The organism is Rhizobium indigoferae, assembly GCF_034554815.1.
Taxonomy (GTDB): Bacteria; Pseudomonadota; Alphaproteobacteria; order Rhizobiales; family Rhizobiaceae; genus Rhizobium; species Rhizobium leguminosarum.
The window spans coordinates 343955-458773 of record NZ_CP140638.1; the positions used below are offsets into that span (position 1 = coordinate 343955).

The following is a 114819-nucleotide window of genomic DNA, read 5'->3' on the forward strand; positions in this document are numbered from 1 at the left end:
GCATCAATGTTAATGTTATTATCGCCTGGTTCGACGAACCAGGCGTCTCTACTGGGACACAAAGGTAACAGCTGTTACCTGAGTGGTGGAGCGTGCTGACAGGACGAACCCCTCGCCTCCTTCAAGAAGGCTCAATTGCCGAAAGCGACACAGCTTCCGGGAACTTCGGACGTTACGGGTAAATGCCGAGGTGTCCGAAGTTATAAACATGTGGACGCGGAAGAATCCAACGCGGGCGGGCAAATGATGTCACTAATGGCGCGTGGCATGCTGTGCACTTAATGCACGGAGCGATAGCAGCGACAACAATTTTGGGACGGAGAGGAAAGGGGCAGGGCCGCTCGACAAGCGCGTTTGGGGTGCATCAATGTTAAGATTTCTGTCGCTCGCGTTGGACGATCGAGGCGATCTTGATAGCCTTGGGGCCAAAAAGTAACAGCTGTTACCTTTTACGAGAAAGCTTCCGAGGCTTCGACGTTAGGGATAGTGCCGAGCGGTCTGACGTTCAAGGTAAAAGGGACATGGAACCATCCGACGCAGGCGGCAAAATCGGCGTCATTTGCTCGACGCCATGGCGCGTGCACCCGATGCCAGGAGCGGTGGCTGACAGAACGGCTTATGGCGTCTTTTTTGTTGTCTAGGTGTTGTCAGCCCGAGTGGCAGAGGGGTAGGACTGTCGGATTGAGGGAGAGGCGAGGATGGGATGAGCACGGCAGTGGTCACACCGAGAGAAGGCGCATCGTGCTTTGAAATCTCCCGGCGCGGATGAGCCACCGTCCGGCCGGCCCTAGGCCACGTGTTAAGCAAAGATGACCCGGGAGCAGTCCATGTGCAGAAACATAAAACCACTTTTCAATTTCGATCCGCCGGCGACCGAGCAGGAAATACGTGATGCGGCATTACAGTTCGTACGAAAGCTGAGTGGAACGACGAAGCCGTCCAAACGCAATGAGGCAGCATTTGAACATGCAGTCGTTGCAATCGCGGCATGCGCCCGCGAATTGCTCGATTCGCTCGAGACTTCACATCCGCCGCATAATCGCGAGGAAGTAGCCGCAAAAGCGCGGTCGAGAAACCTGACCCGGTTTGGGTGATTTTGAGGCCCTCGTGCCGGGTAGCTGGTTCAGCCTCTTCGGTCCTTTGTCCAAAGGGGACGCGGCGGTTGAGATCTGTCTCTCATTCGTAATCAGAGCAGATTTAGTGCGTAGCGTGCGTGCCGGCGTTCGCCGGTGCGCGTGAGCGCATCTCTCTCCAACAAGTCATGAAGATCGCGCGTCGCTGTCGCTCGCGAGGTCCGCCTGATCGAAATGTAATTCTCTGCGCTTAGTCCACCTTTAAACCCCCAGGGCCCTTTCTGGAACATCCGAGCGATGGCCTTCTCCTGGCGGTGGTTGAATTGCCCGTGGAACCGGTCATTGAATTGCCCCTTGCGGATATAGAAGGCCACCCGCGTCATGGTGGTCTGTTGCGCATCAAGGATGGTTCCCGCAAAATACACAGCCATTCGGTGATCTCGAGCGTGCGACGATGCCGTTCGAGCTGATCGTAATAGGCTTTCCGGCCATCCTCGATCGTGTGGACAAACGCAATCAAAGCTCGGTTTGCCCGATGTTTTGGGCAAGCGATTTTTCAGCGAGCGCTCGGCCAAGCCTTCCATTTCCATCTTCAAAGGGATGGATGCTTTCGCAATACAAATGGCCTATGCCGGCACGGGTAGGAGCGGGCAAGGGGAGTTAACCGGGTGGCGCCGTTTTGGCGAACTACTTGGTGTAGGCCGCCATTTCCGCGGGGATCCGCCTTGATGGTGGGGCTTCATAGTGGACGGTCGGATTGTCCAGACGGCCGGGCACAATCTGCATGGCATCTTCATGCGTTCGATATGCGCCGATCGCTCCAAGATGGCGATTGCCTGTCATCATCATGCCGTGCCAGCGAAACAGGGTTTCGTCGTTGAGCGGGGCGGACCAAGTGTCGTACACATCGAGCATCATTTCCGCGATGCCGCGCTCTTGCGGCGTTGATGGCCGATTGTCGACATCGAGGCCAAACTGGCGGCGCAAGGAGGATTTCACGCTCAACCGATCAAGCAGTTCGCCCTCAATCTGGGAGGTTTTCGCTGCATCGTCGCCTAATAGCTCAATACGAAGCAGATTGCGTTCCTCATCGCTGACATGACGGACTGCGCCGATCACTTCCCCCGATGACAGAAGGAATTGGCTTTCGAGTGGTTCAGGTGGCGCATGATCAGATGAAATGCGGCCAGCCTTCCTGCGTCCAGCTCCATTTTATGAGTTAAGGCGCCCTTTCGATGACTCACCATAATCCCTTGCGATGAGTGATTGGATTGAATTCTATCGCTCATGTAAGGGATCGAAGGCTGTCGCGGAGAACCAGAGAGCACCTTCAAAGGTTGGAATCGGCTATATCCAAAGGGTGGCAAACCATATGTCGCCAATCAAGCGCGCCTCGTTCAGGCGCGCGTTACGACCAGCACTCATAAGCGTATGAGTCCGAAGCGGCGCGCTTCGTCCAACAGCGCCCTCACCGAAGACGCCTGCCATTTCCGGCCACCACGCGGCGGTCGCTCATGCATCTGGTCCAACTGCGCAGCAATCTCTCGAAGCGATAGGTCGGGATCGGCGATCGCGATCGCGGCGACCAGCTTCATCAGATTGTCCTCCGGCGGCCGCCGAGGAGAGCGGGCGAGCAGTTCTGGCTCGGCAAGCTTTTCGCGTACCATCCGGTGAACTGCCCGGCGCAAGCGTTCGACCGTCCAGCTGTGACCTTTGCGATTAAGGATCAGCACCACATTGTCCCAACTATGTTGCGGCCGCAGCTTGCGAACAGTCGGCAACCATGTCTGCGCCGATGAGATCAGTTCGTCCAGATAAGCCCGATTGCGGGCGGCAGAGACAGCACGGACAGCTTCCGGTCGCCGCTCGCGAAGTCCTGGATTGCCGGCGAGCCGCCCCCGCGCTTTAGCCGCCATCATGCCGGCTTTGGTTCGCTCTGCGATGAGCGCACGCTCGAGCTGGGCTACGGCACCCAATACCTGCAGAGAAAACATGCCTTGCGGCGTCGAGGTGTCAATTGGATCGCGGAGGGACCGGAAGTGAACACCCCTTTTCTCTAGGTCTTCGATGACAGCAAGCAAATGGCTAACGGAACGCGCCAGCCGATCCAGTCGGACGACAACGAGCACGTCGCCCGCGACAAGTTCGCGGAGAAGCTTCCTCAGGATGGGCCTCACCCTTGATGCCCCGGATCCGTGCTCCTGATGGATGCGATAGCAACCAGCCGCTCGCAACTCGTCCACCTGGGCGTCGTTGATCTGGTCTTCTGTCGACACACGCGCGTATCCAATCAGCCTCTGGGGAGCAGGACGGGGATCGGGGATTGCGGGTCTCGCCATGGAACTCCCATGTCGTCTATAGCGGCGGTTTGTACAGAAAATGCATGCGTCAGTAAACGTTCCTTTGCAAGTGTGTTTTATGATCAGAATAGGAAGCCGTCGGGCGCGGAAACGAGATCGAGATGGAGGACGGCTCATCGGAGGCCGAGAACACGCGCTGGGGGCTTGCCATGGGCAAAGAGCCCGAAATCCGAGGATCTGGAGGAGGTTAGGCACAGCCTCTTGCTCGACTGCAGGCTTTGACGCTGAAAAGCCGCCGCCAAATCTTCGAGCCAAGAGCAGCCGAAGGGAATTGCGCGGACTTTGATCGCGTCACCATCGACAATTGGTAGTTATCGGAAGTGAAACGCCGCCGTCACGATCGTCATCGATCGCGGAAGTAATCCCGGAAATCACTTCCAATTAAGGACACGTTTACCATGATGTCAATGTGTTACGTTTCTACGAAAGTCACCTGGCCAGTCTCCTGTGGCCGATTGCGCACGCCGGGATCGCGCTTGTGCGTCTCGACGGGCGCATCGCTCGTTCGCCGGTCGGCGTGGGCTGGATCGAACGATCCCACTTCATTGACGCCTGCACCTGGTTGTGGCTCGGCGGCGAACTCGTCCACCTCGAGGAGCTTGTCTTCCACGACGCCCCGCGATATGGCCGTCAATCTCAAAACCATTCCCTTCGATCAGCGCGGGCATCGCGATCGCGAAACCCGGCTGCTGGCCATTGCCCAGGGGCTGAATGCGGCTGCCGAAATCGGACTGGAGGAGCATGACCGGCTGGCGCCGACGCGACTGATGATTGAACGGAAGCTGGATGGGAGGCCGACGTCGTCAAAGCTGCCGGAGCGGGTCATGGCAAAACCGCTAGTCTCGGCAGGCGTGGTCGAAAAAGCGCTCGGGGTGACGCCGCCAGGCGGCGCGGCGGATTGTGGGGAAGCTCGGCTTGCGGGAGATGACGGGGAGGGGGAGGTTTCCGGCTCAGTTGAGAAACGGCCCTTAGCAAGCGGCATGCCGGATCAACCCGTCAGGGCCAGCCAATCCCCGATCGTTTTTCCGTAGCGCCGCGTGGAGCTGATGGCCGGAGCTGGCCGCTGTTGGGTGGCCATAGTCCTTCGGATTTCACGCGGGCTCAGCCCGAATTCGTGGATGAAGGCGCGCGTAAAATTGGCGGCGACCTCGAAACCGGCGGCTTCTGCGATTTCTGAAATCGGCCTGTGGTCGGCCGAATTGCTGAGATCAGCATAGGCCTGCAGCAATCGCCGCTTGCGAATATAATTGAGCACGCCTCCGCTCGCCTCAAACAGCTGGTAAAGCCGCGTACGCGAAATCCCCAACGCGCGGCACATCATGTCCGGTGTCAAGTTTTCCGAATGGAGATTGACGTGAATGTAGCGGTGCGCCCGCTCCATCAGTCCCATATTGGTCTGGTTTTGACCGGTATCAGTCCTTGCGGACGATGCGGCGGCCGCAACGACCATATCGCCGATGGTTTGGATGACACGGGGCACTTCCTCTATCGTCAGATTGCCAAGGTTCGTTTCGAGGCCCGTGAGATAGCCCGTGAGCAACTCGGCGTGGCTGCCCGAAAGAACCGTGTTGCCGGCGCCCTGGAGAAGGCTCGCATCGCGCGCCAGCAGCTCATACGGCAGGAACACGAGCAAAGCTTCGGTATCTGTCATCCGTCCGCGATAGGGGCTGCCGAGAGACATGAACAATATCTCCCCGGCGCCGGTCTCGGTGACACGACGGTTGACCTCGGTCCAGGCCTGGCCAATGCGCTGCAGGCCGACGTTCCAGTGGTCGATTGGGCTCGATCGAAGCATGGCCTGATCGCGGACATATCTGTGGGCATGCGCGCGCTGCTGGACGACGAGGATATCGCCGAGATGCCAGCCGATCTGCTCCGCGAGGAACCCGTCTTCCGGTGATTTTCCCTCCGGCAAATGAACATCCACGAGCGGCGCCATATGTGCACGCCAGGCGGGGAATTGTTCTGTCGGTGGCAGGTCCTGCGTCGAGAATCGCAGCGGCACGAGTGCAGGGGAGGCATGGGGTGGTCGTTCCTTGCCCATGGCCGGTTCACGCGCCCAGCGCCGCCGCTCCATATGCGCCGGCCGCTGTTCCCCGACAGGATCATCGTCGGATTCGGACCCTGTAGCCATTAATTCCTCCAGCGCATAATCCGACCCAAGCCATGGAAATTCAGAAAAGCAATAGTTTTTGCGGCTGAAATCCCCGCAGAAATCCGTCTGAAAAAGCGGAAGTGCCCGACGAGTCACTTCCATAAGTTGTCTATCATATTCCTTTCCGCTCAGAAATGTACGGAACGATAATTTTCAGGATGTGGGGATAACGACAATTGCCTCCCTTGGCTGTATCTAAATAAACATCGGTTCTTTCCAAAAGAAAAACCAGAATAATAAAGCATTCGCCTGGTCGAGCGATTTAGGTTCGCGCAAATGCAAAGTAAATATCGAAAATAACACAGCAAAATCTGAAAAACACGGGGGATAGTCATGAACTACCTTGGTAAGATTCGTGCGCGAACTGCGCAGACTTCGTCTCATGATGCAAGTTATTCATCCGGAAAGTCTCGTGCGCCCAAGAGAGTCCTTGTCACCGGCGGCGCAGGTTTCCTCGGATCACATCTGTGCGAGACGCTTTTGGCCGCCGGACACCAGGTGATCTGCCTCGACAACTTTTCCACCGGCATGCGGCGCAATATCGCCCATCTGAAGGGCGTCGAGCGCTTCAATGTCGTCGCCCACGATATCGTCCAGCCACTCGATCTGGAAGTCGACGAGATCTATAACCTCGCCTGCCCGGCATCGCCCCCGCATTATCAGGCCGATCCGGTCCATACGACGAAGACCTGCGTGCTGGGCTCCCTCAACCTTCTGGAGCTGGCCGCGCGCACCGGCGCACGCATCCTCCAGGCATCCACCTCCGAAGTCTACGGCGACCCGAACGTCCACCCGCAAGTCGAAAGCTACTGGGGCAACGTCAATTCGTTCGGGCCGCGCTCCTGCTATGACGAGGGCAAGCGATGCGCCGAGACCCTGTTTTTCGACTTCCACAACACGCACGGCGTCGAGATCAAGATCATCCGCATCTTCAACACCTACGGCCCGCGGATGCGTCCGGACGACGGCCGCGTCGTCTCGAATTTCATCGTTCAGGCCCTGACGGGGCAAGACATCACGATATATGGCGACGGTTCGCAGACCCGCTCGTTCTGTTTCGTCGATGATCTCATCGGCGGCATGGTCCGCATGATGGCCTCACCGTCGTCGCTGACGGGGCCCGTCAATCTCGGCAATCCGGGCGAATTCACGATCCGGGAGCTGGCCGAACAGGTGATCAAATTGACCGGCTCCCGGTCGCAAATCATCCATCGCCCTCTGCCGGTCGACGACCCTCGTCAGCGTCGCCCAGATATTTCGCTTGCCATGCAGGAACTCGACTGGCGGCCGAAGATCGACATGTCAGGCGGCCTGCGTCAGACGATCGACTATTTCGATGGTCTTCTCACCCGTCCGGCACGCGAACTGGAGGCGGTCTGATGGATGCGCCCCGGGTCCTTGTTACGGGCGGTGCCGGCTATATCGGCAGCCACACTGCCAAGCTCCTCCGCTCGGAGGGGATTGAGCCTGTCGTCTACGACAATCTTACGACCGGAAACCGTTCGTCCGTGCGCTGGGGCCCTTTCGTCGAAGGTGACGTCCTCGACTCGCCATGCCTGATCGAGGCCATCGAGAAATATGCTCCCGATGCCGTCATCCACTTTGCTGCCTCGGCCTACGTGGGCGAGTCCGTGCAAAACCCGGCGAAATATTACAACAACAATGTCTGCGGTGCATTGTCGCTTATCGATGCCTGCCGGCAGACGGGGCTTCAGAACGTCATCTTCTCATCGAGTTGTGCCGTCTACGGCGTTTCCGCCGTGCTGCCGATCGATGAGACTTTGCCGAAGGCTCCGATCAATCCCTACGGCAGGACCAAGCTGATCGGCGAGAATATGCTCGCCGATTATGCGGCGGCCTTCGGCCTGCGTTATGTTGCCCTGCGTTACTTCAATGCCTGTGGAGCCGATCCGGACGGCGAGCTTGGCGAATGGCACGTTCCCGAAACCCATCTCATTCCGCGGGCGCTGCTGGCCGCGGCCGGCCGGATTCCGCACCTGGAGATATTCGGCGATGATTACGACACCCCTGACGGGACCTGCATAAGGGACTATATTCACGTCGCAGATCTCGCGCGCGCCCATGTCCAGGCCTTTACCCATCTCGCCAAGGGCGGAGAAAACCTCGCCGTCAACCTCGGCACCGGGCGGGGTTTTTCGATCAGGGAAGTGCTGCGCGTAATCGAGGAAACGACCGGCTGCAAAGTCCCGGTCGTCATCCATCCGCGCCGGCCGGGCGATCCGCCCAGCCTCTACGCCGACGCCAACCTGGCCCGCGAGACGCTCTGCTTCCAGCCTCGATATTCCGACCTCGAAACCATCGTGGGGACGGCAGCACCGTTCTTCGGGCTGGAGGTGCGCGCGTGACCGAATTTGCTATCACCCAAGCGACGCATGCTCCGGAACCGTCTCAGGAGCCGTTTCTTGTCCCGGTTCTGACCGGATATCGGCGGGCCGAATATTTGTTCTTGGCAGCCGTGTGGGCCTGCGCCTTCGCCTATTTCTGGATCTGGTGGCTGGAGCCGCGCCATCACGTCGATGCTTTCGGAACAATTACGGTGAGCCTCGTTCTGGCCTGGGTTACCGCTCTGCCGGCCTATTTCATCGTCGTCTTCTATTGGGCGGCAAGACCGAACGGTCCCTTGCGCCTGCCGGCGGGCAGCCGAGTGGCCATGGTCGTGACCAAGGCGCCAGGGGAACCCTTTTCGGTCGTCAGTGAAACCCTGCTGGCCATGCTTGCCCAGGAGGTGGAACACGACACCTGGCTTGCCGACGAAGACCCTTCCCCCGAGACCCTCGATTGGTGCTCCGCTCACGGGGTCTTCGTCTCGACCCGCAAGGGGCGATCCGATTACCATCGGACGTCGTGGCCCCGACGCACGCGGTGCAAGGAAGGCAACCTCGCCTTCTTCTACGACCACAACGGCTACAGCCGCTACGATTTCGTGGCGCAACTCGATGCGGATCATGTTCCCGCGCCGGACTATCTCTTCCACATGATGCGTCCGTTCGCCGATCCAACGGTCGGCTATGTCTCGGCCCCCAGCATTTGCGACAAGAACGCTTCGGAAAGCTGGTCGGCACGTGGAAGGCTCTATGCCGAGGCCAGCATGCATGGCTCGCTACAAGCCGGTTACAATGGCGGCCTGGCGCCGCTGTGCATAGGGTCGCATTACGCGGTACGTACCGTCGCCCTCAAACAGATCGGCGGCCTCGGTCCGGAGTTGGCTGAAGACCATTCGACGACATTGATGATGAATGCCGGCGGCTGGCGGGGGGTGCATGCACTGGATGCCATCGCCCATGGTGACGGCCCCAGAACCTTCAGCGATCTCGTGACGCAGGAATTCCAGTGGTCGCGCAGCCTGGTCATGGTGCTGTTGCGGTACTCGCCGAGCCTCGTCGGCCGGCTGCCGCCCCGGCTCAAGTTCCAGTTCCTCTTTTCGCAACTCTGGTATCCGCTTTTTGCGTTCTTCATGTTGCTCATGTTTGCGATGCCGATCATCGCGCTCGTGCGCGGCCAGAACTTCGTGACGGTGACCTATCTCGATTTCCTGGCGCATTTCGCACCGCTTTCTATCGCTCTCGTGGTGATGGCTTATCGCTGGCGCGCCAGCAGTTCGTTCCGCCCCTACGACGCCAAGATCCTGAGCTGGGAATGTATGCTCTTTCTCTTCGCGCGCTGGCCCTGGGCGCTCGCCGGTACGCTGGCTGCGGTGCACGATTTTCTCAGGGGCTCCTTCGTCGATTTCCGCGTCACGCCGAAAGGGCGGTCCGAAGTCGATCTGCTGCCGGCGCGTGTCCTGGCGCCTTACGCTGTGCTGGCGCTGATGGCGGTATTGCCCGCCCTGGCGATCGGCCATGCCGGCGCCTCCAAAGGGGGCTACTTCTTTACCGTCCTGAACGCGACAATCTACTGCGTGCTGCTTCTGGTCATCGTTGGGCGCCATTCGAAGGAAAATACGATTGCGGCGGCCCCGCGTTTCTACCGTCCGGCGATGGCGACCGTGCTTCTTGCGCTCGTCGCACTGCCGGGGGTTGCAACCATCATGCGCGGAAAGGATGCGGCCGAGGCACTCGCCTGGGGCAGCGGGCGCCTTCAGCTGTTCGAAGAGCGCTACGCCGCCTCAGGTGCAGGCCGGGGCGGGACCGCCCTGCGCACGATCTTCTTCAAACCACGATGGATTTCCGATCCGGAAGAGATCCAACTGAGAACGGATGCCGCTCACCCGGATTTGCGGCCGAGCCTGGAGGAAGTACACAATGTCTAGCCCATCCAAAATAGCCCTGTTGTCGTTAACCGGCCTTTTGCTGTCGGGAGTGGCGGTCCTGCCGAGCGCTCTGGGCAGCTTTGCCGAAGGGCAGCCACTTGCCATGACGACATCGTCCATCGCGCCGCCGACCAAGATGCCGGTCGTCACGAAGGAGTCGATCACGTTCGGCGCCTATGATCCGCACGGAGATTTAGCCGCCTCGCCCGATTCGAAGATCGAACACCTCTTCCTGCCATGGGAAGACGTCGATCTGCGCACGCTCGCCCTCGCCGACGATTATGCGCAAGCGCGTGGCCGCACCCTGCTGATCTCGGTCGAGCCCTGGACCTGGTCATCCGATTGGCGCCAAACCTCGCAGGAACTGCTGCACAGCATCCTGGACGGTTCGCGCGATGCGAACATGGCCGCCGTCTGCTCGTCTGCCGCCAAGCTGAAAAGTCCGGTCATCATTCGCTGGGGACAGGAAATGGACGAAACCGACAGCCAGTTCTCCTGGTCCCATTGGCAGGGCGCCGATTATGTCAAGGCTTATCGGCGGATGGTGGAGGTCTGCAAGGTCCACCTGAAGACGGCCAAATACATGTGGTCACCGAAGGGCAATGAGGGGCTCCAAGCCTTTTATCCCGGCAACGATGTCGTCGATCTCATCGGGCTCTCGGTCTTTGGCCTGCAGCAATACGACAGGGACAAGACTGGCAATGACCAGACGTTTGCAGCCCATCTTGCGCCCGGATACGCCCGTGTCGCTGGTTACGGCAAGCCCATCATGGTTGCCGAACTCGGCTACGAAGGCGACGATTCATACGTGCGAAACTGGGCTGAGAGCGTGACGAAACGCTATCCCCAGTTCCCGGCCCTGAGCGCTGTTATCTACTTCAACGACCGTGAAGTCTATCCGTGGCCGGACGGCTATGGCCGCCCCGACTGGCGGGTCGTCCGCGAAAGCATCAATTGAACAAGAAGGAACATGAACATGTCCAAGCTTCAAAAAATGCTCCTGGCCGTGGCCCTGACCAGCGGTATCGCTACGGCCGCGTCTGCTGCCGAAACCAATGAGCCCGCGGGGATCGAGACCGCAAAGCCGATGAGCAGTGCGGAAATCTATCAGCTCTACAACCAGAATTCCTGGATGTGGAAAGCCGGTGCCGGCTACTTCTCCGCAAAGGCGCGCCGCTTTACCGCCTGGTCGCGGGAAAATGGCTCGCCGTCTTTCGGCATGGGCCGTTGGTTCATCACGGAAACGGGTAAACTCTGCTTCAACGCCGACTGGCACGCCAAGACCGGAACGGCGACGGCAATCACCTGCTTCAGCCACCGCAAGAAGGGCGGCCTGATCTATCAGAAACGCGAACCGGACGGTCAATGGTACGTTTTCAAGAGCAGACGGGCACAAGCCACCGACGAATTCGCAAAGCTTCGCCACGGCGACTACGTGAGCTCTCAATTGGGGAGGATTGAGGCGAGCGTCAGTAAGGCCAAGTAAAGGCGAAGCAGGGGGTTGCGCGCGGCCGAGGCGCCATCTGTGTCCTTGTAGGAGCCGATGCCTGCGCGCAACCCTTTTCATAAAAGATCGCGAAGCGCCTTCAAAATCAAAGAGGCGGCGAACGGACGCTCGGGTGTTCCGCCGACTGTTCCGATTGATATCGCGATAGTGGTCAATTGAGCCATAGCACCGCAGGCAGAGCCTGGAAGAGCGCAACAGGTGCTCTGGAGCCTACATCTCTTTGACGGCTGCGCCGGCTGCACGCCGATGAGGGGTCAGTTTTGTGCGCCTATTGACAGATAGGTGTTCGGAACGCCGAAAGCCGCTTGACAAAACGCGTCCGCTTCCACTATTGGGTAATCGATCACCCAAGGAGGATGGTGAAGATCGTGGCAGTATCGCTTTCTGACATCGCGGAACGTGCGGGCGTCTCGGTAAAGACGGTTTCGGGCGCATTGCACGGCGGCTCCGCGCGCATGTCGGACGATACGCGCCAGAAGATCAAGGCCATTGCGGAAGACCTTGGCTATGTGACCAACCTTGCGGCGCGTGGTGTGCGTCAGGGCTGGCTGCCGCTGGTCGGCGTCGTCTCCGACGGCCTCATCACTTCGCCCTTCGCCACCGAGATCGTACGTGGCCTCGACGGGGCGGCCCGTAGGGCCGGCATGGCGGTCTTTGCGGTTAACCACAGAAGCGGCCAGTCTATCGGCTCGGTGCTCGACGAGGTGCAGCAGTTCCGGCCGCGCGCCGTTGCTTATGCCGCCATGTACCACAAGCATGTCGCCCTGCCGGACAGGTTGGCGGGCGCTGTCGGCGTCATGATCAATTGCCGCGAGGCTGCCGGCCGCGTCACCGCGCTGGTGCCGGACGAAGAGGGCGGCGCGCGGGAGATCGTGCGTTATCTGCTCGTCGCCGGCCGCCGGCGCATCGCCTTCATCAACCTGCCGGGCATTTTAGCCGGCACGCTACGCGAGATGGGGTTTCGTGCGGCGCTTGAGGAGGGGGGCATCGACCCCGTCGGTGTGTTGCCGGCGGTGCGCCGCAGCGTCTACAGCGACCGCGCGCCGAGCCTTGTCGCCTCTCATGTGGAGGCGCTTCTGAAATCCGGTCAACGGCCGGACGCCATCCTGTGCGGCAATGACCGCGTGGCGATGGAAGTCTATGCGGCGCTTGCCCGCGCCGGCCTTCGCATTCCCGATGATATCGCGGTGGCAAGCTTCGACAACCAGGTCGAGATTGCCTCGCGGCTGGACCCGCCATTGACGACGATGGCCCTGCCGCACCGCGCCATGGGCCGCCTTGCCATGGAGATCCTCCTGGCCGAGCAGCCCGAACCGCCGCATCTGCGGAAACTGCCGTTCCATCTGGTCGAACGGGCATCGGTCTGAACATCGAATAGTGTCTAACAGGAGGAGAATGTCAATGAGAATGGGTAATCGTTTACTTTGCGGGCTCTTCGCATCCGCCGCGCTGGTTGCAACCGCCAGTCTTGCCGAGGCGAAGACCGTCATCCACGTTATGCACCAGGGCGATCCCGGCTGGGTGAAGGCCTATGGCGACGTTGCCACCCGCTTCGAGGCCGCCAATCCCGATGTCGATATCGAGATGATCTACGCGCCGCACGATGCCTATAACGAAAAGTTCAGCGCCGCCGTCATGGCCAAGCAGCTGCCCGATATCATGGAACTCGATGCTCCGTTCCTCGCCAATTATGTCTGGTCCGGCTATCTGCAGCCGGTCAAGCCGCTCATTAACAAGGACCTGCTCGATGACATGACGGATTCGAATATCGCCCAGGGCACCTATCCGATCGACAAGGACCTCTATGCGATCGGCCTGACCGACTCCTCGGTCGTGCTCTACGGCAACAAGAAATATCTTGAAGCCATTGGCGCTCGCATTCCGAAATCGGTCGACGATGCCTGGACCCGCGAGGAATTCGAAGGCTATCTTGAAAAGCTTTCCAAGCTCGAAGGCGTGAAGTGGCCGATCGACACCTTCCGAGGTTACGGTATCAAGACCGAGTGGATCACCTATGCCTACGGCCCCCTGCTCGAAAGCGCCGGCTGCGACCTGATCGACCGCAAGACTTGGAAGGCGGGCGGCACGCTCGATGGCGAGGCCTGCGTCAAGGCGCTGACGATGATACAGGACTGGGTGAAGAAGGGCTGGGTCGTGCCGACTTCGTCGGGTACCAACCAGTTCTACGCCGAGGGACAGCCGGCCGCACTCGCCATGGGCGGCCACTGGTTCTACGCGGAGGCATCGGCAGCGATGAAGGACAATATCGTCGTCATGCCGCTGCCGAAGATCGGCGACAAGGGCGTGAGCCCGAACGGAACCTGGATCTGGGGCATTTCCGCGACCTCGGAAAACCCTGAGATCGCCGGCAAGTTCCTGAGCTTCCTGCTGAAGGACAAGGCGTACCGGGAATACGCCAAGACCCAGTCCGCCTATCCGGGCCTGAAGAGCTTCGCCGCCGAATCCCCGCTCTATGCGCAAGGCGGTCCGCTCGCCATCGCCTTTGAGCAGGCTTCCAAGACCGCGATAGCCCGTCCGCCGCACCCGGCCTATCCGACGATCACCTCGGCCTTCATGCAGGCCGTCGACAAAATCTTCAACGGTGGTGACGCGCAGGAAGCGCTGACGTCCGCTGCCAAGAAGATCGACGAGGATATCGAGGACAACGCCGGCTACCCGCCCTTCGATGAGCAGCAGTAAGGGGTTTTGACGGGGCCGGTTCTCCGGCCGGCCCTGGACTATCTCGGGAGGATGACCGATGAGGAGGAAACAATGACTTTGCAACAGACCTCCACGCCCGCCTTGCGGCGTCCGGCGAAACGCCGCGACAAGCAGCGGCTCTGGCAGGAAATGGCGATGATCGCTCCTGCCTTTCTGCTTCTGGCGATATTCCTGATCACGCCGTTCCTCTTGTCCTTCTGGACGGCGATGACCAACCAACCGCTCGTGCCGCGCCCAACGCCGGTGCGCTTTGTCGGCCTCCTGAATTTCGAGCGCGTTTTCACCGATCCGCTGTTCTGGACCTCGCTGTGGAACGTTACGCGCTTCACCTTCTGGGTGCTGCCGGTGCAGTGCGGCCTCGCCTTCCTGACCGCGCTGCTCTTGCACCAGAAGCTGCCGATGCAAAACCTGCTGCGCGGCCTGTTCTTCCTGCCAGCGATCACCTCCATGGTGGTGGTCTGCGTCATCTGGGGCACGCTGTTCCAGTATCCGAGCGGCCCGCTCAACCAGATCGTCGGTTTCCTTTCCGGCCGCACGATCCAGCCGATCGACTGGCTCGGCGACCCCAACTGGGCGATGTTCTCCATCGTGCTGCTTTCAGCCTGGCAGGCCTATGGCTTTCAGATGATCATCTATCTTGCCGGCCTGCAGGGCATTCCCGAAGAACTATACGATGCCGCCCGCATCGACGGGGCAAGCGCGCTGCGCCGCTTCTGGCACGTCACCATGCCCGGCCTTCGCCCGACCCATGTCTTCGTGCTGGTCATCACGACCATCCAGGCCTTCAAGCTCTATACGCAGGTGGCGATCCTCACCCAGGGCGGCCCCAAGGAAAGCACCGAAACCGTTGTTCACTATATGGTGCGCGCCGGCTTCGAGGAGCAGAAACTCGGCTACGCATCGGCCGTTTCCGTCATCCTCTTCGTCATCGTTCTTCTGATCGCGCTCCTGCAACGCAAACTCCTGAGGCGCTTCGATGTCTGATATCGCTTTGAGCCAGCCCGCCCCGCTGGCAATTGCAAGGGGCAACGGCAAGACAAGCCTGCGCATCGTGCAAAGCCTCTGCATCCTGGTCATCGCGCTGGTGATGATCTCGCCGCTGTTCATGCTGCTGATCGCCAGCCTAAAGGACGATCGCTTCCGCATCCTCGCCGACATGGGCAGCTTCCGCGCCTTCTGGGTCAGCGACCCGACGCTGTCGAACTACAAGGAGATCGCCCATTTCTCCGGCGAGCTGGCCTATGGCCGATATCTGTTCAATTCGCTGGTGATCCTCGTCACCACAGTCGTCTCGGGTCTGGTCATCAATTCCATGGCGGGCTTCGTTCTGGCCTGGGGCTCGCTGCGCGGCAAGGCGGCGCTCTTGGCACTGGTCGTCGCCCTCTATGTCATCCCGCAGGAAAGCATCATCATGCCGCTCGTCGTCATGATGTCGCGGGCGGGGCTGACGGATACCTTCGCGGTGCAGATCCTGCCCTGGGTGGCAAGCCCGCTCTATGTCTTCCTCTTCTACCAGTTCTTCGCGCAGCTGCCGAAGGAACTCTATGAGGCGGCGGAAATGGATGGCGCATCGGTCTTCCGCATCTACCGGTCAATCTACATGCCGCTCAGCCTGCCGGCGCTCGCCACGGTCTCGATCCTCATGGGCATCGAAAGCTGGAACCAGTATCTCTGGCCGACGCTGGTCACCCAGACCGACTATGCTCGGCCGATTGCCGTCGCCATCGCCACCTTCTTCGGACAGGACAGCATCTACTGGGACCGCGCCATGGCCGCCTCGGTGCTGATGATGATCCCCGTCCTCATTCTCTATCTGGCTTTCCAGCGCTGGTTCGTCAGTTCATTCGTCGGCTCCGCCGTGAAGGGTTGATCATGTCTCTGCAGGCAAAATCCGAAACGTCAGCACCTGAAACCATCGAAGCGGAGCTGCCCGAAGGCACGGTGCTGCATTTCTGGCTGAAGGCGCGCCAGCCCGGTGGCGAGGCGAAGCTCTTCGTCGCCGTTGATGGCAACGACATCGGCGAGCCCTCGACCCGCCGCACGGGGGAATTTGAGTTCTTCGCTGTGACGCTCGCGAAGGGCGGTCGTGCCACGCTGTCCTATGATGCGACAACCACAGCGCTCTCCGTCGCTTATGCCTTCCGGCCGCAAACAGTGATGAAGGAGGGCATCCGCGTCTTGCACAGCGATGCCCGCACCGCCGCCCCCGACGTGCCCGACAGCTACCACTTCCGCCCGCCCTTCGGCTGGATGAACGATCCGAACGGTTTTGGACGGTTCGGCGGAAACGCTCACCTCTTCTACCAGCATTATCCTCATGAGCCGCGCTGGAACACTATGCACTGGGGCCATGCCGTCTCGAAGGATTTTGTCCGCTGGACGCATCTGCCCATGTTCCTCTTCCCGGCCGCGCATCTATCGGAAAAGGACGATGGCCGCGGCGGCGCCTTCTCCGGCTCGGCGATCCCCGGCGCCGGCCCAGAAGGCGAGGAAATCCGCGTCTTCTACACCGAGCATGTGCGTGATCGGCAACCGGAAGAGCAAATCCAGCTTTCCGCCGTCAGCCGCGACGGCATTGTCGCCGGCCCGTCGGAAACCGTGATGCCGCTGCGCCCGGAAGGCTTGAACCTCACCACCGATTTCCGCGACCCCTATGTCTTCAAAGGCCCGGACGGCCGCTGGAAGATGCTGCTCGGCAGCCGCGACAGGCAGGGCGGCGTCGTACTGCTCTATGAAACCGCAGACGCGCAAGGCGCCGATGGCTGGACCTTCCTCGGCATCATCCATCGCGAGGACGGTTTCGGCATGACGGCGGCGGAATGCCCCTGCATGGTGCCGCTTTCCGGCAAAAACGCAGAAACCCGCTGGGCGCTGATCTTCGGTCTGCTCACCAGCCGCGACCCGGCCACCGGCCGCCGCAACCTCACCTCCGTCACCGTCGGCGGTTTCGATGGCCGCACCTTCACGGCAGAGTTCGCGCAGGAGTTGGATTTCGGTTCGGATGCCTATGCCTTCCAGGCCTTCGTTGATGGCGACGAGCCGGTCGGCATCGCCTGGCTCGCCAACTGGTCGGATTTTTCCAAGAAGGACGATTTCCCGACGACCATGACCCTGCCGCGCCGTGTGCTTCTCGACGGTGACACCGTGCTGACCCCGCCGGTCGCAGCCGTCGAAAGCCTGCGCCATCAGTTGCTGGATGACACCGCGCTTGCCGCCGGCAAGACCGTGCCGCTCGGCACCGGCGCCGTCGAGATCGTACTTGATCTTACCGAGCCGGGCGCCGCCTTCGATCTCACCTTCGATCATCCGGATGTCGATCTAGGCGTGAAACTTAGTGCCGATGGTCTGGCGATTGTCTTCGACGCTCGCACCGGTAAGACGCCGCCACGTTATGTCGCCACCGGCGCGAAACCGTCGAGCCTGCGCATCTTCCTCGATGCCGGCTCCATCGAGGTCTTCGCTGACAACGGCCGCTGGACGGGGTCCAAACGCATTCCGGGCCTTGCCGCCGCACGTTCGGCAACGCTCACCGGCGCCGTCGCCGAGGCCAGCGTCTGGCAATTGAAACTGTGAGGGAGGACAGACAATGGCATCGGTAGCAATCGACCGGGTTTTGAAGCAATACGGCGCGGCCTCCATTATCCACGGGTCTCCGCGGATATCGAGGACGGTGAGTTCGTCACGCTCGTCGGGCCGTCCGGCTGCGGCAAGTCCACGCTTCTGCGCATGCTGGCGGGGCTAGAGGATATCAGCGGCGGTGAAATCCGCATCGACGGCCGCGTCGTCAACGACGTCGCGCCGAAGGAGCGCGATATCGCCATGGTGTTCCAGTCCTACGCGCTCTATCCGCACATGACGGTGCGCGAAAATATGGGCTTTGCCCTGAAGCTGCAAGGGCGCGATAAGGCGACAATCGACAAGCTGGTGAGCGAAGCCGCCGGCATTCTCGCACTTGAACCCCTGCTGGAGCGCTTGCCGAAACAGCTTTCCGGCGGCCAGCGCCAGCGTGTCGCCATGGGCCGCGCCATCGTACGCCATCCGAAAGTATTCCTCTTTGACGAGCCGCTGTCCAACCTCGACGCCAAGCTACGGGTGACCATGCGCAGCGAGATCAAGGAGCTGCATCAGCGCCTTGGCACTACCATCGTTTACGTCACCCACGACCAGATCGAGGCGATGACCATGGCCGACAAGATCGTCGTCATGCGCGCCGGCCGCATCGAGCAGATCGGCAAGCCGCTTGATCTCTACGACCGCCCAGATAACACCTTCGTCGCCGCTTTCATCGGTTCGCCGTCGATGAACCTCTTCGAGGGTGGCGTCAGCGACGGCGGCTTCCGTATTGAAGGCGGTGTTTCCCTGCCGCTTCCGCCGCAATTGAGCCAAAGCGCGGCGCGCACCTACGGCATCCGCCCGGAAGACCTCGACATTGCGGAGACGGGCATTCCGGCCACCGTGCTGACTGTCGAGCCGACCGGTGCGGAGACCCATCTTTCGGTGCGTGTCGGCACGCAGACGGCAACCATCGTGCTGCATCGGCGGGTGGATTTAAAGCCCGACCAGCAAATCCACCTCGCGCCCAAATCCGAGAAAATCCACCTCTTCTCCGCCGAAGGCAGTCGGATAGGCTGATCCCCGGCGCTCCCGCTGAGCCGCGTCCGTCATTTGACGGGCGTGGTTCGGTGCCGGTGCCATCCAGCCTTACGACGTCTTGGTTTTGAGTGTTCGGCCCTTCAGTTGATCGAATTGGCCAATTGCGCGGCGATCTGTTGCCACGGCAAGGCCAGTCGCGCGATTGATCTCGAGGCATACTGTTCTCGCCTCCGCCTTCATCGACTGCCCCCCGTCACCCCAATGATCACCTGGCGTTCATCTGCCGGATCACGCTTGCGGACGACGCGACCCGCAGATTCAAGATGGATAGCTGCGAGAATTCGTCGTGTTTGGGGGCCTTCCCCTTCGTCCTTTGACGCTCTCGAGGGAGAGGAATGATTTCGCGGAGGAATATCTTGGTCTTGTCGTGCCTGTTGGCACCATCGGTCACGCCAGCGGAATTCAAGCCATACCAAAATGGAGGATCCGTAGCCCCGTCCCTTCGGATAGGTTCTGGGCTTCGAGTCCGGAAACCGATAGGGTCCAACGATCAGGACGAACGCTTCAAACTCGTTTGGAAAAGCAAAATGGTTCGACCGGTCCGTGCGATCGTCATTGCAGTGCTGGTGTTGCTTGTCGCCTTTGCATCGGCCTGGGCGTCGCTCGCGCTTTGGTACCGCTTGCCGTTGCCCGAGGTCGGCAGGCAAGCCGGCGCCATCTTGTTCGGGCTTTTTGGCGCCTCCGTTGTCGTGGCGCTCTTTGGCAGAAGGCGCTTTCGTGCGGTCCTCGCGTTTGCGTCCGCGTTCGTCCTTGTCCTCGTCTGGTGGAGCACGATCGAACCGCCGGCAAATGGCGTGTGGGCTCCGGACGTCGCACGTCAGGTCACCGGCGAATTCGACGGTGATCTGTTGACGCTGACAAATGTCCGCGATTTCGAGTGGCGCAGCGCCACCGACTTTACGGAACGATGGACGACGCGCAGTTACGACCTGAACAAGCTGAAGAGCGTCGACATGTTCATGTCGTACTGGTCAGGTCCGACCATCGCGCATGTCATCATGAGCTTCGGCTTCGACGACGGCCACTATCTGGCGTGGTCTATCGAGGTGCGTCGCCTTTCTGGAGGTTCGTTCTCACCGCTGGCGGACCTTTTCAAAAGCAGTCCTCTGGTCATCCTCGCCGCAGACGAAAGGGATTTGATCGGTCTCCGCTCCAATTTTCGCGGCGAGGACGTCCAGATCTACCGCCTGAAGACGTCGCCGGCGGCTGCGAGGCTTCTTCTGCGCGAGTACGTCTCCGACGCAAACGCGCTCGCGGGTACGCCCGTCTTCTACAATTCGCTGACGACCAACTGCACGACGACCATCGTCAAGATGATGCGCGTCGCAGGTGACGCCGTGCCGACGGACTGGCGCCTCGTCGTCAACGGATACCTGCCGGAATACGCCTATGACCGGGGAGCTCTGGACATCTCGGTTCCTTTGTCGCAACTGCGGTCGGCCGCGCACATCGCTGCAAGGGCGCACGAGGACGGTGTTTCGCCGGTTTTTTCGCAGGCTATTCGCGTCGGTGTCCCGTCGCCGCAGGGCGCGTTGTGACCTCCACGGAAGCGTTGAGCAAGCAAAACGGCTAGGCAGGCAACATAATGCCTCCGGAGATTTTGACTACGATGGGCCCCGCTTTTTGGGCTTTTGGTAGCGTTCCTATCGCACGACATAGACACTCCGGGGGTGGTTTGTCTTACGTGGAAGTCCGGGTCGCATATGGACCCCAGTACCCTAACGCAAACTTCGCGGATTGGCTGTGATCGGCGGTTCGAATCGCTTCAAGACTTCGACGAATCTTCCAGGTCGCGGGCTCGGTCTATTCGCTCACGAAGGACCCATTGATAGGGCGTCATACCGGTTTTCTCACGAAAAGCGCGAATGAAATAGCCGCGCGACAGATTGCACATCTGCGCGACTTCGCAAGTCGACACGTTGCCGTCGAGGTTCTCAAGAAGCAAACCTTTCGCCAGACCCCCGATGCCCGGCATGCTAAAGCTGATGCTAGCGGTCTCCGCGTGTCGTGCGCTGGAGCGATCCCCGTCAAGCTGATCGCTGGGGGTATCAGGTGATGTCTCGCCTGCTGACTTGCCCTTTGCGCGATTTCAAAAGAGCAATCGTTGCGGAGGGGCGTTCACGCGTGGAACGGATAGCGGTTTCATGACTTTCGTTTCAGCCAAACGAAGGAATAATTGTGGGAAGCACCGCAGACAAGATTAAGGGAATCACGAACGAAGTCGCTGGCGAGGCGCATCAGGCCGTGGGCAAAGCCGTTGATACTCAGGAGCAACAGGCAAAGGTCCTACAGGAAACCAAAGGCAAGGCCCAAGTTGCCAGGCGACGTCACGGATTCCGTCGAAAAGGTCGTGGATAAGGCATAGCCACTTCGAGCCCAAGTTCACTCTAAGCCCGGCGGGTCGCAGGCTTTTTTTCACGAAAGAAACGACCATGAAATGTGTAGCACTTGCCGTTGCGGCCGTCCTTGTCGGTCTTCTTACAGAAAACGCATCTGCCCAGGCAGCTGAGGATCCGGCAGTCAACGCCTGCAAGAACACAGGCCTTCTCGCGCTTCGGGAGCGTTCGCCCGAGATTACTGATCTTGTCATGGACATGGAAAGCCTCGCCATCAGCAAGTCCGATACTAAAGTCGAGGATGTGGCCGTGAGGACCGTCATTCTTGGAGAGGCTTACATCGCCCGGAAGGAAAAGACCGGAAAGCCGGACAGGTTCGTATGCTTGCTCGGCGACAAGGGCAAGGTCCTGCTGACGTTCTTCACCGCCCAGTAGCGCGTCAGCGAGCCCACTCAATATGGCGGGAAGCTAGTCGGAAAGGGTGCGTGTCCTCGTTTTGCGGCATATGGTGCGGGCGTTGTGGCGACGTGCTTGACCGGGAGAACCAATTCACGTCGAAAAGCCACAATCGCCGGCTCTAATACTTCTTCGCGGAAAACGCGACGTTCTCGTCGTTCGCGAAATTCCTCGTGAAGCGGCTCGAGCCAACTTCATGGGAAATCCAATGATACTTCCGCAAGGTACAGTCGTGGCCGTGACCGACGGTGAGAAACTAGACCTCTATCGCAACACCGGGACTGGCTCCGAACTTAGTCTAACCGCGCTGCCGGACATTTCCATAGACGACGAAGCCAAAGGCTCCGGCGGTCGCCACGGAAGCACCTCGGCGAACCCGGATGAAAGCCAGATGGCGGAAGACGGATTTTCCGCTGGTGTCGCTCAATACCTCAACAAGCAGGTGTTGGAGGGCGGGATTGTCAATCTCGTGGTCATTTCGGCGCCGCGTTCACTGGGCGAACTGCGAAAGCATTATCACAAGTTCCTTTCCGCCAAACTGCTTCTTGAAATCCCCAAGGATCTAACGGGCCACTCTGCCCAGGATGTCGAGAAAGCCGTACAGTCCGCTTGAAACCGTTTGTCGTCGGCACATTCGAGACACGATAGCCGACTTCAGAAAGAATTGAATCATCGGCAAAGGCAGAGTGAATGGATTTGTATATCGTCACTCTGACCATCCTCGGTGTTGTCGTCCTTCTCACGGCCTGGTTGCCGCTGATGATGAGAAGGCTCCCATTGTCGCTTCCAATCGCGTGCCTGGCCATCGGCGCACTGCTTGCATGGTCGCCGTTCCCACTTCTTCCGCGCTTCAATCCACTGGAAAACCGTGAATTTACTGAGCGGATGACCGAGATTGTCGTCATCGTCGCTTTGATGGGTGCGGGGTTGAAACTCGACCGTCCGATCGGATGGAAACGGTGGATGACGACATGGCGGCTCCTCGGCATAGCCATGCCGCTGACGATCGGCGCTTTGGCATTGCTCGGGTCATGGATACTGGGTCTCGGAGTGGCGTCTGCTGTTTTGCTCGGGGCTTGCCTTGCCCCGACCGATCCGGTGCTCGCCAGTGACGTGCAGGTCGGGCCACCACAAACGGGTGAGGAGGACGAGGTCCGCTTTGCTTTGACATCCGAAGCCGGTCTGAACGACGGCCTGAGCTTCCCGTTCGTCCACCTTGCCATCGCCCTGGCGCTTGCCGCGAAAGAGGGGACGGCTCTTTTGCAGCATTGGGCATTTCTGGATGTGTTCTGGAGACTGACCGCGGGCGGCGTCGTGGGATGGGCGCTGGGGAAGGCCTTCGGCTTTTTGTCGTTCAGGATGAGAGGAAGCAGCCTTGCGAAGACGCAGGATGGCTTCGTCGCACTGGGGATGACCTTTACCACGTATGGGCTGACGCAACTGGTTGGTGGCTACGGCTTTGTCGCCGTCTTTCTTGCGGCGGTCGCATTCAGAGCGAGTGAACGGGACCATGATTTTCATGAGCAACTGCATGATTTCGCCGAGCAAATAGAACGATTGCTGATGATGGTTCTACTCGTTTGCCTCGGTTCGATCGCGGCAAGCGGTCAGCTACTCGGGGGAATTGATTGGAGGGTCGCGGTCGTCGCCCTCCTGGCGATCGTATTTGTCCGTCCGGTCATTGGCTGGCTGAGTCTGATCGGCTCCGGGCATCCGCCGGGCGAAAGCCTGATCATCGCTGTGTTTGGCATCAGGGGCCTGGGATCGATCTACTACCTGGCATACGCAACGGGCCACGCCGAGTTCGAGCATGCCGAGACCGTCTGGGCAACGGTCCTCCTTATCGTTCTCACCTCAATCGTTGTCCACGGTATTGCAGTCACCCCGGCAATGAGATGGATCGACGGACGAAGGTCCCGCGCCCGGCGAAAGCAACAGGCGCACGCTGTCCATTAAACGACCAGCGCAGAGCAGAAACCGCAGAGCGGTGGACGCTCCACAACCGGGCACGCCACGGTCAGTTCCGACGCAGGTCAATTCGGCTTGTGACCACCGATCTGCCAGTTGCGACGGTCGTCAGCCGCATTCCCGACAAGGCCATCGATCGGCTTTACCTTGAGGTCGAGGCCGCCGTTCCGATGGTGATGGAAGACAATCTCGTTAAGGTGGTGCTCCGGAATGGCTAGACGACTCAAATCCTCATGGGGCTGCTGCGAAGCTCATGCGGACACCTCGACCTCCACGTCCATCGATATGAATGCATCGGACGCACCGACGAAGCTGCCGGCGACGGGAACGGATTGCGCGATATCGCGGGTGACGGCGACAGGGATGAGATTGGCCCCGCCCATGCTGCGGTTGGTCGGATCGAACGTGATCCATCCGGCGCCAGGAACGAATACCTCGACCCAGGCATGGGTCGCGCCCTGATTCTGCGAACCGAGCAATATTTGATCGGGATTGAACAGGTATCCCGACACGATACGGGCTCCGAAGCCCAGACAACGGACAGTTTCAGCAAACAGTATCGCGAAGTCGCGGCATGATCCCCAACGGCGGTCAAGCGTTTGGGTCGGCGTCTGTGTGCCTTCCGCCTCGCGGCTTTGATAGGAGATCGATGAAGACACTCCCGCGCTTATGTCCTTGAGAAGCGACAGCGTGTCTGTCGAATTGCTTGCGACAAATCCTTGTGCCCACCGCTGAAGTTGCTGGGACGGGTCGGCATACTGACGAGCCGTCAGCGCGCCGAGATCCGTCCATTCCTCGGCCGAATAGCGGAATGGAAAGGTGAGGGCGGAGCCTGCAATAGCAAAGACCGGCCATGCTGCGGCGATAAGGTCGACCAGCGCGACGCTATCAACGGACAGGACATCGGTCATTTCGCCGAAAACCGCGGTGGCAACCGCGTTGCCGAATACATCGATCGCCCAACTGACCTGGGCCTGTGGTGTTATCGAGACCTCATGCGACAGCAGCTGGAGATCGGGGCTCTCGCGGGGCCTCAACATCAGCCGGTGAGGCCTGAGATTGACCGCATATCGGTAGTGATAAATCGTGCGATGGTGGATACGGATTTTCGACATGAGTGCTCTCGAGTCAGGGCATCGGCATTAGCCGAGCCACCACATCTATCACACAGGCTCGCGAGCTCTCCAACCACCTGCGCGTTGTCACTCCCGTCCCAAAGTGCCGGGAACCTGTGGAACTGTCATTTTATATCCTTGGACTTTGCTCTTTCAGCGCGCTGCTGTTCGGCGAAAAGCGACCATGCCGCGATAAACAAGGCGGCAATCAGGGGGCCAATGACGAAACCATTGATGCCGAACAGGGAGATACCGCCGACCGTCGAGATCAACACCACATAGTCGGGCAGCCGCGTCCCCTGACCCACCAGTGGCGGACGCAGCAGGTTATCGATTAGCCCTATAACAAATACGCCGATGAGGACCAGGATCGATGCTTTCAACCAGGCGCCCGTGAGGACTAGCCAGATGGCGGCCGGAATCCACACGAGCGCTGCTCCAATTGCGGGCAGCATCGACAGGAACGTCATCGTGACGCCCCACAACAGGGCGGCCTCGACTCCCAGAGCCCAGAATGCCACGCCACCGATCGTTCCTTGGATCATAGCAATGATGATATTCCCCTTGACGGTTGCCCGAACCACAGCGGAAAACTTGTCGCGAAACTGTCGGGTATAGTCGTCGTTCAGCGGGATTGCATCTCGGATCGTTCGGCCGAGGTCAGCGCCATCCCTGAAGAGGAAGAAAAGCAGATAAAGCATGATCCCGAAGCTGATGAAGAACTGCAGCGCGTTTTGACCAAAACTCAGCAGGCGGCCGGCGACAGACCGGCTTGCCTGTACTGCGCCTGAGGAGATGTTCGCGCGCAATTCGGCGAAGCCGCCCAGCTTCATTGAATTCAGCCAGTTGTCGATGAAGGCGGGCAAGGCATTCTGAATCCGGACCAGATAGTCATTGAGGTCGATTTCGTTGCTGCTTATCCGTTGGTAAAGACTGGTGCCTTCCTGGATGAGAGAAGCGAGAATAAGCAATGCCGGCACGATGACGAGACCAACGCACATCAGCACGGTCAGCAGGGCAGCGATGCTGCGGCGGCCACCTAGCAAACGCGCCAGTTGCATGTGTACTGGAAAGAAGATGATCGCAAGTATCACCGCCCAGAAGACCGCCGCGTAATAGGGGATAAGCAGCCAGATGAACGCGATCGTCACCAGCGCTAGCATGACATAAAAGCTCGTACGTTGAATAGTCATGTCTGCCTTGTTCGCCGGCCAGCGCCGTAGGAATAATAGTTCGCAAATCTTGCATCCTAACCATAGCCGCGTCGCGGCATAAGGCCAAAGCGAATCCGGCGTGGGAGGAACGCGGACAACTTGACTACTCCAGGTCTGCACCGACTCGATCTCGCTCATCACGCACGCCCCGAGCCCGGGGGCACTGTCTTCCGGCGAAGGACTCATTCGCGAAATCGCTTTCGAGAATGCGAATCGGCGGCCTTCAAATCGCTGCTGACTATCGCCGAGGCCGGCAGCTACGGCGCCCGCCAGCGCTCCCCTCCAAACAAATCGTGCTGAAGAGAAGGCAATGGCTTGATGAAAACATCGTCTCTGTGACGGCCAAGTTCCCTTCTTCTAGCGACGCTGACAAGAAAGCCACGGTCTAGGGAACAACGATGGTCCCGCGTGGTTCCCATACAGCGGATTGGACCGGCAGCCGCAGCCGCCGATGGGCATTCCAAAAACGTCGAGAGCCGTGAACCGAGCAGTACGCAGGCGTGACGCCCCGCAGCCGGGTCTGCGAACGCTCCTATCGCAGGTTGAGGACCTTGACGTATGAAGTTCAGTTTCGGCAGATCGCTATTTAAGGCCCTCAGAGCCCAAAAGAAAATCAGCAAGCGGATCGAGAGAGCTGTCGAAACGACCCGAAGCAGAACGAAACGTTCAACATCCCGTCCCGCGAAACCGACTTTGATCGAGACAACCGCGTTTGGAAGCAATCCGGGCCGCCTGGTGATGAAATCCTTCGTCCCGACGACGCGGCTGCCGAAGAACCCCGCTCTTGTCGTCTTGCTTCATGGCTGTCATCAGACTCCCGAAGGTCTGGATGTCGCGGCCGGCTTCTCCAAGCTCGCGAAAGAGCGCGGTTTCGCTCTTCTTTATCCGCAGCAGACGAGAGCAAACAATCCGCAAAATTGCTTCAACTGGTTTCGACCAAGCGCGGTTGCTCGAGAGCGCGGCGAGGTGCGTTCAATCAAGCAGATGGTCGAGCACATATGCGAGCGACATCGCATCGACCGGTCGAGGATCTTCGTCGCGGGGCTGTCCGCCGGCGGGGCGATGACGGGCGCACTTGTCGCGAACTATCCCTCATTGTTTGCAGGCGCCGCGATCATCGCCGGCATGCCATTCGGATCTGCCCGCGACGCGATGTCGGCCTTGCGCGCGATGAAGTCAGGTGCGACGCCGCCGCCGGGCGGATGGGGAAGGCCCATCGCTGAGATTTCGCCAGAGGCCGAGGCATGGCCTGCGATAACCATCTGGCAGGGCATGGAAGACCGGGTAGTCAAGCCCGTCAACGCGCTCGCCTGTGTTGCTCAATGGCTCGAAGTCCAAGGCATTGCAGAAAACAGCGGCCGTTTGGAGGAGAGGCCATGGGGCAGGTTGCAGTCGTGGAAGGTGAGCGGCAAGCTGAAAGTGGCCCTCTATTCGGTCAGCAACATGGGCCACGGGCTTCCGATCAAGAAGCGCAAGAGCGTCACGGCGCTACGATCTCAGGACCCCTACGTGATCCCGGTAGAAATATCAGCTCCAGCGGAGATGATGCGATTGTGGGGTTTGTCGAGGTTTCGAACATAATCAGCTCGCAGCAAGTTCGGCCGTATCTGTGAAATGCAGGTCACGGATCGGGCATATACCCTGCACCCCGCCGTCTTGTAGTATCGGACAGCGTCGATGTGCCGATCCGAGAGCTTCCGGTTCGACGAATCTTCCAAGAGGGCGCGTCTGGATCAGGCGTTACGCCGCCAATTGCCAGGCGTGGTGCCGACGATACCTGCAAAGACGCGCGTGAAATGGCTTTGATCCGCGAAGCCGCAGGCGATGGCCACTTCGGCGAGCGGAGTATCTGAGTTCCGCAGGAGGTTGCGGGCACGGTCTATTCGCTCACGAAGGACCCATTGATAGGGCGTCATGCCGGTCGTCTCGCGAAAGGCGCGAATGAAATAGCCGCGCGACAGATTGCACATCTGCGCGACTTCGGAAATTGACACGTTGCCGTCGAGGTTCTCAAGAAGCAAACCTTTCGCGAGATCCTCATGCGTCCGCGAAAGGCTGCCCGACCTATCGGAGGCTACCGTTGGCCGGCCGCCGTAACGCTGGACCAGGTAGGTTCCGATGGCCGTCGTCATTTGCTCGACGAACAGCGCGTTGGCCTCGTCTGGCTCTTCGAGTGCCGGGATCAGCGCCCGAGCGAGATTGGCAAGCACAATATCTTTTGACGCGGTCTCAACTGACAGCGACGTCACGCCGGGCATTTCAGCATCATCGGCAATCTTGCCGAGGGACGCTGGTGAAATTTCAAACAATACGAAATCGAAAGGACCGCGGAGATCCGCCTTGTAGGCTTCCGAAAGGTTGCGAATATAGATCGAGTTCTCGGTAAAGTCGTGAGTTTCCGCACGATGTTCGTGGAAGATGCGCCGCGTGTGGCCACCGAGCGAGGAAACCCCCACGACGAAACCTCGATCGCTTGCCGGTGTCATAACCTGATCGAGTTTAGTGTTGACTGTCGCCTTCCGAAAGATATCGATGTCTGAACCAGGTAGGGTTTGGTTGATCGACAACTGCTTCAACGAGCACCCGAACCCGTCGGTCGAGTTTCCAGTGGAAGATTGGTGGCGGAGGGGGAGAACTTGGACCACGACGCACTTCTTTCATTTTTAGACACTCGAACACGGGACATGCCGGCTTGGTAGCTTTCCCACGCTAAGTTGCCACACGACAATTTGTTAAATCGGCCCCGCGAGGATCCTTTTGTTCAATATTGCCGTTTGAAATCTGTGTAGGAAACTTTGAAGCGCAGCATCTCGTCGGGACGGCTATACAGTCCCCAGCCAGGATGATCGAGACACATGTGAGTGAAGCGTTGACCGTCAGTGAGAGAATTGCGGCGTGTTTTGGGATTAATGCCGCAAGGACGCTGGTAATCAGGCCTCTTTGCGAAGCCAAGCTCGCTGTCGTCCATCTTGAGCACTCCTATGATAATGGCGAACGCACAATCTTCCTGCCGGCTGATGACGCTTTTCTGGTCATGCTCTATCTCGTTGACGTTGATCATCGCGACATCCTGCCGGACGGAGCACGGACGCCTCTGAAGACCTATTCCAGAGGTTCTATGTGTCTCATCAGTCTGAGGAATGGCGCCGCAATTTCGGTTCGTGGCCGCTTCGAAGCACTCGCCTTTCATATCCCAAGCGCGCTTTTTATCGAGCTCTTTGAAGAAGCAGGCGAGCCGCGTATTGATGACCTCATAACCTGCCGCGGGATTGACGATCAGGTGGTCCGCAATATCGGCGCTGCACTGATGCCGATGTTCGACATGCCCGACGAGGTCAGAGACACACTGCTTCCTCATATCGGATTAGCGTTAAGTGCCCATCTTGCGCATCGTTACGGACGGTCGCCCATCCAGCACCTGTCGGGCACCGGTCAGTTGTCTCCGCTGCAGGAAAAGCGCATCAAGGCGTACATAGCTGCGAACCTATCAGGCGGCACACCGGTCGATAAGATCGCCGAAGCGTGCGGGTTTTCAGTCGATGAGCTCTGTTCCGGATTTTTGAGCACGACCGGACAGTCAGTTTCGGAATGGGTCGCGTCATATCGAATGAGCAGAGCCCAATCGCAACTGAGCAGAACCGGTGAAACTATTGCCCGGATCGCTGCAGAGTGCGGCTTTCCGGACAAACATGAATTCGTCGCAACTTTCACGAGGGCCGAGGGAGTGCCTCCTGCGACTTGGCGCTTGCGCAACCGACACTGACGGAAACACAATCGCGCAGCACTGCTCTTGAGCTAAGCTTCAGAACGAAAAAAACTCACGGCGATGGCCTTTTTGGTCGAGCTTGTGTGTCCGGATCCGGGCGCGGCCAAAATGGCCCCACCCGGAAAGTCCAATTAGGCCTGGATAAATGCCAAGAGGTCGGCGTTCAGGACATCGGCGTGGGTTGTCAGCATTCCGTGCGGATAACCCCGATAGACCTTCAGCGTGCCGTTCTGCACCAGCTTGACGGAAAGCTTGCCCGCGTTGTCGATCGGCACGACCTGGTCGTCGTCGCCGTGCATAACGAGCGTCGGAACAGTGATTGCCTTCAGGTCGTCCGTCTGATCCGTCTCGGAGAAGGCCTTGATCCCGTCGTAATGGGCCTTGGCACTGCCCATCATGCCCTGCCGCCACCAATTCTGGATAACGCCCGGATAGACCTTGGCGTCAGGGCGGTTGAAACCATAGAACGGACCAGTGGGAAAATCGATGAAGAGCTGCGCGCGGTTCTCAGCTACGCCCTGGCGGATGCCATCGAACACTTCCATTGGCAAGCCGCCCGGATTTGTCTCGGTCTTGAGCATCAGCGGCGGGACGGCGGAAACCAGAACGGCCTTGGCAACGCGGCCAGCGGGCTGGCCAAATTTTGCAACGTAGCGGGCAACTTCTCCGCCGCCGGTCGAATGGCCGATATGAACGGCATTTTTCAGATCGAGCGCTTCGACCACGGCGAAGGCATCGGCGGCATAGTGGTCCATGTCATGACCGTCAGAAACTTGAGCAGAGCGGCCGTGACCACGGCGGTCATGGGCGACAACGCGGTAACCCTTCGACAGAAAGAACAGCATCTGTGCGTCCCAATCGTCCGACGAGAGCGGCCAGCCATGGTGAAAGACGATCGGCTGGGCATCCTTTGGACCCCAATCCTTGTAGAAGATTTCGACGCCGTCCTTGGTGGTGATGTAGCCCATTCTATTGTCTCCTTTGATTGAGGTGGGGGTGGAAGAAATGTTGGCAGCAAACCCGAAAGATGTGGGGAGTGCCATGGCGGCTGCGGTGGCAGCGCCGGAAGGCAATGCGCTGCGGCGGGTGATGGAAGGAAAATTCTCGATCATTGTCGCGTACCGTGATCCTTTGATGGCTGTGATTCGAGGGTAGTGGGGATGCCGCTCTCCCGCGTTGCTAGGCGGCCCCCGGCCGGTTGATTGCGAGGAAATGCCGGACGACCGGCTTGTCCGTTCCTGAGTGATAGGCGAGGACCTGGCCCTGTAGGTCAGCATCGGCATTTGAAACCCGCTTGTGCTGACGAAGATGCTCGGCCCAGGATTCGACCATGAACCATTCGACGATCTTTCGCGGATCGGCGGAGTCTTCCGTCACCCCCCATCCGTAGGCGCCGTCCCGGCGTCGCTCGTGGGACATCTCATCCAGCGCATGCAGGAAGGCTGTGCGATGATGTTTTTCGACATGGTATTCGATGAGGATCAGAACAGGTCCGCGGTCGTGGGCGACAGGCTCGGCGACCAAGGGTTCTGGCCAGTGATTGGACGGCACCATATCCGCGTCGCCGGCCGGCAGCTTTAAACGATGCATGATGAAGCCTGCAACGAGCAGTCCCACCGCGCCGATCAGCAGCGCTCCCGGCACCCCAGCAGCTTCACCAACGGCACCCCAGCCAAGGCTCCCTGCCGTCATCGCGCCATTGAAGACGGTGAGATAGACCGCCAGCCCGCGACCGCGGACCCAGTTCGGGAGCACGGCCTGCGCTGCGCCATTCAGCGTGGTCAGGGCAGTGATCCAGGCGCCTCCGAGAAAGAGCAGAACAATGATGGCGACCCATTTCGGCGGCGCGAGCGACAAAGCGCCCATGACGAGTGCTGTGATAACAGCGGCACCGAGCAGCAGGCCATCGGCATTAAAACGCTCGCGCAGTTTAGGCATGAGCAATGCGCCGCCGATCGCGCCGGCGCCAACGGCGCCAAGCAGGATACCGTAGAAGCCTGCGTCACCGCCGAGCAACTCTCGGGCGACGAGCGGCAGGAGTGCCCAGATGGCACTCGCGAAGGCAAAGAAGATCGCCGCACGCAAAAGTACGACATGCAAGGGCTTGCTGGCGCGGGTGTAGCGCAGGCCTGCACGGAACGCGCCGAAGAAGCCTTCCGCCAATGCATCATTCGCGTTCTTTGCCCGCGGCCACCAGACGAGCGCCGCGATGACGACGAAATAGCTCGCAACATCCGCGCCATAGGTGACGCCCGCGCCGAAGGCAGCAAGGAGCAGGCCGCCGGCAGCCGGCCCGATCGACCGGGCGATATTGATGCCGAGCGAGTTGAGCGCGACGGCGTTCTTGACGTCTTCTCTCTTCACCAGTTCGGGTACGATCGCCTGCCAGGTCGGCCCCATCAACGCGGCGCCGATGCCGCCAAGGAAGGTCAGGCCGATCAGCGCACCGACCGAAAGCATGCCGGTATTTGCCAGGATCATGAGGCTTACGCTGACCGACGCGAGCAAGATCTGCACGGCGATCAGGAATTTGCGGCGATCGAGAATATCGGTGAGCACGCCTGCAGGTATCGCCAGGAGGAAGATCGGCAGGGTTCCGGCCGCCTGCACCAGCGCGACGGCCGCCGGCGAGGCCGATAGATCGGTCATGAGCCAGGAACTGGCGACATCGCGCATAAAGCTGCCGGTATTTCCGAGGACGGTTGCCGCCCAAAGAACTGCAAAGACGGGCTGGGCAAGGGGGGCAAAGCTGCTCCCGGAGGATTTGGTAGTGCTCATTTGCCAGCTCCCTTGGTCAGATCAATTGTCGCGACAATGATGAAAGCGCCAGCGAGCCCGAGATGTTCGAAGAAGGCATTGGTTGCCATCATGCGGTCCATGCCCGGGGGCAGCTCCCAGAAACGAAGGGCGATAAGGGTAGCAAAGAGTGTGAACCCGGCGAGCGCCAGCGCACCTGCCCAGCGAAGGATCCCCGATACCACCATGGCCGAAGCCACTAGTTCGAAGGCGATAACGGCGACCGCGAAGAATGCCGCCGGATGCAGACCGAAATGGTTCATTTCAGCGATTGCGCCCTGGAAATCGAAGAGCTTGGTGAGCGGCCCCTGGATATAGGCCGCGCAGAGAGCGAGGAGCGCGACGAACCGTGTCGCTGGTGCAGTGATGATCCGCGCAAAAAGAGAGCCCCGGTGACGGCTGGACGAAAAATGATCAATCATGTCTGCTCCTGTCGTGTTGTCGATCAAAACAAGCGGCTTTGTTTGCCGCTGGTGGAGCGATATTGGCCAGAAAGATTACCGCCAACAATTGCATCAATTATTTCGATTTAATTGCGATTATCGCAATAAACGATCTGATAGAGCAAATTGGGCAGCGGAAGCCGCTGCCCATTCAATTTGGGCGCGATACCGCGCGGCGTCACACGGCCCAGCAGGCACAACCAAGCGCGCCGAAGAAGCCCTTGAGATCGGCAATCGGCAGCTTCGATGTCCAGGCGCCGGCGTGGTCGTGACCATGGACATTGCAGGAACTGGCGCAACCACACGTCGAGATTGCGGTACGGCGCAAGGAGTTCATGCCTGCGCCCTGCGGTTCGCCCCATGCCGCGTAGCCGCCGAACGTGCGCACGGGAGACCAGTCCGGCATCGCAGGAGGCACGTCGTTCTCGTCGAGTGGCTTGAAGTCGCCCGCACCGAAGACGATCTTGCCGCCGACCATGGTCAACTGCGAGGACAGAAACGAGATCTCATCCTCTGGGCAGGTGAAGAAGTCCCTATCCGGCACGACGAGATCGGCGAACTGGCCCTTCTCGATGCGGCCCTTCTTGCCTTCCTCGTTAGAGAACCAAGTGACCTTCTCGGTCCACATGCGCAGCGCCGTTTCACGGTCGAGGCAATTGGCGCGGGGATAGAGCTGCATGCCGCCGACGGTCTTGCCGGTCACCATCCATGAAAGCGAGACCCAGGGGTTATAGGAGGCGACGCGCGTCGCATCGGTACCGGCGGAGACGTTGATGCCCTTATCGAGCATGCGCCTGATCGGCGGTGTCGCTTCTGCAACACCGTGGCCGTATCGCTCGACGAAATATTCGCCCTGATAGGCCATGCGATGCTGCGTGGCGATGCCGCCACCGAGCGCTGCGATACGGTCGATCGAGCGATCGGAAATCGTCTCTGCATGGTCGAAGAACCAGTTCAGTCCCTCGAGCGGGATGTCCTTGTTGACCCTCTCGAACACATCGAGCGAGCGGCTGATCGTTTCGTCATAGGTGGCGTGAAGCCGCCAGGGCCAGCGGTTTTCAGCGAGGACTCGAACGACGTCCTCCAGTTCGCCTTCCATTTCCGGCGGCATGTCCGGGCGGGGCTGGCGAAAATCTTCGAAGTCCGCGGCGGAAAACACCAGCATCTCGCCGGCGCCGTTGTGACGGAAATAATCGCTGCCCTGCTTGTATTTGACCGACTGCGTCCAGTTAAGGAAATCCTGCTTCTCTTCCTTCGGCTTCTGCGTGAAGAGATTGTAGGCCAGACGTACTGTAAGCTGGTCCTCGTCCGAGAGCTTCTGGATCACCGCATAGTCGTCCGGGTAATTCTGGAAACCGCCGCCGGCATCGATAACGCCGGTGATGCCCAGCCGATTCAGTTCCCTCATGAAGTGGCGGGTGGAATTGACTTGATATTCGAACGGAAGCTTGGGCCCTTTCGACAAAGTCGAATAGAGAATGCCCGCATTCGGCTTGGCAAGCAAAAGGCCCGTCGGATTGCCGTTGGCGTCGCGGGTAATCTCGCCGCCTGGAGGGTTCGGCGTGTCCTTGGTATAGCCGACGGCGCGGAGCGCTGCACCGTTGAGCAGTGCGCGGTCATAGAGATGCAGCAGAAAGACAGGCGTATCCGGTGCAATAGCATTGATCTCGTCGATCGTCGGCAGGCGTTTTTCCGCGAACTGGTGTTCGCTGAAGCCTCCGACGACACGCACCCATTGCGGAGCAGGCGTGATCGCCACCTGTCGTTTCAGCATGTCCATCGCATCGGCGAGCGACCGCACGCCGTCCCAGCGAAGCTCCATGTTGAAGTTCAGGCCACCGCGCACGACGTGCGTGTGGTTGTCGATCAGACCAGGCAATACACGCTTGCCCTTGAGATCGACGATCTTCGTATCGGGTCCGGCAAGCACCATGACGTCACGGTCGGTGCCCACGTCCATGAATAGGCCGTCCTTGACGGCGATTGCGGTGGCGTTCGGATTCGCGCGATCAAGCGTCGTGATCAATCCATTGTGAAGAACGATGTCTGCGTACATGGAAGCGGCTCCGGTCTTGCTGGGATCGGCGGCATTGGCCGGTGAAAACAAGTTTGAAAAGGCGAGGCTCGATGCTGCGCCCAGGAATGTGCGGCGCGTCGTCATCAGCTTTTCCCCGATGTTGAATCTACATGGGGTGGGTTCACCGCCACCACGTTTTTCCCGCCCTTCGGAAGGTGACCGAACATGTGCGGCTTGACCTGATGAAGCCAGGAGACGGCGGCAGGTTCGCGAGCCCAAATGCTCTTTGCCAGCGGCACGAGCTGCTCGCCGACAAGGATGCCGAGCAGCCCGATGAGCGCGACGACAGGCGGGGCAGGCGAGCGGACATTGAGCAGGCTGTAGATCACGCCCACCAGCAGGCCGGCACCAAGTGAAAGAAGATAGAGTTTCATGGGGGTACCTCGCGTGGTGAAAGAAAATCACTCCGGCAGGACGCAGCCGGCCGGAGTGATTGACGGTTTACTTGGCAGGGTTCGGGCCGATCCGCTTGCCATGCTTGACGCGTTCGGTACCACCGTGGACATGCGTAACAGCATAATCGATGCCCATGCCGTAAGCGCCGGAATGCTCCTTCACCAGCGACGTGACCGCGTCGTAGGTTTCCTTGCGGGCCCAGTCGCGCTGCCATTCGAGCAGGACCTGCTGCCAGGTGACCGGAACGACGCCAGCCTGCACCATGCGGTCCATCGCATATTTGTGCGCATCGACGGAGGTGCCGCCGGAAGCATCCGCAACCATGTAGATTTCGTAGTCGGTATCGTTCATGCAAGAGAGCGCGAAGGTGGTGTTGCAGACCTCCGTCCAGAGGCCGGCGACGACAATCTTCTTGCGGCCATTGGCAGCCTGCTTGGCAAGTGCGTCGCGGACGTTCTGGTCGTCCCATGAATTCATCGATGTGCGCTCAAGGATGTCGTTCTCGGGAACGACGGCGAGCAGTTCCGGGAACGTGTTGCCCGAGAAGCTGTCGGTCTCGACAGTGGTGATTGTGGTCGGGATGTTGAAAATCCTGGCGGCCTTGGCAAGACCGACGACATTGTTCTTCAAGACCTGGCGGTCGATCGACTGAACGCCGAAAGCCATCTGCGGCTGCTGGTCGATGAAGATGATCTGACTGTTCTGCGGGGTGAGGACCTGAAGCTTGCTGGACATCTCGTATCTTCCTTTGACTGAGTTGAAGGTAGGTAATGAGGCAGGGAAGGCGGCACGTCTTGAAAGTTATGCCGCCGTATTGTTGGAAAGCGACGTCAGGCGGCGAGCGGTGCCAGCCCGGCCTCGATCTGTTCACGATAAGGCTCGTACCGTGCCGGCAGCTTCAAAACCTCGCCGAGGTGCGCCGTATCTTCATCGCGGTCGAAACCGGGTTCGTTCGTGGCGATTTCGAACAGGACGCCGCCGGGTGTCCGGAAGTAGATGGCCCAGAAGTAATCACGGTCGATGACAGGTGTTACCTGGTAACCCGTGTCCATCAGGGCCTTGCGGACTTCGAGCTGCTTTGCGCGGTTCTCGACGGCGAACGCGATGTGGTGCACCGAACCTGCGCCCTGCCTTGCGAAAGGTGTGTTCGTAAGGACCTCGAGGTCGATCGTATCCGCACCATTGCCGCCGGGGATGATGAAGCGGGTGACGGCACCATCCGTTTCGGCGCGCTGGTAGCCCATGAACCCAAGCAGTTCGGACGTGGCAGCGGTGTCATGCAGGCGGAACTTAGCACCGGTGAAGCCGCGGATGCCAACGCTTTCGTCGATGCCGGCACCAGTCCAGGCCTTGCGGCCATCATTTTCCGTTTCGACGAGGGCAAACCCTTCGCCGTCCGGCCCTTTGAACAGGAGGCGGGCAGCGCCGAAGGCAGTGTCGGTAAGCAGGTTGACGGGTCCTTTTGCCGACAGGCGATCCTGCCAGAAGGAGAGTGAGCCCTTAGGCACTGCGAACTGTGTTTCGCTGACTTCGCCAACGCCTGGGCGGCCGCGCATCACGTCGGGAAAAGGGAAGTAGGTCATGACGGAGCCGGGGGTGCCGGCCTCATCACCGTAGTAGAGGTGGTAGACGTTGGGGTCGTCGAAATTCACGGTCTTCTTGACGCGGCGCAGGCCAAGCGTGTCCGTGAAGAACGCGTTGTTCTGCCGGGCATCCGAGGCCATCGACGTGATGTGATGCAGTCCCTTGATATCCTTGATCATAATGCTCGCCCTTCCGCGGCTGCGTTGTTTGTCTGGTGTGATTGAAAACCTACGCCCGTTGATCGCCGGTCGGAATTGCAATAATAATTGTCAGTGAATTGCCTCAGGTGAAATAATCAATGAACGACTACAAGCTGCTTCGAACCTTTCTGCTGGCCGCCGAGAAACGGAACTTCGCGCAGGTCGCACGCGAGCTCGACATGACCCCAGCCGCCGTCACGCGGGCGATCGCGGCCCTGGAAGAAGACCTGGGCGTGCAACTCTTCGTGCGGACCACGCGCCAGGTGTCGCTGACGACCGACGGCGCGATCTTCGCCGCCCAGATTCACCCGGCGGTGCAGGCGTTGGACAACGCGCGCAAGGACGTGATGAATACCCACAAGGCCGATCATGGCCGCCTGCGAATCAGCGCGCCGACCTGGTTCGGCCAGCAGGTCCTGCCGCCCATCCTCTCGGCCTTCAAGGAACGCTACCCGAAGATCAGCTTCGAGATCTCGCTTGCGGATGGACTCGTTGACATCATCGATGACGACTATGATCTGGCAATCCGCATTTCCGCGGCACCCTCGGACAAGTTCACGATCTGGCGCAAGATCACCGTCGTGCGCCGTATCCTCGTCGCAGCGCCAGGCAGCCGGTTTTCCGACATGAAGCATCCGAACGAGCTCATTCCAGACGAGTGCCTGGCCTATAGCGGTGACAGCAAGCGGGAGACCTGGACGCTGTCGGACGGCAGTGGTAGCGCCACGATTTCTGCGGGCCGGGCATTCAGCGCCAATAGCGGAGAGGTGTTGGCGAGGATGGCGGCCGACGGCGTCGGGGTCGCCATGCTGCCCAAGTTCCATGTGGCCGAGCATCTGCGGACCGGACGGCTCGTCCACGTCCTGCGGGACTGGGCGCCGCCAGACTTATGGTTGACCCTGTATTACCCCCCCTATCAGGTGCTGCCGCCCCGGATCGCCTCGTTCTCGAAGTTCTTTGAACAGCAGGTCCCGGCGTTCATGGCCGTAATGGAGTGAGTTGCGGTCGCGATGCCAAGGTGACAAGCCGGGGAAGCTTTTGGTGAGGACCCCGCCCCAAACGCGCTGATCCGCCTGAAAATCACCCCTTTATACTAAATCGCCGGTTCAGATCGCCTGAAGGCGATCATTTAGAACGCCATTCGATGATGGTCAGAAGCGCGAGTGCTCATTGGACGATTCTTGGAACACTTCATGCCGATGACCTCGGCACAAGCCGCCCCCGCATGACAACCCAGTTCGGCATCGCGCTTGCCCGTTATCATTGCGACCATGGCATTGATCATCTCGTCGGTGGGCTGTTCGTAGCTGGTCAGTTCGTAGGCCGGAGCCCCGCCGAGTTCGATGTTGTCGAAGCCGACGACTGCCAAGTCTTGCGGAACTTTAAGACCGAATTCGCTCCGGGCGACATCCATCGCTCCCAGCGCCAATATGTCATTTTCACACATCAATACATCGATGCGCGACGCGGGCGAAGTTGCACTCAAATAAGTACGTGCCGCTTCGGCGCCGGCCTGGGCGCTGTATCTTTCCGCGGCCAATTCTGTGACGCCTTCGACACCTTTCCGTCGCCAGAAATTTGCATAATGATGGCGCCTGCCCAGCGCCGTCGACAGGGTTCTCGCCCCCGTCATAAAGCCGGGACGGCGATAGCCCTTGTCGAAGAGGTAATCGACGATCTCGCTGAGAGCGAGTTCTGCATCGCAGGCAATCGCGGGAACGCCGGGGATTTGGCTGTCTCTTGCAAGTACGAACATCGGCGGGAAACCTGGGCCGAGCCGCCGATCACCCAGTGTTAACGATCCGGCCGATGTCCGCGCGAAGGTCAAGGCGGCGCTGAGTTCCAATACGGGGGTCGATACTGTTATGGCGCTTGGTGCCGGCACGGCCGGCGAGCCTTCGCTCGCGGCCGTCGAGGATGTCGGAATGACCGGCAAGATCAAGGTGGCGACATTCGACCTTTCAGCTGATTTCCTGAAGGCCGTGGCCGACGGTAAGGCAGCCTTCGCGATCGATCAGCAGCAGTTCCTGCAGGGCTATCTGCCTGTCGTATTCCTAACCAACTATGCCAAATACGGGCTTATCCCGGGCGGTAATGTTCCATCCGGCCCGAACCTTATCACCAAGGAAAAGGCCGCCCAAGTCGTGGACCTTTCCGCCAAGGGCATTCGCTGACCAGAATTGCCGAAAGGCATTCTCCCAGAATCTCCTCCCCTTGATGGGGAGGGGGTTTGGCTGACTGACCGCGCTGCCCGGCAGCGCCAACGCTACCCTAAATTATGATCCGTGGGAGGAGTTATGGCTTCGCTTGAGCAGAGAACGGCGGCTGCGCCGAAGGCCGATGAGCGCGTCAAACAAGTAAGTGTTCTGACGCATATGATGAGGCGCCCTGAGCTTGGTGCCGTGGCGGGCCTTGTTCTCGTCCTCGTCTTTTTCTTTCTCACCGCTGACCGTACCATGTTCTCGCTTTCCGGCCTGATGACCATCATGGCGCCGGCGTCGCAATTAGGAATCCTTGCCATTGCAGCAGAGCTTCTGATGATAGGCGGCGAGTTCGATCTTTCGATCGGCTCGATGGTGGCCTTTGCGGGCTTGATCTTCGGCGTCATCCTCACGAATTTCGGCCAGCCGCTTTCGGTTGCCATCGTCATGACGATGCTCTTCGCCGCGTTCATGGGGGCGATCAATGGGCAGATCGTCATTCACACGCGCCTTCCGTCCTTCATCGTGACCCTGGCATTCCTCTTCATTCTGCGTGGCCTGACGCTCGTCGGCTTGAAATGGGCGACCGGCGGCTCGACACAGCTTCGCGGTATCGGCGACCGTGTGAAGGACAGTCCGCTGCTCGGGCTCTTTTCCGGCGATGCGCTGAAGAGCGTATTCCTCTGGCTCGCAGATCACGATCTGATCGACAAATTTCCGAACGGCATGCCGAAGGTCACAGGTATCCCCGTGTCGGTCTTGTGGTTCGTCGCACTTGCCCTGGCTGCAACCTGGGTGCTCCTGCGCACCCGCATGGGCAACTGGATCTTCGCAGCCGGTGGCGATCCGAATGCAGCGAGAAACTCAGGCGTCCCTGTCCATAGGGTGAAGACCGGCCTGTTCGCCTTGACGGCATGCGCGGCCGCACTGGTCGCCATCATTACCGTGCTCGATGCTGGCTCGACCGACGCCCGACGCGGCTTTCAGAAAGAGTTCGAGGCAATTATCGCCGCCGTCATTGGCGGATGCCTGCTGACAGGCGGCTATGGTTCGGCGATCGGCGCTTTCTTCGGCGCGATCATCTTCGGCTCGGTTTCCATTGGCCTGACCTATACCAAGTTCGACTCGGACTGGTTTCAGGTCTTCCTCGGCTCGATGCTGCTGCTGGCTGTCCTCTTCAACAATTTCATCCGCCGCAAGGTTACCGGGGAGCGCTGATCATGTCTGATGTCAATCGTCGAACGCCGATTATCGAAGTAACTGATATCGTCAAGCACTACGGCTCCATGATCGCTCTTAACGGTGTCTCCATGCAAGTGTCGGCCGGAGAGGTGCTTTGTCTGCTCGGAGACAATGGCGCTGGCAAGTCCACCTTGATCAAGACGCTGTCCGGTGTCGTCCGCCCAAGTGGCGGTGTCTTCCTGGTCGAAGGCAAGCCGGTCAATTTCCGCAGTCCGCGCGATGCGCTCGATGCAGGGATTGCGACCGTGTATCAGGACCTTGCCATGATCCCGCTGATGTCGATTACCCGTAATTTCTTCATGGGGCGGGAGCCTCGCAAGGGACTCTTCCCTTTCCGTCACCTCGACCTTACGCATTGCAACGATGTAACGCGGGAAGAGATGCGTAAGATCGGCATCGATATCCGCGATCCCAATCAGGCAGTGGGCACTCTGTCTGGGGGCGAACGCCAATGCGTTGCGATTGCGCGTGCGGTCTACTTCGGCGCCAAGATCCTCATTCTCGATGAGCCGACTTCGGCGCTCGGCGTGGCGCAAACCTCGATGGTGCTGAAATACATCCACCAAGTTCGACAGAGCGGATTGGGCGTCATTTTCATCACCCATAATGTCCGCCATGCCTATGCGGTGGCGGACCGCTTCACCATCCTCAATCGGGGCCAGACGCTTGGCACCTATGACAAGGCGGATATCGCGATGGATGCGCTGCAGAACCTCATGGCCGGCGGCAAAGAGCTGCAGCAATTGTCCGAAGAGCTCGGCGGTACGATCTAGCCGGCTTGCTTCCGAGGCGGCGACCGATCGGCTTTCAAACTCGTCGTCGCCTTTCACTCAATCATTAATCATGGAATACGGTCATGAACGACGGCTCGTCAAATGCTTCATCCCCCTTCACGCTCGCGGTCTGCGCCGAGATGGTCTTCAAGTCGCTTCCTGTCGTCGAACAGGCTGAAGCGTATCACTGAACTTGGCTTTCACGTCGAGATCTGGGATTGGACGAAACACGACATCGCCGCCCTCGCAAGATCAGGAGCGGTCTTCTCGTCGATGACGGGCTATGTGGCCGGCACACTTGCCGATGACGCAGGCGCAGACGAATTGCTGAAAACTGCGAAGCAATCAATCCCGATTGCCAGGGAGCTCAATTGCCCGCGTCTCAATCTGCATGGGACCGGTCTCGACGGCCAGGGCCTGCCGGTGGTCAAGGCCGAGAAGGTAACGGGCGCCATGTGGCTCAAGGCGCACGACACGCTTAGCCGCATCGCCGACCTCGGCGAGAAAGAGGGCGTCACCTTCGTGCTCGAAAACCTCAATGAAGCAGTCGATCACCCCAAGACACCGTTTGCCAAGGCCGAAGATACGCTTGCGCTCGTTTCGTCGGTAAACCGACCGGCGCTGAAGCTCAATCTCGACCTCTATCACGCTCAGATCGGCGAAGGAAACCTGATCGAACTGTGCCGTCGCGCGCTGCCTTATATCGGGGAAATACAGGTGGCGGATGTTCCCGGCCGCATGGAGCCGGGTACCGGAGAGATCAACTACAGGGCAATTGCTCCTGCGCTCAAGGATATGGGTTATCGCGGCACGATCGGCATGGAGGCCTGGGCCTCCGGCAATGATGAGACGGCGCTTGCCCGTTTCCGCGACGCCTTCACGGTTTGAAGATTTCGATAGTCAAAACTTACATATCACGGAGAAATATCAATGATCAGATTTGGAGTGATTGGTGCTGGCCGAATAGGCAAGGTGCATGCCGCGACCATTGCGGCGAACCCCAAGGCCAAGCTCGTCTACGTGGCGGATGCCTTCAGAGCATCGGCTGAGGCGCTGGCCGCGCAGACGGGCGCCGAGGTTGCCGATGCGGAAGATGTCATCAAGTCCTCAAATGTCGACGCGATCCTGATTGCGACGCCGACACCCAGCCACGCCGATCTCATCGAGGCGGCGGCGAGGGCCGGTAAGGCAATCCTCTGCGAAAAGCCGGTGTCCCTGTCGGTCGAGCGCATCAATGCCTGCCTCGACGTCGTCGAGAAGAACAAGTCGACCTTGATGATCGGCTTCAATCGCCGGTTTGACCCGAACTTCGCCAGTGTGGAAGCGCGCCTGCGCCGGGGCGATGTCGGCGAAATCGAGATTGTGACGATCACCAGCCGAGATCCCACGCCGCCGCCGGCGGATTACGTTAAATCCTCCGGCGGTCTGTTCCGCGATATGATGATCCATGACTTTGACATGGCCCGCTTCCTCATCGGGGAGGAATTCGTCGTCGTGAATGCACTTGGATCTTCACTCGTCGACAAGGCGATCGGCGCCGAGGGCGATGTGGACACTGCCGCCGTGCAGATGCAGACGGCTTCGGGGCGCATTGCCGTTATCACCAATTCACGCCGGGCGACCTACGGCTACGACCAGCGCGTCGAAGTCCATGGGTCCGCCGGCATGCTTGCGGCGAGGAATATCCAAGCAACGAGCGTCGAGCTTTCCAATGCGAACGGCGTCAGCGGCGATCCCGTCCAATATTTCTTCCTTGAACGCTACGCCCAGGCCTATGCCAACGAGATCAATGCCTTCATCGACGCGATCGACAGCGGCGACCGCTCGCCGAAGCCCGGTGGGCTTGATGGGCTCCAGGCTCAGAAACTGGCGGAGGCCGCTACCGTGAGCTGGCAGAAGGGCAGGCCAGTTGAGGTCGAATAACAAGCTTCGAGGCGATGCGGAAATGTCGTCACATTGCCGGACCGCTACCGGAGGCGACGCTTCCTTTTAATAGGCTTCCGGGTCGCCAGTACATTGCCGGGCTTTTGCGAGGTGAAGTGCCATGATGCAGGACAGGATTCATTGTCCTCCAACAACATTGGAGGAACTGAAGTACCAGATCGCCAAGCGCCAGATCGTCCTCCCCGATCGTCTGGAACAAGTCGCTAAACAGATCTTACCGCAGCCGGAAATGATTGCATTCGAAAGTGCCGCTGCGATTGCGCGCAATTGTAAGGTTTCTCAAACCACGGTTCACCGACTTGCACAGCACATCGGGTTTCGAACATTTGGCGAGTTTCGCGCGATGATAAGAGATCATCTTCGCAAGATTTCCGCAAATCATCGCTAGAGGAGCTTAGCGGAACAGATATCGTCGGCTTCAACCTCTATCGATTGGTTGGAGCGGGGTCGATACGGAAGCCGTGGCTGCACCGCCATCTGGCAGCATCAGCCTTGCAAATGGAGACGCCCGGGAGCAAGCGCACTGGCCCTCAGATCGTATACTCCGGTTCAGATAAGGTCTGGTCCATCGTGATTCCGGGGAGGTTGAAGTGGCGCTTGCCCACCTGCCTCGCCGGAATGCCGGCGACCGATGTGTAGGCTGTAACGGCATTTACGACCACACTGCCTGCACCCACCTTGGCTCCGACGCCAATTTCGATGTTGCCGAGAATCTTGGCACCCGCTCCGATGAGAGCGCCGCGTCGTACCTTGGGGTGCCGGTCGCCGGTCTCCTTGCCCGTCCCTCCCAATGTAACATTCTGGAGTATGGAGACGTCGTCTTCAACGACCGCAGTCTCGCCAATGACCAAGCCGCTCCCATGATCGAGCATGATGCTCTTGCCCATCTTTGCGGCGGGGTGAATGTCGACGCCGAAAACTTCGGAAATTCGACTCTGGATGTGGCGCGCCAAATGGAGGCGATCATGATGCCAAAGCCAGTGGGCCACCCGTTGTCCCTGCAAAGCCACAAAGCCTTTGAAATACAGGAATGGCGTCAGGATTTCCGTGTTCGATGGATCGCGTTCCTTGATCGCGGTCAGGTCGGCGGCGGCATCGGCGACAATATTGCGATTGCCGACGAACGCCTGGGCAATCACCGCCATCAACTCGTCATGGTCGAGGTCGTGATTGGCCAGTTTGATCGCGACCCGTTGAGCGAGCGCCTGGGCGAAACTCGCATGATAAAGCACTGCGGAATTCATGGCGCGCGTGAGTGCTGCATCCTTGGCCGAAGCATTGACGGCCTCCGCGCAAAGAGCCTCCCAGATTGCGGCCACCTGAGGCGAGGGGGATGGCTCCGTCGACAGATTGCTCAAGCTGACCAGTGGAACCGTCATGCTAGCTTCCTTCTGCATGCGGGATGACGCGACATCCGGCATGCAGACGTTAGGTTAATCTCGCCCGCGATAGATGGTCTAAAATTTCGTGGATCTTTGCAGCCGCTCTAAAATTCCTCTCTTTTTTCGCAGGAACCGGGAAATTATTTCCAAGTCACTGCATCGCCCGTCAGCCGTGCTCCGCAATGGGCAAAGCCGGTAGCCAGAAGGGAGGCTAAGGCCCGCCAGGCGCCAAAACCACGCAGTCATCGTTCCAAGTCGAATTGTGCTTGCGTTCCGGATATCATTTTCTATTATTTTAGTAGAGAATTATGAGACTGGGCGGATCGGGCGGTTGTAGGCGGACCGGTCCAACGCAGAAGGAGCCGATGAATGACTCTTCTCTCGTCACGTTCTTCGAATTCGGAGAGCCAGCATGCGGACCATCTCGCAAGGATTGCGATTGTCGGCCGAGGCTTCACGGGGATCATGACCGCAATTGCTCTTTTCAAAAGAGTTGATCGGCCTTTCCATCTGGTGATGTTTGATCCGCGAGCAAAGATAGATATCGGCGAGGGCATAAGTCAGCCCGCGTCGACGGTGCTGACCAGCCGCGTTCGCGACCTTTCCGTTGATCCCGGACTGCCGGGCGATTTTCGCCGGTGGCTGGAAACGGATGACACATGGCGCGATCGCCTGATCTCGGATCCTGCCGGTCTCGAACACGCCTTTGTGCCCGGAGAAATCTTCAGCACCTATGTGTACAAACGCTTCGCCGAGGCCCTGTCCGATCGGCCCGATGTCATCGTGCAATTTGGCTCGGATACCGTAACGGCGATCGATAGGCATCTGGATGGAGGATATTCCGTTTTCCTTGGAGCGGAGCAGCGAACCCGCTTTGACGCAGTGTTTCTCGCGACGGGTTACGGGATGCGGGAAAATTCTGACGCGGCGCCTGCCGGTGAAACGCAAAGCGCCGTCGTGATCGGCGGCGGCATCCACGCGGTCGACAGGGCGCTTGGATTGCTTGCGGACTCGAAGATTTCCCATGTCACATTGATCTCGGAATCGGGCTTCCTGCCTCAGTCACATACTCCAGCCGCCGTCGGAGCTATTGTCACGGATAAAGCCATGCCGGGGACGCTCCGCGGCGCGTTCCGTTTTCTGCGTGAGGCCGCCAGCAGAGCCGATCTGGAAGGTTCGGGATGGCAAGGCATTATGAACGGCTTTCGGTCACGCGCGCGCGACCTCTGGGCGGGACTGACGTCAGAAGAGCGTGCACGGTTCAAACGCCATGTGAAACCTATTTACGACAGTCATCGCAACCGCTTGCCGCCTGAGCGCTATCAGCGCCTGCATCATGCCATCGCCAGCGGCGCGATCACCGTCAGGAAGGGAAAAGTGAATTGTATCGCTACAAACGGCGTGCTGTTTTCGGCCCCGACCGGGCTTGAGGTCCTTCCCGCGGAACTGACGATAGACTGCCGTTTCCGGCCGTCCGGGACCGATAGCCCGCTTGTCCGTTCGATTATCGTTGCGGGTCTTGCAACGCGTGACGAACTCGAGCTCGGTATCGTCGTGGACGAATGCGGGCGGACCAAGGCGAGCGCCTTGCATGGGCTGTTCGCAATGGGGCCGCTTGGCCTCGGCAGCCTTCCGGATATCGATCTGGTGCCTCAGATCGTCCAGCAAAGCCATGCGGCAGCGTCGTTGCTCAACAGTTGGATTGGTGAAGTGGCTAAAAGCGCAGCACGTCGTCAAAGCCTGTGACGACGTGTGACAGTTATTGTCCCAACCGATGAATGGACGGTGACAGCCGGCCAAAACTGCATCGCCGCTCAGGGCGATGCAGCGGGTCGGGAATGGGGTGCTGTCGGGCTGTTCGCGATGCCTGGATGACTGTTGGTGGCGCAAGCTTCGGCAAGCACCGCGTGATATGAAGCTGCATGGTCGCCCCTTGTCCGGCCGCGCTCATGCGGCCTTTGCTTTCGGCTTGGCGGCCTTGACGTGGGTTATGCTGCGGCGGCCGTCGACGCTGACGGGGACGTCGCCGTCAACGGTGGCGCGGCGCACGACCCGGTGCTGGTCGCCGTAGTCGTTGACAGCATAATGCTGGGTCGCGCGATTATCCCAGATCGCCACATCTCCAGTTCTCCAGCGCCAGCGCACGGTATTTTCCGGCGCGGTGACGTAGGACTGGAACACCTCGTAGAGTTTCGCGGAGTCACTCTTCGACAAGCCGACCAGACGCTGAACGAAATTGCCGAGCAGCAGCGATCTTTCGCCGGTTTCGGGATGGACACGCACGACTGGATGCTCGGTCTCGTAGATGGTCGAGGTGAAAACTTCCTCGAAATGCTTCTTCTCTTCAGCGGTAGCACGAGGACGCACGGCTGCGTAGTCATAGGCGTTGCTGTGAATGGCCCACAAATTGTCCGCCAGCAATTTGAGCGATGCCGGCAGACTTTCGTATGCAGCGTGGGTGTTGGACCAGATCGTATCCCCTCCAGCCGCCGGAATGACGACGCCACGAAGGACCGAGAATTTAGGATAGGCATCCACGAAGGTGACATCGGTGTGCCACTGGTCCGCCCTGCCGCCGCCGCGGCTGGAATCGAGATTGAGGATGGAGGCCGTGCCGGTCACCGGACCCTGGGTTGGATGAGGCACAAGGTCGCCCAGGCGGCGTGCGAATGATTCCTGTTGGGCATCGTCAAGAAGTCCCTGGTCGCGGAAGAAGATGACCTTGTGTTTCAGGAGAAGCTGGTTGATGGCCGCAACCGTTGCGTCCGAAAGGTCTCCGCCGAGGCGAATGCCTCTGATTTCGGCTCCGACGCGGCCGGTCAGCGGCACGACATCGGACGCGGGGATGATCTGATTGACGAGAACTGGATTGCTCATGGAAACCTCCTGGCTGATCTTGGAAGAAGACGGCAAGTCACATGCGCCCAACGAAGCATCCGCCGGGCGTTCGAAAATCTCATTGTTAAAATCTACAGGGCTATGGAACGCTATAATCTATAAAATCAATAGACAAAATATTCTAATTTTGTCCGTTTGCCCGAAACAGCCACCTTCGATAGTTCCTTCTCGCCGATGAATTCCTCACTTGGGGCCTTCAGCGATGCATCATTTCACCGAAGGCGCTCGTGCCAGAAGTTGGGAGCCCAACTTTCGTGACCCCTGAATGACACGCAGGCAAGGCAATCACCCATCAAAAAGCTCGCAGATTCGCGACTTGAACTAAAACGTCGCCCCCCGCAAATCAGGGTCCGCAGACCAGCAGCGCGGCCACCGATTTGTTCAGCAAGACGCTCAGCGTGGCGAGGATCCTGCTTGTTACTTCGGAGAATTTGGGCCCCGATATCGTCAAGCCGTGGCGCGGAGATATGCCGCTGAGCGCTTCCGTCCGGATATGTCGGATTCGGGCGCTCGGAACTCAATACCTGTCATCAGGAACTGTTCCCAGCATCGGCTTCGCTTCTGTGACGTGAGACACGAACCCGTCGATCCGACGGCTTTCACCGCGCGGCTTAGAAAGAGACTATTTCGCGCAAAAAAGAAACAGCCTATGCGTTTGTCGCATAGCTGAAGTGAGAGATTGTCGCTGTTTTAAACCGATTGAACCGCCTATATTCCAACCATCGGAACGACGCCGGAGCCAAGCAAGGTTGCTGACGTCAGAAAGCCCTCAGGAAAGGGGATTATCATGAACGTAGCACGCTCTTTCAACAACTGGCGCAAGTTCCGTCAGACCGTCACCGAACTCGGCCGCATGTCCAGCCGGGAGCTGCAGGACCTCGGTATCGACCGCGCCGACATCCGCAGCGTTGCCCGCGCATCGATCGCGCGCTAATCGCACAGCACTTGGTATTTAATACTGCTTGACGCCCGCTCCTGACGCGGGCGTTTTTGCGTCGAACGCCGTGGCTGAGGTCGGTTGCATCCTCATTCCTATTGTAAACTTTCCGACTTGTATTTCTTGCATAGCTGCAGTGCAGCATAAGGCATTGGCACCATCCATGGTCGGTGTATGATGAGATCCATCGAAGCAATGCACCTCCTCCCGCAAAGCATCGACTTTCAGATGGCCCACTCCTCCTCCCAAGGGACGTCTGTCGGAACAGCGGCACTCCTCCTCCCAGTCGCTGTTCGGTTTTCAGAAAGCCTGCCGCACCTCCTCCCGCGGCAGGCTTTTTCGTATCCCGAACCTTCCCTGCTGCCAGATCGAGATCGAGTGCGGCTGTTCCCACGTCGCGTCACCCACTCAATCGTACCCGTCTTCCTTTGGACCGGCTGGGGGTTCCCTGGAGGCGCCTGTCGCAGACCCTCGGACTCTGTCGTCCTAAAAGGAGGTCTGTCTGCCAGGGGGCCGGGTCCCGTTTTAGCGCGATATCCGCACAAGAGCTGTCCCACCGAATGTCTCGGTTTCGCGAGTAGTCCGGCGTCCCAGAAACGGCGTTAGTGAACAGGCTGTCGGCTATGGCATCATCCATGAAGGAGGTGCCGGCAGGCAAAGCGGATCGCTATGAACCTTCGCCCGCCTCAATGGCTTCAATGAACTCATCGAATGTTTGTCCAACCACGCGGACCTCATCCGACCATGTGCCGGCAAAGAACCCGCTCCTACAGGGGGCGACCAGTCCGCCGGTTCCGAAGGATCATAGGGGGGATACGCCACCTTTGTCGAGATCCGATATCCCTGGCTATTCTCCGAGCGGAAGAGTGATATCCGCGACGGAGGCTCCCAATGTTACGCCGCGATTTTCCGCCTGCGCCATCGCCTTCACCAGCGCGATGACCGTTTCGCGGATATTTCGGTCGGCAATCTTCAGAAAAGCGCGATTGAGCGCCAATCCCTCTTTCGTTCGCAGGAATTCGGCAACTGGATCAGTCTTCGCCGACAGATCCAGCCCTTGGAGCGTCAACGGCTCGGAATTCTCCTGTTCGAAGAAGAAACTCACCGACGTGTGAAGCACATCGGCGATCCGCTGCAGACGGCTCGCCCCAATGCGGTTGATCCCCTTCTCGTATTTCTGAACCTGCTGAAAGGTCACGCCGATCTGCTCGGCAAGCCGTTCCTGGCTCATCCCGAGCAACTGTCGGCGCGCTCGTATGCGCGCTCCGACATAGCTGTCTATTGCATTCGCTGTCTTGACATTCATTGCGTGTAATCAGCCTCGATCGCATTTTAGTCGCCGCAGCTGTAGTATCCTCCGGATCGCTTTTCCATGGTTGTTTTCATATAGCATACCGAATACGCGATGATCGCGACCGACTGTGATATGAAAGCCCCCAAAAAGACGTCAAGTTAGGCAGAAATCACTCGTCCGAAGTGCAAATCGAACAAAAGCCGTACCGATTAGGATGAAACTGGGCTGTAACTGCGTCTCGGCTTACGTTAAATGGGACTTCAGCGACCGTCGCACGAGAGTCTTCCCAGCCCCGATCGCCCGAAAATCCATCGAACAAAAGCAACGTGGCACGGCACCGGCCGAGCCTGTGCAGGAGAAGCATTGATGGCAACCGTTGCCGAGAGCGCGCCCCGTTTCGAAAAAACGACGATGTCCATCCTCATGGCGGTCAGCTTCTGCCACATGCTGAATGACATCATGCAGTCACTGCTCGCCTCGCTCTATCCACTGTTCAAGGCGAACTACGATCTCGATTTTGTGCAGATCGGCCTTCTCACCATGACATTCCAGGTCACGGCTTCGCTGCTGCAGCCGCTGGTTGGCATCGTCACCGACCGCTGGCCGATGCCCTATTCGCTGCCGGTTGGTATGGCGAGTACCTTTTGCGGCCTTATCCTGCTCGGCAATGCCGGCAGCTTCGAACTGCTGCTGGTTGCCGCAAGCCTGATCGGCTTCGGCTCGGCGGTCTTCCACCCGGAATCGTCGCGCGTTGCCCGTCTTGCTTCGGGCGGTCGCCACGGTTTCGCGCAATCCTTCTTCCAGGTCGGTGGCAATGCCGGCCAGGCGATCGGTCCGCTGCTTGCCGCCTTCATCGTGCTGCCGCTCGGCCAGCACAGCGTCTCCTGGTTCGCCGCCATCGCCATGGTCGGCATGGTAGTGCTGAGCTGGGTCGGCAACTGGTACATGAGCCACAGGCGCCAGAATGCCAGCAAGCCGGCAATCAGCCGGACTCTGCCGTTGCCGCAGAACCGGGTCGTCTGGGCGCTGCTGATTCTCGTGCTGCTGACGGCAACCAAGAATGTCTACATGGCCAGCGTGTCGAGCTACTTCACCTTCTATGTCATCGACAAGTTCGAGCTCAGCGTGCAGCAGGCACAGCTGATGCTCTTCCTCTTCCTTGGGTCGGTCGCCGTCGGCACGTTCCTCGGCGGGCCGATCGGCGATCGCTTCGGCGCACGTTTCGTCATCTGGTTCTCGATCCTTGGTGTCATTCCCTTCGCGCTCCTGCTTCCCTATGCAAACCTCTTCTGGACAGGCGTGCTCAGCATCGTCATCGGCCTGATCTTCGCTTCGGCCTTCTCGGCCATCGTCGTCTTCGCACAGGAACTGGTGCCCGGACGCGTCGGGCTGATTGCCGGCGTCTTCTTCGGCTTCGCATTTGGGGCAGGGGGGCTTGGTGCTGCGCTGCTCGGCGATTTCGCCGATACCCACGGCATCGATTTCGTCTACCGCATCTGCTCCTACCTGCCGCTGCTCGGTCTCCTGACAGTCTTCCTGCCGCGTATTCCCAAGCGGAAACCAGTCTGAGGCGACATCGCTAACGGACAATCGATCGAGCCGGAATGTCACCGACACTCCGGCTCGATGCATCATGCAGTTTCGCACGTCGCCATCGCCCACAGACCCGAACGTATTTTTCTCCTCATATGGGGAAGAGGGATGACCATTCCTTTAATCCACTATTTTTATAGATAATATTCGTCCAATAATGACGTCGGTTTCGGCACGATATTGGAAGGAAATGGCATGTCTGCTCCCAAACTGGTCGGCCTTGCGGGTAGTTTCAACCGCCCCTCGAAGACCTTTGCGCTTGTTGAAAACATTGCCGGTCTCGCCGCCGAGAAATACGGCTTCGACAACACCATCTACGACCTGACCGACGTCGGCCCTTCGCTTGGCCAGGCGCTGCGCCGTGACGATCTCGACAGTCGCGCCAAGGAAGTCATCGACGACATCGTCAATGCCGATGTGCTGGTCATCGGAGCGCCAACTTACAAGGGTAGCTATCCCGGCCTTTTCAAGCATTTGATCGACTTGATCGATCCGCATGAGCTGCGCGCCAAGCCGATCATCATCACCGCGACCGGCGGCGGCGACCGGCACGCGCTGATGGTCGAGCACCAGCTTCGCCCGCTCTTCGGTTTCTTCATGGCGCACACGCTGCCGACCGCAGTTTACGCGTCCGACCGTGACTTCACCAATTACCGTGTCTCATCCGACCCGCTTTCCAATCGGATCGGGGAGGTGATTGGCGAGCTCGCGGCCTTCTTTGCCAGCCGGAATCAAACGCTTATCGCCGCCGAGTAAAGAATGTCGGGCTAGGCTTGAACGGCGCCATGGAGGCGCCGTTTCCGTTTTAAGGCTGTCCTTCACGTCGTCATAGTCCACAAATTTGATGGAAATTTATCCTGCCGATAGCAATGGCAGGGCAAGAGTTTTTCCGGCCCTTCCTGCACATCAGACATTCGTGCTTCGCCTCCGATACGCGCATTTGCCATGATCGGCCTGCTCGGGGCGGTTGGCCTCATTCAGTCAGACGGGATATAAAATGACCAAGAACAAAAATCTTCACGGCTTCCACCTTTCGCGCCGGGCGGCTCTTGCCGCCGTCGCCGTTTCTGCTGCTGCACTCTTTGCCTTTGCAGCACCCGCTCCTTCCTTTGCCGAGGACAAGTCGATCAAGGTCGGCATCATGGCCGGCGAGGAAGAGGATATCTGGCGCGTGGTCGCGAGCGAGGCGGCGAAGAAGGGCCTCAAGATCGAGACCATCACGTTCAACGACTATACGCAGCCGAATGAAGCGCTGGAACGCGGCGAACTCGACGCCAACGCCTTCCAGCACCAACCCTATCTCGACAACCAGATCAAGCAGCACGGCTATCACATCGTTCGCGTCGGTTATACCGGGGTCTGGCCGATCGGCCTTTACACCAAGAAGTACAAGTCCGTCGCCGAGATCCCGGAAGGTGCCGTCGTCGGCGTGCCGAACGATCCCTCGAACGAGGGCCGTGCGCTGCGCGTTCTCCAGAACGAAGGCCTGATCAAGCTCAAGGACGACACCGGTATTCTTGCGACCGTCGCCGACGTCACCGACAATCCGAAGAAGATCGAGATCAAGGAACTCGACGCCGGCATCGTCGGCCGCTCGATCGACGATCTGGATGCCGGTATCGTCAACACCGACTGGGCGTTGAAAAGCGGTCTTTCTCCGGCCGAGCGCATTGCCCAGGAGCCGATCGCCGACAATCCATACCGCAACTTCATCGCCGTCAAGGATGAGAACAAGGATGCCGACTGGGTCAAGACGCTTGTGTCTTCTTATCAGAACGAGACCGTCAAGGCCGAGTTCGACAAGGTCTACAAGGGGACGGGTCTCAGCGCCTATTGATCCGGGGCAGGGCTGGGGTTAAGGCCTGCCGAGAGGCGGTCCGGGCGTTCTTTGCCCGGGCCGCCTTCAGCATTTGTAAGGAAAAACACATGAATTCCTTTGTTTCCGCCACGGCGATCGCGGCAGAGCCGCAAACGGCGACCGAAGAGGTGGTGAGGCTGACCGACGTGAAGCGGCGGTTTGGAACCACTGCAGCACTCGACGGCATTTCGCTGACGGTGAAGAGAGGCGAAATCCTCGGCATCATCGGCCGCAGCGGCGCCGGAAAATCGACGCTGATCCGCTGCTTGAACGGCCTGGAGCGCGCCGATAGCGGCGAGATCCTCATCGAAGGCCGAGATATCACCGGACTTTCAGAACAGGACCTGCAGCCGCTGCGCCGCCGCATCGGCATGATCTTCCAGCATTTCAATCTGCTTTCCGCCAAGACCGTTGAGGAAAACGTCGCGCTGCCGCTGAAGATCGAGGGCCTGGCAAAGAGTGAGCGCCTGAAACGGGCGCACGATCTGCTCGAGCTCGTCGGTCTTGCCGACAAGGCGAAGGCCTATCCCTTATCGCTGTCCGGTGGCCAGAAACAACGCGTCGGCATCGCCCGGGCGCTCGCGGCACGCCCGGCACTGCTTTTGTCCGACGAGGCGACATCGGCGCTCGATCCGGAAACGACCCGGTCGATCCTGGCGCTGCTCAAGGACATCAACCGTAAGCTCGGGCTGACCATACTGCTGATCACCCATGAGATGGAAGTGGTCCGCGGCATTGCCGATCGCGTCGCGGTCATCGATGCCGGGCGGATCGTCGAGGAAGGACAGGTCTGGTCGATCTTCGCCAACCCGCAGGCTGATATCACCAGGAGCCTGCTCGGCGGCATCCGGCCGCAGCTTCCTGAGCATATCGCCGGCCGGCTGTCGGCGACGGCGGGCAGCGAAGCGATCCTCAGCGTCGATCTCGCCGGGCCGCAGGCGCAGGGCGCGCTGTTTGCCGAACTCTCGGCGGCGCTGCCGCATTCCTTCCGCCTCGTCCATGGCGGCATCGACCACATCCAGAACCAGCCGGTGGCACGGTTCTTCATCGCCGTTCCCGCGCGCGACCCCGCGCTTGCCGGAAAGGTCGAACAATTCCTGATGGCTCGGTCCGCCCGGGTGGAGGTGCTAGGTTATGACACCGATCATGCTTGAACTGCTTATTCGCTCCCTTTGGGAGACCATCCTGATGACCGTCGCCTCGGGAGTGATTTCGCTCGTCGCCGGCCTGCCGCTCGGCCTTGCTCTGGTCGCGACGGCGCGTGGCGGCATCGCCGAAAGCCTCGGGATCAATCGTGTGCTCGGCGCTGTTATCAACGGCTTCCGCTCGGTGCCCTTCATCATCCTCTTGGTAGCGCTGATCCCGCTGACGCGGCTGATCGTCGGCACCGCGCTCGGCACCTGGGCTGCCATCGTGCCGCTCGCCATCGCTGCAACGCCCTATTACGCCCGCATCGCCGAAGTATCGCTGCGCGAGGTCGACCGCGGGCTGATCGATGCCGTGCGCGCCATGGGCGGCAATCGCTGGACCATCATCCGTGAGGTGCTGGTGCCTGAAGCGCTGCCAGGCATCGTTGCCGGTTTCACCGTCACGCTGGTGACGCTGATCGGCGCCTCGGCCATGGCGGGCGCGATTGGCGCCGGCGGCCTCGGCGATCTCGCCATCCGCTATGGCTATCAGCGTTTCGAAACCAGTGTGATGATCGCGGTGGTGGCCGTCCTCATCGTGCTCGTCTGCGGGATCCAGTGGCTTGGCGACCGGCTGGTCGCCAGGCTAGACCACCGATAAATCAGCGCCGGAATTGGGCGGCGGGATGAGCGGCGGGCAACCTGCCGTTCCCGCCGCCGAAAAGCTTGTGCCGCAAGGGTCCCGCAGCATAGTCCGCCTTGAAGACACCGCGCTCCTGTAGCACTGGGACGACCAGGTCGACGAAATCGCGCAGGCTTTCCGGCGCCACTGTCCGCGCCAGATTGAAGCCGTCGATGCCACCCTCTTCGATCCATGTCGTAAGATGATCGGCGATCTGCTCGGGCGAGCCCACCATCGGCTTCATCCGGCTGCCGAGCACCATCTGGTCGATGATGTCACGCAGCGTCACCGGCTTCGCCGCCTGTTTCGTGATCGCCGCAAGTGCCGATTGATTGGCGTTGGTCGAGCTCTGGTCGATGACGTCGTCCAATCCATACTTCGAAAAATCGATGCCGACGGAAGCGGAGTAATGCGCAAGCGAGGCCTCGACGCTCGCATGGCGGCGGTACTCCTCCAGCCTGTCGCGTGCTTCCTTCTCCGTCCGCCCGACGACAACAGTGATCAGGCTCAGGATCTTCAATGCGTCGGCGCCGCGGCCGAATACCTCCGCCTTCGCCCGTAGTGCATCGACGGTCGGCCTGGCCGCCTTGGGATTAGGCCCGGCGATGAAGACGCATTCGGCGTGGCGTGCGGCGAAATCCTGCCCGCGTGCCGAGGCGCCGGCCTGAAAGAGCAGGGGCGTGCGCTGCGGCGAGGGTTCTGAGAGATGGATGCCTTCCATCCGGTAATATTTGCCGTCGTGACGAACCGTGCGCACTTTGGAGGGATCGGCATAGGTGCCGCCTGCCTTGTCACGCAGTACCGCATCGTCGTCCCAGCTCCCTTCCCAGAGCTTGTAGACGATCTCGAGATATTCCTCGGCTGCATCGTAGCGCGCATCATGTTCCGGCAGCTTGTCGAAACCCATGCTGCGGGCGGCACTGTCGAGATAGCCGGTGACGATGTTCCAGCCGATCCGTCCCTTGGTCAGGTGGTCGAGCGTCGACATGCGCCGTGCCAGTAGGAAGGGTGGCTCATAGGTGGTGTTGACGGTGACGCCGAAACCCAGATGTTTTGTCACATAAGCCATCGCCGAAATCGGAATCAGCGGATCGTTGACCGGGATCTGCGCGCCCGTCTCGATCACCGTCGCCGGACTACCCTTGTAGAGATCATAGACACCGACGATATCGGCCAGGAAGATGCCGTCCAGCTTGCCGCGTTCGGCGGTCTTGGCAAACTCTGTCCAGTAGTCGAGATCGGTATAATGCGCTGAGCGGTCGCGCGGATGCGTCCACAGGCCGTGATTGATGTGCCCGACGCAGTTCATGTCGAAGGCATAGATCTGCATGGTCTTCATGAGGCGGGTCCCAAAGCCGGCAATAGAAATCAAGGATTTGCCGCATTAATTATCCAAGAGCATGATGCCGAAAAGTGTGAGCGGTTTTCGGACGACATCATGCTCTAACTATATAATGTAGAACAGGATTCAGATTTTAGGCCGGCTCGGCCTAAAATCATCCTGTTCGGGCTCTATCGCACGAGGAGCCGGTGAACTGGTAGGGTTGGGATGAAAAAATCCGGAGGAACCGCATGACGAAGAAGACGCTGTCGGATTGGGCGGAGCTGGCGCAAAAGGAACTGCGTACCTCGCCCGAAACGCTGACCTGGCAGACGCCGGAAGGCATTGCCGTCAAGCCGCTCTATACGGCCGAGGATCTCGACGGCGCCGAGCACCTTGGTTCGCTTCCCGGTTTTGCCCCCTTCACCCGCGGCCCGCGGGCGACGATGTATGCCGGCCGGCCCTGGACGATCCGCCAATATGCCGGCTTCTCGACGGCAGAGGAATCGAACGCCTTCTATCGCCGCAATCTGGCGGCCGGCCAGAAGGGCCTGTCGGTCGCCTTCGATCTTGCCACCCACCGCGGCTATGACAGCGATCATCCGCGCGTCGAGGGTGATGTCGGCAAGGCCGGCGTGGCAATCGACAGCGTCGAGGACATGAAGATCCTGTTCGACGGCATTCCGCTTGGCGAAATGTCGGTGTCGATGACCATGAACGGTGCCGTCATCCCGATCCTTGCCTCCTTCATCGTGGCCGGCGAGGAGCAGGGCGTTCCACGGGCTGAGCTCTCGGGGACCATTCAGAACGACATCCTCAAGGAGTTCATGGTCCGCAACACCTATATCTATCCGCCCGAACCCTCGATGCGGATCGTTGCCGATATCATCGACTATACCGCCCGCGAGATGCCGAAGTTCAACTCCATCTCGATCTCCGGCTACCACATGCAGGAAGCCGGCGCGACGCTGGTGCAGGAATTGGCCTTCACGCTCGCCGACGGCCGCGAATATGTCCGCGCCGCCATCGCCAAAGGCCTGAGTGTCGACGAATTCGCCGGCCGCCTGTCCTTCTTCTTTGCGATCGGCATGAACTTCTTCATGGAAGCCGCCAAGCTGCGCGCTGCCCGCCTGCTCTGGACGCGGATCATGGAAGGGTTTCATCCGAAGAAGCAGTCCTCGCTGATGCTGCGCACCCATTGCCAGACCTCCGGCGTCTCCTTGCAGGAGCAGGACCCTTACAACAACATCATACGCACGGCCTTCGAGGCGATGTCGGCAGTGTTGGGCGGTACGCAGTCGCTGCACACCAATTCCTTCGACGAGGCGATCGCGCTGCCGACGGAATTCTCCTCACGCATTGCCCGCAATACTCAGCTGATCCTGAGCCACGAAACCGGCGTGACAAAAGTGGTCGATCCGCTGGCGGGCTCCTACTATGTCGAAAGCCTGACGGCCGAGCTTGCCGACAAGGCCTGGGCCTTGATGGAGGAGGTCGAGGCACTGGGCGGCATGACCAAGGCGGTAGCGGAAGGCCTGCCGAAACGGCTGATCGAGGAAGCGGCCGCGCGCCGCCAGGCGGCCGTCGACAAGGGCGACGAGGTCATCGTCGGCGTCAATCGCTACCGGCTCGACACCGAGCAGCCGATCGACATTCTGGAGATCGACAACAGCGCAGTGCGCAAAGCGCAGATCAGACGTATCGAGGAAACGAAGCGGCGCCGCGATGGCGGAGCCGTGCGCGAGGCGCTGGCGGCCCTGGTAGAGATCGCAGAGACCGGCAAGGGCAACCTGCTGGAAGCCGCCATCGCGGCGGCCCGAGCCCGCGCCACGGTCGGCGAAATATCGGACGCCATGCGTGATGCCTTCGGCGATCATGCCGCGACCCCTGAAGTCATCAAGGGCGTCTACGGCGAGGCCTATGAAAATGAGCCGGAACTCGCCGTGCTCAAGACCCGCATGACGGAGGTGACGGAAGCCATGGGGCACCGGCCGAAGATCATGGTCGCCAAGCTCGGTCAGGACGGACACGACCGAGGCGCCAAGGTGATCGCCTCGGCTTTCGGCGACATCGGCTTTGATGTACTCGCCGGTCCCCTCTTCCAGACACCGGAGGAAGCTGCCGGCGTCGCACTCAGCGAAAAGGTCAATGTCGTCGGCGTCTCGTCGCTGGCGGCCGGTCACAGGACGCTGCTACCGCAGCTGATCGACAGGCTGAGAGAACAGGGCGGTGGCGATATCATCGTCGTTTGCGGCGGCGTCATCCCGCGTCAGGACTATGAATTCCTGCACGAACACGGCGTTGCAGCCGTGTTCGGCCCGGGGACAAACGTTCTCGAGGCGGCAAACTCCGTCCTCGATCTGCTGCAGGGCAGGCGGCGAAACCAGTAGCTGAAGCATTTCCAGGAAAAGTGCGACGCGGTTTTCCGCCCGGAAATGCGCAAAATCAAAGAATTAGAGCAGCCCGCGCTTTGCGAGGTTGCTCATCAGCGCCGAAATACCAAAGGTCCAAGGCGGACATTCGGTCGAAAGGCGCACGGTGTTGACGAGCGCGCCGAGGCCTGCTGAGGAAATCTCGACGACATCGCCGATCTTGTGGGTGAAGCCTTGGTTCGGCGCGTCGCGGTCCTGCGTCGGCGCAAACAGCGTGCCGAGGAAAAGCATGAAACCATCGGGATACTGATGATGGGCGCCGACCGTCTGCTTGACGAGATCGGTCGGGTCGCGGCTGATCTTTGACATCGAACTCTTGCCGTGCAGTACGAATCCGTCCTGGCCGGTGACTTTCAGGTCGAGTTCGGCCTTGCGTACGTCATCCAGGCTGTAACCGGCATCGAACACGCGGATGAAAGGACCGATCGAGCAGGAGGCGTTGTTGTCCTTGGCCTTGCCGAGCAGCAGTGCCGAGCGGCCTTCGACGTCGCGCAAGTTGACGTCGTTGCCGAGGGCCGCACCCTTGATCTCGCCGCGGCTGTTGACCGCAAGCACGATTTCCGGCTCGGGGTTGTTCCAGGTCGAGATCGGATGCAGGCCGACATCCGCACCCCAACCAACGGAGGAAAGCACCGGCGACTTGGTGAAGACTTCGGCATCCGGCCCGATACCGACCTCGAGATATTGCGACCACATGCCCTCGTCGATCAGCGCCTGCTTGACCTTGGCAGCCTCCGGTGAACCGGCCTTGAGATTGGTGAGGCTGCCGCCGATCAGAGTGCTGACTCGCTCGCGGATCGAGGCGGCACGTTCCGGATTGCCGGCCGCCTTCTCCTCGATGACGCGCTCGATCATCGACTGCGCAAAGGTAACGCCGCAGGCCTTGACTGCCTGCAGGTCGACGGGCGCAAGGAGATAAGGGCGCCTTTGATCCGGAGCTCCGGTACTGTTGGCGGCAATGTCCGCCAGCGAGCCAACCGCCTTACCAATTGCTGCGCGGACGAAGGCGGCGGCATCCTGCCGCTCGAGCAGGACGCTCAGCGTCGGCGCCTCTCGCGACGTAATGTCGAGAAGCACGCCTTCGCGCAACGTCACTATGCTCGGTCCCTTCGCTTCGGGATTCCAGATGCGACCGACAAAAAGACCATCCGAGGCGGCGACATCGAGAAGAGCTTGAGACATGGTGATCTTCCATCAAGGCGAGCGAGAAGAGCTCTTTTAAAAATTGCGGGGTGTTGCCGCCCTCCGACCCGGCGACGACCAAAATCGATCACATTCGTGAAGATGGGGCAAGATGCGCGGGGGAAAAAGACCTTTGCCTGATCGGCTCAAGCGGCGGACTTCCTCGGGAATCCAATTGCAAAAGCCCGCAAAATAACTATTTAGATACAAAATAACTGTTATATTTCAAATATTTAAATACAGGCCGCGACGATTTTGCCCGCTATCTCGCCTTGACAGGAGCCGGCTTTCGTTATCTGTTTTGCGCGACATGGAGGAGGCTGGCGTCAGCCGGCCACACGAAAATCCGAGGAGGATATTGCAGCGATGTTGAGATTTGCCGTCGTCGGAATCGACCATGGGCATACGTTTGATCACGTGAAGGGATTGCTTGCTTCAGGCGGCGAATTCGTCGGCTATTGCCCGCAGACCTCGGTGCCGGCACTGCGCGAGGCCTTTGAGAAGACCTATCCTGACGCGCCGCAGATTGACCGGGAAAAGCTGTTCGACGATCCGTCGATCGACGTCATCTGCATTTCCGCAATCCCCCGCGATCGTGCCGGACTTGCCATTCGCGCGATGAGATCGGGCAAAGACGTGATGACTGACAAGCCTGGCGTGACGACCTTCGCCCAGCTCGAGGACGTCAGGCGCACCGTTGCCGAGACCGGCAAGATCTTCTCGATCTGCTTTTCCGAGCGCCACTGCGTGCGCTCCGCCGTCAAGGCCGGCAAGCTCGTCGCCGAAGGCGCGATCGGCAAAGTGATCCAGACGCTCGGCGTCGGTCCACACCGGCTGCAACTGCCGACCCGGCCGGATTGGTTCTTCGATCCCGAGGCCTTCGGCGGCATCATCGTCGATATCGCTTCACACCAGGTCGACCAGTTTCTGTTCTATACTGGCTCGAGCACAGGCGAGGTCATCGCAAGCTCGATCGGCAATTTCGGCATGCCTGACAAGCCCGCCTTTCAGGATTTCGGCGAGGTGCTTCTGCGCTCCGACAAGGCGGCGGGTTATGTCCGTGTCGACTGGTTCACGCCGGAGGCGCTGCCGACCTGGGGTGACGGGCGCCTGACCATTCTCGGCACCGAAGGTTATATCGAGCTGCGCAAATATATCGATATTGCCGGCCGGCCGGGCAAGGATCATCTCTTCCTGGTCAACGGCAAGGAAATGACCCATATCGATTGCAGCGGCGAAAACCTCGATTATTTCGACGCTTTCACCGCCGACGTTGGCAACCGCACGCAGACGGCGATGACCCAGGATCACGTTTTTGAAGTCTGCCGACTTTCGCTCGAAGCCCAGGCGAAAGCCGCGCGCATCGGCGCTCGCTGAGGAGGATATCATGACCAGGAAATTGCGCGTCGGCGTCATCGGCGCAGGCATCGCTGCGCGGCATCTGGCCGGCTTCGGCTGGAACAAGGAGCTTTTCGAGGTTCCTGCGCTCTGCTCGCTCGACGAGGAACGCGGCAAGGCGCTGTGCGAGGAATATGGCATTGGCGAATATACGCAGGATGCGGATTCGCTGTTTGCCCGTGACGATCTCGACATCATCGACATTTCGACACCGCCGAGCTCGCATTTCGAACTTTGCCGCAAGGGCATCGAATCCGGCAAGCATGTGATCTGCGAGAAGCCGCTCTTCGGCTCGATCGCCGAGGTTGACGAGATGGGGCGCATCCTCGATCGTTACCCCGGCAGGAAGCTGATGCCGATCTTTCAGTATCGCTACGGCTCCGGCCTGCAGAAGCTCAAGCTGCTGATCGAGCGCGGCCTGGCCGGTAAGCCGTTCCTGACAACGATCGAAACCCATTGGTGGCGCGGTCCGGACTATTATGCCGTGCCGTGGCGCGGCAAATGGGCGAGCGAACTGGGCGGCGGCCTTCTCGGCCACGCCATCCACGCTCATGACATGCTGAACTATGTACATGGCCCCTGCGCCGAGGTGTTTTCCTATGGGGCGACGCTGGTTAATCCGATCGAGGTCGAGGATACGGCTGCCCTTTCGGTGAGGATGCAAAATGGCTCGCTGGCGACGCTGTCGATGACACTGGGTTCGCGCAAGGAGATCTCGCGGTTGCGCTTCTGCTTCAACGATCTCGTCGCCGAAAGCATCATCGAACCCTATACGATGGGCCGTGACCCGTGGACGTTCGTCGCCGGGACAGAGGAACATCAGGCCCGGATCGACGAAGTGCTCGCCGCCTATGTGCCTGGCGAGGATGGCTACACCCGTCAGTTCGAGCTCTTCCACAAGGCGATCGTAGAGGATGCCGACCCACCGGTGACGCTGCAGGATGCCCGCAATTCGCTGGAACTGGTAACGGCCGCTTATTTCTCGCAGCGAACCGGACAACCGACGCCGATGCCGATCGCCGCCGATCATCCGCTCTATCGCTCCTGGCTTCCGGCCGGGGAATGGCGTGTTGCGGCCACCGTCTGAACCGGGAAGGGCTTTCCCATGCTGAAATCCTTCGAGCATGTCGGCATGACGGTCAGCGACATGGACCGCACCGTCGACTTCTACTGTGGCCTGCTCGGACTCAGCCTCGTGCTACGCAAGACGATGGCGAATGGCATGCAGGTAGCGTTCCTCGATGCAGGCGGCGGCATGCTGGAGGTCTTTGCGCCGCCCGGCGGCGCGTCGAGGGCGGTCGACGTGGCTGAAGATACAGCCGGCGTCCGCCACCTCACCTTTCATTTCGACAGTGTCGACGAGGCCTTTGCCCGCCTTGAACAAGCGGGCGTCGAGATCAAGGAGCGGCCGCGCTTTGCCGTCCACTCCGAGATGCTGAACAAGATCGCCTTCGTTCGCGATCCCGACGGCATCATCGTCGAGCTTGCCGAACGCTCTCAGAGCCGCCAGGGCTGACACAGGTACTGCCGATCGCTTCGCTGCGGGCGGCCAGACCGTCCCGCAGCAGATCGATCAGGCGCCGGACGAGTTTTGCCGCCATGCAAGGCTCTCCTCAGCTCGCCAGCTTGGCGCTGATATAGTTGCGCCAGCCGCCAAGCGCGGTGATTTCCTCGGCACCTTTCACGGCATGGGCCTCGCAGACGAAGCCGGAGACGCTGGAACCGTCTTCGAGCGTCAGCTTACCGATGCCGAGGGGTGCCGGAATCTTCTGGACGAACCTGCCGAAAGCATCGGCCGGCAGTGCCCAGACCTCGACCTCCAGCCCCTGACCCTTGTGGCCGGGTTCGCGCAGCAGTCCCGGTTTCGGCGGCGTGGTATTGGGCAAGACGAAGAGGCGATAGTCGCCTGATGTGCGGCAGGTCTTGACCAGACGCCCGCCGGCGCCTGCCAGTTCGTGATTGAGCGGCATGCCGGTCAGATGCGCACCGACGACCGCGATTTCGATGAAACCGTCATCGCCAGGCATAACACGGCTTGCTTCGGGGATCGCAGCCTGCCGGTCGATGCCCATGCCGGAGCTTGCTGCGCGGTGCAGCGCATCGGCAAGCGGCGCCAGCGCGTCGTCGGTGAAGGCAGGTGCAATGACGGTCACGCCGCCCGGCAGCCCACCTTTGCCGAAGCCGGCCGGAACGGCGATCGCTGCGCAATCGAGCAGGTTGACGAAATTGGTGTAGCGACCGAGGCGGCCGTTGAGCACGACGGGATTGGCCAGCATGTCCGCCACGGTGTAGGTGGTCGGTGCGGTCGGCAGCAGAAGCACGTCGGCCTTTTCCCATTCGGCCTCGGTCTTGCGACGCAACTCTTCCAGCCGGTATCGGCCGTTGAAAGCCTCGACCGCGGTCTTGCCCTTGGCGCCTTCGATAATCCCTCTGACCGTCGGGTCGAAATCGGCCGCGTTCGTGGCGAGGAAGGTCTCGACGGCCGCCAGACGTTCGGCGACCCACGGCCCGTCATAGAGAAGGGCGGCGGCCTCGCGGAATGGCGCGTAATCGAAAGGCACGATGGTCGCGCCGAGCGCTCTGGCCCGCTCGATCGCCTGATCGTAGAGCGCCTCCATCTCCTTGTCGCCGAAGAACTCCCGCTCGGCGTCGGTCAGAACGCCGATGCGCAAGCCCGACACAGGCAGGTTCGCTGGCCTGGCGCGACGCGAGAAAGCATCGGCTGCATCGAAGCCTTCGGCGACCTTGCGGATCGCAACACCGTCAGAGACGGTCGCAGCAAAAATCGTGATGCAGTCGACGCTCTTGCAGGCCGGTACCGCGCCAGTATTCGGCAGGAGACCCGGCGTCGGCTTGATGCCGACCAGATTGTTGAAGGCAGCCGGCACCCGGCCGGAGCCTGCCGTATCGGTGCCGAGTGCGAAGGCCGCAAGGCCGGAGGCCACCGTGACCGCCGATCCGGAACTCGAACCGCCTGAGATATAGGCCGCATCGAAGACCGAACGCGGCGCGCCATAGGGCGAGCGCGTGCCGTTGAGGCCGGTCGCGAACTGGTCGAGATTTGTCTTGCCGATGATGATGGCACCGGCTGCCTTCAGCCGGGCAACAACCGTGGAATCGATTTCCGGCCGATACGCGTAGGCCGGGCAGGCGGCAGTTGTCGGCAGGCCGGCGGCATCGATATTGTCTTTGACGGCAAAGGGAATGCCCCAGAGCGGCAGACTGTTTGCCTCAGGCGCGCGTGCCATCAACGCTTTGGCAGCAGTGCGCAGTTCCTCATCCGGCACCGGGGTGATGAAGATTGCCGCATCTCTAGAGGCGGCACGGCGCGAGATCACCTCTTCGATGGCATCGAGCGGTGTCAGGCCGGATTGATAGGCGGCGCGAAGACTTGAGAGATCGAGGATGGTCGGCAGCATGTCAGCATTCCTCCAGAACGACGATGATATCGCCGGCTTTGACGTTTCTTCCCGGCCCGGCGCGCAGATCGCGGACGCGGCCTGCCGCATGGGCGGTGACGTTGATTTCCATCTTCATCGATTCGATGATGGCAAGTGTATCGCCGGCCGCAACCGGGGCGCCCGGCTCGACCAGCAATTTCCAGATATTGCCGGGCACGGCGCTGGCAACACCGAAGCAGCCGTCGGGAATATCCCCATCCGGACTTTCGCCCGTGCCTTCATCGGTGACGAAGCTGTCGAGCCCGGCTTCCTTCCAGCGCTGGCGTTCGGCATCGAAGGCAGCCTGCTGCGTTGCCTTGAAACGGCCGATCGACGCCGCGTTAGCCTGCAATTCCCTCTCATAGGTGGCATAGGAGAATTCAGTCTCCTCGATCTTGATCGGATAGCCGCCATGCGGGAAGCCGGCGCGCGCCTCCGTCAATTCCTGATTGCTGACCGGGAAGAAACGGATCTGGTCGAAAAAGTTCAGCAGCCAGGGCTTGCCCCTGGCAAAGGCCGGCGTCTCCCGCCATGTGTTCCAGACCTGGATGGTGCGGCCGAAGAGCTGGTAGCCGCCCGGTCCTTCCATGCCGTAGATGCACATATAGGCGCCGCCAATGCCGACGGCATTTTCCGGCGTCCAGGTGCGGGCGGGATTATACTTCGTCGTCACGAGGCGGTGGCGTGGATCGGTCGGGGTCGCAACCGGCGCGCCGAGATAAACGTCGCCGAGACCGAGCACCAGATAGCTTGCATCAAAGACAATATCGCGGACGGCCTGTTCGTCGGAAAGACCGTTGATGCGGCGGATAAACTCGATGTTCGACGGGCACCAGGGCGCGTTCGGGCGCACGAGCTCCTGATATTTGCGCATCGCAAGTTCCGCATCCGGATCGCTCCAGGAGAGCGGCAGATGCACGATGCGGCTCGGCACCGTGACGTCCTGGGCTGCCGGCAGCGTGGCCTCGATCTCGGAGAGCAGCCCCAGCAGGCGCCGGCGCGTCAGCTGCGTGCCGTCATAATGGATCTGCAGCGAGCGGATACCGGGGGTGAGGTCGATGACGCCGGGGAGGCGGGCCTCGACGACCGCCTGCATCAGCAGATGCACCCGCAGCCGCAGCGCGATATCGAGCGTCATCGGCCCATATTCGACGAGCAGATTGTCGTCGCCCTGGCGGCGATAAACGACAGACACCGGGCCATCCTCGCTGATGCCGAGGATCGGCGAACCTGTTTCTTCCGAGGGCGGCCGCACCGCCGGGCCAGCGATCGGGTCTTCCTGCCGCGCCACCGCATGAAAACGGATACGGTCGCCGGGCTTGAACTGGCCCATCTTCCACTGCTCGTCGCGGGCAATCACCGCCGGGCAGACGAAGCCGCCAAGGCTCGGGCCGTCAGGGCCGAGAATGATCGGCATGTCGCCGGTAAAATCGATCGCCCCGATCGCATAGGCGTTGTCGTGCAGGTTGGAGGGGTGCAGCCCCGCCTCACCGCCGTCGCTACGTGCCCATTGCGGGGCTGGGCCGATCAGGCGCACCCCGGTGCGGGCGCTGTTGAAATGCACCTCGTAGGCCGTCGAAAACAGCGTCTCGATGTCGCTGTCCTGAAAGAAATCGGGAGCTCCGTGCGGACCGTAGACGACGCCGACCTCCCATTCGCGCGTCAATGCCGCCGCCTCCGCCGCGGGTCTCGCCGGTTCGGCCGGCACCTGCCGGGCAAAATGCAGCACGTGCCCTGTCTTCAGTGTGCCGGTGGCGTTGCCGCCGAATTGGCCAAGGCCGAAGGTCGCGCGCGAGCCGAGCACAACGGGAGCGGCAAAACCGCCGGCGACGGCGAGATAGGCGCGTTGCCCTGGTCCTTCGATCGCACCGACCGACAGAACCTGACCCGCACGGATTGTCACCGGGGCGTCATGCGGCAGTTTTACGCCGTCGCATGTCATTGGCATCCGCGCGCCGGCGAGCGCAATCGTCTGGTCGGCATAAAACCGCAATGTCGGACCGGAAACGGTCAACTCCAGCGCAGCCGTCACATCGGCATTGCCGACCAGCCGGTTTGCATGACGGAAGGAGCGTTCGTCCATCGGCCCGCTCGGCGGCACACCGACATGCCAAAGGCCGAGCCGGCCCGGCAGTTCCTGGATGCTTGACTGCGCCCCGGGCGCGAGAACCTCGACGACATCGGGAACGAAGGCGAACTCGCGTAGCGCCGTTGTCTTAACCTTGGCGCTGGCAAGCAGTTCGGAAGCAGCGATCGCCCTGAGATAATCGAGATTGGTCTCGATGCCCGATATCGATGTTTCGGCGAGTGCTGCCTTCAGCTTCTCGATCGCCGCCGGTCGGTCTTCCGCCGCCACGATCAGCTTGGCAAGCATCGGGTCGTAGAAGGGCGTGACCTCGGTTCCCGTCTCGATCCAGCCGTCGACGCGGGCGCTGTCGGGAAAAATGACTTCGGTCAAAAGGCCGGCACTCGGGCGAAAATCGGCATGCGGCATCTCGGCATAGATCCGCATCTCGATCGCCGCACCCTTCGGCGTCAGGCCTCTGGCGCCCGAGAGCACATCCTCGCCTGCCGCCTGCCGGATCATCCATTCGACGAGGTCGACACCGAAGACGGCTTCGGTGACGGGATGCTCGACCTGAAGGCGGGTATTGACCTCGAGGAAATAGAATTCCTGGCGCTGGGGATCATAGATGAATTTGACAGTGCCGGCCGATTCATAGGAGACCGAACTTCCCAAGTCGACCGCCGCCTTGTGCAGCCGCGCCCTTGTCTCCGCAGAAAGGCCAGGCGCAGGCGTCTCCTCGACGACCTTCTGGTTCCGCCGCTGCAGCGAGCAGTCGCGTTCGCCGAGCGCGATCACGCCGCCCTTGCCGTCACCGAAGATCTGCACCTCGACATGGCGTGCTTCGGCAACGAAACGCTCGATGTAGACGCGCGCATCGCCGAAGCTGGCGCGCGCGGTCCGCTGCACGCTTTCGAAGGAAGCCTTGAGGCCGGCGGCATCGGCGCAGAGTTGCATGCCGATACCGCCGCCGCCGGCTGTGCTTTTCAACATGACGGGATAACCGACGGTCTCGGCAGCCGAAAGCGCCTCGTCGACGCTCTGCAAGAGATCGGTGCCGGGCAGCAGTGGCACGCCGCTCGCTTTCGCCAATTCGCGCGCCGTATGCTTCAGGCCGAAGGCCGACAGATGCTCTGGGCGCGGGCCGATGAAGGCGATGCCTTCAGCGGCGAGCCGCTCGGCAAAGCCGATATTCTCCGAGAGGAAGCCGTAGCCTGGGTGCACGGCCTCAGCGCCCGTCGCCTTGCAGGCGGCAATAACGGCATCGACGTCAAGATAGCTTTCGGCAGCAGGCGCCGGGCCGAGGCGGACGGCCTCATCAGCGGTCAGCGCCGGCTTCGAGAATCGATCGGCATCGGAATAGACGGCAACTGAGGCAATGCCCATCCTCTTCAATGTGTGGATGACGCGGACGGCGATTTCGCCGCGATTGGCGATAAGAACCTTGGTGAACATCGATCAGTCCTCGCCGTCCCAGATCAGCACCCGGATCGGCGTCGGATCGAAACCGTTGCAGGGATTGTTGATCTGCGGGCAGTTGGAGATGACGCAGAGCACGTCCATCTCCGCCACCAGTTCGACATAGTCGCCAGGCGCGGAAATGCCGTCGACGATGGTCATCTCGCCGTTCGGCTTGATCGGCACGTTCATGAAGAAATTGATGTTCGGCACGATGTCGCGCTTGCTCATGCCGTGTTTGGTCACCTCGATCACGAAATTGTCGCGGCAGGCATGCAGGTATTTGGTGCCGTGGCCAAAGCGCACCGTGTTGCTCTCGCAGGAGCAGGCGCCGGCTGATGTATCGTGGCGGCCGCAGCTATCGGCCGTCATGACCAGCATGACGTTGCCTTCGTTCGAGATGATCTTCGTGCCGGCGCCGATATAGGCGCCACCTTGCGCCCGCATCGTATCCTGGCTGGAATAACGCTCGGCAAAGTCATCGGCACGATAAAACAGCGTATCGATTGCCTGTTGGCCGTAGCTGTCCTCGATGCGGATGGTCTGACCCTTGCGCACGATGCCGGACCACGGCGCTTCGGCCGGGATGAAATGTTCCTGCACGGCGTTTTCGAGGCTGCGCGAAGCTGAAGTCTTGATGAAATCGGTCATCGTCATCCTCCCTCAGGCCAGCATCGAGGCGTTGTTCTCGAAGCCGCGAAGGGCTTCGACGGTTGCCGTGCGCGCGAGATCGTCGACTGCGGGTGCGGGCGCGCGAAAGCGCGTGACGATCGCCGGCTTCGGCGCATAGACCGGGTCGGGATCGAGCGGATGCGGGCAATTGGAAAGGCCGACGATCATGTCCATTTCGGCGCGCAGCTCGGCATAATCGCCGCTGTTGGAGAGTTTGCCGCGCCAGTGGAAGCCACCGTCATCGTCGACGCGGACGGGGGCGAAGAGATTGAGAATCCCAGGAATGTCGCGCCTGGCAAGACCAAGCTTGCCGGCGACGAGCACGAGATTGTCGCGGGTGTTGCGGGTCTTGACGCCAGGATATTTTGCGGCGTTCGAAGCTGCCGTCGAACCACCCATCAGGCAGTCATGGGCGCCGGAACTGTCCTCGATCAACGAAAACATCACCCGGCCCATGTCTGAGAAGATGACGCGGCCCTTGCCGAGGGCGGTCGTCCACTGAACCTTGACCGTATCGACGAGATTGAGCCGTTCGCTCGTATCAGTGGCGTTCCAGGCAACGAGCGCCACGGTCGATCCGCCTTCGCCCTGATCAATGCGGAGCGCCTCGCCGCGCTTCAGCGCGGTCGACCAGTACCAGCCGCCGGGGATGGTTTCCTGATGGATGATCGCAGCCGCATCGATTGCGGCGGCGGGCAGGGGGCTCGGCGCCGGCAAGGCCTTTGGCGCGAATTCGAGCCCCTTCTTCTGATGTTCCTCATAACGCTGCCGGTTGGCGGCGATCTCTTCGGGCGAACGTCTGACATGCATCATGGTTTTTCTCCTGACGGACTGGAAGCCGGGTCGTCCCGGCGAAGGCCCAGAGAAATGACCGGGCCGTCCCGGTCGGGGCTGAAGACGGAGGGCGCGCCGGCAAGCCTGGGCGGCCAGATGGAAATGTCCTTGGTGATCGTCGCGCCGTAGCGCTCCTTTTCCTCCGGGCGGTCACGCCGACGCTCGAAGGCGACGACGCGCGTCGCCAGCGTGAAGGCCTCGCGCATGTCGTGCGTCACCATGACCACGGTCATCTGCGTTTCGTGCCAGAGCCGCTTCATCAATGTGTGGATTTCGGCGCGGATGCCGGGGTCGAGCGCGCCGAAGGGCTCATCGAGCAGCAGCACCTTCGGCTTCATGATCAGCGCCTGCGCCAGTGCCAGGCGCTGCTGCATGCCACCGGAAAGTTGCGCCGGATATTTGTCCTCGGCGCCGGAAAGGCCGACTTCGGCAATCAGCCGCCGGGCTTCGTCGACGGCGTTGCGACGGGCAGCGCCGAAAAGCTTGGCTTTATAGCGAGACCCTGAGAGTTCGCGCCCAAGCAGCACATTGCCGAGCACGGTCAGATGCGGGAACACGGAGTAGCGCTGGAAGACGACGCCGCGATCCGGCCCTGGCTCCTGCGGCAGCACTTCGCCGTCGAGCAGGATCGTGCCCCGCGTCGGCCGCTCCTGGCCGAGCAGCATGCGCAAAAACGTCGACTTGCCGCAGCCCGACGGGCCGACAAGGGCGACGAAGGCGCGCGCGGCGACAGCCAGCGACACATCTTCGAGGACGATCTGGTCGCCATACTCTTTCCAGACCTTTTCGATCACCAGTTCGCTCATGCCTGCTTCTCCAGCTCCGACCAGGGGAAGATGGCGATGCGGAGGCGATCGAGGATATAATTCATGATCACGGCGAGCAGCGTGATCCAGACGACATAGGGAAAGATGACGTCCATCGACAGATAGCGGCGGACGAGGAAGATGCGGTAGCCGAGACCGGAATCCGACGAGATCGCTTCGGCCGCGATCAGGAACAGCCAGGCAGGACCGAGTTGAAGCCTGAGGCAGGTGATCAGCCGCGGCAGGATCTGCGGCAGCACGACACGAAGGCCGATCTGCCAGGAGGAGCCGCCGAGCGTTTCAGCCTTGACGATCTGCTCACGCGGCAGCTCCAGCGCCTTCAGCGCAAGGTCGCGGATCATCGTTGGCGCAACGCCGATGACGATGAGCGCGATCTTCGAGGCTTCGCCAAGCCCCATGGCGATGAACAGGATCGGCAGCAGCGCCAGCGGCGGCACCATTGAGATAACGGCGACGAAAGGGGAGAGCAGCGCCCTCATATAAGGCAGCATGCCGATCAGCATGCCGATGACGAGCGCGGTGATCGTGGAGATGCCAAGGCCGGCAAGCAGGCGCACCAGGCTCGCTCCGGTATCGGACCAGAGCAGGTATTCGCCGGTGCGCGGATCGGCGATGAAGGCCAGGCGATCGATCGCATCGACAAAACCGGCAAGACCGGGCAGCAGCTTGTCATTGGCATTTTCCGCCAATCGTGCCACCGAGCCGAAAGTGTAGGCAACGATCAGCAGCACGAAGGGCAGCAGCGTCAAGGCAAGCTGCGCGCCCCGGCTCGGCCTTGTGTTGATCCAGCGCATGAGGAAAGCTCCGCTGATGAAGGTCGGGCGGCGCGGTCAACGCCGCGCCGCGGCTTTTACATCGCTCAGAGCGAACCGTCGGCGGCGGCCTTCATGTAGGTCTCGGTGAAGCGCAGCTTGACGTTGCCGCTATCGCCGAGGATCTTGCCGTCCGGCATTTCGATGCCAATGACGTCGGCGGACGGCGCGCCATTGCCGAGCAGGCCTTTTTCGAACAGGAAGTTGCGGACGAGATCCATTGTCTTCGGCAGGCTGCCCGAGGCAGTGAAGGCAACGGCATCGGCCGGCTTGGCAAACAGCTTGGTGGCGGCAAGCTGGGATTCGAAGCCCTTGAGATCGGTACCCGATGCCTGGCCCATCGCCTCGCGTGCAGCCTTGCCGTCGGCACTGTCGGCAGTCAGCAATGCTGCAGTTTCATACCAGATGCCGGCGAGCGCCTTGCCGAAATTCGGATTGTCCTTCAGCACGCCTGAATTGGCGACCATCAGGTCGATAATCTCGCCCGGCACTTGCGAGCTGTCGAAGACCTTCTTGGCGGTGGGATCCTCGAGGATGGTCGAGACCAGCGGGTTCCAGGTGACGACCGCGGTCACGTCAGCCGTCTTGTAAGCGGCGACCATATCGGCGTCGGAGGTGTTGACCACTTTCACGTCGCGCTCGGTCAGCTTGATGCTTTCGAGCGCGCGGGCGAGCAGGTAGTGCGAGACAGAAAATTCGACGAGATTGACGTTCTGTCCCTTGATGTCGGCAAGGCTCGCTTTGTCCTTGAGGATGACGGCATCATTGCCGTTCGAGAAGTCGCCGACAATCACGGCTGTGGTATCGACGCCGCCGGCAGCCGGGATCGACAGGCCGTCCATATTGGTCAGCGTCACGGCGTCGAAGGCGCCTGCGGTATATTGGTTCATCGATTCGACGTAGTCGTTGAACTGGGTCACCTCGATCTTGATGCCGTATTTGTCGGCCCATTTCTTGACGATACCGTGATCAGCGGCGTAGCCCCAGGGCATCCAGCCGACATAGATCGACCAGGCGACCTTGAAGTCGGTCTTCTGTTCGGCCTTCGCGATGGAGCCGAGTCCCAGCGCCAGGGACGCCGTCAGTGCGGTAATCGATAGAATCTTCGAAAAAGTCTGCATTGAAATTCCCCTTTTGCTTTTCTTCAAAAGGGATCGGCAATGACCATCGTGCCGCCAATCCCTTGGCTTACGAGGTCTCCCGGGCTTTTGTCCCGCCGTGCACCCGGCGGGATGTCTCCCCTGCCGGTGGTAGCTCTCGGACCAGCCACGCCTTACGACGCCGGAACCCTAGCCACCAACTCTGCAATTATCGAAGCAAAGTGTGTGCCAAATCATAAATCATTGATTTTATTGAGAGTTTTCTGGCATCAATTCCTTAGAAAATACAATAGTGCATGCACTTGCACAGAAAATGTGCACATTCTGCCGTCGCCGTAGGCGTTGGTTCTTTTTTGCCCAATGAAAGACAAGTCGCGGGCAGAAACGCACAGGACGCCGAATTGCGGCTGCCCTGAGCTAGTTCCGGAAAGCGCCGGCCGGGACCGTCGTCACCAGCCGGATGTCGCGGCGGAAGTCCGAGGGCGACATGCCGGCGATATGGCGGAAGGATTTGTTGAAGGCGCTGATCGAGCCGAAGCCGCTGTCCATCGCCACCTGCAGCACGTTGGCGCCCTCGCTCATCAGCATCGCCTGGGCGCGCGACAGCCGCAGCAGCGTCACATATTTGCTGAGCGTCATGCCGGTTGATCGCTTGAACAGGTTCATCGCATATTTCGGATGCAGGTCGGCGGCGCGGGCGATATCGACCGAATCGATGTCGTGCAGGAAATTGGCGGCGATGAAATCGCACATGCGCGCGACGCTGCGCGAGGAATGCGGATACGGGTGATCGCCGTCGAGATTGATGGCCGCCTGCGACGTCATCGAATAGGGTTCGAGCGCGATCCGCTCGATGCGCAGCAGCAGCTCGTCGACGGCGTGCTGGGCCTTGGCGGGATCGCCTGAGTTGGCATAGCGGAACCAGCGGGTGAAGTTCTCCCTGTCGGCGGCATCCGTTGCCGAGGTCAGCAGCGTCTCGCCCTTCATCAGCCGGCTGGAAACGCTGATCGGCAGGCGCAGCCGGAAGAAATAGACGAGCGGCAGATGGGCGCCGGCATAGAGCGAATCATCCGAGGATTCGTCCATCTGATGCGGCTGACCACCCCAAAAGAGGCACATTTCGCCGGCGTTCAGCCGGAATTCGTGGTCGCTCATCCGGTAGTGCACGGTGCCGTGCATCACGTAGTTGACCTCGACCTGCGCGTGCCAGTGCGGCATGGCCATAACAGGCGGATGGGCATGAAACATCTGCAGCGCTGTCGGCAAACCCTCGATGCTGCTCGCGCCGGGCTGGTAGATTGCACGTGTGCCGACCTTACTTTCCGCCAAATTCATGTTCCCTTTTTAGGAGACACCCGCTCCCTTACAGATAGTCTAACCGCGTTCGTGAAAGATCGGCAATTGAAAAGGGAGGATTTTCAATGCGCTTCAAACTTCTCGCTGCGACCGCAGCTGTCGCAGTGCTTGCTTCCGGCTCCGCATTCGCGCAGTCGGCCAATCTCACCATCTGGAGCTGGAATGTCGCTGCATCGGCATTGAAGTCCACGCTTCCAGGCTTCAACAAGCAGTTTCCCGATATCAAGATCACCGTCGAGGACCTCGGCAACAGCCAGGTCTTCGACAAGACGCTCGCTGCCTGCGCTGCCGGTGGCGACGGCTTGCCCGACATCGTCAGCATCGAGAATTTCGAGGCTGAAATCTTCTGGAGCCGTTTCCCGGATTGCTTCGCCAATCTGAAGGAGCTCGGCTACACGGCCGATATCCAGGCGAAATTCCCTGATTTCAAGCGCACCGAGCTTGAAGTCGGCGATGTCGCCTATGCCATGCCGTGGGATTCCGGTCCTGTCGCCGTCTTCTACCGCCGCGATCTGTACGAAAAGGCCGGCGTCGATCCGAGCACGATCAGCACCTGGGACGATTTCATCGCTGCCGGCAAAAAGATTTCCGCCGCCAATCCCGGCGTCGTCATGGCGCAGGCCGACTTCAACGGCGACAGCGAATGGTTTCGCATGATCGCCAACGAACAGGGCTGCGGCTATTATTCGACCGACGGTCAGAACATCACCATCAACCAGCCGGCCTGCGTCGCCTCGCTGCAAAAGGTGAAGGAGATGAAGGATGCCGGGACGCTGACGTCGGCCAACTGGGACGAAAAGATCCAGGCCAATACCGCCGGCAAGGCCGCAAGCCAGCTATATGGCGGCTGGTATGAGGGCACCGTGCGCTCGACCTCTCCCGATCTCAAGGGCAAGTGGGGCGTCTACAGAATGCCGAGCCTGACCGCCGATGGCCCGCATGCGGCCAATCTCGGCGGTTCGTCGCTCGCCATTTCGGCGACATCCGCGAATAAGGAAGCCGCCTGGAAGTTCGTCAATTACGCCCTCGGCACTGATGAGGGTCAGATCACCATGCTGAAGGAGTTCGGTCTGGTTCCGTCGCTGCTTTCGGCCGAGAAGGATCCCTTCGTCAATGAGCCGCAACCCTATTGGGGCGGCCAGAAGGTCTGGGCCGATATCCTGGCGACACTGCCGAAGATCGTACCGAGCCGCGGTACAGCCTTCCAAAGTGATGCGGAAGCCATCTTCAAGGCAACGCAGACGAAGTTCTTCGCTGGCGGCTATCCCGATGCGAAGGCGGCTCTCGACGACGCCGCCAAGCAGATCGCTTCGGCGACCGGCCTCCCTATCGCGCAATGAATGACGATGCCGGGCGCTTCAGGCGCCCGGCTTTCCCCCGGTTTGCAAAGCGGCCGGTCATTCGCTCGTGAGGAGGAGGCTTGATGCCGTTCAGAACCCGGAGCGCCTATGCGTTCCTCGCCCCCTATCTGCTGGTCTTTGCCACCTTCTGGGTCTGGCCGATCATCAATTCGTTCCTGATTTCGTTTCAGAACACGCGAATCAACCCGTGGAAATTCAGTTTCCAGGCCAATTGGGGCCGGCTCTTCTATGACCCGGCCTTTTACAATGCTCTTTACAATACGCTGATCATCCTGCTGATTCAGGTACCGGTGATGATCGCACTCGCGACGGTCATGGCGGTAATGCTCAATTCGCCGCTGCTGAAAGCGCGGCCGCTCTTCCGCTTCGCCTTCTTTGCGCCCGTCGTCGTCGGCGAGGTCGCCTATGCTGCCGTCTTCCGGCTGATGTTCAGCCTCGATTTCGGCATCATCAACAAGCTGATCTCGGCCGTCGGTCTCAGCCCGGTCTCCTGGTTCGACAATGCAAATGCCGCCATGGCGCTGATCATCCTTGCCGTCACATGGCGCTGGGCGGGCTACAACGCCATCATCATCCTCGCCGGCCTACAGTCGATTCCTGACGATGTCTATGAGGCGGCGACACTCGACCGGGTGAGCAAGGTACAGCAATTCTTTCATATCACCCTGCCGCTTCTGAAACCGATCATCCTCTTCTGCGTGGTTCTTTCGGTGATCGGCACCATGCAGCTCTTCACCGAGCCCTTCCTGATCACCAATCGTGGCGGTCCCGGCGGCGGCACCGAGACGCTCGGCCTGCTACTTTATCGCCAAGGCTTCACCTCGCTGAACTTCGGCTATGCCTCGGCGATCGCCTATACGATGGCTGCCCTTGCCGTGGCGATCTCGCTTCTCAATCTCTGGGTCGGGAGGGATCCGAAATGAGATCCAAATCGCAATCCCTTCTGCTGCGACAGATCGCGCTGCATGCCGCACTGGCGCCGCTTGCGATAATCTGGCTGTTTCCGCTCTGGATGATGTTCGTCTTCTCGACGATGCCCGACAACGGCATCTTCAGCCCTGACATCGTGCTCTGGCCATCGACCAACTTCGTCGAGAATTTCAAGAACCTGCAGGCCGATACCGATTTCATCGGCGCCATGGTGATCTCCGTCGGCGTCGCGCTCATCTATACGGTCCTGTCGGTATTGCTGACCTCGATGGCGGGCTGGGCGCTGGCGCGGTACCGTTTCGTCGGCCGCTCCATCGTCATCGCCATCATCCTCGGCACGATCACGCTGCCGTTTTCGGTGGTGGTCATCCCGCAATTCATCATGGTGGCACGCGAATTCAAGCTGGCAAACACCTGGGTGGCGCTGATCGTGCCGCCGCTCTTCAATTCGCTCGGCGTGCTGTTCATGCGGCAATCCTTCTCGATGATGCCAGGCGAGCTTTTCGATGCGGCCAGGGTCGAAGGCGTCAAGGAATGGCAGATCTTCCTGCGCATCGCCCTGCCGCTGGCGCGCCCGACCATGGCGGCATTGGCGATCATCCTCTTCCTCGCCTCGTGGAACAACTACCTCTGGCCGCTGCTGATCAATTCCAAACCGGGAATGATGACGGCGCCGGTGGCACTGGGAACGCTGATCGGCCTCACCAAGGTCTCATGGGGCGGCATCATGGCCGGCGCGGTGCTGCTGACGGCGCCGATCCTTGTCGTCTTCGTGGCTCTCCAGCGCCATTTCATCGCCGGCATCGCGGCCGGCGCAATCAAATAATCGAACAATAGGGAGGCCGCATGGCAGAGCTTTCACTCAGCAACATCGTCAAGCGCTTCGGCGGCTTTGAGATCATCCACGGCGCCAATCTGGAGGTGAAGGACGGCGAATTCGTCGTCTTCGTCGGCCCCTCCGGCTGCGGCAAGTCCACGCTGCTCAGGATGATCGCCGGCCTCGAGGACATTACATCAGGCGAGCTTCAGATCGGCGGCAGGGTGGTCAACGACGTCGAGCCGGCTGATCGCGGCATCGCCATGGTCTTCCAGTCCTATGCGCTCTATCCGCACCTGACCGTCGAGGAAAATTTGAGCTTCGGCCTGCGCATGAACGGCAATCCGAAGGCCGATACCGAGCGGCGCGTGCGCCATGTCGCCGAGATCCTGCAGATCACTGAGTTGATGAAGCGGCGGCCGAAGCAGCTTTCCGGCGGCCAACGTCAGCGCGTCGCGATCGGCCGCGCCATCGTCCGCGAACCCCAAGTCTTCCTGTTCGACGAACCTTTGTCGAACCTCGATGCGGAACTGCGCGTGCAGATGCGCGTCGAAATATCAAGACTGCACAAGCAGCTCGGCACGACGATGATCTACGTCACCCACGACCAGACGGAAGCGATGACACTCGCCGACAGGATCGTCGTGCTGCGCGCCGGCAATATCGAACAGATCGGCGCGCCGCTCGACCTTTACGATGATCCCGCCAACCAGTTCGTCGCCGGTTTCGTCGGCTCGCCGAAGATGAATTTCCTGAAGGCCGTGGTGGTTGAGACGCAGCCGGGTCGGGTGGTGATTGCCTTGGAAAGCGACGCCAATACGCGCCTGCCGCTGCCTGTCGCTGATCCGATCGAAGCCGGCGCAAAGGTGACGCTCGGCATCCGTCCCGAACATTTCGTCGATGCGGGCATGGGCGATGCCGACCTCACCGTCACCATCGACGTCGCCGAACATCTCGGCAATACCAGTTACATCTACGCCACCATCGGCCCCGAGCAACTGATCATCGAGCGGCCGGAATCGCGCGTCGCCGGCAATCGCGAGACGCTGACAGTCGGCCTTCCCGCCAACCGCACATTCCTTTTCGACGGCGCCGGTAAACGGCTTCGCTGAACCAAATCCCAGGACAGAAAGACGAAAGAGGATTTTCCATGACTTCAGATCAACCGATCCGATGGGGCATCATCGGCCCCGGCACCATCGCCCGCACCTTTGCCGATGGCGTCGCCCATTCTCGCACGGGGAAGCTGGTGGCGATCGCTACCCGCAATCCGGCAAAGCCGGGTCTTGCCGAAAACTTCCCCGGCGCCCGCATCGTCAACGGCTACGAGGCGCTGCTTTCCGACCCCGAAGTTGATGCTGTCTATATCTCCGTGCCCCATACCGGCCACGCCGAATGGGCGATCAAGGCGGCACGCGCCGGCAAGCACATCCTGGTGGAAAAGCCGATCGCACTCTCGGCCTATGATGCCGAAGCGGTCTATTACGAGGCGAAAAAAGCCGGCGTCTTTGCCGGGGAAGCCTTCATGTACCGCGTGCATCCGCAGACGGAGAAACTGGTCGAACTCGTCAAAAGCGGCGTCATTGGCACTGTCCGTATCATCCGCTCGAGCTTCGGCTTCAACATGGGCAGCTACAAGCCGGAACACCGGCTTTTCGCCAACGACACCGCCGGCGGCGGCATTCTCGATGTCGGCGGTTATCCGGTCTCGATGGCCAGATTGATTGCCGGCGCCGCAGAGGGCAAGGCCTTCCTCGAACCGGAGAAGGTCTCGGGCGTCGCCCATCTCGGCCAGAGCGGCGTCGATGAATGGGCATCTGCCGTGCTCAAGTTCCCGAACGAGATCATCGCCGAAGTCTCCTGCTCGATCATGGCGCAGCAGGACAATGTGTTGCGCATCATCGGCTCCGAGGGCCGGATCGAGGTCCAGGACTTCTGGTTTGCCTCCGGCCACAAGGGCGGCGTCGGCAAGATCGAGATCTTCAAGGGCGGCAGCCGAGAAACCGTCGAACTCAGGGAGGATCGCTGGCTCTATTCCTTTGAGGCGGACGCGGCAGGCGACGCCATCCGCGCCGGCAAGACCGAATTCAGCTCTCCAGGCATGAGCTGGGCAGATTCGATCGGAAACCTGCGGGTGCTCGACCAGTGGCGTGCCTCGGTCGGCCTCGAATACGGCGTGGAAAAAGCCAGCAAACGCACGGCAAACATTGCCGGCGGCGCGATCGCGCGCGGCAACAGCGTTCCGCAGCGTGAAATTCCCGGCATTTCCAAGCCGGCCTCGGTCGTGACCCTCGGCTTCGAGTTCTTTCCGAACTTCGCCTCTGCCTCGCTGACGCTCGACGCCTTCTACGAGGCCGGCGGCAATGCCTTTGACACGGCCTATGTCTATGGCGGTGGCAAGACGGAAGCGATCTTCGGCGACTGGCACACGAGCCGCATGGTGCCGCGCGAGGAGATCGTGCTGATCGGCAAGGGCGCGCATTCGCCGCTCTGCTATCCCGATATGATCACAAAGCAGCTCGACCAGTCGCTTTCCCGGCTGAAGACTGACTATGTCGACATCTATTTCATGCATCGCGACAATACCGACGTGCCCGTCGGCGAGTTCGTCGATGCCATGGATGCCGAGGTCAAGCGCGGACGCATCCGCGGCATATTCGGTGGCTCGAACTGGACGCGGGCGCGCTTTGACGAGGCGATCGCCTATGCCGAAAAGACCGGCAAGACGGCGCCGGCAGCACTGTCCAACAACTTCTCGCTCGCCGAGATGCTCGACCCGATCTGGGCCGGCTGCGTTGCCGCTTCCGATGACGACTGGAAAAAGTGGCTGAACGACAAGCAGATCCCGAACTTTGCCTGGTCGAGCCAGGGTCGCGGCTTCTTTACCGATCGTGCCGGCCGCGACAAGCGGGCTGATGAGGAAATCGTCCGGGTCTGGTATTCCGAGCGCAACTTCGGACGTCGCGACCGCGCCATCGAGCTTGCCAGCAAACTCGGCCGCAATCCGATCCATATCGCGCTTGCCTATGTGATCGCCCAGCCTTTCCCGGTCATTCCACTGATCGGGCCGCGCACCGTCGCCGAGTTGGAAGACAGTCTCTCGGCGCTCGACATCAAGCTGACGCCCGATCAGGTGAAGTGGCTGGAAGGCTGACGCAACAGCAAAGGGCGCGGTTTGAACCGCGCCCTTTGCTTTTCTACTTGCGCGGCTCGGAAGCTTTCTTCCTGGCCGCGTCGTCCATCAGCTCGTACCACATGGCGTTGAGAACGGCGAAAGCCGCGGCCAACGGCAGGCCGAGGATCCATGCAAAATACCACATCGTTTGGTCTCCCTCAGAGCAATTCCAGGAAAAGTGCGAAGCGGTTTTCCGTCCGGAATTGCGTAAAAACAAAAGGTTAGAGCGGTTCTCCTGAATCGCTCTAGTAAGCGTGGCTGTTCTTGTCGGTGATCGACTTCTCATCGACCTTGCCCCACAGAACCTTGTAGACCCAGGCTGTGTAGGCGAAGATGATCGGCAGGAAGATCACCGTCACCACCAGCATGATGAACAGCGTCATGTGGCTGGAGGACGCATCCCAGACCGTCAGGCTCGATCGCGGATCAAGCGAGGAGGGCAGGATGAACGGGAACATCGACAGGCCGACCGTCGAGATGATGCCAAAGATCGCCACCTTGCTGAAGAGCAGTGTCATGACCTCGCGCCTTACCCGCATGGCGATGAACGCCAGCGCCGCGCCGACGAAGCCGAGGACGGGCGCGATGATCATCCAGGAATGAGCGGCGTAGTTGGTAAGCCACGCGCCTTTCTCCAGCGCTACGGTCTTCAGCAGCGGATTGGAGGGACCGATCGGGCTAATATCGCTGGTGATGCGATAGCCACCGACACCGATCCACAGGAAGAGGCCGCCGAGTGCGAAAAGCACGATAACGGCAAGGGCGGCGATGCTGCCATAGGTTCTGGCACGCACTGCGACCGGGCCACTCGACTTCAACACCAGCCAGGCCGCACCATGCATCGTCAGCATGGCTAGTGAAAGCAGGCCGCAGAGCAGAGCATAGGGGTTGAGCAGGGCGAAGAACGAGCCCTCGTAGAAGATCCGCATATCGTCGGCAAAGCGGAAGGGCACGCCCTGTAGCACGTTGCCGACTGCGACGCCGAAGATCAGCGACGGCACGAAACCGCCGACGAACAGCGCCCAGTCCCAGCCGCTCCGCCAGCTGGCGCTTTCCCGCTTCGAACGATATTTGAAGCCGACTGGGCGCAGGATGAGCGCGAAGAGGATCGCGAACATCGCCAGATAGAAGCCCGAGAAGGACACCGCATAAAGCGGCGGCCAGGCGGCAAAGATGGCGCCGCCGCCGAGGATCAGCCAGACCTGATTGCCCTCCCAGGTGGCGCCGATGGTGTTGATCGCCACGCGCCGTTCCGTATCGGTCCGGGCAACGAAAGGCAGAAGGGTGCCGACGCCGAGATCGAAACCGCCTGTTGTCGCAAAGGCGATCAGCAGCACGCCGAGCAGCAGCCACCAGATGAGACGCAGGGTTTCATAGTCAATGAGTTCGTGAAGGATCATGGCAGGTCACTCCGCGGCGGGGACGAGGGTTTCGGAAATCAGAACCGCTTCCGGCTCGTCGTCCGGCTCCGGTCCTTGCTTGATTGCCTTGATCATCAGGCCCATCTCGATGACGATCAGCGTCGTGTAGAGCGCCGCAAAACCGATGATGGTCAGAAGCACGGTGCCGGCGCCGAGGCTGGACACGGCGGCGGCCGTCGGCAACACGCCTTCGATCACCCAGGGCTGGCGGCCGAACTCGGCGACGACCCAGCCGAGTTCGATGGCAACCCAGGGCAGGGGGATCGCCAGCACGGCAATCTTCAGAAGCAACGGATATTTGTCGAGATGGCGGCGCGCCGACAGCCAGAAGAAGGTGGCGGTCAGCAGGATGAAGAAGATACCGAGGCCGACCATGATGCGGAAGGACCAGAAGAGCGTCGGCACGTGCGGGATGGTATCGCGCGCGGCCTGAACGATCTGCTCGTCGGTCGCCTGGCGAGGATCGTCGACGTAGCGCTTCAGAAGAAGAGCATAACCAAGATCATGGCCGAGATCCTCGAAGGAGCTGCGCACTTCCTGCGCAACCTGATCCTGCGCCGGTGCCGAACGGATCTGCATCAACGCGTCGTAAGCCTTGATGCCATCGCGGATGCGGGTTTCGGCCTGCTGTTCGAGCTTGTCGATGCCGGGGATTTCGGTGGTCAGCGACCGCGTGCCGATCAGGCCCATGACCCAGGGAATGTGCACGGCAAAATGCGTTTCGCGGGATTCCTGGTCGGGGAAGCCGAAGGCGGTGAAGGCCGCCGGCGCCGGTTCCGTCTTCCACATGCCCTCGATTGCCGCGAGCTTCATCTTCTGGTTCTCGGTCGCGAGATAACCGCTCTCATCGCCAAGGACGACGACCGAAAGCGCCGAAGCGAGGCCGAAGGAGGCGGCGACCGTCATCGAACGCTTGGCAAGCTCGATATGCCGGCCCTTGATTATATACCAGGCCGAGACGCCGAGCACGAAGATCGAAGCGCAGACGTAACCTGCCGATACCGTATGGACGAATTTAGCCTGGGCCACCGGGTTGAAGACCACATCGAAGAAGCTTGTGATCTCCATGCGCATCGTTTGCGGATTGAGCGCCGATCCTACCGGGTTCTGCATCCAGCCATTGGCAATCAGGATCCACAGCGCTGAGAAGTTCGAGCCGAGCGCCACAGCCCAGGTGGCGACCAGATGGCCGACCTTCGACAGTTTGTCCCAGCCGAAGAAGAACAGCCCGACGAAGGTCGCCTCGAGGAAGAAGGCCATCAGCCCTTCGATCGCCAGCGGCGCACCGAAGATGTCGCCGACATAATAGCTGTAATAGCTCCAGTTCATGCCGAACTGGAACTCCATGACGATGCCGGTGGCGACGCCGATCACGAAATTGATGCCGAACAACGTGCCCCAGAATTTCGTCATCTGTCGCCAGATCTGGCGGCCGGTCATGACATAGACGGTTTCCATGATCGCCAAGAGCACGGACAGGCCGAGCGTCAAGGGCACGAACAGGAAGTGGTAAAGCGCCGTCAGCGCAAATTGGAAGCGCGAAAGTGCTACGATATCTAGTTCCATTGTCTTCTCCCACGGTCCCACGGGGTACGGGCGTTCCTCAGCGCCGACGGCGCGTGAGGGCAATCTTGCTCAGTCCGGTCGAAGCCGGTCGAGCGCCTTTTCGAACGCCGCCTCACCGCGGCGCGAAATTTCTGTGATGCGACCGCCGTCGATGACGACGATGCGGTCTGCGATCATAGCCTCCCGGCGGATATGCGTGGCAATCACCAGCGAGCGCCCCGCCGCCATGGCTGACAGACGGCTGAGCACGTCTCGGGCGGTGACGCCATCGAGCCCCTCGGTCGGCTCGTCGAGAAGCCAGAGCGGCGTGTCGCGCAGGAAAAGCCGGGCAAGCGCCAGCCGGCGCGATTGGCCGCCCGAAAGGCCGAGCCCGCCTTCGCCGAGCGGCGTATCGATGCCCCCCGGCATGGCCTCAATATCGGCAAGCAGGCCGGCAGCAGCGAGCGCTTCGCGAAGGCAGGCCTCACTTGCACTGGGGTTCGCGAGACAGAGGTTGCCGCGCAGGCTGTCTTCGAAGAGCTCCGTCCGTTGCGTCAGCAAGGTCGTCGCCATCGCGGCAACACTTCCCGTCCTTGCCGGCAATTCGCCGGCAAGGACGGCTAGCAGGCTCGACTTGCCGGCGCCGCTGCTGCCGATGATGGCCAGGTGTTCGCCTTGTGCAAGCGCGAGCTCGATGCCCTGGAGCGCCGGCACGGCAGAGTTTTCATGCAAGGCTGATACCTTCGCCAGCGAAAAAGCGCATCCCGGCAATGGCGCCACCAATGCTTCAGGTGCCGCCGCGACGGCAAGCCGCGGCGCGATACGCCTTGCCGCAAGCAGTGTCCTGCCGAGTTCCAGGGCACCGCGGCGCAGCGCAGCGAAGGGTTCGACTGCCGCAAAGGCGACAAGCAGGCCGAGTGCGGCGACAGGAGCGGTAATCACCTTCGTTTCCGCAAGTACCGCAACGGCAAGCAGCGATGCTGTGAGCAGCACGGTGGAGACAAGGCCGAAGCCGAATGTCAGGCGGGTCTCGACGCGGTTCAACCGGTCGTCGGCGCGGGCGGCGTAACGATCGGCCGCGGCAATCGCCTTGCTCTGCGCCGCAAGCCGGCCGGCCATCAGCAGATCGGTCTGGCCGGCGACGAGATCGATCGTCCGCGACCGCAGCGCCTCGATGCCATGGGCGCGTTGGCGGGCATGTTTGCGCGCCGCCCGGCCGGCAATCAACGGCAGGCCAAGGCCGGCACCGGCGAGAAAAAGGCCGAAGCACAGGCCGAACAAGGGATGGATCAGCCCCAGCACGAGGCTTGCCGCCAGTGCTGCACCGATCGCGACAGCAGCCGGCACGAGGATGCGCAGGTAGAGGGAATCGAGCGCATCGATATCGGCCGTCAGACGGAAGAGCAGCCGTGCGGGACGGTGTGCTAGCGCGCGGGCAGCACTCGGTTCGGCAAAGCCGCGAAACAGCCTTTCGCGCAGGGCGGCGAGCACGCCGAGCGTTGCATCATGGGTCGCAAGCCTTTCGCCGTAGCGTGCGACTGTGCGGACAATGGCGAGAAGGCGGATGCCGGCTGACGGCGCAAAGACGTCGAAGGTGATGGCGACAGCGGCCGAAAGGCCGGCGAGCGAGGTGGCGGTGATGAACCAGCCGGACAGGCCGAGCAGGGCGATGCCAGCTGTCACCGTCGCCGCCGAAAGGGCTGCGCCGAGCAGCAGCGCACGCCGGCGCTCGGCAAGGAACAGACGCAGGATCGGCTTGAGGTCTGCAGCAAATCCGCTCATTCGGCGGCCTCCCTCATGACGATGTCTGCATCGACGCGCATGGCGCGATGCATGCGGGCGGCAAGCAGCGGATCGTGAGTCGCAACGATCAAAGTACGGCCCCTGGAGAGCGAAAGCAGGCTCTCGGCAACCTCGGCGGCTGTGGCGGCGTCGAGATGCGCCGTCGGCTCGTCGGCCAGGATGATCCGGAGACGCGGGTTGCAGGCGGCCCGCGCGATCGCAAGCCGTAGCGCCTCGCCGCCGGAAAGCCCGATCCCGCCTTCGCCAAGCGGCCGGTTGCCATAGGCGGCGGCGACCTTTCCGAGCCTGGCGGCGCCGAGCGCATCCGTCACGTCGCCGCTTGAGATACCGGGCCTGCCGAGCGCGATATTGCCGGCGATGGTGCCTGCGAAAATATGCGGTCTCTGGCCGATCCATGCCATGCTGGCCCGCAAGGCGGCAGCGGTGTCATCCGCAAGTTCCATGCCGCCGATGACGATGCGTCCGCCGGTACAGGGCGTCAGCCCTGATATGAGCGAAAGAAGCGTCGACTTGCCGGAACCGCTTGCGCCGAGAAGCGCCAGATGTTCGCCGGTCGCGATATCGAGGTTGAAACCGTCAAGGATCAACGGCTCGGCGGCGTTGTAACGGAAATCAACATTCTCAAGACGGATGGCCGGCGCTTCGACGACGGCAGATGCTGCTGGCGCGACTTCGGTTGCGCCTCGGATGAACAGGCCGCCGGCAGCGAGGGCGTCCAGGGCTTTCAGCGCCGCTTCGCCGGCCGCCCGATCGTGCCAGACAGCCGAGAGTTCGCGCAGGGGCTCGAAGAAGGCCGGTGCCAGCAGCAGGATGAACAGTCCCTCGGTCAGGTCGAGCCGGCCCACCCAAGTGCCGAAGCGGATCTCGCCGAGCAGGCTGAAACCGACATATACGGCAATCATCGCCACGCCGAGTGCGGCGAAAAGCTCGAGCACCGCCGAGGACAGAAAGGCGATCTTCAGCACCGCCATGGTGCGCACACGCAGCGACTCCGCCTCCGACCGCAGGCGCAGTGCCGTTGCATCGACTGCGTCGAGCGCACGGATGGTCTGCAGTCCGCGCAGTCGATCGAGCAAGAAGCCGTTGAGGCCGCCGGTGGCGACGAGCTGTTTTTCGCTGGCCGCCTGAGCACGCCAGCCGATCAGCGCCATGAAGATGGGGATCAGCGGCGCGGCGAACAGCAAAACCAGCGCGGCGATCCAGGAGACTGGAAGGATGAAGGCAAGGATGACGAGCGGCACAAGGCTCGCCTTCATGCGCGCCGGCTGGAAACGGGCAAGATAGGGCACGATCAGTTCGGCCTGTTCGCCAAGCACGCTCGCGGCTTTGCCCGAGGCAGGCCGGCCGCGATCGATGGGCGACGACATGGAAAGTGCCGCGGCGGCAATCTGCCGCCTGCGGCTGAGCTCGCCGCGGGCGGCTTGAAAGGCCAGGCGGCCGCCAGCCGCGTCGAGACAGCTTCTTGCAAATCCGAGGGCGAGGATGCCGAGGGCTGGCCAGAGGACGTCATGCAATCCGCCGCCATCGGCGATGCGGCCAACCGAGACGGCCAACAACCCCGCCTGCGGGATCCAGACGGCGGCGGCCAGCGCCTGCAGCATTGCCGCTCTGCGCAGCCCGCCTTTCGCATCATCTAGGCCGGTGACGGGCGAGACTGTATCGCCGTCCGGCAACGGCTCGGTCGCTTGTCTGTCCTTCGCGTCGAAGAAAGCAGTGCCCATGGCGCTAACTCTTGTTCGCAGGATTCGGCCGGCGGCTGCGGCCGAGCGAAACGACCCGGTCCTTGGCTTCCAGAAGCTTGGTCACTTTCGCGCCCAGCGAGAGTAGCGTTGCAAGCCTTTCTGTTTCAAGTTGTTTTACGTCCTCATACCAATGCGTCAGCTGCTCGATCAGCGTGTGCATCTCGCTCATGCGTTGCTGCGCATGCCGCTCGGCTTCGCTGGCTGGCCGTTGCATCAGGATCTCACGCAGAACCGACAGCGTCGGATCGACTTCACGCTTCTTTCTCTCTTCGGCAAGCGTCCTCAATATGTGCCAGACATCATCCGGCGTGGTGAAGAAATCGCGACGATCGTCCGGCCTGTGTTTCAGGATGACGAGGTTCCAGGCCTGCAGTTCGCGCAGGCTCATCGAAACATTTGAACGCGAGATGCCGAGCGACTCGGCGATCTCCTCCGCGCAGACCGGCGCGGGCGAAACGAAGAGCAGGGCATAGATCTGGCCGACCGTGCGGTTGATTCCCCAGCGCGATCCCATTTCGCCGAAATGGAGAACGAAGGACTGGACGAGAGGCGGAAGGTTCATGGTCATTTCCGTTGCGTCTGTGATTTCAGAAATTTCTGAAATCACTATACTGACTTTCGGGTCTCGCCGGCAATCGGCAAGGCAGGCCTGCGTCAATTTGGATATCCCTTCGTCGATCGTTGGCTAGATATAGCCGGGTGCGACGTGGCTGGATTTGACTTGGGTCAAGTCCACAGCACTTTGCAGCGATGACACAGAAACGCCCGGCGGTGCGTTACGCATGCCGGGCGTTCTGTCGGATCGCGATGTCTAGGCCGCGGCCCAGTTAATGCCGTCAGGCTCAGATCAAGCCGGCCAGGATGCCGACGCCGGCAATGGCGGCAATGCCACCTGCCGTGCGCGTCACGAAGACGCCCTGGCGTTCACCGGCGCGGCCGATGATGTAACCAATGGCGAGACCGGCGACATGCAGCAGCGCCGTCGCGGCCATGAAGCCGGCGGCATAGGCGGCACCGGCGGCATTTTCCGGCATTTCGGCGCCGTGTGCATGACCGTGGAAGATGGCGAAGAGGCCGATGATGCCGAGTGCTGCGGCGAGCGGCGCCTTGACGTTGAGCGCAACAATGGCGCCGAGGACGACGACGGAAAGCGCGATGCCAATTTCAACGAAGGGAACATGAATGCCGGCAACGCCGAGAGCACCACCGAGTGCCATAACCAGAACGAAGGTCGTCGGCACGAGCCAGGTGGCGCGGCCGCCGAGCTGAAATGCGAAAACACCGACCATCACCATGGCGAGGACATGATCGAGGCCAGACATCGGATGGGCAAAGCCATGGCTGAAGCCGGCAGCTTCGCCGATGGCGGGATGGGCGGAGGCGACGGCTGGAAGCGCTGCGGCAGCCAAGGCAAGCAGGCCGCTCTTGATTGCTGATTTCATTGCTCGATTCCCTCGTGAGTTTTCGAATATCCTGCGGCGGCCGAACACCGGCATGGTTCCAAGTCGCGCGTATTACGCTAGTTCAAAGAATTCTCGCCGTCAACGAAAACTCCATGAAATACAAGCCAATTCAAGTGCTTATCTGATAGGCAGATGCCGCTTTCGATAGCTCCTTCCAACGCCCAGCGACTCAAGATCGAACTGGAAACGGTCCCCCACAGAGGCTATCAATCGTCCGGCAGAGACGGCGCAGACCGCCGTGATGGAGGAGACGCCATGACGAATACCAAACGGGCGCTGGCGATCAGCGCGCCCGAGCCGCGCACGCTCGATCTGATCTTCAGCGACAGCGCGCGCGCCGAACTGCATGCGAAATATGAGATCGTCGAGGCCGATCCCGAGAACATCGCCGGTCTCGGCGACGAGATCCTCGGCAAGGCGCGCTACATCATCGGGCAGCCGCCGCTTTCGGCCGACACGCTGGGACGTATGCCGGCCTTGCGCTCGATCCTCAATGTCGAAAGCAATCTTCTCAACAACATGCCCTATGAGGTGCTCTTCCAGCGCGGCATCCATGTCGTGACGACAGGCCAGGTCTTTGCCGAGCCCGTCGCCGAAATCGGCCTCGGCTTCGCACTGGCCTTGGCGCGCGGCATCGTCGATGCGGACGTCGCCTTCCGTCAGGGCACCGAACTCTGGGGCGGCGAGGGCAATTCGAGTGCGCGGCTGCTCGCCGGTTCCGAGATCGGCATCGTTGGCTTCGGCGATCTTGGCAAGGCGCTGCGCCGGCTCCTGTCCGGCTTCAGGGCCTGCATCAGAGTGTTCGATCCCTGGCTGCCGCGCTCGATCCTCGAGGAAAACGGCGTCGAGCCGGCAAGCCTGGAGGACATCCTGACGAAGAGCGATTTCGTCTTCGTCGTCGCGGCCGTCACCAGCGAAAACAAGGGATTTCTCAGCACGGAGGCCTTTGCCAGCATGCGCAAAGGCGCGGCCCTCATCCTCCTCAGCCGCGCCGATGTCGTCGATTTCGATGCGCTGATGGCGGCCGTTTCCTCGGGCCACATCGTCGCGGCGAGCGACGTCTACCCGCAAGAGCCGCTGCCGCCCGATCATCCGGTGCGAAGCCTGAAGGGTTTCATCCGCTCGGCGCATCGGGCCGGAGCACTCGACAGCGCCTTCAAGAAGATGGGCGACATGGTGCTCGAAGACATGGACCTGATGGATCGCGGCCTGCCGCCGATGCGGTGCAAGCGGGCGGAACGCGAAACAGTCTCCCGCATGCGTTCCAAACCGGTCGCGGTGAATTAAAGCATGTCGCGCAAAAGTGTGCGGCGGTTTTGCGATAACGACATGCGTGAAAATTAGAATCTAAAGCGCAAGGAGCGGATCTGAAAGATTGCGACGCGCTTTAGAGCAAAATGCTGATTTGGCGCGTCGCGTTAGGCGGCGCGCTGTTCGGCACCCTGGATCGCCGCAAGCTTCCAATCGGCGCCAGACCTGCGCACGAAGGTCCAAACCTCGGTGCTTTCGCTCGGGCGGCGGTCGTCGCCGGAAACCACGCGGCCGCTGTCGCGTTCGACCATGGCGTCGATCGAGGAATAACGCATAGCGAGCGTCGCATATTCCTGGCCGTCTTCGCGCCAGGCCTCGGCGATGTCGCCCTGCAGCAGCTTGACGTCGGAGACGCGGTTGCGCACGCCGTTGGTAGCGTTTTCGCCGAGTTCCTCGGCAAGATAGGACATCGCCTCGGGCGTCGTCAGCCGGCGCAAGGTGCCGTAATCCTCGGCGCCGTAAGCAGTCTGCACTTGGGTGAGCAGTTCCTCGAACTGATCGAGATCGGCCTGCGCCAGCCCGATCTCGTCGCTCGGTCGATTGCCGCGCGACGGCTGGCCGGAACCGGCGCCCGAACCGATCGTCGGGATCTGGAAGGACGAATTGTTCGTGGGCGACATGTTATAGGACTGGCTCTGGCCGCCGACGCCGTAGGAAGGCTGGCGACGGTTGGCGAAATAACGCATGGCGAGCATGACGGCGCCGCCGATCAAGACGATCTGCAGCAGCATGCCGAGAAAACCGAAGCCGCCGCCGAAACCGTGACCGAGCAGCATGCCGAGAAGGCCGCCGGCAATCAGGCCGCCGATCATCGAACGGCCGAATCCGCCGAAGAGACCGGGGCGCTGAGCGCCGAGGGGCTGTTGCGCGGTAGCAGGCGCGGTGGTCTGCGGACGTGGCGTCATCGACCTTTCGATCGGTGCTGCGGTTCCAGGCGCGGTGCTGGTGACAGGCGGTGCCTGGAAGGTGCGCGTGCCGCGGCTTCCGAAACCGCCGCTTCCGGCGCGGCGCGCCTCGGCATCGTCAAGGGAAGCAAAAACGGTAGCGCTCGTCAGAGCGGCAATTGCCGCGATCTTGGCAAAACGCGAAACGGCACTTGGCATTCCTGATCTCCTGTCATGCGCAATCACGGCATGTTGAGACCTAATATAGGTAGTCTTTCCGGAGTGTGAAGCTCTTCAGCTCCGTTACTGGCAGACGTCGACCCAGCTGGCGCCAGTCAGCTCAGCCAGCCGTCCGGTTTCGATGCGCACGGCCGAGTTCGTCGAGCCGGCCGCCGGCACGACTTCATCGAAGCGTTTCAATGAGATATCGCAATAGATAGGCAGCGGCGAGGGGAGGCCGAAGGGGCAGACGCCGCCGACCGGATGGCTGGTGACCGCTACGACCTCTTCGGCATCGAGCATGCGCCCCTTGGCTCCGAACGTGTCCTTGAACTTGCGATTGTCGAGCCTTGCCATGCCGCCGGCAACGACCAGCATCATCTGCTCGCCGACACGCAGGCAGATCGTTTTGGCGATCTGGGCCGGCTCGACGCCATGGGCTTCGGCGGCAAGTGCCACCGTCGAGGAACTCTCGGCGGTTTCGATGATTTCGATATCGGGTGCGTGGGCACTGAGAAAGGCGCGGACAGATTCAAGGCTCATGGCGCAATGCTAGACCAGGAAAAGCGCAATTTGAAGCGTAAAAGACGCCCGTCGAAAACCGCCGCTTGCAAGTCGTGCGGACATCGTCATAATAATTTTGCACACGTGCTCAATTTTGTCATTCGGCCGTTACGTTCAACCCCTAGAGCGGGATACGCCACGTTTTCGTGGGGTTTCGGAGCGGTCATCATCAGCAGTACTGACCCGTCAAGAGGCCTCACACTGCTCTTCTAGGGAGACGAAGAAGATGACCATTTTGCCGACACTGAAATCCTTTGCCGTCGTAGCCGCCATCCTGGCGTCGACCTCTGCAATTGCACTCGCCAAGGACGTTCACATCAGCGTCTGGGCCGGCGGCACCGGCCCGAACGACGTCTATCGCCTCGACGCCATCGAGATCGCAGCCCAGCAGCTGCAGCGTGAAGCCGCTCTCAAGGGCGAAGACCTGAAGATCACCGTCGAGAAGAAGCCTTATTCGGCCTGGGAGGACTTCAAGCAGGCGCTGACCCTTGCCGCCGAAGCCAAGACCGCCCCGAATATCGTCGTCAGCGGCCATGAAGACATCGCACCCTGGTCGCAGGCCGGACTGATCGTTCCGATCGAGGATTATGTCGATCTCGATTCATGGCCGCTCAGCGACATCTATGAAAACCTGTTGAAGATCGCATCCTACAACGGCACCGTTTACGGCATTCCGCAGGACGCCGAATCCCGCCCGATGTTCTTCTGGAAGCCTTACATGAAGGCGATCGGTTACACCGATGCCGATCTGGACGCGCTGCCGCAGAGCGTCCAGGACGGCAAGTACACCATGAAGAACCTGCTCGAAGACGCCAAGAAGATGCAGGACAAGGGCCTCGTCCAGGCCGGCTACGGATTTTATCCGCGCACCAGCAACGGCCCTGATTACTGGCAGTTCTACACCAGCTTCGGCGGCACGATGGAGGAAGGCGGCAAGCTCGTTTTCGACAAGGCCGCGATGACCCGCACCTATCAGTTCTTCGCCGATGCCGTGAAGGCCGGTGTCACCAAGAAGAACCACATCGGCATGCCGGGCGACCAGTGGTGGAAGGAAGTCGCCACCGGCAAGGCCGGCATCTGGGATGGCGGCACTTGGCACTATGCCCGCCTCGTCAACCAGGAAGGCCTGAAGGACTTCTTCGGCAACGTGATCTTCACGCTGATCCCCGCTGGCGAAGGCGGCAAGGCCAACACGCTGACCCACCCACTCGTCTACCTGCTGACCGCGGGCCACGACAAGGAAGACACCGAGATCGCCGCCCAGCTGGTCAAGATCGCCTCCGAGCCGCGCACTAACGCGCTGCATGCGGTCAAATCAGCCCATCTCGGCATCTCCAAGTCGGAATCGACGGTCGACTTCTACTCGGCTGACCGCTGGACCCGCGAAGCCACCGAGCGCCTGCTGCCGCATGCCAATGCCATGCCGAACAATTCCGATTTCGGCAAATATTGGAACATCATGTGGAAGAACCTCGAAGCATCCTGGACCGGCGCCAAGACCGTGGACGCCGCGGTCAGCGATGCAGAGAGCGAGCTGAAGAGCACGCTCGGCGACAAGATCGTCATCCGTTAAGATTGAAGCACTCATCCGGGCGGCGGCAGCGCCGCCCGGTCGGTCCGCGACGAGGGGGCTTCCATGAAATCGTCCAGAACGCTCGGACTGGTGATGATCGCGCCTGCCGCGATCATGATCATTCTCTTCTTCCTGATGCCGGTCGTTCTGACGGCGGTCTTCTCGATGACCAGCATGACGACGGCGACCGGCATATCCGGCGGTGTCTACCAGATCGCACCGAATTCCCTGGTCGCGCTGAAATCGGCGGTACCAGAGATTGCCGCCGAGATGGCCGAACCGCGCTACGCGATCGACGAGGCGGGCCTCAAGGCCATTGAAGGTCTCGGGCTTGCGCCGGGGATTGCTGGGGAATTGCGCGCCAAACATGCAGGTGAGGTGTTCACGGCACGCCGCGACGTCGAGCGCATGCTCAAGGATCTTGCCGACCGGCCTTCGACGCGCGACGTCAAGCAGATCTCCGAACAGTTCAACCGCTCCGTCCTCAACACCCGCTTCGACAGCAAGGAGCAGCTCTTTTCGGCGCTGGATGGTCTGGGTTTCAAACTGACACCTGAGCAGAAGGAAACGGTCGCCAAGGCCACTTATACCGGCTGGGTTTGGACGACCGACAATTTCTCGCGCATGACCACCTCACCCGACATGGCGCGCGTGCTCTTGAATACCGTGCTCTACGTCGCGCTGGTGCTGATGCTGTTCAATGTCGGCTATGCGCTGCTGCTTGCCATCTGGACGCATTACATGCCGCCGACGCCAGCCTCGATCTTCCGCGGCATCTGGCTCCTGCCGCGCATTACCCCCGTCGTCATCTACGTCATGCTATGGAAGTGGCTTGCCTGGGATACCGGCTTCATTTCGATCCTGATGGGCAAGTTCGGCTATCCGCCGAAGAACTACCTTCTCGACAACGCCTATAACGCATGGTTCTTCGTCGTGCTGATCAACGGCTTCATCGGCGCCTCGATGGGCATGTTGGTTTTCTCCTCGGCGATGAAGGCCATTCCGAAGAGCCAGTTCTATGCGAGCGAGGTCGACGGCGCTTCGCGCTGGCAGCAGATCCGCTACATCATCCTGCCGCAGATGCGTTGGCCGATCCTCTTCGTTACCTGCTACCAAACCTTGTCGCTCCTTGCCTCCTTCAATGAAATCCTGCTTGCCACCAATGGCGGACCGGGCAACGCGACCGAGGTCTGGGCGCTCTCCGCCTATCACACTGCGCTCAGAAACTATGCCGGCAATCTCGAATACGGGTTGGGTGCCGCCATGGCGCTGGTGCTCGTCGTCATCGGCGTCATGCTGTCGCTCCTTTATCTGCGCGTCTTCAACTACGGCACGCTTGTCGCCAAGCCCTTGATCGAGGATTGACCATGGCCGAACGATCGCAGCCCTCGGCAAATTATCGCAGCTGGCCTGTCATATCGGCGCTGACCATCGTCAGCCTGCCGCTGCTCCTGATGTATGTCTATCTCTTCCTAGACACGGTGACCGTCAAGCAGGCGGACGCTCTGCTGCCCTCCGGCTTGACGCTTAGTCACTGGCGATTCCTCTGGCAGACGACGGAGGGCAAGGCAAACATCTGGCAGGTGACGCTGAATACATTGCTCTTTTCGGCCTGCACCACCAGCCTGGTGCTCATCGTCTCATCGATGGCGGGCTATGTGCTATCGCGGCTGAACGTCCCGGCGCGCGGCTTCTTCCTTGCCGGCGTCATGGTGCTGCATGCCTTCCCGTCGGTGACGTTGATCATCGCCATCTTCATCGTGCTGCAGATGATCGGTCTCTACAATTCGCTGATCGGCGTCATCCTGGTGAAGGCGGCGATTGACCTGCCGCTCGGCATCTGGCTGATGAAGGGCTTCTACGACACCGTGCCGTGGGAAATCGAAATGGCCGGCGTCGTCGACGGCGCCTCGCGCTTCCGGGTCTGGCGCAGCCTCGTGCTGCCGCAGGTCAAGCCCGGCATCATGGCGCTCGGCCTATTCTCTTTCCTCTCCGGCTGGGGCGAGTTCATCCTGCCGCAGGTGCTGGCGCCTGGTAATCAGGTGCAGGTGCTCTCGGTCTATCTCGCGGCCTTCCTTGCCGACGACAACAACTATGATTTCAACATGTTCAAGGCGGTCGGCGTCTTCTACCTCGTTCCGGTGCTGATCGTTTATGCGCTCTTCAACAAATATCTCATGAACATCTACGGCGGCGGGAGCAAAGGCTGATGCGCATCCTCCTCGACAATTTTTCGAAGAGCTTCGGCTCCACCAAGGTCATCGAGAACATGCGGCTCGAAGTCGGCAGCGGCGAGATGCTGGCGCTGCTCGGCCCTTCCGGTTGCGGCAAATCGACGACGCTCTTTTCCGTCTGCGGCATCCACCGGCCGAGCGGCGGACGCATCCTCTTCGGCGACCGCGACGTCACCGACCTGCCGAGCCAGGCTCGCAATGTCGGCGTCGTTTTCCAGTCCTATGCGCTCTATCCGCACATGACGGTTACCGAGAACATCGGTTTTCCGCTGAAGGTGAAGGGCATGCCCGCCGCCGAGATCAGCAAGGAGGTCGACCGTATCGCCGCCCTCGTGCAGATCGGCAACCTGATGGGCCGCAGGCCGGCCGAGCTTTCCGGCGGCCAGCAGCAGCGCGTGGCGCTGGCGCGCGCGCTGATCCGCAAGCCAGATGTGCTGCTGCTCGATGAACCGCTCGCCAATCTCGACGCCAAGCTGCGCCTCGAAATGCGATCGGAAATCCGCCGCCTGCAGCGCGAGACCGGCATCACCGCCATTCTCGTCACCCATGACCAGGTGGAGGCGATGAGCATGTGTGACCGCATCGCCATCATGAAGGAAGGCGAGATCGTCCAGATCGCTACGCCGGCCAAGATGTACAATGATCCGAAGACCGCCTTCGTTGCCGGCTTCCTTGGTAATCCGCCGATCACCTTCCTGCGCGGCGTTGTGGACAACGGCGCCTTCTCAATCCCGCAAAGCGAGATCCGCGTGCCGCTGCCTGATAACGTCGCCGCCGCCGAGGGCAAGAAGCTGATGCTCGGCGTCAGGCCGGAGCATTTTACGCCGGCAGGCGACATCACCGTGCCCGGCAAGATCACCTTCGCCGAAACGCAAGGTCGCGAGAACCTCTACGACGTGGCTCTTGCCGGCGGACCGCTGCTGCGCTCCATCCAGCCGGTGCGCAGCGATGTTCACGTCGGCGACGACGTCCGGTGGGCGATCGACAGCCGCGGCATATTCGTCTTCGACGAAAATGGCAGGAGGCTCTGATGACCCGCGATTTCTCGGCATTTTTCCAGCGTTACGGCTGGCCGTCAGGCAAGGGTCGGCTTCCCTTTTGCATCGGCCATCGTGGCGCAAGCGGCCATGAACGCGAGAACACCCTTGCCGCCTTCCGCCGCGCTGCCGAACTCGGCGCTGAGATGTGGGAGCTCGACACGCAACTGACCAAGGACGGCGTGGTCGTCGTCTCGCATGACGACCATCTCGAGCGTGTCTTCGGCATCGACCGCCGCATTTCCGAAATGACGGCGGCGGAGCTTGGCGCACTTGACGGCGTCGACGTGCCGAGTTTTTCGCAGGTCGCCGCACTCGGCCGCGAGACCGGGACCGGTCTCTATGTCGAGCTGAAGGCGCCTGGAACCGGCATGCGCTGCTGGCGGCACCTTGCCGAGATGAACCAGCGTTTCGCCTGCCTAGGCTCCTTCGACACGGCGCAGGTGCGCGAGCTCAGCGACGCCGCCTGCGATTTTCCGCTCTCGGTGCTGATCCGTGTCGGCCACGATCCGCATGCGCTCGGCGACGAGGCCGGCGCCGATATCCTGCACCTCTGCTGGGAGAGGGCAGGCGAGCGTCCGCAGGATCTGGTGACCGACGCGCTGATGCGCCGCGCCTTCGAGGCGGGCCGCGAGATCGTGCTCTGGCACGAGGAGCGGCCGGCCATTCTCGATGACATCATGAAGCTTCCGGTTCTCGGCATCTGCACGGATCTGCCCGATCTGATGCGGCCGCCTGCGGTTAAGGAAAAAGCAGTTGGCAGACAGGGATAAGGGACCGCGCAAGGTAACCTCCTTCGACGTGGCGCGTGTGGCCGGCGTCTCGCGCGCTGCCGTGTCGCGCGCCTTCACGCCGGATGCCAGCGTCTCGCCGAAGACGCGCGAGAAGGTCTATCAGGCCGCCAAGGAACTTGGCTACCGGGTCAACTATCTTGCCCGAAGCCTGACCAACAAACGCTCCGATCTCGTCGGCGTCGTCGCCGCCGGCCTCGACAATCCGTTTCGCACGTTGCAGATCGAGAATCTGGCGAGAGTGCTGATCGCCCGCAATTTCCGTCCCATCCTGCTGCCGACCTCGCAAGAGGCGGACACCTCGACCGTCATCGGCCAGCTGCTCCATTACGCCGTGTCGGGCGTCATCGTCACCTCGGACGCCCCGCCGACCGAGATCTGTGAGCAATGCGCGGCCGAAGGCGTGCCGATCGTGCTGATCAACAAGGGCAACGACATCCCCTTCGTCGACCGCATCATCTCGGACGACCGCATGGCCGGCCATCTCGCCGCCACCCACCTGATCGACAGCGGCGTGCGAAAGCCCGCTGTAATGGCCGCCCCCGCTATATCCTATACGGCGCGGCGGCGCAGCGAGGCCTTCATCGCACGCTGCAAGCAGCTCGGCGTCGAGGCGCAGTTCCTGCAGATCAGGATCAATGATTACCGGAGCGGCTATGATGCGGCAGCCGAACTTGCCGCAACCGGCATCGACGGGCTGTTCTGCGCCAACGATTACATGGCCTGCGGCGTGATCGACCGCGTCTTGCAGGGCCGCGGCCGTGATGATGCGCCGCCGCTGCGCATCATCGGCCATGACGACATTCCTCAGGCGAGCTGGACCGCTTACGATCTGACGACCATCCGCCAACCCTGCGACGTCCAGGCCGAAAAGACAGTCGACCTGCTGATGAGCCGGATGGCCGAGCCGGACCTGACGGCGCGTGTCGAATTCACGCCGGTGACACTGATCAGAAGAAGGACTGCCTGATGAATTCCGCATTCGACGCCGCTGCCATCCGCGCACGGGCGGAGGTCGCCATGTCAGTTGCCCTCGAGGTCGGACGGGAGACGGCCCGGTTTCGGCGCGACTCTGACCCCGGAACCCTCACCGTCGAGAACAAGGGATTGCAGGATTTCGTCACCATCGCCGACAGGAGGGCCGAGCAGGCGATCCACGACGGGCTGCTCTCGCGCTTTCCGGATGATAGTTTCATGGGCGAAGAGAGCGGCGGACGATCGGGTAAGGGCGGCACCTGGGTCGTCGATCCGATCGACGGCACGACCAACTATATCAGGGGCTTCCGGCACTGGGGTGTCTCGATCGCCTTTGTCGTCGGCGGAAAGGTGGAGGTCGGCGTGGTCTACGACGCCGCCGGAGACAAAGTCTTTCACGCCGTCCGCGGCGGTGGCGCCTTCAAGGACGGGATTCCGGTCCATGCGGCGGCGACCGCCGATCCAGCCAATGCGCTTGTCATTCTCGGCCATTCCCGCAAGACGAGCTTCGACGACCATCTCGCGCTCTCGCGGCGGCTCCACGAACGCGGCATGGATTATCGCCGCATGGGCGCGGCCGCGATCGACCTCGTTCGTGTCGCCGAGGGTGCTGCCGATCTCTATTACGAACGCCACCTCAATGCCTGGGACATGCTCGCCGGCGCGCTGATCGCCGAAGAGGCCGGCGCTGTGGTGGCGATGCCGCCGGTCGATAGGCTGCTTGCACAGGGCGGACCCGTCATCGCCTACTCGCCGGGGCTTGCCGGCGAATTCGCGTTCATTCTCGACATCGAGGGGCTATAGATACACCTCTCCCACAGACGCGATCCGCCCGATTTGTGAGACTGCGAACTTCGCCCGAAAGTTACGGAACGCCCGTTACGCAACAACGCGATTGCGGCCGCTCTTTTTCGCCGCATAGAGATTCTGATCTGCGATCGCCAAAATCTCGTTCGGAGAATTGGTGGATAGAGTACTACCGGCGACACCGATGCTGATCGTCACATGCAGCCCGTTGCAGACCTCGGACCAGTCCCACCGCTCAATGGCCGAACGCAACTTCTCGCAGATATCGGTAGCGCCTCGGGGAGTGCCGGCGAGCAAGACGACGAATTCCTCGCCGCCAAAGCGAATTGCCTGATCGGTAATGCGCAGTTGGCCGCGCAGTATAGTTCCAATGGCACTCAGGACCCGGTCGCCGATCATGTGAGAGAAGTTATCGTTGATCGACTTGAAGTGATCGACATCCAGCATCGCGATCGAATATGGACGTTTCTCAGATGTCAGCGCTTTAAACCGGCTGTCGAGATATTTGCGATTATAGAGCCCGGTCAGTGCGTCCAGATAGACGGCATTGGCAAGGATATCGGTTTGCTCCTGCAACTTCTGATAGGAGGCCTCCAGCGTTTCTGCGCGCTTCGACTCCGTTTCGGCAACTTCCTTGAACCGTTTGGTTTCATAGTAGATTTCGGCGAGACGTGCGCGCCGCTGCGTACTCTCGGCGCTATTGCGCAAATAGGCCTGGTGGTATTTCTTATGTGCCTCCAGCGCCTGATCGAACTGCCCCAGCCCCTCATAGGCCTGCGACAGATAAAGATAGATCTGAACATAGGAATCGAAACTGCCGCCGGCGTCGATCAGCTCCAGCGCCTCGAGCAGCGGCGACAGGGCTTCCGTGAATTTTCCGGAATTGTTGTAGATCTGGCCCAGGGTGTAGAGATATTGCTGCCTGTCCCGGACATAGCTGTTCTCTTGAAACAGCCGGTAGCGCTCCATGCATTGGAGCGCCTTGTCGTGCTCGCCCAGATGGCTGTGGAACTCGGCCTTGTTGCCGAGGCAGATACGAGCAGCCCAGCTGTCGCCGATCTCGGTTGCGATGTCGAGCGCCTGTTCGGTCAGTTCCAGTGCTCTGACCAGCATCTGGTGTCCTTCCTCCGGCCGGCCGAGCGCCTCCGCGATATATCCGCCTTCCGAATGAGCGCCGCCGAGATTGATCAGCCACCAGCATTCATAGGTTCTGTCGCCAATCAACCTGGCGAGTTCGACGGACCTCTCGCTCATCAAGATGGCCCGGTCGGGCTGCTTGTTGTACCAGAAGATGATTCCAACGACGTTGGTCGCCAGGCTTTGCGCTTTCGGGTCTGCGGTCTTATCGGCCAGATCCAAGGCGCGGGTCGCCTCTTCGATCGCTTCCTCCGGCAAGCCCAATTCCAAGAGCAGCCATCCGAAATACGCCCGGGCGCAGGCTTCCTGTTTGCGCTCCCCGTTCAATTTCCAGAAGTCTACCGCCCGCCGAATATGCGTCAGCCCAAGTTCGGCCTTGCCGATTTGAAAACAGTACCAGGCAATGTCGGTGTCGCATTGCGCGGCGAGCCGATCGTCGCCCCGCGCCTCGGCATCAGCAAGAATTTCGCCGGCCAGTGCGAGTGCCTCAAGCGAACGGCCTGTACATCCAAGATGCCACGCTTCTTGTAAGTTGGGATTTGCCTGCTGAGTAACTGCTTCAGTATCAACAACTTGCATCTCGAACACCAACATTTGTGTGCTGGTATGGATAGCATCAGAAGTTTAAAATGATGCAAATTGCAAAAAGCACGCGACAAGCCCGGAAATAGGCTATCGAAAATCTCTCATATCTTTCGACACCATGCGCCGACGCCCGCCGGTTAATCCGCCATGCGGCGGCGCCAGGCGCGTTCGGTCGCCGGTGCCTCGTCGGTGGTGATCTGATCCGGCTTCAGGGCCATCAGCGCCTGGAAGTTTCGCCATTCCTCTTCGCTGAAGCCGGCCTCCGGATCCTTCAGGGTGAAGGTCCAGGCATCGACGCGTTTGCCTTGCTCCTGGCAGAGCGCGATCATGTCGAGACCTTCCGTGGCGGCGCCTAGGATCAGTGACCATTGGAGGTAGATCGTATCCGGTTCCGTCGGGCCGCGCAGGTCGGCGCGCAATTCCGCCTCGACCGCCCTCCAGCCGCGAGCCTTGCTGATATCGTAGAGCTTGTCGGTGGGGTCGATCCCACGCAGCAGATGCGGAAGCTTCTCCTTGACCGCGACGATGAGATCGAGACTGTCGCCGCTGACGATCACCGAGGCGGCGATATCGCGGAAATGCTCGGCAAGATGCTCAATGCCCCTGGCGCCGATCGCCTCGTAGTCGTCCTTCATATCGAATTGCAGCAGCGCGGCCGGATTCGTCGATTGCATCATGGCGGCGAGATCCTCGCTGAGGATCAGCGGCCGGTCGCCCTCCTGCATCCTGATATCGCCGAGGTCGCCGATGCTCTTTTCGGTGATCGGTCCATGCCCGGTCGTTTCACCTTCGAGGTCCTCGTCGTGCAGCACGACGAAACCGCCATCGGCGCGCACGCGCAGATCGAGCTCCATCGAGGCGCCTGACGCAAATCCCTCCGCCATCACTTCGGCTGAGAACAACGGATCGGCAAACCGCTTGCGCAATCGGTGCCATTTCAGGCGGGTGCGATGCCCCTCATGTGAAATCTCCAGGCCCTGCGCATCCAGCAATTTCGTCATCTGCACCAAGTCTCCGCCATACCACTCTCCTGCCTTGATGAGCCATGATTATCAAGGGCCGAATACGGTTTTCATCGGCTGTAGGCTGCGGATATTGCCTCCGCAGCGGCTGATATATCCGAGGGATGGCCGGCCTGCCTGAGGGCCGCGCCATACGCCACGACGTTCGAGAGCACCGTCTGGAATGCGGCGCGCGGACCAGTGTGGTTCAGCCGCAAGAGACGGGCCGGCCCAGTTCCGACGCCTTCGGTCAGCTCGACTCCCAACTGCCCGACGGCTGCGATCAGCGCGGCAGGCGCCAGTGCCTCCGGCACCGGCACCGCCGTCACCAGGTTCGAAGCCCTTGCTGCCGGTACCCAGTCCGGGGCGCCGAGCGCGGCAAGCCCCGCCCGTGTCGCCGATGCCGCCAGCGCATGGCGGGCGACGATATTCTCCAGGCCTTCGGCCTCGACGCGGTCGAGCGCCGTTTCCAGCGCGAAGAATTCCAGCGGCGCTGGCGTTCCCGGCAGGCCGCGTCGGCCGCTGTCGACCCAGGTCTTCAGATCGGCCAACGACAAGATCGAATCGCACGGTGCGCCATCCGTCAGGATCAGATCCCAGGCGCGGTGGCTGACCGAGAGTGCGGACACGCCGGCAGGCCCGCCGAGCGCCTTTTGCGGGCCGACAACCGCGATGTCGATGCCGAGATCGTCGACTTCGAAACCATGACCGCCGACCGAGGCCACTGCATCGACGATGGTGACGATGCCGCGGGCCCGGGCAAGCGCCAGTATTTCGGGCAGGGGGTTGAGGATGCCGCTTGCAGATTCCGCGTGAACGAGAGCGAGCACATCGATGCGAGGACCGGCGTCGAGCGCTTTGGCGACTGCTTCGATCTCGATCGGCAGGCCCGGTTCGGCGACGATATCGGCGACCGTCGCACCGCCCCGCCGCAGCCATTGCCCGAACCAGCCGCCATAGAGGCTGGTGACGATGTTCAGTGCTGTGAGGCCGGGGCGCGCAAGGCTGACGGCAGCCGCCTCCAGCGCCACCACCGCCTCGGCCTGCACCAGCAATATATCGTTGCGGCTGCGCAAGATGTCGCCGATTCTGTCGGCAAGGACGGCGTAGCGCTCCGCGGGATAGGAGGGCACGCCATGCAGGGGATTCCAACCAAGATCGGACATGGATACTTCCTTCAGCAGGGATCGGTCACGAGACGGGGGACGGCGGCAACGAGCGCACGGGCAGCCTCGGATTGCGGCGCCGCAACGACCGCCGCTGCCGGACCGGTCTCGACGATCCGCCCACCATCCATGACGGCGATGCGGTGGGAGACGGCACGGACCACGGCAAGGTCGTGCGAGATGAAGAGACAGGCAATGCCCTGTTCTTTCTGCAGGTCGACCAGAAGCTCCAGAATTCTGCCGCGCACGGTGACATCGAGGGCGGACACCGCCTCGTCGAGCACGAGCAGCGATGGCTTTGTCGCAATCGCCCGCGCAATCGCGACGCGCTGACGCTGGCCGCCGGAGAGCGAACGCACCGGCCGGGCGGCATGATCGGCGGTGAGGCCGACACGCTCCAGCAGCATGACGATCTCGCCGGGGCGCCGGTCCTTCGCCGCAATGCCATGGATGCGAAGCGGATCGTCGAGCACCGTGCCGACGGTCGCCAGCGGATTGAAGGCGGCGAGGGGATCTTGAAACACCATCTGCATGCGCGCCCGCTTGCGGCGCAGGGGCGCACCATCAAGTGCCAGCCAGTCTGCCCCTTCGAAGCGGATCGAACCGGCATCGGACGAGAGGAGCCGCAGCAGGATACGCGATAATGTCGATTTTCCGCTGCCAGAGGCGCCGACGAGACCGAGTGTTTCCCCAGGCGCGATCGTCAGCGACACATTATCGAGGGCGGCAACCTGCCTGCCGGCAGAAGAAAAACCTTTCGACAGGTTTTCGACGGAAAGCAAGGTATCGTTCATGCCGGCACCTCCGCGATCAGCGGCGGCGTTGCGAGGTCGCGATGGCTGGCGATGAGGGCGGCGGTATAGTCGCTTTTCGGCGCCGAAAGCACTGAACGGACGGGGCCCGCCTCGACCAGCTTGGCATTGCGGAAAACGGCGATGCGATCGACGAATCCGGAGGCAAGCGCGATGTCGTGGGTGATGAAGAGCAACGTCATCCCATCCTCGCGTACCAGCCCGTCGAGCAGGCGGACGATCTCGGCTTGAACGACAACGTCGAGCGCACTGGTCGCCTCGTCGGCGATCAGCAGAGCAGGTTTCGCAGCGATGGCCGCCGCGATCGACACACGCTGGCGCTGGCCGCCGGAAAGCTGATGTGGAAAGGCACGCATCGCCTTGTCAGGCTGCGGTATCCGCACCCGCCCGAGCAATTCCCATGCCCTGACATAGGCCTGCTTCCAGCTGAGGCCGAGATGGCGCCTGGCGCCCTCGGCAACCTGCTCGCCGACCGTCAGGACAGGATTGAGGCTGGAGCCTGGATCCTGGAAAACCAAGCCAAAATCGCGCCCCGCGCGCGGCGGATGACCAAGTCCGGGCCAGAGCATCTCGCCGCCGACCTTCGCTCCTTCCGGCAGCAGGCCGGCAAGCGCGCGGGCGAGCGTACTCTTGCCGGAGCCGCTTTCGCCGATGATCGCCAGCCTTTCGCCGGCGACGATATCGAGATCGACGCCATCGAGTGCGGCCGCGCCGTTCCTGTCGCGCCCATAGGTGACCGAAAGCTGTCGCAGGCTGCAGAAAATGCCGCTCATGCCGCCCTCACAACGTCATCGCCAAGCACCTTGCCGAGACCCTCGCTGAAAAGATGGACGCCGAGCACGGTCGTGGCGAGCGCAGCGCCCGGTATGACTGAGAGATAGGATGCCGAACGCAGCACGCTGCGACCTTCGGCGATCATCGAACCCCAAGTGGCGATATTGGGATTGCCAAGGCCAAGGAAGGACAGCGCCGCCTCGGTGAGGATCGCACCGGCGACGATGGTGGCGGAGAGCGCCAGCACCGGCGGCAACGCGTTTGGCAGGATTTCCCGGAAGGCGATCTCGGCCGGATGCATGCCGACTACCCTTGCCGAGGCGACGTAATCCTGCTCGCGGATTGCAAGCACCTGCGCTCGCGTCAGCCGCGCCGGATCGGCCCAGGTGCCGAGTGCGATGGCAAGGACGACAATGGGCGTCGACACTCCGATGGTGCTGACGAAAGCAAGGGCGAGCAAGAAAGCCGGTACGATCTGGAAGGCGTCGACCACCCGCATCAGCGCCTCGTCAATGAGTCCGCCGGCAAAACCGGCCGCCAGGCCGACGCAAAGTCCCAGCACCATGGCCGAAAACGCCGCCGCCAGGCCGACGGCAAGTGAGGTTCGTGCGCCGTAGAGCAGCCCCGCCAGGACGTCGCGGCCAAGACGGTCGGTGCCGAGCGGAAAAGCTGGATCGGCGAACGGCGCCAGCAGCGCGCGGCCGGCAATTTTCAGCGGATCGCCCGGTGAAATGACGGGAGCGAGCAGCCCGGCCAAAAGCAGGACGAGAAGGATCGCAAACCCTGCCGCACCTTCCGGCGTGCGCAGCAGTCGCCACAGCCAGCTCATACGCCGCCCTCCGAAGCGCCGATGCGCGGGTCGAGCGCGGCATAGACGAGATCGACGAGAAAATTGACCGAGATGACCAGGACGGCGCTGGTGACGACGATGCCCATCAACAGCGGCGCGTCGCGGCCGTTGACCGCCTCCTGCGCCAGCCGCCCGAAACCCGGGACCGCAAAGACGCTCTCGATCACCACGCTGCCGCCGAGCATGGCGGCCGATTGCAGCCCGAGCATGGTGACGAGCGGCAACAGCGCATTACGCGCCACGTGACGCAGCACGATGCGGCTGCGCGACAGGCCCTTGGCCCGGGCGAAGAGCACGAAATCCAGCTTCCACGCCTCGGCCATACCGCTGCGCATCACCCGCAGGAACAAGGCGAGATAGATCAGGGCCAGTGCGCTCACCGGCAGAACCAGATGATCTGAGATATCGAGCGCGCGCGAAAAACCCGTCTTGCCGGAAGCGATCGTCTCGACGCCAGCGATCGGAAACCAGCGCAGCTTCACCGAGAAAGCGATGCTCAGAACCAGACCGAGCCAGAAACTCGGAATGGCGTAAACAATCAGCGAGCCGATCGACAGCAGCCGGTCCCTTAGGCCACCCGGCCGCGCCCCGGCAAGGATGCCGAGCGCCGAGCCGAGACCGAAGGAAAGCGCCGTCGCACTGCCCATCAACAGCAGCGTATTGGGCAGCCGTTCAGCGATGAGCGCACCGACCGGCCTGTTGAAGGCGACCGACCAGCCGAGATCGAAGCGTGCGAGCGAGGAAAGATAGAGCCAAAGGCGCGCGAGCATCGATTGGTCGAGGCCATAGCTCTCGCGCAACGACTGCCTAAGTGCGGCATCGCCGCCGCCGATCGAGCCGAGATAGGCGTCGACGGCATCGCCCGAGGCGGTTTCGAGCAGGAAAAAGGTGAAGATCACCACGATCAGCAGCACCGGAATGCTGCTGATCGCCCTGCGCCTCAGGAGGATGATTGCACGTTTCACGCCGGACAGGGCCTCTGGAGGAGAATTGCCGCCGATTCTATCACGATTGCAGCGCGGTATCGCCCCAGTTCGAGACGGCCCAGCGCGGATTGTCTGCGACGTTGAGCACGGTGTCGCGCGCGACGGTGATGAACCCCCATTCCGCAACGTTGATCAGCGGCAGATCGCCGACGACGAGCTGCTGGAACTTGCGGTAGAGATCGGTGCGCGCCGCAGTGTCGACCGTCTCGGAGGCCTGCTTGATGATCTCGTCGAGCTCCGGATTGACGTAGCCGCCCTGGTTGGAGAAGGGCACACCGTCAGGGGTGCCGGACTGGACGAGAATGGTGGTGGAGATCGCCGGATCGCCACGGAAGACCGGCGGACCGACGGCGAGGTCGAAGTCGTGGTCGGTATAGACTGCCTTCTGATGTGCGGCCGCATCGGCATTGACGATCTCGGCATCGATACCGATCACCGCAAGCGCCTGGCGAAGGTAATCGCCAAACTGGCGGGTCTCGTTAAAATAGGGCGCGGGGCGGAGCTTCAGCGTAAAGCGGTTGCCGTCTGCCCCCTGTTTGTATCCTGCTTTATCGAGGATATCGTTCGCCGCTGCGGGGTTGAAATCATAGGCCGCGACATCTGATGTATAGAACTCCGGCGCATTCCTCGGCACCGGACCGGTCGAGGCGGCGGCGTAACCGAGGAAGATCGTGTCGACCACGAATTTCTTGTCGATTGCCTGCGCGATCGCTTGACGGACTCTGAGATCGGCCAGTTCCTTGCGGCGATGATTGATCTCGACGACGAGCTGATAGGTCAAAGCCTCGTAACCCTTTGAGATCACCTTGATGCCGCCGACCTTCGAAATGCGGTCGAGATCGGCGAGCGGCACCGCGGAGAAGGCGGCAAGCTGGATTTCGTCTGCTTCGAGCGCCGAACCCGCCGCTTCGCGATCGGGCAGCACGCGGAAGACGATCTCGTCGAGTTTCGGCTGGTCCTTGTCCCAATAGTTCTCGTTGCGCGTCAGCCGGTAATATTCGCCGGGCTTGTGTTCGGCGAACTTGAACGGACCGGTGCCGATCAGCGTGTTGTTCGCCGGATTGGTGGCGATATCGGTGCCGTCGAAGATGTGCTTGGCGACGACGCTGGTGACGACAGGGAGCGCGTTGCGGATCAGCTGGAACGGCGTCGGCTTGGAGAAGCGGAAGATGGCGGTGTAATCGTCGGGCGTATCGACGGCTTGAAGATTGGCAAAGACCAGGCGGCCGAGATTCTGCAGCGGCTTCCAGACGTTGAGCGCCGAGAAGGCTACATCGACCGAGGTAAACGGCTTGCCATCGTGCCAGGTGACGCCGTCGCGGAGTTTGAAGGTGACGGAGAGGCCATCGGCCGAGCCTTCCCAGGAGGTGGCGAGGCGCGGCGAAAGCCCATCCTTGCCGTCGAACGACGCTTCGGCGAGCGGCTCGATCACCTTGCTTGCGACGAAAAATACGCCGTTCGAGGCGACGATGGCAGGATTGAGGTTCTTCGGCTCGGAATCGGCTGCAACGATCAGCCGGCCGCCGGCGGGCGCGGTCTGCGCGAGCGCCTGCCGGGCGAGCGCCGTCGAGGCAAGGAGCAGGGCGGTGCCCTTCATCAGCGTGCGCCGCGAGATAGATGATACGGTCATGACCCCTCCTGATCGGTGAAATTCGGGTGCCCATATTCAGGGCGAAATGCAAATTGTCATAGAGGTTAGATTCGAATAGTCGGGCTGGGCGAGATATTTTTTGTCACCCAGCCATTATTCGCTCAGCCGTTGGCCGCGACACGTGCGGGCGCGTCGAAGAGATTGCGATAAGCGGCGCCCGGATGTGGCGCGACGAGCCGCGGCCCTGCTCCCCCGAGCTTTTCGCGCAGCGTTCCCTTGGCGTATTCGGTCTTGTAGACGCCGCGCTTTTGCAGTTCCGGCACCAGCAGATCGACCGCGTCCTCGAAACTTTCGGGCGTCACGGCATAGGCAAGGTTGAAGCCGTCGACATCGGTGTCTTCGATCCATTCCTGCATCAGATCGGCGACCGTCTGCGGCGAGCCGACGAAAACCGGGCCGAAACCGCCGATGCCGACCCAGTCGGCCATTTCGCGCACCGTCCATTCCTTGGTGGGATCGATTGTCGTGAAGGTTTCGACGGCCGATTGCACCGCATTGGTATGACGGTGCCGCAGCACCTCGTCCGGCCCGAACTGGCCGAAATCGATGCCGGTCCAGCCGGAGATCAGTGTCAGCGCGCCTTCGAAGGAAGCGTATTTGCGGTATTCGTTGAACTTCCGCTGTGCTTCCGCATCCGTTTCGCCGAGGATCACGGTTTGCAGGTTGAAGGCGAGGATTTCGCGCGGGTTGCGGCCGACCCGTTCCGCCGCCTCGCGGACATTGGCGACGTAACGCTTCAGCACGGCTTTCGACGGGGACGCGACAAAAATGCATTCGGCATGGGCGCCGGCGAAATCCTTGCCGCGGCTGGAGGCGCCGGCCTGGTAGAGCACCGGTGTACGTTGCGGCGAGGGTTCGCTCAAGTGAATGCCGGGCACGTTGAAATGCTTGCCGGAATGGCGGATCGGATGGACTTTTTCCGGATGGGTGAAGATGCCGGTTTCGCGGTCGCGAACGACGGCGCCGTCCTCCCAGCTTCCCTCCCAGAGCTTGTAGCAGACCTCGAGATATTCCTCGGCGAGGTCGTAGCGGTCATCATGCTTCGTCTGCGCCGGCTGGCCGATATTGAGCGCGCCGCTGTTGAGATAGGAGGTGACGATATTCCAGCCGACACGGCCTTTGGTCAGATGGTCGAGCGTCGAGATGCGGCGGGCGAAGGTATAAGGATGCTCGAAGGAGAGCGACGCCGTCAGGCCGAATCCGAGATGTTCGGTCTCATAGGCCATGGTGGGGATGAGTTGCAGCGGATCATTGACCGGCACCTGCGCCGAATGGCGAAGTGCGGCGTCGACATTGCCGTGCAGCACATCGTAGACCCCAAGCACGTCGGCGATAAACAGCCCATCGAACTTGCCGCGCTCCAGCGTCTTTGCCAGATGCACCCAGTAGTCGAGATCCTTGTAGGTCCAGGACTTGTCGCGCGGATGGCGCCAGAGCCCCGGCGACTGGTGTCCGACGCAATTCATGTCGAAGGCGTTCAGCCTGATTTCGCGGGTCATGTCTTTCTTCCTTGGAATTAGGGATTGCTGCGGCCGAGGCCGTAGGTCAGCGCTAAGGCTCCGACGAGCACGGCGCCCTTGACGAAATCCTGGGTGTAGTAGGGGGCGTTCAGCATGGTGAGACCGTTCAGCAGCACACCGACGAAGACGGCGCCGGCAATGGTGCCGAGCACGTTTGGACGGCGCAGGTTGAAGACGGCAAAACCGATCAGCGCGGCGGCGACCGAATCCATCAGCAGCGAGCCGCCGGAGGAGACATCGCCACGCCCGACGCGGGCGGCGATGACGATGCCGCCCAGCGCCGCCAGCGTGCCTGAAATGACATAGGCGAGCGTCTTCAGCCGGACTGTCGACGCGCCGGCAAGCCGGGTCGCGACCTCGTTGCCACCGGTCGCAAACAGCAGCCGGCCGATGCGGGTGCGTTCAGTGAGAATGAAGAGTGCGACGGCGACCACCGCCATCAGCACCACGGAAACGGGCAGGGTGCCGAGGATGCTGTAGCGGCCGATCAGCAAAAAGGCCGGGTCGTAGGCGCCGGTCGCCTTCGAGCCGTCGGGCAGGGTAAGGCCTGCCGAAATCGATCGGCCGGCGGTCGGGATCAGCTGCAGGCCGGAAAGCAGGAACATCATCGCCAGCGTCGCCAAGAGATCAGGCACCTTCAGGCGCACGATGAGGAACGCGTTGACGAGGCCGATCAGGGCGCCAAAGGCGAGCACCAGCGGCACCGTCGCATAGGCATCAAGATGCCAGACGATCATCGCGTAACTCGCCGCCATCACGCTCGATGCGGCGACCGCGCCGATCGACAGGTCGAAACCGCCGACGGCCAACGTGACGGTGACGCCGGCGCCGAGAATGGCGACGACGGACACCGCCTGCAGGATGCTCATCAGATTGGCGATATTGATGAAGGCGGGTTGGGCGATGGTGAAGCCGACGACGAGCAGTGCCAGCAGGATGAACACCGCGCCCGCCCGGAGAAACGCCCCGAGGGCTGCGAGACGACCGTTATCGGCTTGCGGCGATGCCTTCGGCCGGGCGCTTGCCTGTGGAAGAGTGTCGTCGTCGATCGTCGTCATGCGGATATTCCCTGGATGGCGGAGGCAAGAGCGGCCCCGTCTGCCGCAGGCCTCAACACGTGGCGGTCGATGACGAGGATGCGGTCGGCCACCTCATAGGCCTCCTCCGGGTCGGAGGTCGCGATCAGCGTTGCCCGGTCGGTGCGGGCGCGGATTGCTCGGATGATGTCGTGACGGGCGCCGACGTCGACACCTTGGAAGGGTTCGTCGAGCAGCAGCAGCCGGCTCGGTTCCGCCTCCCAGCGGGCGATCACCGCCTTCTGCTGGTTGCCGCCGGACAGCGACCAGACCGAGGCGAGTGGACCCGCGGCCTTGATCCCGAGACGGGCGATTGCCTGTTCGGTCTCGCGTCGTTCACGGCCGCCGACCAGGAAACCGTGCGGATACCATTTGCCAAGATGCGGCAGGCTGATGGTTGCCGACAGCGAATGGCCGGGCCATGCCGGTGGCATCAGCGAGGAACGATGACGGTCTTCGGCCGCCATCGCCACGCCTGCGGCGATCGCCTCGGCCGGGCTTTTCGGCCGATAGGGCCGGCCACCGAGGAACATTGTCCCACCGGCAAGCGCCGTCACGCCGAAGATCGCCTGGAGCAACCGGCTCTTGCCGGCGCCGACCACGCCTGTCACCGCCACCACCTCGCCCTCATACAATGAAAGATCGAAGGAAGCGGCTTCAGGGAGCAGGCTGATATCACGCATCTCCAAAATCGCCGGACCGGTCGCAGGCCGCGCATCCGGCCGAGCCGCGTCCAATCTGCGGCCGATCATCGTCTCGATGGCGGTCGAAAAATCGATCGGCCGCGAGAAAGTGCCGACGACGCGGCCGCCGCGCATGACGAGCGCGCGGTCGGCGATGGCTTCGAGATCGGCGGTGCGGTGCGAGATATAGAGGATCGCCAGCCCCCGCTTGCGCAGGCTGAGAAGAATGTCGAAGAGGCGGCGGCTCTCCTCTCCGGAAAGGCTCGCCGTCGGCTCGTCGAAGATGAGGAGATCGGCGCGGTTGGCAAGCGCGCGAGCGATCGCCACCAATTGCCGGTCGGCGCTGGTGAGTTCGCCGAAATCGCGGTCGAGCGGCAGGCTGAAGCCGGCGGCATCGAGCATTGTCTGCGCGGCACGGCGGATGCCGGCGCGCGAGACGAAGAAGGGCGTGCTGCGATCGGCGAACCGGTTGAGCAACAGGGCATCGGCAACGGTCAGACCGGCGGCGCCGACTAGATCCGTAGATTGATGCACCGTGACGACGCCGGCCCTTGCCGCTTCGGCCGGGCTGCGCGGCGCAAAGGGGCGGCCATCGAGACTGACCGTGCCCCCATCGGCTGGAAGGACGCCGGAAAGGATCTTTACCAACGTCGATTTGCCCGCGCCGTTTGCGCCCATCAGCGCCACGATCTCGCCGCGTTCCATAGAAAAATCAGCGCCGGCAAGCGCCCGCGTCGACCCGAAACTGCGGGTGATGTTTTCAATGTGAAGAAGCGGCATCAATGGTGTCCGGGGCTGCATTCGAAGCCGGAGTGTGCCCTGTCCGGGCGGTCGAACTCCAGGCACGCCTTTCCCTCACAAACTGTCCTCGGGAAACAAAGAATCTCCCGCAGCCCGTAAAATCGGATCATTTACTCTACTAAAAACATAGAGATTATATCTAAATAATCCGACGCGTCGCGAGGGCTGTCAGACCTGTCAGACGACGCTTTCGTTTGCTAGAAGGAACGCGACGATGAAATCCCTCGCACGGCTCGCACTGTCTGCCGCCGTCATTCCGTTCATTTTCATTCAAGCCGCAAAAGCCGACGGCCTGTCCGGCGCTCCGGCCCCCTTCGATAAGGGCGGCGTCAAGGTGGCTCTGATCAGCTACATCTCGGCCGGCGATTTTTTCCAGGCCTACCAGGCCGGTGCGGAAGCCCAGGCCAAGGCGCTGGATATCGACCTGCGCGTCTTCCCCGGACGGCAGGACGCCGCCGAGCAGCGCGAGCAGATCCTGCAGGCGATCAATCTCGGCGTCTCCGGCATCGTCATCGACCACGGCCTGCCGGAATCGCTCGGCGACGTCGTGCAGCAGGCGCTCGACAAGGGCATCAAGGTCGTGGCCTTCGACGTCAACCTCAACAACCCCAAGATCCCGCAGGTGGAGCAGAGCGATCACGAGCTCGCCTCTCTGGCGCTCGAACAGGTGGTGAAGGACAACGGCAAAGACTTCAACGCCGGTTATGTCTATGTCGCGGGCTTTGCGCCGCTCGACCGCCGCAACGAGGTCTGGGACAAGTTCAAGTCGGAGAATAAGGGCGTGGTCGAAAAGGCCCGTTTCGGCAATGTCAGCGACACGACGGCGACCTCGACCGCCGACCAGGCGAAGGCCGCGCTCACCGCCAATCCCGATATATCGGTTGTTTTTGCCCCCTATGACGAATTCGCCCGCGGCGTGAAGCTCGCCGCCAACGACCTCGGCATAGCAAAGAAGCTGAAGATCTATTCGGCCGACGTATCGACGGCCGATATCCAGGAAATTACCGAGGAAGGCAGCCCCTGGGTCGCGACCGTCGCAACCAATCCCGCCGTCGTCGGCGCCGTCTCCATCCGCGCGGCCGCCCTTGAAATCGCCGGGCAGACGGTTCCTCACCAGATCACCGTGAAGCCGACGCTTCTGACGCAGGAAAGCCTCCGTGCAGCCGGCGTCAAGACGATCGAGGAACTGGCCGAAAAGATCCCGGCCTTCAGCACGAGCGATGCGGCGACCGCGAGCTGGATCCCGGACAAGCTTTTCTGAGGAGGTCACCCTCATCCTTCCGGTGGGAGCGTCAAGCTCCCGCCGGATCCCCTTTTTGGAGAATTGGAGTTTCGCCCATGAGCCAGTCCAATATCGTCTTCGCGGTGAGCCGCAATCCGACGCGAGAAGACCTCTTTGCCCGTGCCGAGGAGATCTCTGCCGATCTTTCCAGGCGCGCCGCAGACCTCGACCGCGAAGGCCGCCCGCCGCTTGCCGAGATCATCAAGCTGAAAAATGCCGGGCTGCTCAATGCGCTGCATCCCACGCAAATCGGCGGCGGTGGCCTCGATTGGGTCGACGGGCTGAGGCTGGTGCGCATCCTCGCCCGTGGCGAGAGCTCGATCGGCCAGCTACTCGGCTACCACTATGTCAACAGCCAGTACATCTATTGGGCCCTCGATGCCGCACGCGCCCATGCGCTGGGCAACGATACCGTCGCCAGGAACCTCTATTGGGGTGCGGCCGTCAATCCGCGCGATCCCGGGCTGGTGCTCACCCGCCGCGGCAACGGCTATGTGCTGAACGGGCGCAAGTCCTTCTCCACGGCGGCGCGGGTCTCCGACTATATCAATGCCAATGCAACGCTCGACGACAAGATCGCCGGCTTCGCCGTGCCGACCAATCGTCCAGGCTATGTCCCCAACGACGATTGGGACAATATCGGCCAGCGCCTGTCCGACAGCGGCAGCGTCGAGTTCCGCGACTTCCCCGTCTACGAGGAGGATTTCGTCGGCGCGCCTGCTGCACCCGACGCGGCGCCGCCGGTGCTGTCGACCTTCAACACGCCATTCATCCAACTGGTCTTCGTCAACTTTTATCTCGGTACCGCCGAAGGCGCGCTGCAGGCGGCCGTCGATTACGTCAGAACCACCACCCGGCCTTGGATCACGTCAGGCGTCGAGCGGGCGGCCGATGATCCCTATATCCTCGAACGCGTCGGCGAATTCACCGCCGCGCTGAAGGCCTCGGCGGCCCTTGCCGACAGCGCGGCATCAGCCGTGCAGGCGGGCCTTGCCCGCGGCCGCGACGTGACGGCGCGCGAGCGCGGCGAGGCGGCGGCGGAAGCCTATACCGCCAAGGTCCACGCCACCCATGTCTCGCTCGACATCACCTCGCGTGTCTTCGAACTGACGGGTGCACGCTCGACGGCCGACAAATACCGCTTCGACCGCTTCTGGCGCAATGTCCGTACGCACACGCTGCACGATCCCGTTTTCTACAAGGCGAAGGAAGTTGGCGAATTCGTGCTGAACGACAGGATACCGGAGGTCAGCCTCTATAGCTGAGGCGGCCACGCTGTCATCGAAATTGAAAAACCCCATTGCCGGCAACAGCAATGGGGTTTTTGTTTGGAAGAGAGGGAGATCTCAGAGCGCGCCGTTCTTAGGCGGCGTCACGCCGTTCAAATGATAGTTGCCGACGACGTGATATTTCCAACGCACCGGATCGTGCAGCGTATGGGTGCGGGCATTGCGCCAGTGGCGGTCGAGATTGAGACCGGCCTGTACCGACGAGGTTCCGGCAAGCTCGAAGAGCGTGTTTGCGGCTTCGAGCGCCACCTCTGTCGTCAGTACCTTGGCGGCGGCAACCGCGAGCGTCGCCTCGACCACCTTTGCCTCCGTCGTCTCTACCTGCGCGGCATCGACCTTGTGGCCGGCGCGCTCGACAAGAGCCGTTGCGGCTTCCAGCCGGATGGCGATCTGGCCGACCTTGGCGATCGTCAGCGGATCGTCTGAGGCGCGGTCAAGGCCGCTATCCATCCAGGGGCGCGATTTCGTCCTGATGAAATCAAGCGTTTCGGCAAAGGCCGCCCGTGCGATACCGAGATCGACGCCGGCATGGATGATCTGACCGACCGAACCGATCGTCGTCGGCCGCTCGAAACCCTTATGATGGAAGACCACGGAATCGGCGCTGACATAGACATTGTCGAGGATCGTCGTGCC

The 114819-nt window shown here is 61.1% G+C and carries 97 protein-coding genes, 7 pseudogenes and 1 riboswitch (1 of these 105 running past the window's edge); of the genes and pseudogenes, 54 read left to right on the top strand and 50 right to left on the bottom strand.

Features of this window, described 5'->3' with window-relative positions; translation table 11 throughout:
• Nucleotides 1-827: 827 nt before the first annotated feature.
• The gene (locus U5G49_RS34095; RefSeq protein WP_193445153.1) at nucleotides 828-1094 is read left to right on the top strand and encodes a DUF2277 domain-containing protein; all 267 of its coding nucleotides are present in this window, start codon (nucleotides 828-830) and stop codon (nucleotides 1092-1094) included.
• A 92-nt stretch (nucleotides 1095-1186) separates the two neighbouring features.
• On the opposite strand, the pseudogene U5G49_RS34100 reads toward U5G49_RS34095, so the two are convergent.
• The 3 genes and pseudogenes from U5G49_RS34100 to U5G49_RS37230 form a co-directional block, all read right to left on the bottom strand.
• A pseudogene (locus U5G49_RS34100) lies at nucleotides 1187-2289 on the bottom strand (Fic family protein).
• A 205-nt stretch (nucleotides 2290-2494) separates the two neighbouring features.
• The gene (locus U5G49_RS34105; protein WP_193445152.1) at nucleotides 2495-3412 is read right to left on the bottom strand and encodes a recombinase family protein; all 918 of its coding nucleotides are present in this window, start codon (nucleotides 3410-3412) and stop codon (nucleotides 2495-2497) included.
• Between the two features lie 433 nt (nucleotides 3413-3845).
• The gene (locus tag U5G49_RS37230; protein WP_193445151.1) at nucleotides 3846-4067 is read right to left on the bottom strand and encodes a hypothetical protein; all 222 of its coding nucleotides are present in this window, start codon (nucleotides 4065-4067) and stop codon (nucleotides 3846-3848) included.
• Between U5G49_RS37230 and U5G49_RS37235 the strand changes: the two are divergent.
• Nucleotides 4063-4405, top strand: a pseudogene (locus U5G49_RS37235) (helix-turn-helix domain-containing protein); the annotation flags it as partial. The gene U5G49_RS37230 and the pseudogene U5G49_RS37235 overlap by 5 nt on opposite strands.
• 16 nt (nucleotides 4406-4421) lie before the next feature.
• On the opposite strand, the gene U5G49_RS34115 reads toward U5G49_RS37235, so the two are convergent.
• Nucleotides 4422-5567 carry an AraC family transcriptional regulator gene (locus tag U5G49_RS34115; protein ID WP_193445184.1) on the bottom strand — a complete coding sequence of 382 codons (1146 nt, stop codon included), beginning with the start codon at nucleotides 5565-5567 and terminating at the stop codon, nucleotides 4422-4424.
• A 354-nt stretch (nucleotides 5568-5921) separates the two neighbouring features.
• Here U5G49_RS34115 and U5G49_RS34120 point away from each other — a divergent pair, with 354 nt between their 5' ends.
• The 12 genes and pseudogenes from U5G49_RS34120 (at nucleotide 5922) to U5G49_RS34175 (ending at nucleotide 20277) form a co-directional block, all read left to right on the top strand.
• On the top strand, nucleotides 5922-6968 hold the full coding sequence (locus U5G49_RS34120) for a UDP-glucuronic acid decarboxylase family protein (protein ID WP_193445150.1): 1047 nt from the start codon (nucleotides 5922-5924) through the stop codon (nucleotides 6966-6968).
• On the top strand, nucleotides 6968-7954 hold the full coding sequence (galE, locus tag U5G49_RS34125) for a UDP-glucose 4-epimerase GalE (protein WP_193445149.1): 987 nt from the start codon (nucleotides 6968-6970) through the stop codon (nucleotides 7952-7954). The genes U5G49_RS34120 and galE overlap by 1 nt, the downstream gene beginning before the upstream one ends.
• Nucleotides 7951-9858 (top strand): glycosyltransferase family 2 protein, encoded by a 1908-nt coding sequence (locus U5G49_RS34130; protein WP_193445148.1) that lies wholly within the window; start codon nucleotides 7951-7953, stop codon nucleotides 9856-9858. The genes galE and U5G49_RS34130 overlap by 4 nt, the downstream gene beginning before the upstream one ends.
• A 19-nt stretch (nucleotides 9859-9877) precedes the next feature.
• Nucleotides 9878-10816 (top strand): glycoside hydrolase family 26 protein, encoded by a 939-nt coding sequence (locus tag U5G49_RS34135; protein WP_193445183.1) that lies wholly within the window; start codon nucleotides 9878-9880, stop codon nucleotides 10814-10816.
• 18 nt (nucleotides 10817-10834) lie between these two features.
• Nucleotides 10835-11344, top strand: a complete 510-nt coding sequence (locus tag U5G49_RS34140; RefSeq protein ID WP_193445147.1) for a DUF995 domain-containing protein — start codon at nucleotides 10835-10837, stop codon at nucleotides 11342-11344.
• A gap of 377 nt (nucleotides 11345-11721) precedes the next feature.
• Nucleotides 11722-12732: a LacI family DNA-binding transcriptional regulator gene (locus U5G49_RS34145; protein ID WP_193445182.1), complete on the top strand. Its 1011-nt coding sequence runs from the start codon at nucleotides 11722-11724 to the stop codon at nucleotides 12730-12732.
• 40 nt (nucleotides 12733-12772) lie between these two features.
• Nucleotides 12773-14065, top strand: coding sequence for an ABC transporter substrate-binding protein (locus tag U5G49_RS34150; RefSeq protein WP_193445181.1), 1293 nt, complete (start codon nucleotides 12773-12775; stop codon nucleotides 14063-14065).
• A gap of 72 nt (nucleotides 14066-14137) precedes the next feature.
• Complete coding sequence (locus U5G49_RS34155) at nucleotides 14138-15070, top strand: carbohydrate ABC transporter permease (RefSeq protein WP_193445146.1); 933 nt, start codon at nucleotides 14138-14140, stop codon at nucleotides 15068-15070.
• Nucleotides 15063-15956 carry a carbohydrate ABC transporter permease gene (locus U5G49_RS34160; protein WP_131606548.1) on the top strand — a complete coding sequence of 298 codons (894 nt, stop codon included), beginning with the start codon at nucleotides 15063-15065 and terminating at the stop codon, nucleotides 15954-15956. The genes U5G49_RS34155 and U5G49_RS34160 overlap by 8 nt, the downstream gene beginning before the upstream one ends.
• 2 nt (nucleotides 15957-15958) lie before the next feature.
• Entirely contained in the window at nucleotides 15959-17659 is a 1701-nt protein-coding gene (locus U5G49_RS34165; protein ID WP_193445145.1) for a glycoside hydrolase family 32 protein, read from the top strand.
• A 13-nt stretch (nucleotides 17660-17672) separates the two neighbouring features.
• A pseudogene (locus U5G49_RS34170) lies at nucleotides 17673-18718 on the top strand (ABC transporter ATP-binding protein).
• Between the two features lie 548 nt (nucleotides 18719-19266).
• Nucleotides 19267-20277 carry an Lnb N-terminal periplasmic domain-containing protein gene (locus tag U5G49_RS34175; RefSeq protein WP_193445144.1) on the top strand — a complete coding sequence of 337 codons (1011 nt, stop codon included), beginning with the start codon at nucleotides 19267-19269 and terminating at the stop codon, nucleotides 20275-20277.
• A gap of 230 nt (nucleotides 20278-20507) precedes the next feature.
• Here the strand turns inward: U5G49_RS34175 and U5G49_RS34180 are convergent.
• Nucleotides 20508-20696 (bottom strand): annotated as a pseudogene (locus U5G49_RS34180) (AraC family transcriptional regulator); the annotation flags it as partial.
• Between the two features lie 475 nt (nucleotides 20697-21171).
• Between U5G49_RS34180 and U5G49_RS34190 the strand changes: the two are divergent.
• From U5G49_RS34190 to U5G49_RS34205, 4 genes are all read left to right on the top strand, one after another.
• Nucleotides 21172-21510, top strand: coding sequence for a hypothetical protein (locus U5G49_RS34190; RefSeq protein ID WP_182564379.1), 339 nt, complete (start codon nucleotides 21172-21174; stop codon nucleotides 21508-21510).
• Nucleotides 21511-21739: 229 nt separating this feature from the next.
• Complete coding sequence (locus tag U5G49_RS34195) at nucleotides 21740-22144, top strand: host attachment family protein (protein ID WP_112908184.1); 405 nt, start codon at nucleotides 21740-21742, stop codon at nucleotides 22142-22144.
• A 77-nt stretch (nucleotides 22145-22221) separates the two neighbouring features.
• The gene (locus U5G49_RS34200; protein WP_182564378.1) at nucleotides 22222-23487 is read left to right on the top strand and encodes a cation:proton antiporter; all 1266 of its coding nucleotides are present in this window, start codon (nucleotides 22222-22224) and stop codon (nucleotides 23485-23487) included.
• An 89-nt stretch (nucleotides 23488-23576) separates the two neighbouring features.
• A complete protein-coding gene (locus U5G49_RS34205; RefSeq protein WP_182564377.1) occupies nucleotides 23577-23717 on the top strand; it encodes a hypothetical protein in 141 nt (46 codons plus the stop codon).
• A 33-nt stretch (nucleotides 23718-23750) separates the two neighbouring features.
• Here U5G49_RS34205 and U5G49_RS34210 read toward each other — a convergent pair whose 3' ends face one another.
• Complete coding sequence (locus U5G49_RS34210) at nucleotides 23751-24614, bottom strand: transglutaminase family protein (RefSeq protein WP_182564376.1); 864 nt, start codon at nucleotides 24612-24614, stop codon at nucleotides 23751-23753.
• A gap of 125 nt (nucleotides 24615-24739) precedes the next feature.
• A complete protein-coding gene (locus U5G49_RS34215; protein ID WP_193445180.1) occupies nucleotides 24740-25807 on the bottom strand; it encodes an AI-2E family transporter in 1068 nt (355 codons plus the stop codon).
• A 579-nt stretch (nucleotides 25808-26386) separates the two neighbouring features.
• On the opposite strand from U5G49_RS34215, the gene U5G49_RS34220 reads away from it, so the two are divergent.
• A complete protein-coding gene (locus U5G49_RS34220; RefSeq protein ID WP_193445143.1) occupies nucleotides 26387-27409 on the top strand; it encodes an extracellular catalytic domain type 1 short-chain-length polyhydroxyalkanoate depolymerase in 1023 nt (340 codons plus the stop codon).
• Between the two features lie 152 nt (nucleotides 27410-27561).
• Here the strand turns inward: U5G49_RS34220 and U5G49_RS34225 are convergent, their stop codons facing one another.
• Nucleotides 27562-28395 (bottom strand): helix-turn-helix domain-containing protein, encoded by an 834-nt coding sequence (locus tag U5G49_RS34225; protein ID WP_193445179.1) that lies wholly within the window; start codon nucleotides 28393-28395, stop codon nucleotides 27562-27564.
• A 302-nt stretch (nucleotides 28396-28697) separates the two neighbouring features.
• Here U5G49_RS34225 and U5G49_RS34230 point away from each other — a divergent pair, with 302 nt between their 5' ends.
• The gene (locus U5G49_RS34230; RefSeq protein WP_193445178.1) at nucleotides 28698-29591 is read left to right on the top strand and encodes a helix-turn-helix transcriptional regulator; all 894 of its coding nucleotides are present in this window, start codon (nucleotides 28698-28700) and stop codon (nucleotides 29589-29591) included.
• Between the two features lie 134 nt (nucleotides 29592-29725).
• Here the strand turns inward: U5G49_RS34230 and U5G49_RS34235 are convergent, their stop codons facing one another.
• On the bottom strand, nucleotides 29726-30562 hold the full coding sequence (locus tag U5G49_RS34235) for an alpha/beta fold hydrolase (protein WP_246289148.1): 837 nt from the start codon (nucleotides 30560-30562) through the stop codon (nucleotides 29726-29728).
• A gap of 37 nt (nucleotides 30563-30599) precedes the next feature.
• Here U5G49_RS34235 and U5G49_RS34240 point away from each other — a divergent pair, with 37 nt between their 5' ends.
• Nucleotides 30600-30749, top strand: a complete 150-nt coding sequence (locus U5G49_RS34240) for a hypothetical protein (RefSeq protein WP_246289145.1) — start codon at nucleotides 30600-30602, stop codon at nucleotides 30747-30749.
• Nucleotides 30750-30773: 24 nt separating this feature from the next.
• Here the strand turns inward: U5G49_RS34240 and U5G49_RS34245 are convergent, their stop codons facing one another.
• From U5G49_RS34245 to U5G49_RS34270, 6 genes are all read right to left on the bottom strand, one after another.
• Nucleotides 30774-32372: an MFS transporter gene (locus U5G49_RS34245; protein WP_193445141.1), complete on the bottom strand. Its 1599-nt coding sequence runs from the start codon at nucleotides 32370-32372 to the stop codon at nucleotides 30774-30776.
• The gene (locus tag U5G49_RS34250; protein ID WP_193445140.1) at nucleotides 32369-32812 is read right to left on the bottom strand and encodes a DoxX family protein; all 444 of its coding nucleotides are present in this window, start codon (nucleotides 32810-32812) and stop codon (nucleotides 32369-32371) included. Before U5G49_RS34250 ends, U5G49_RS34245 begins: the two co-directional genes overlap by 4 nt.
• A gap of 199 nt (nucleotides 32813-33011) precedes the next feature.
• Complete coding sequence (locus tag U5G49_RS34255; RefSeq protein ID WP_193445139.1) at nucleotides 33012-34994, bottom strand: amidohydrolase; 1983 nt, start codon at nucleotides 34992-34994, stop codon at nucleotides 33012-33014.
• Complete coding sequence (locus U5G49_RS34260) at nucleotides 34994-35284, bottom strand: XapX domain-containing protein (protein ID WP_112908192.1); 291 nt, start codon at nucleotides 35282-35284, stop codon at nucleotides 34994-34996. The genes U5G49_RS34255 and U5G49_RS34260 overlap by 1 nt, the downstream gene beginning before the upstream one ends.
• Nucleotides 35285-35351: 67 nt before the next feature.
• The gene (locus U5G49_RS34265) at nucleotides 35352-36041 is read right to left on the bottom strand and encodes a hydrolase (protein ID WP_112908193.1); all 690 of its coding nucleotides are present in this window, start codon (nucleotides 36039-36041) and stop codon (nucleotides 35352-35354) included.
• Nucleotides 36042-36136: 95 nt separating this feature from the next.
• A complete protein-coding gene (locus tag U5G49_RS34270) occupies nucleotides 36137-37069 on the bottom strand; it encodes a VOC family protein (protein ID WP_193445138.1) in 933 nt (310 codons plus the stop codon).
• Between the two features lie 119 nt (nucleotides 37070-37188).
• Here U5G49_RS34270 and U5G49_RS34275 point away from each other — a divergent pair, with 119 nt between their 5' ends.
• Nucleotides 37189-38088, top strand: a complete 900-nt coding sequence (locus tag U5G49_RS34275) for a LysR family transcriptional regulator (RefSeq protein ID WP_193445137.1) — start codon at nucleotides 37189-37191, stop codon at nucleotides 38086-38088.
• A 193-nt stretch (nucleotides 38089-38281) separates the two neighbouring features.
• On the opposite strand, the pseudogene U5G49_RS34280 reads toward U5G49_RS34275, so the two are convergent.
• Nucleotides 38282-38885, bottom strand: a pseudogene (locus U5G49_RS34280) (substrate-binding domain-containing protein); the annotation flags it as partial.
• Here U5G49_RS34280 and U5G49_RS34285 point away from each other — a divergent pair.
• The 6 genes and pseudogenes from U5G49_RS34285 to U5G49_RS34310 form a co-directional block, all read left to right on the top strand.
• Nucleotides 38878-39264, top strand: a pseudogene (locus U5G49_RS34285) (substrate-binding domain-containing protein); the annotation flags it as partial. The pseudogenes U5G49_RS34280 and U5G49_RS34285 overlap by 8 nt on opposite strands.
• Before the next feature lie 123 nt (nucleotides 39265-39387).
• Nucleotides 39388-40509: an ABC transporter permease gene (locus U5G49_RS34290; protein WP_193445136.1), complete on the top strand. Its 1122-nt coding sequence runs from the start codon at nucleotides 39388-39390 to the stop codon at nucleotides 40507-40509.
• Between the two features lie 2 nt (nucleotides 40510-40511).
• On the top strand, nucleotides 40512-41306 hold the full coding sequence (locus tag U5G49_RS34295; protein ID WP_193445135.1) for an ATP-binding cassette domain-containing protein: 795 nt from the start codon (nucleotides 40512-40514) through the stop codon (nucleotides 41304-41306).
• Between the two features lie 83 nt (nucleotides 41307-41389).
• A pseudogene (locus U5G49_RS34300) lies at nucleotides 41390-42194 on the top strand (TIM barrel protein).
• A gap of 42 nt (nucleotides 42195-42236) precedes the next feature.
• Nucleotides 42237-43229: an inositol 2-dehydrogenase gene (gene iolG / locus U5G49_RS34305; RefSeq protein ID WP_018247046.1), complete on the top strand. Its 993-nt coding sequence runs from the start codon at nucleotides 42237-42239 to the stop codon at nucleotides 43227-43229.
• Nucleotides 43230-43350: 121 nt separating this feature from the next.
• Entirely contained in the window at nucleotides 43351-43638 is a 288-nt protein-coding gene (locus tag U5G49_RS34310; RefSeq protein WP_193445134.1) for a MurR/RpiR family transcriptional regulator, read from the top strand.
• 142 nt (nucleotides 43639-43780) lie between these two features.
• Here U5G49_RS34310 and cysE read toward each other — a convergent pair whose 3' ends face one another.
• Nucleotides 43781-44629, bottom strand: coding sequence for a serine O-acetyltransferase (gene cysE, locus U5G49_RS34315; RefSeq protein WP_193445133.1), 849 nt, complete (start codon nucleotides 44627-44629; stop codon nucleotides 43781-43783).
• A gap of 468 nt (nucleotides 44630-45097) precedes the next feature.
• Here cysE and U5G49_RS34320 point away from each other — a divergent pair, with 468 nt between their 5' ends.
• Nucleotides 45098-46378 carry an FAD/NAD(P)-binding protein gene (locus U5G49_RS34320; RefSeq protein ID WP_246289143.1) on the top strand — a complete coding sequence of 427 codons (1281 nt, stop codon included), beginning with the start codon at nucleotides 45098-45100 and terminating at the stop codon, nucleotides 46376-46378.
• Nucleotides 46379-46579: 201 nt separating this feature from the next.
• Here the strand turns inward: U5G49_RS34320 and U5G49_RS34325 are convergent, their stop codons facing one another.
• A complete protein-coding gene (locus tag U5G49_RS34325; protein WP_193445131.1) occupies nucleotides 46580-47509 on the bottom strand; it encodes a TauD/TfdA dioxygenase family protein in 930 nt (309 codons plus the stop codon).
• Between the two features lie 808 nt (nucleotides 47510-48317).
• Here U5G49_RS34325 and U5G49_RS34330 point away from each other — a divergent pair.
• On the top strand, nucleotides 48318-48464 hold the full coding sequence (locus tag U5G49_RS34330) for a DUF1127 domain-containing protein (protein WP_003552150.1): 147 nt from the start codon (nucleotides 48318-48320) through the stop codon (nucleotides 48462-48464).
• 850 nt (nucleotides 48465-49314) lie between these two features.
• Here U5G49_RS34330 and U5G49_RS34335 read toward each other — a convergent pair.
• On the bottom strand, nucleotides 49315-49773 hold the full coding sequence (locus U5G49_RS34335) for a helix-turn-helix domain-containing protein (protein WP_112908206.1): 459 nt from the start codon (nucleotides 49771-49773) through the stop codon (nucleotides 49315-49317).
• A gap of 354 nt (nucleotides 49774-50127) precedes the next feature.
• On the opposite strand from U5G49_RS34335, the gene U5G49_RS34340 reads away from it, so the two are divergent.
• The 5 genes from U5G49_RS34340 to U5G49_RS34360 all read left to right on the top strand — a co-directional run bounded on the left by U5G49_RS34340 (nucleotide 50128) and on the right by U5G49_RS34360 (nucleotide 55000).
• Entirely contained in the window at nucleotides 50128-51330 is a 1203-nt protein-coding gene (locus U5G49_RS34340) for an MFS transporter (protein ID WP_193445130.1), read from the top strand.
• A 219-nt stretch (nucleotides 51331-51549) separates the two neighbouring features.
• Entirely contained in the window at nucleotides 51550-52110 is a 561-nt protein-coding gene (msuE, locus tag U5G49_RS34345; protein WP_112908208.1) for an FMN reductase, read from the top strand.
• A gap of 241 nt (nucleotides 52111-52351) precedes the next feature.
• Nucleotides 52352-53191, top strand: coding sequence for a MetQ/NlpA family lipoprotein (locus U5G49_RS34350; RefSeq protein ID WP_193445129.1), 840 nt, complete (start codon nucleotides 52352-52354; stop codon nucleotides 53189-53191).
• An 89-nt stretch (nucleotides 53192-53280) separates the two neighbouring features.
• Nucleotides 53281-54366 carry a methionine ABC transporter ATP-binding protein gene (locus U5G49_RS34355; protein ID WP_182564357.1) on the top strand — a complete coding sequence of 362 codons (1086 nt, stop codon included), beginning with the start codon at nucleotides 53281-53283 and terminating at the stop codon, nucleotides 54364-54366.
• Nucleotides 54347-55000, top strand: a complete 654-nt coding sequence (locus tag U5G49_RS34360) for a methionine ABC transporter permease (RefSeq protein WP_182564356.1) — start codon at nucleotides 54347-54349, stop codon at nucleotides 54998-55000. The genes U5G49_RS34355 and U5G49_RS34360 overlap by 20 nt, the downstream gene beginning before the upstream one ends.
• 1 nt (nucleotide 55001) lies before the next feature.
• Here the strand turns inward: U5G49_RS34360 and U5G49_RS34365 are convergent, their stop codons facing one another.
• A complete protein-coding gene (locus tag U5G49_RS34365) occupies nucleotides 55002-56360 on the bottom strand; it encodes an LLM class flavin-dependent oxidoreductase (RefSeq protein WP_193445128.1) in 1359 nt (452 codons plus the stop codon).
• Between the two features lie 233 nt (nucleotides 56361-56593).
• Here U5G49_RS34365 and scpA point away from each other — a divergent pair, with 233 nt between their 5' ends.
• Nucleotides 56594-58732, top strand: coding sequence for a methylmalonyl-CoA mutase (gene scpA, locus U5G49_RS34370; RefSeq protein WP_193445127.1), 2139 nt, complete (start codon nucleotides 56594-56596; stop codon nucleotides 58730-58732).
• 63 nt (nucleotides 58733-58795) lie between these two features.
• Here the strand turns inward: scpA and U5G49_RS34375 are convergent, their stop codons facing one another.
• Nucleotides 58796-59956, bottom strand: a complete 1161-nt coding sequence (locus U5G49_RS34375; RefSeq protein ID WP_193445126.1) for a fumarylacetoacetate hydrolase family protein — start codon at nucleotides 59954-59956, stop codon at nucleotides 58796-58798.
• A 366-nt stretch (nucleotides 59957-60322) separates the two neighbouring features.
• Here U5G49_RS34375 and U5G49_RS34380 point away from each other — a divergent pair, with 366 nt between their 5' ends.
• The 3 genes from U5G49_RS34380 to U5G49_RS34390 are packed head-to-tail and all read left to right on the top strand — an operon-like array spanning nucleotide 60323 to nucleotide 62870.
• On the top strand, nucleotides 60323-61333 hold the full coding sequence (locus tag U5G49_RS34380; protein WP_193445125.1) for a Gfo/Idh/MocA family protein: 1011 nt from the start codon (nucleotides 60323-60325) through the stop codon (nucleotides 61331-61333).
• Nucleotides 61334-61343: 10 nt separating this feature from the next.
• Nucleotides 61344-62441 carry a Gfo/Idh/MocA family protein gene (locus U5G49_RS34385; RefSeq protein WP_193445124.1) on the top strand — a complete coding sequence of 366 codons (1098 nt, stop codon included), beginning with the start codon at nucleotides 61344-61346 and terminating at the stop codon, nucleotides 62439-62441.
• A gap of 18 nt (nucleotides 62442-62459) precedes the next feature.
• Nucleotides 62460-62870: a VOC family protein gene (locus tag U5G49_RS34390; RefSeq protein WP_115157743.1), complete on the top strand. Its 411-nt coding sequence runs from the start codon at nucleotides 62460-62462 to the stop codon at nucleotides 62868-62870.
• 97 nt (nucleotides 62871-62967) lie between these two features.
• Here the strand turns inward: U5G49_RS34390 and atzF are convergent, their stop codons facing one another.
• The 8 genes from atzF to U5G49_RS34430 all read right to left on the bottom strand — a co-directional run bounded on the left by atzF (nucleotide 62968) and on the right by U5G49_RS34430 (nucleotide 73897).
• A complete protein-coding gene (atzF, locus tag U5G49_RS34395; RefSeq protein ID WP_193445123.1) occupies nucleotides 62968-64773 on the bottom strand; it encodes an allophanate hydrolase in 1806 nt (601 codons plus the stop codon).
• Nucleotide 64774: 1 nt separating this feature from the next.
• The gene (uca, locus tag U5G49_RS34400; protein WP_193445122.1) at nucleotides 64775-68314 is read right to left on the bottom strand and encodes an urea carboxylase; all 3540 of its coding nucleotides are present in this window, start codon (nucleotides 68312-68314) and stop codon (nucleotides 64775-64777) included.
• A 3-nt stretch (nucleotides 68315-68317) separates the two neighbouring features.
• Nucleotides 68318-68968, bottom strand: coding sequence for an urea amidolyase associated protein UAAP2 (locus U5G49_RS34405; protein ID WP_193445121.1), 651 nt, complete (start codon nucleotides 68966-68968; stop codon nucleotides 68318-68320).
• Between the two features lie 12 nt (nucleotides 68969-68980).
• Nucleotides 68981-69802, bottom strand: coding sequence for an urea amidolyase associated protein UAAP1 (locus U5G49_RS34410; protein ID WP_193445120.1), 822 nt, complete (start codon nucleotides 69800-69802; stop codon nucleotides 68981-68983).
• Nucleotides 69799-70629, bottom strand: a complete 831-nt coding sequence (locus U5G49_RS34415) for an ABC transporter ATP-binding protein (RefSeq protein WP_193445119.1) — start codon at nucleotides 70627-70629, stop codon at nucleotides 69799-69801. The genes U5G49_RS34410 and U5G49_RS34415 overlap by 4 nt, the downstream gene beginning before the upstream one ends.
• Entirely contained in the window at nucleotides 70626-71444 is an 819-nt protein-coding gene (locus tag U5G49_RS34420; RefSeq protein WP_193445118.1) for an ABC transporter permease, read from the bottom strand. The genes U5G49_RS34415 and U5G49_RS34420 overlap by 4 nt, the downstream gene beginning before the upstream one ends.
• A gap of 65 nt (nucleotides 71445-71509) precedes the next feature.
• Nucleotides 71510-72583 (bottom strand): putative urea ABC transporter substrate-binding protein, encoded by a 1074-nt coding sequence (locus U5G49_RS34425; protein ID WP_047622182.1) that lies wholly within the window; start codon nucleotides 72581-72583, stop codon nucleotides 71510-71512.
• A gap of 74 nt (nucleotides 72584-72657) precedes the next feature.
• Nucleotides 72658-72766: riboswitch (guanidine-I (ykkC/yxkD leader) on the bottom strand.
• A 213-nt stretch (nucleotides 72767-72979) separates the two neighbouring features.
• Nucleotides 72980-73897 carry a helix-turn-helix domain-containing protein gene (locus U5G49_RS34430; RefSeq protein ID WP_193445117.1) on the bottom strand — a complete coding sequence of 306 codons (918 nt, stop codon included), beginning with the start codon at nucleotides 73895-73897 and terminating at the stop codon, nucleotides 72980-72982.
• A gap of 86 nt (nucleotides 73898-73983) precedes the next feature.
• Here U5G49_RS34430 and U5G49_RS34435 point away from each other — a divergent pair, with 86 nt between their 5' ends.
• From U5G49_RS34435 to U5G49_RS34455, 5 genes are all read left to right on the top strand, one after another.
• Nucleotides 73984-75258: an extracellular solute-binding protein gene (locus U5G49_RS34435; protein ID WP_018247019.1), complete on the top strand. Its 1275-nt coding sequence runs from the start codon at nucleotides 73984-73986 to the stop codon at nucleotides 75256-75258.
• An 83-nt stretch (nucleotides 75259-75341) separates the two neighbouring features.
• The gene (locus U5G49_RS34440; protein ID WP_018247018.1) at nucleotides 75342-76202 is read left to right on the top strand and encodes a carbohydrate ABC transporter permease; all 861 of its coding nucleotides are present in this window, start codon (nucleotides 75342-75344) and stop codon (nucleotides 76200-76202) included.
• Nucleotides 76199-77035, top strand: a complete 837-nt coding sequence (locus U5G49_RS34445) for a carbohydrate ABC transporter permease (RefSeq protein ID WP_018247017.1) — start codon at nucleotides 76199-76201, stop codon at nucleotides 77033-77035. The genes U5G49_RS34440 and U5G49_RS34445 overlap by 4 nt, the downstream gene beginning before the upstream one ends.
• 20 nt (nucleotides 77036-77055) lie before the next feature.
• Nucleotides 77056-78138, top strand: coding sequence for an ABC transporter ATP-binding protein (locus U5G49_RS34450; RefSeq protein ID WP_105010140.1), 1083 nt, complete (start codon nucleotides 77056-77058; stop codon nucleotides 78136-78138).
• A gap of 38 nt (nucleotides 78139-78176) precedes the next feature.
• A complete protein-coding gene (locus tag U5G49_RS34455) occupies nucleotides 78177-80180 on the top strand; it encodes an aldo/keto reductase (protein ID WP_193445116.1) in 2004 nt (667 codons plus the stop codon).
• Nucleotides 80181-80223: 43 nt separating this feature from the next.
• On the opposite strand, the gene cydX is transcribed toward U5G49_RS34455, so the two are convergent.
• From cydX to U5G49_RS34490, 7 genes are all read right to left on the bottom strand, one after another.
• Complete coding sequence (cydX, locus tag U5G49_RS34460) at nucleotides 80224-80346, bottom strand: cytochrome bd-I oxidase subunit CydX (RefSeq protein ID WP_017957645.1); 123 nt, start codon at nucleotides 80344-80346, stop codon at nucleotides 80224-80226.
• Nucleotides 80347-80446: 100 nt separating this feature from the next.
• Entirely contained in the window at nucleotides 80447-81601 is a 1155-nt protein-coding gene (cydB, locus tag U5G49_RS34465; RefSeq protein WP_018448947.1) for a cytochrome d ubiquinol oxidase subunit II, read from the bottom strand.
• Between the two features lie 6 nt (nucleotides 81602-81607).
• Nucleotides 81608-83188, bottom strand: coding sequence for a cytochrome ubiquinol oxidase subunit I (locus U5G49_RS34470; protein WP_193445115.1), 1581 nt, complete (start codon nucleotides 83186-83188; stop codon nucleotides 81608-81610).
• Nucleotides 83189-83257: 69 nt separating this feature from the next.
• The gene (locus tag U5G49_RS34475) at nucleotides 83258-84949 is read right to left on the bottom strand and encodes an amino acid ABC transporter ATP-binding/permease protein (RefSeq protein ID WP_193445114.1); all 1692 of its coding nucleotides are present in this window, start codon (nucleotides 84947-84949) and stop codon (nucleotides 83258-83260) included.
• Nucleotides 84946-86691: a thiol reductant ABC exporter subunit CydD gene (gene cydD, locus U5G49_RS34480; RefSeq protein WP_193445113.1), complete on the bottom strand. Its 1746-nt coding sequence runs from the start codon at nucleotides 86689-86691 to the stop codon at nucleotides 84946-84948. The genes U5G49_RS34475 and cydD overlap by 4 nt, the downstream gene beginning before the upstream one ends.
• A gap of 4 nt (nucleotides 86692-86695) precedes the next feature.
• Nucleotides 86696-87274, bottom strand: a complete 579-nt coding sequence (locus U5G49_RS34485) for a GbsR/MarR family transcriptional regulator (protein WP_026188818.1) — start codon at nucleotides 87272-87274, stop codon at nucleotides 86696-86698.
• A 280-nt stretch (nucleotides 87275-87554) separates the two neighbouring features.
• Nucleotides 87555-88154 carry a HupE/UreJ family protein gene (locus U5G49_RS34490; RefSeq protein ID WP_028732473.1) on the bottom strand — a complete coding sequence of 200 codons (600 nt, stop codon included), beginning with the start codon at nucleotides 88152-88154 and terminating at the stop codon, nucleotides 87555-87557.
• A 276-nt stretch (nucleotides 88155-88430) separates the two neighbouring features.
• Between U5G49_RS34490 and U5G49_RS34495 the strand changes: the two genes are divergently transcribed.
• Complete coding sequence (locus U5G49_RS34495; protein WP_131647155.1) at nucleotides 88431-89462, top strand: hydroxyacid dehydrogenase; 1032 nt, start codon at nucleotides 88431-88433, stop codon at nucleotides 89460-89462.
• Between the two features lie 131 nt (nucleotides 89463-89593).
• Here the strand turns inward: U5G49_RS34495 and U5G49_RS34500 are convergent, their stop codons facing one another.
• Nucleotides 89594-90589 carry a Tim44 domain-containing protein gene (locus tag U5G49_RS34500; protein WP_168299621.1) on the bottom strand — a complete coding sequence of 332 codons (996 nt, stop codon included), beginning with the start codon at nucleotides 90587-90589 and terminating at the stop codon, nucleotides 89594-89596.
• Between the two features lie 84 nt (nucleotides 90590-90673).
• A complete protein-coding gene (locus tag U5G49_RS34505) occupies nucleotides 90674-91132 on the bottom strand; it encodes a YbaK/EbsC family protein (RefSeq protein WP_028732471.1) in 459 nt (152 codons plus the stop codon).
• A 247-nt stretch (nucleotides 91133-91379) separates the two neighbouring features.
• Between U5G49_RS34505 and U5G49_RS34510 the strand changes: the two genes are divergently transcribed.
• The 7 genes from U5G49_RS34510 to U5G49_RS34540 all read left to right on the top strand — a co-directional run bounded on the left by U5G49_RS34510 (nucleotide 91380) and on the right by U5G49_RS34540 (nucleotide 98567).
• On the top strand, nucleotides 91380-92726 hold the full coding sequence (locus U5G49_RS34510; protein WP_193445112.1) for an extracellular solute-binding protein: 1347 nt from the start codon (nucleotides 91380-91382) through the stop codon (nucleotides 92724-92726).
• Nucleotides 92727-92789: 63 nt separating this feature from the next.
• Nucleotides 92790-94091, top strand: coding sequence for a carbohydrate ABC transporter permease (locus U5G49_RS34515; protein WP_193445111.1), 1302 nt, complete (start codon nucleotides 92790-92792; stop codon nucleotides 94089-94091).
• A 2-nt stretch (nucleotides 94092-94093) separates the two neighbouring features.
• Entirely contained in the window at nucleotides 94094-94936 is an 843-nt protein-coding gene (locus U5G49_RS34520; RefSeq protein WP_018448958.1) for a carbohydrate ABC transporter permease, read from the top strand.
• The gene (locus U5G49_RS34525) at nucleotides 94936-95991 is read left to right on the top strand and encodes an ABC transporter ATP-binding protein (RefSeq protein ID WP_193445110.1); all 1056 of its coding nucleotides are present in this window, start codon (nucleotides 94936-94938) and stop codon (nucleotides 95989-95991) included. The genes U5G49_RS34520 and U5G49_RS34525 overlap by 1 nt, the downstream gene beginning before the upstream one ends.
• Nucleotides 95991-96770, top strand: a complete 780-nt coding sequence (locus tag U5G49_RS34530) for a glycerophosphodiester phosphodiesterase (RefSeq protein ID WP_113543944.1) — start codon at nucleotides 95991-95993, stop codon at nucleotides 96768-96770. The genes U5G49_RS34525 and U5G49_RS34530 overlap by 1 nt, the downstream gene beginning before the upstream one ends.
• Nucleotides 96754-97758 carry a LacI family DNA-binding transcriptional regulator gene (locus tag U5G49_RS34535; protein ID WP_047622170.1) on the top strand — a complete coding sequence of 335 codons (1005 nt, stop codon included), beginning with the start codon at nucleotides 96754-96756 and terminating at the stop codon, nucleotides 97756-97758. Before U5G49_RS34530 ends, U5G49_RS34535 begins: the two co-directional genes overlap by 17 nt.
• On the top strand, nucleotides 97758-98567 hold the full coding sequence (locus tag U5G49_RS34540) for an inositol monophosphatase family protein (RefSeq protein WP_193445109.1): 810 nt from the start codon (nucleotides 97758-97760) through the stop codon (nucleotides 98565-98567). The genes U5G49_RS34535 and U5G49_RS34540 overlap by 1 nt, the downstream gene beginning before the upstream one ends.
• 75 nt (nucleotides 98568-98642) lie before the next feature.
• On the opposite strand, the gene U5G49_RS34545 is transcribed toward U5G49_RS34540, so the two are convergent.
• From U5G49_RS34545 to U5G49_RS34595, 11 genes are all read right to left on the bottom strand, one after another.
• The gene (locus U5G49_RS34545; RefSeq protein ID WP_193445108.1) at nucleotides 98643-100301 is read right to left on the bottom strand and encodes a tetratricopeptide repeat-containing diguanylate cyclase; all 1659 of its coding nucleotides are present in this window, start codon (nucleotides 100299-100301) and stop codon (nucleotides 98643-98645) included.
• Nucleotides 100302-100429: 128 nt separating this feature from the next.
• On the bottom strand, nucleotides 100430-101293 hold the full coding sequence (locus U5G49_RS34550; protein ID WP_193445107.1) for a glycerophosphodiester phosphodiesterase: 864 nt from the start codon (nucleotides 101291-101293) through the stop codon (nucleotides 100430-100432).
• 71 nt (nucleotides 101294-101364) lie between these two features.
• The gene (locus tag U5G49_RS34555) at nucleotides 101365-102459 is read right to left on the bottom strand and encodes a pyridoxal-phosphate-dependent aminotransferase family protein (RefSeq protein ID WP_047622166.1); all 1095 of its coding nucleotides are present in this window, start codon (nucleotides 102457-102459) and stop codon (nucleotides 101365-101367) included.
• An 11-nt stretch (nucleotides 102460-102470) separates the two neighbouring features.
• Nucleotides 102471-103253, bottom strand: coding sequence for an ABC transporter ATP-binding protein (locus tag U5G49_RS34560; protein WP_018246996.1), 783 nt, complete (start codon nucleotides 103251-103253; stop codon nucleotides 102471-102473).
• On the bottom strand, nucleotides 103250-104044 hold the full coding sequence (locus U5G49_RS34565; protein ID WP_193445106.1) for an ABC transporter ATP-binding protein: 795 nt from the start codon (nucleotides 104042-104044) through the stop codon (nucleotides 103250-103252). Before U5G49_RS34565 ends, U5G49_RS34560 begins: the two co-directional genes overlap by 4 nt.
• Nucleotides 104041-104874, bottom strand: a complete 834-nt coding sequence (locus tag U5G49_RS34570) for an ABC transporter permease (protein ID WP_193445105.1) — start codon at nucleotides 104872-104874, stop codon at nucleotides 104041-104043. The genes U5G49_RS34565 and U5G49_RS34570 overlap by 4 nt, the downstream gene beginning before the upstream one ends.
• The gene (locus tag U5G49_RS34575; protein WP_112908245.1) at nucleotides 104871-105860 is read right to left on the bottom strand and encodes an ABC transporter permease; all 990 of its coding nucleotides are present in this window, start codon (nucleotides 105858-105860) and stop codon (nucleotides 104871-104873) included. The genes U5G49_RS34570 and U5G49_RS34575 overlap by 4 nt, the downstream gene beginning before the upstream one ends.
• Nucleotides 105861-105900: 40 nt before the next feature.
• Nucleotides 105901-107511: an ABC transporter substrate-binding protein gene (locus U5G49_RS34580; protein ID WP_193445104.1), complete on the bottom strand. Its 1611-nt coding sequence runs from the start codon at nucleotides 107509-107511 to the stop codon at nucleotides 105901-105903.
• A gap of 122 nt (nucleotides 107512-107633) precedes the next feature.
• On the bottom strand, nucleotides 107634-109031 hold the full coding sequence (locus U5G49_RS34585) for an LLM class flavin-dependent oxidoreductase (protein WP_193445103.1): 1398 nt from the start codon (nucleotides 109029-109031) through the stop codon (nucleotides 107634-107636).
• Between the two features lie 17 nt (nucleotides 109032-109048).
• Nucleotides 109049-110110 carry an ABC transporter permease gene (locus U5G49_RS34590; RefSeq protein WP_193445102.1) on the bottom strand — a complete coding sequence of 354 codons (1062 nt, stop codon included), beginning with the start codon at nucleotides 110108-110110 and terminating at the stop codon, nucleotides 109049-109051.
• Nucleotides 110107-111591, bottom strand: a complete 1485-nt coding sequence (locus U5G49_RS34595; protein ID WP_193445101.1) for a sugar ABC transporter ATP-binding protein — start codon at nucleotides 111589-111591, stop codon at nucleotides 110107-110109. Before U5G49_RS34595 ends, U5G49_RS34590 begins: the two co-directional genes overlap by 4 nt.
• Nucleotides 111592-111826: 235 nt before the next feature.
• Between U5G49_RS34595 and U5G49_RS34600 the strand changes: the two genes are divergently transcribed.
• Nucleotides 111827-112873, top strand: a complete 1047-nt coding sequence (locus U5G49_RS34600; protein WP_193445100.1) for a substrate-binding domain-containing protein — start codon at nucleotides 111827-111829, stop codon at nucleotides 112871-112873.
• A gap of 77 nt (nucleotides 112874-112950) precedes the next feature.
• Entirely contained in the window at nucleotides 112951-114159 is a 1209-nt protein-coding gene (locus U5G49_RS34605) for an acyl-CoA dehydrogenase family protein (RefSeq protein ID WP_193445099.1), read from the top strand.
• 81 nt (nucleotides 114160-114240) lie between these two features.
• Here the strand turns inward: U5G49_RS34605 and U5G49_RS34610 are convergent, their stop codons facing one another.
• Nucleotides 114241-114819, bottom strand: partial view of an SfnB family sulfur acquisition oxidoreductase gene (locus U5G49_RS34610; protein WP_193445098.1) — the 3' end only. 639 nt of this gene lie beyond the right edge of the window; 579 of the gene's 1218 nt are visible here — the last part of the coding sequence; its start codon lies off the right edge, out of view; it ends in the stop codon at nucleotides 114241-114243.

What these genes read in the sequence shown, in the direction of transcription:
- U5G49_RS34600 (WP_193445100.1), top strand. Translation starts at nt 111,827, where the DNA reads ATGAAATCCCTCGCACGGCTCGCACTGTCTGCCGCCGTCATTCCGTTC.
- cydD (WP_193445113.1), bottom strand. Translation starts at nt 86,691, where the DNA reads ATGGGCACTGCTTTCTTCGACGCGAAGGACAGACAAGCGACCGAGCCG.
- U5G49_RS34245 (WP_193445141.1), bottom strand. Translation starts at nt 32,372, where the DNA reads ATGAGCACTACCAAATCCTCCGGGAGCAGCTTTGCCCCCCTTGCCCAG.
- U5G49_RS34485 (WP_026188818.1), bottom strand. Translation starts at nt 87,274, where the DNA reads ATGAACCTTCCGCCTCTCGTCCAGTCCTTCGTTCTCCATTTCGGCGAA.
- msuE (WP_112908208.1), top strand. Translation starts at nt 51,550, where the DNA reads ATGTCTGCTCCCAAACTGGTCGGCCTTGCGGGTAGTTTCAACCGCCCC.
- U5G49_RS34275 (WP_193445137.1), top strand. Translation starts at nt 37,189, where the DNA reads ATGAACGACTACAAGCTGCTTCGAACCTTTCTGCTGGCCGCCGAGAAA.
- U5G49_RS34590 (WP_193445102.1), bottom strand. Translation starts at nt 110,110, where the DNA reads ATGACGACGATCGACGACGACACTCTTCCACAGGCAAGCGCCCGGCCG.
- U5G49_RS34160 (WP_131606548.1), top strand. Translation starts at nt 15,063, where the DNA reads ATGTCTGATATCGCTTTGAGCCAGCCCGCCCCGCTGGCAATTGCAAGG.
- U5G49_RS34145 (WP_193445182.1), top strand. Translation starts at nt 11,722, where the DNA reads ATGGTGAAGATCGTGGCAGTATCGCTTTCTGACATCGCGGAACGTGCG.
- U5G49_RS34150 (WP_193445181.1), top strand. Translation starts at nt 12,773, where the DNA reads ATGGGTAATCGTTTACTTTGCGGGCTCTTCGCATCCGCCGCGCTGGTT.
- U5G49_RS34595 (WP_193445101.1), bottom strand. Translation starts at nt 111,591, where the DNA reads ATGCCGCTTCTTCACATTGAAAACATCACCCGCAGTTTCGGGTCGACG.
- U5G49_RS34440 (WP_018247018.1), top strand. Translation starts at nt 75,342, where the DNA reads ATGCCGTTCAGAACCCGGAGCGCCTATGCGTTCCTCGCCCCCTATCTG.
- U5G49_RS34380 (WP_193445125.1), top strand. Translation starts at nt 60,323, where the DNA reads ATGTTGAGATTTGCCGTCGTCGGAATCGACCATGGGCATACGTTTGAT.
- U5G49_RS34340 (WP_193445130.1), top strand. Translation starts at nt 50,128, where the DNA reads ATGGCAACCGTTGCCGAGAGCGCGCCCCGTTTCGAAAAAACGACGATG.
- U5G49_RS34290 (WP_193445136.1), top strand. Translation starts at nt 39,388, where the DNA reads ATGGCTTCGCTTGAGCAGAGAACGGCGGCTGCGCCGAAGGCCGATGAG.
- U5G49_RS34605 (WP_193445099.1), top strand. Translation starts at nt 112,951, where the DNA reads ATGAGCCAGTCCAATATCGTCTTCGCGGTGAGCCGCAATCCGACGCGA.
- U5G49_RS34255 (WP_193445139.1), bottom strand. Translation starts at nt 34,994, where the DNA reads ATGACGACGCGCCGCACATTCCTGGGCGCAGCATCGAGCCTCGCCTTT.
- U5G49_RS34105 (WP_193445152.1), bottom strand. Translation starts at nt 3,412, where the DNA reads ATGGCGAGACCCGCAATCCCCGATCCCCGTCCTGCTCCCCAGAGGCTG.
- U5G49_RS34445 (WP_018247017.1), top strand. Translation starts at nt 76,199, where the DNA reads ATGAGATCCAAATCGCAATCCCTTCTGCTGCGACAGATCGCGCTGCAT.
- U5G49_RS34450 (WP_105010140.1), top strand. Translation starts at nt 77,056, where the DNA reads ATGGCAGAGCTTTCACTCAGCAACATCGTCAAGCGCTTCGGCGGCTTT.
- U5G49_RS34500 (WP_168299621.1), bottom strand. Translation starts at nt 90,589, where the DNA reads ATGCCAAGTGCCGTTTCGCGTTTTGCCAAGATCGCGGCAATTGCCGCT.
- U5G49_RS34560 (WP_018246996.1), bottom strand. Translation starts at nt 103,253, where the DNA reads ATGAACGATACCTTGCTTTCCGTCGAAAACCTGTCGAAAGGTTTTTCT.
- U5G49_RS34190 (WP_182564379.1), top strand. Translation starts at nt 21,172, where the DNA reads ATGAAATGTGTAGCACTTGCCGTTGCGGCCGTCCTTGTCGGTCTTCTT.
- U5G49_RS34325 (WP_193445131.1), bottom strand. Translation starts at nt 47,509, where the DNA reads ATGAGCAATCCAGTTCTCGTCAATCAGATCATCCCCGCGTCCGATGTC.
- U5G49_RS34155 (WP_193445146.1), top strand. Translation starts at nt 14,138, where the DNA reads ATGACTTTGCAACAGACCTCCACGCCCGCCTTGCGGCGTCCGGCGAAA.
- U5G49_RS34120 (WP_193445150.1), top strand. Translation starts at nt 5,922, where the DNA reads ATGAACTACCTTGGTAAGATTCGTGCGCGAACTGCGCAGACTTCGTCT.
- U5G49_RS34195 (WP_112908184.1), top strand. Translation starts at nt 21,740, where the DNA reads ATGATACTTCCGCAAGGTACAGTCGTGGCCGTGACCGACGGTGAGAAA.
- cydX (WP_017957645.1), bottom strand. Translation starts at nt 80,346, where the DNA reads ATGTGGTATTTTGCATGGATCCTCGGCCTGCCGTTGGCCGCGGCTTTC.
- uca (WP_193445122.1), bottom strand. Translation starts at nt 68,314, where the DNA reads ATGTTCACCAAGGTTCTTATCGCCAATCGCGGCGAAATCGCCGTCCGC.
- U5G49_RS34260 (WP_112908192.1), bottom strand. Translation starts at nt 35,284, where the DNA reads ATGAAACTCTATCTTCTTTCACTTGGTGCCGGCCTGCTGGTGGGCGTG.
- U5G49_RS34210 (WP_182564376.1), bottom strand. Translation starts at nt 24,614, where the DNA reads ATGTCGAAAATCCGTATCCACCATCGCACGATTTATCACTACCGATAT.
- U5G49_RS34360 (WP_182564356.1), top strand. Translation starts at nt 54,347, where the DNA reads ATGACACCGATCATGCTTGAACTGCTTATTCGCTCCCTTTGGGAGACC.
- U5G49_RS34475 (WP_193445114.1), bottom strand. Translation starts at nt 84,949, where the DNA reads ATGAGCGGATTTGCTGCAGACCTCAAGCCGATCCTGCGTCTGTTCCTT.
- U5G49_RS34570 (WP_193445105.1), bottom strand. Translation starts at nt 104,874, where the DNA reads ATGAGCTGGCTGTGGCGACTGCTGCGCACGCCGGAAGGTGCGGCAGGG.
- U5G49_RS34310 (WP_193445134.1), top strand. Translation starts at nt 43,351, where the DNA reads ATGATGCAGGACAGGATTCATTGTCCTCCAACAACATTGGAGGAACTG.
- U5G49_RS34585 (WP_193445103.1), bottom strand. Translation starts at nt 109,031, where the DNA reads ATGACCCGCGAAATCAGGCTGAACGCCTTCGACATGAATTGCGTCGGA.
- U5G49_RS34515 (WP_193445111.1), top strand. Translation starts at nt 92,790, where the DNA reads ATGAAATCGTCCAGAACGCTCGGACTGGTGATGATCGCGCCTGCCGCG.
- iolG (WP_018247046.1), top strand. Translation starts at nt 42,237, where the DNA reads ATGATCAGATTTGGAGTGATTGGTGCTGGCCGAATAGGCAAGGTGCAT.
- U5G49_RS34565 (WP_193445106.1), bottom strand. Translation starts at nt 104,044, where the DNA reads ATGAGCGGCATTTTCTGCAGCCTGCGACAGCTTTCGGTCACCTATGGG.
- U5G49_RS34385 (WP_193445124.1), top strand. Translation starts at nt 61,344, where the DNA reads ATGACCAGGAAATTGCGCGTCGGCGTCATCGGCGCAGGCATCGCTGCG.
- U5G49_RS34320 (WP_246289143.1), top strand. Translation starts at nt 45,098, where the DNA reads ATGACCGCAATTGCTCTTTTCAAAAGAGTTGATCGGCCTTTCCATCTG.
- U5G49_RS34405 (WP_193445121.1), bottom strand. Translation starts at nt 68,968, where the DNA reads ATGACCGATTTCATCAAGACTTCAGCTTCGCGCAGCCTCGAAAACGCC.
- cysE (WP_193445133.1), bottom strand. Translation starts at nt 44,629, where the DNA reads ATGACGGTTCCACTGGTCAGCTTGAGCAATCTGTCGACGGAGCCATCC.
- U5G49_RS34375 (WP_193445126.1), bottom strand. Translation starts at nt 59,956, where the DNA reads ATGTCTCAAGCTCTTCTCGATGTCGCCGCCTCGGATGGTCTTTTTGTC.
- U5G49_RS34140 (WP_193445147.1), top strand. Translation starts at nt 10,835, where the DNA reads ATGTCCAAGCTTCAAAAAATGCTCCTGGCCGTGGCCCTGACCAGCGGT.
- U5G49_RS34550 (WP_193445107.1), bottom strand. Translation starts at nt 101,293, where the DNA reads ATGACGAAATTGCTGGATGCGCAGGGCCTGGAGATTTCACATGAGGGG.
- U5G49_RS34540 (WP_193445109.1), top strand. Translation starts at nt 97,758, where the DNA reads ATGAATTCCGCATTCGACGCCGCTGCCATCCGCGCACGGGCGGAGGTC.
- U5G49_RS34470 (WP_193445115.1), bottom strand. Translation starts at nt 83,188, where the DNA reads ATGGAACTAGATATCGTAGCACTTTCGCGCTTCCAATTTGCGCTGACG.
- U5G49_RS34330 (WP_003552150.1), top strand. Translation starts at nt 48,318, where the DNA reads ATGAACGTAGCACGCTCTTTCAACAACTGGCGCAAGTTCCGTCAGACC.
- U5G49_RS34430 (WP_193445117.1), bottom strand. Translation starts at nt 73,897, where the DNA reads ATGAATTTGGCGGAAAGTAAGGTCGGCACACGTGCAATCTACCAGCCC.
- galE (WP_193445149.1), top strand. Translation starts at nt 6,968, where the DNA reads ATGGATGCGCCCCGGGTCCTTGTTACGGGCGGTGCCGGCTATATCGGC.
- U5G49_RS34355 (WP_182564357.1), top strand. Translation starts at nt 53,281, where the DNA reads ATGAATTCCTTTGTTTCCGCCACGGCGATCGCGGCAGAGCCGCAAACG.
- U5G49_RS34525 (WP_193445110.1), top strand. Translation starts at nt 94,936, where the DNA reads ATGCGCATCCTCCTCGACAATTTTTCGAAGAGCTTCGGCTCCACCAAG.
- U5G49_RS34510 (WP_193445112.1), top strand. Translation starts at nt 91,380, where the DNA reads ATGACCATTTTGCCGACACTGAAATCCTTTGCCGTCGTAGCCGCCATC.
- U5G49_RS34220 (WP_193445143.1), top strand. Translation starts at nt 26,387, where the DNA reads ATGAAGTTCAGTTTCGGCAGATCGCTATTTAAGGCCCTCAGAGCCCAA.
- U5G49_RS34350 (WP_193445129.1), top strand. Translation starts at nt 52,352, where the DNA reads ATGACCAAGAACAAAAATCTTCACGGCTTCCACCTTTCGCGCCGGGCG.
- atzF (WP_193445123.1), bottom strand. Translation starts at nt 64,773, where the DNA reads ATGCTGCCGACCATCCTCGATCTCTCAAGTCTTCGCGCCGCCTATCAA.
- U5G49_RS34415 (WP_193445119.1), bottom strand. Translation starts at nt 70,629, where the DNA reads ATGAGCGAACTGGTGATCGAAAAGGTCTGGAAAGAGTATGGCGACCAG.
- U5G49_RS34270 (WP_193445138.1), bottom strand. Translation starts at nt 37,069, where the DNA reads ATGATCAAGGATATCAAGGGACTGCATCACATCACGTCGATGGCCTCG.
- U5G49_RS34555 (WP_047622166.1), bottom strand. Translation starts at nt 102,459, where the DNA reads ATGTCCGATCTTGGTTGGAATCCCCTGCATGGCGTGCCCTCCTATCCC.
- U5G49_RS34115 (WP_193445184.1), bottom strand. Translation starts at nt 5,567, where the DNA reads ATGGCTACAGGGTCCGAATCCGACGATGATCCTGTCGGGGAACAGCGG.
- U5G49_RS34435 (WP_018247019.1), top strand. Translation starts at nt 73,984, where the DNA reads ATGCGCTTCAAACTTCTCGCTGCGACCGCAGCTGTCGCAGTGCTTGCT.
- U5G49_RS34490 (WP_028732473.1), bottom strand. Translation starts at nt 88,154, where the DNA reads ATGAAATCAGCAATCAAGAGCGGCCTGCTTGCCTTGGCTGCCGCAGCG.
- U5G49_RS34240 (WP_246289145.1), top strand. Translation starts at nt 30,600, where the DNA reads ATGTTGGCAGCAAACCCGAAAGATGTGGGGAGTGCCATGGCGGCTGCG.
- U5G49_RS34235 (WP_246289148.1), bottom strand. Translation starts at nt 30,562, where the DNA reads ATGGGCTACATCACCACCAAGGACGGCGTCGAAATCTTCTACAAGGAT.
- U5G49_RS34410 (WP_193445120.1), bottom strand. Translation starts at nt 69,802, where the DNA reads ATGATGCATGTCAGACGTTCGCCCGAAGAGATCGCCGCCAACCGGCAG.
- U5G49_RS34420 (WP_193445118.1), bottom strand. Translation starts at nt 71,444, where the DNA reads ATGCGCTGGATCAACACAAGGCCGAGCCGGGGCGCGCAGCTTGCCTTG.
- U5G49_RS34250 (WP_193445140.1), bottom strand. Translation starts at nt 32,812, where the DNA reads ATGATTGATCATTTTTCGTCCAGCCGTCACCGGGGCTCTCTTTTTGCG.
- U5G49_RS34455 (WP_193445116.1), top strand. Translation starts at nt 78,177, where the DNA reads ATGACTTCAGATCAACCGATCCGATGGGGCATCATCGGCCCCGGCACC.
- U5G49_RS34520 (WP_018448958.1), top strand. Translation starts at nt 94,094, where the DNA reads ATGGCCGAACGATCGCAGCCCTCGGCAAATTATCGCAGCTGGCCTGTC.
- U5G49_RS34530 (WP_113543944.1), top strand. Translation starts at nt 95,991, where the DNA reads ATGACCCGCGATTTCTCGGCATTTTTCCAGCGTTACGGCTGGCCGTCA.
- U5G49_RS34215 (WP_193445180.1), bottom strand. Translation starts at nt 25,807, where the DNA reads ATGACTATTCAACGTACGAGCTTTTATGTCATGCTAGCGCTGGTGACG.
- U5G49_RS34165 (WP_193445145.1), top strand. Translation starts at nt 15,959, where the DNA reads ATGTCTCTGCAGGCAAAATCCGAAACGTCAGCACCTGAAACCATCGAA.
- cydB (WP_018448947.1), bottom strand. Translation starts at nt 81,601, where the DNA reads ATGATCCTTCACGAACTCATTGACTATGAAACCCTGCGTCTCATCTGG.
- U5G49_RS34335 (WP_112908206.1), bottom strand. Translation starts at nt 49,773, where the DNA reads ATGAATGTCAAGACAGCGAATGCAATAGACAGCTATGTCGGAGCGCGC.
- U5G49_RS34295 (WP_193445135.1), top strand. Translation starts at nt 40,512, where the DNA reads ATGTCTGATGTCAATCGTCGAACGCCGATTATCGAAGTAACTGATATC.
- scpA (WP_193445127.1), top strand. Translation starts at nt 56,594, where the DNA reads ATGACGAAGAAGACGCTGTCGGATTGGGCGGAGCTGGCGCAAAAGGAA.
- U5G49_RS34390 (WP_115157743.1), top strand. Translation starts at nt 62,460, where the DNA reads ATGCTGAAATCCTTCGAGCATGTCGGCATGACGGTCAGCGACATGGAC.
- U5G49_RS34265 (WP_112908193.1), bottom strand. Translation starts at nt 36,041, where the DNA reads ATGTCCAGCAAGCTTCAGGTCCTCACCCCGCAGAACAGTCAGATCATC.
- U5G49_RS34175 (WP_193445144.1), top strand. Translation starts at nt 19,267, where the DNA reads ATGGTTCGACCGGTCCGTGCGATCGTCATTGCAGTGCTGGTGTTGCTT.
- U5G49_RS34505 (WP_028732471.1), bottom strand. Translation starts at nt 91,132, where the DNA reads ATGAGCCTTGAATCTGTCCGCGCCTTTCTCAGTGCCCACGCACCCGAT.
- U5G49_RS34200 (WP_182564378.1), top strand. Translation starts at nt 22,222, where the DNA reads ATGGATTTGTATATCGTCACTCTGACCATCCTCGGTGTTGTCGTCCTT.
- U5G49_RS34425 (WP_047622182.1), bottom strand. Translation starts at nt 72,583, where the DNA reads ATGCAGACTTTTTCGAAGATTCTATCGATTACCGCACTGACGGCGTCC.
- U5G49_RS34545 (WP_193445108.1), bottom strand. Translation starts at nt 100,301, where the DNA reads ATGTTGGTGTTCGAGATGCAAGTTGTTGATACTGAAGCAGTTACTCAG.
- U5G49_RS34365 (WP_193445128.1), bottom strand. Translation starts at nt 56,360, where the DNA reads ATGAAGACCATGCAGATCTATGCCTTCGACATGAACTGCGTCGGGCAC.
- U5G49_RS34095 (WP_193445153.1), top strand. Translation starts at nt 828, where the DNA reads ATGTGCAGAAACATAAAACCACTTTTCAATTTCGATCCGCCGGCGACC.
- U5G49_RS34580 (WP_193445104.1), bottom strand. Translation starts at nt 107,511, where the DNA reads ATGACCGTATCATCTATCTCGCGGCGCACGCTGATGAAGGGCACCGCC.
- U5G49_RS34495 (WP_131647155.1), top strand. Translation starts at nt 88,431, where the DNA reads ATGACGAATACCAAACGGGCGCTGGCGATCAGCGCGCCCGAGCCGCGC.